The 115,343-nt window shown below is 70.4% G+C and carries 89 protein-coding genes (2 of these 89 only partly in view); 49 read left to right on the top strand and 40 right to left on the bottom strand.

All coding sequences use genetic code 11. From position 1 onward, the window contains the following. On the top strand, window positions 1-445 hold the end of the coding sequence (locus WMF14_RS36285; RefSeq protein ID WP_437793681.1) for a carbohydrate kinase family protein. 458 nt of this gene lie to the left of the window's left edge; the window shows 445 of its 903 coding nt (coding positions 459-903); its start codon lies off the left edge, out of view; its stop codon occupies window positions 443-445. Window positions 446-452: 7 nt separating this feature from the next. Here WMF14_RS36285 and WMF14_RS36280 read toward each other — a convergent pair whose 3' ends face one another. Then, a complete protein-coding gene (locus WMF14_RS36280; RefSeq protein WP_437793678.1) occupies window positions 453-1,127 on the bottom strand; it encodes a glutathione S-transferase family protein in 675 nt (224 codons plus the stop codon). A gap of 71 nt (window positions 1,128-1,198) precedes the next feature. Here WMF14_RS36280 and WMF14_RS36275 point away from each other — a divergent pair, with 71 nt between their 5' ends. Together WMF14_RS36275 and WMF14_RS36270 are read left to right on the top strand one after the other, a co-directional pair. Beyond that, entirely contained in the window at window positions 1,199-2,041 is an 843-nt protein-coding gene (locus WMF14_RS36275; protein WP_437793675.1) for an AraC family transcriptional regulator, read from the top strand. A gap of 204 nt (window positions 2,042-2,245) precedes the next feature. Beyond that, complete coding sequence (locus WMF14_RS36270; RefSeq protein ID WP_437793672.1) at window positions 2,246-3,589, top strand: extracellular catalytic domain type 1 short-chain-length polyhydroxyalkanoate depolymerase; 1,344 nt, start codon at window positions 2,246-2,248, stop codon at window positions 3,587-3,589. Between the two features lie 135 nt (window positions 3,590-3,724). Here WMF14_RS36270 and WMF14_RS36265 read toward each other — a convergent pair whose 3' ends face one another. After that, a complete protein-coding gene (locus tag WMF14_RS36265) occupies window positions 3,725-5,302 on the bottom strand; it encodes a protein kinase domain-containing protein (protein ID WP_437793669.1) in 1,578 nt (525 codons plus the stop codon). Window positions 5,303-5,775: 473 nt separating this feature from the next. Here WMF14_RS36265 and WMF14_RS36260 point away from each other — a divergent pair, with 473 nt between their 5' ends. The 5 genes from WMF14_RS36260 (at window position 5,776) to WMF14_RS36240 (ending at window position 11,693) form a co-directional block, all read left to right on the top strand. Continuing rightward, window positions 5,776-6,759: a hypothetical protein gene (locus WMF14_RS36260; protein WP_437793668.1), complete on the top strand. Its 984-nt coding sequence runs from the start codon at window positions 5,776-5,778 to the stop codon at window positions 6,757-6,759. 228 nt (window positions 6,760-6,987) lie between these two features. Next, window positions 6,988-7,923 carry a hypothetical protein gene (locus WMF14_RS36255; RefSeq protein WP_272095703.1) on the top strand — a complete coding sequence of 312 codons (936 nt, stop codon included), beginning with the start codon at window positions 6,988-6,990 and terminating at the stop codon, window positions 7,921-7,923. 143 nt (window positions 7,924-8,066) lie between these two features. Continuing rightward, entirely contained in the window at window positions 8,067-9,683 is a 1,617-nt protein-coding gene (locus WMF14_RS36250; RefSeq protein WP_437793666.1) for a hypothetical protein, read from the top strand. Between the two features lie 66 nt (window positions 9,684-9,749). Next, window positions 9,750-10,526 (top strand): hypothetical protein, encoded by a 777-nt coding sequence (locus WMF14_RS36245; RefSeq protein WP_437793663.1) that lies wholly within the window; start codon window positions 9,750-9,752, stop codon window positions 10,524-10,526. A 270-nt stretch (window positions 10,527-10,796) separates the two neighbouring features. Beyond that, the gene (locus WMF14_RS36240; protein WP_437793660.1) at window positions 10,797-11,693 is read left to right on the top strand and encodes a formylglycine-generating enzyme family protein; all 897 of its coding nucleotides are present in this window, start codon (window positions 10,797-10,799) and stop codon (window positions 11,691-11,693) included. A 197-nt stretch (window positions 11,694-11,890) separates the two neighbouring features. On the opposite strand, the gene WMF14_RS36235 is transcribed toward WMF14_RS36240, so the two are convergent. Both WMF14_RS36235 and WMF14_RS36230 read right to left on the bottom strand, forming a co-directional pair. Beyond that, complete coding sequence (locus WMF14_RS36235) at window positions 11,891-12,214, bottom strand: hypothetical protein (RefSeq protein WP_437793658.1); 324 nt, start codon at window positions 12,212-12,214, stop codon at window positions 11,891-11,893. Between the two features lie 100 nt (window positions 12,215-12,314). Further along, window positions 12,315-14,171 carry a glycoside hydrolase family 15 protein gene (locus WMF14_RS36230; RefSeq protein WP_437793657.1) on the bottom strand — a complete coding sequence of 619 codons (1,857 nt, stop codon included), beginning with the start codon at window positions 14,169-14,171 and terminating at the stop codon, window positions 12,315-12,317. A 233-nt stretch (window positions 14,172-14,404) separates the two neighbouring features. Between WMF14_RS36230 and WMF14_RS36225 the strand changes: the two genes are divergently transcribed. After that, entirely contained in the window at window positions 14,405-14,746 is a 342-nt protein-coding gene (locus WMF14_RS36225; RefSeq protein ID WP_272095691.1) for an SCP2 sterol-binding domain-containing protein, read from the top strand. Between the two features lie 28 nt (window positions 14,747-14,774). After that, complete coding sequence (locus WMF14_RS36220; protein ID WP_437793653.1) at window positions 14,775-16,829, top strand: amylo-alpha-1,6-glucosidase; 2,055 nt, start codon at window positions 14,775-14,777, stop codon at window positions 16,827-16,829. Between the two features lie 111 nt (window positions 16,830-16,940). On the opposite strand, the gene WMF14_RS36215 is transcribed toward WMF14_RS36220, so the two are convergent. The 6 genes from WMF14_RS36215 to WMF14_RS36190 form a co-directional block, all read right to left on the bottom strand. Further along, complete coding sequence (locus WMF14_RS36215; protein WP_437793650.1) at window positions 16,941-17,951, bottom strand: aldo/keto reductase; 1,011 nt, start codon at window positions 17,949-17,951, stop codon at window positions 16,941-16,943. Window positions 17,952-17,983: 32 nt separating this feature from the next. Then, entirely contained in the window at window positions 17,984-18,682 is a 699-nt protein-coding gene (locus WMF14_RS36210; protein WP_437793648.1) for a cyclase family protein, read from the bottom strand. A gap of 56 nt (window positions 18,683-18,738) precedes the next feature. Next, window positions 18,739-19,575, bottom strand: coding sequence for a C-terminal binding protein (locus tag WMF14_RS36205; RefSeq protein ID WP_437793645.1), 837 nt, complete (start codon window positions 19,573-19,575; stop codon window positions 18,739-18,741). 185 nt (window positions 19,576-19,760) lie between these two features. Next, entirely contained in the window at window positions 19,761-21,539 is a 1,779-nt protein-coding gene (locus WMF14_RS36200) for an IlvD/Edd family dehydratase (protein ID WP_437793642.1), read from the bottom strand. Further along, on the bottom strand, window positions 21,536-22,693 hold the full coding sequence (locus WMF14_RS36195; protein ID WP_437793639.1) for a glucose 1-dehydrogenase: 1,158 nt from the start codon (window positions 22,691-22,693) through the stop codon (window positions 21,536-21,538). The genes WMF14_RS36200 and WMF14_RS36195 overlap by 4 nt, the downstream gene beginning before the upstream one ends. Window positions 22,694-22,886: 193 nt before the next feature. Next, window positions 22,887-23,504 carry a Mut7-C RNAse domain-containing protein gene (locus WMF14_RS36190; protein ID WP_437793637.1) on the bottom strand — a complete coding sequence of 206 codons (618 nt, stop codon included), beginning with the start codon at window positions 23,502-23,504 and terminating at the stop codon, window positions 22,887-22,889. A 134-nt stretch (window positions 23,505-23,638) separates the two neighbouring features. Between WMF14_RS36190 and WMF14_RS36185 the strand changes: the two genes are divergently transcribed. The 3 genes from WMF14_RS36185 (at window position 23,639) to WMF14_RS36175 (ending at window position 26,974) form a co-directional block, all read left to right on the top strand. Beyond that, a complete protein-coding gene (locus WMF14_RS36185; RefSeq protein ID WP_437793634.1) occupies window positions 23,639-24,649 on the top strand; it encodes a matrixin family metalloprotease in 1,011 nt (336 codons plus the stop codon). Window positions 24,650-24,765: 116 nt separating this feature from the next. After that, window positions 24,766-25,941, top strand: a complete 1,176-nt coding sequence (locus tag WMF14_RS36180; protein ID WP_437793631.1) for an NADH:flavin oxidoreductase/NADH oxidase — start codon at window positions 24,766-24,768, stop codon at window positions 25,939-25,941. Window positions 25,942-26,056: 115 nt separating this feature from the next. Continuing rightward, complete coding sequence (locus WMF14_RS36175; protein ID WP_437793628.1) at window positions 26,057-26,974, top strand: LysR family transcriptional regulator; 918 nt, start codon at window positions 26,057-26,059, stop codon at window positions 26,972-26,974. Window positions 26,975-26,989: 15 nt separating this feature from the next. On the opposite strand, the gene WMF14_RS36170 is transcribed toward WMF14_RS36175, so the two are convergent. From WMF14_RS36170 to WMF14_RS36155, 4 genes are all read right to left on the bottom strand, one after another. Next, window positions 26,990-28,057, bottom strand: a complete 1,068-nt coding sequence (locus tag WMF14_RS36170) for a zinc-binding dehydrogenase (protein ID WP_437804362.1) — start codon at window positions 28,055-28,057, stop codon at window positions 26,990-26,992. Window positions 28,058-28,360: 303 nt separating this feature from the next. Then, window positions 28,361-29,626: a kynureninase gene (gene kynU / locus WMF14_RS36165; protein ID WP_437804361.1), complete on the bottom strand. Its 1,266-nt coding sequence runs from the start codon at window positions 29,624-29,626 to the stop codon at window positions 28,361-28,363. Window positions 29,627-29,864: 238 nt separating this feature from the next. After that, on the bottom strand, window positions 29,865-30,779 hold the full coding sequence (locus tag WMF14_RS36160) for an SDR family oxidoreductase (RefSeq protein WP_437793625.1): 915 nt from the start codon (window positions 30,777-30,779) through the stop codon (window positions 29,865-29,867). Between the two features lie 87 nt (window positions 30,780-30,866). Then, window positions 30,867-31,814, bottom strand: coding sequence for an AraC family transcriptional regulator (locus WMF14_RS36155; protein WP_437793622.1), 948 nt, complete (start codon window positions 31,812-31,814; stop codon window positions 30,867-30,869). A gap of 177 nt (window positions 31,815-31,991) precedes the next feature. Between WMF14_RS36155 and WMF14_RS36150 the strand changes: the two genes are divergently transcribed. After that, window positions 31,992-33,014, top strand: a complete 1,023-nt coding sequence (locus WMF14_RS36150) for an NAD(P)H-dependent oxidoreductase (RefSeq protein WP_437793619.1) — start codon at window positions 31,992-31,994, stop codon at window positions 33,012-33,014. Window positions 33,015-33,019: 5 nt separating this feature from the next. Continuing rightward, a complete protein-coding gene (sigJ, locus tag WMF14_RS36145) occupies window positions 33,020-33,901 on the top strand; it encodes an RNA polymerase sigma factor SigJ (protein ID WP_437793616.1) in 882 nt (293 codons plus the stop codon). Window positions 33,902-34,230: 329 nt separating this feature from the next. On the opposite strand, the gene WMF14_RS36140 is transcribed toward sigJ, so the two are convergent. Next, window positions 34,231-34,932 (bottom strand): DUF4336 domain-containing protein, encoded by a 702-nt coding sequence (locus WMF14_RS36140; protein ID WP_437793614.1) that lies wholly within the window; start codon window positions 34,930-34,932, stop codon window positions 34,231-34,233. A 142-nt stretch (window positions 34,933-35,074) separates the two neighbouring features. Then, complete coding sequence (locus WMF14_RS36135; protein WP_437793611.1) at window positions 35,075-35,974, bottom strand: hypothetical protein; 900 nt, start codon at window positions 35,972-35,974, stop codon at window positions 35,075-35,077. 642 nt (window positions 35,975-36,616) lie between these two features. Between WMF14_RS36135 and WMF14_RS36130 the strand changes: the two genes are divergently transcribed. Next, window positions 36,617-37,648, top strand: a complete 1,032-nt coding sequence (locus WMF14_RS36130; protein ID WP_437793608.1) for an SGNH/GDSL hydrolase family protein — start codon at window positions 36,617-36,619, stop codon at window positions 37,646-37,648. Window positions 37,649-37,919: 271 nt separating this feature from the next. Here the strand turns inward: WMF14_RS36130 and WMF14_RS36125 are convergent, their stop codons facing one another. Continuing rightward, window positions 37,920-38,984: an aldo/keto reductase gene (locus tag WMF14_RS36125; RefSeq protein ID WP_437793605.1), complete on the bottom strand. Its 1,065-nt coding sequence runs from the start codon at window positions 38,982-38,984 to the stop codon at window positions 37,920-37,922. A 74-nt stretch (window positions 38,985-39,058) separates the two neighbouring features. Here WMF14_RS36125 and WMF14_RS36120 point away from each other — a divergent pair, with 74 nt between their 5' ends. Continuing rightward, a complete protein-coding gene (locus tag WMF14_RS36120; RefSeq protein WP_437793602.1) occupies window positions 39,059-39,979 on the top strand; it encodes a LysR family transcriptional regulator in 921 nt (306 codons plus the stop codon). A gap of 255 nt (window positions 39,980-40,234) precedes the next feature. On the opposite strand, the gene WMF14_RS36115 is transcribed toward WMF14_RS36120, so the two are convergent. Next, window positions 40,235-41,062, bottom strand: a complete 828-nt coding sequence (locus WMF14_RS36115) for a hypothetical protein (RefSeq protein ID WP_437793599.1) — start codon at window positions 41,060-41,062, stop codon at window positions 40,235-40,237. A gap of 660 nt (window positions 41,063-41,722) precedes the next feature. Here WMF14_RS36115 and WMF14_RS36110 point away from each other — a divergent pair. From WMF14_RS36110 to WMF14_RS36090, 5 genes are all read left to right on the top strand, one after another. After that, the gene (locus WMF14_RS36110) at window positions 41,723-42,952 is read left to right on the top strand and encodes an efflux RND transporter periplasmic adaptor subunit (RefSeq protein ID WP_437793597.1); all 1,230 of its coding nucleotides are present in this window, start codon (window positions 41,723-41,725) and stop codon (window positions 42,950-42,952) included. Beyond that, on the top strand, window positions 42,949-43,647 hold the full coding sequence (locus WMF14_RS36105; RefSeq protein WP_272095660.1) for an ABC transporter ATP-binding protein: 699 nt from the start codon (window positions 42,949-42,951) through the stop codon (window positions 43,645-43,647). The genes WMF14_RS36110 and WMF14_RS36105 overlap by 4 nt, the downstream gene beginning before the upstream one ends. Then, window positions 43,644-44,810 carry an ABC transporter permease gene (locus WMF14_RS36100; RefSeq protein ID WP_272095659.1) on the top strand — a complete coding sequence of 389 codons (1,167 nt, stop codon included), beginning with the start codon at window positions 43,644-43,646 and terminating at the stop codon, window positions 44,808-44,810. Before WMF14_RS36105 ends, WMF14_RS36100 begins: the two co-directional genes overlap by 4 nt. 53 nt (window positions 44,811-44,863) lie before the next feature. After that, the gene (locus WMF14_RS36095; RefSeq protein WP_437793594.1) at window positions 44,864-46,030 is read left to right on the top strand and encodes an ABC transporter permease; all 1,167 of its coding nucleotides are present in this window, start codon (window positions 44,864-44,866) and stop codon (window positions 46,028-46,030) included. A gap of 148 nt (window positions 46,031-46,178) precedes the next feature. Further along, window positions 46,179-47,066 carry a putative glycoside hydrolase gene (locus WMF14_RS36090; RefSeq protein WP_437793592.1) on the top strand — a complete coding sequence of 296 codons (888 nt, stop codon included), beginning with the start codon at window positions 46,179-46,181 and terminating at the stop codon, window positions 47,064-47,066. A 149-nt stretch (window positions 47,067-47,215) separates the two neighbouring features. Here the strand turns inward: WMF14_RS36090 and WMF14_RS36085 are convergent, their stop codons facing one another. Further along, window positions 47,216-48,211 (bottom strand): TetR/AcrR family transcriptional regulator, encoded by a 996-nt coding sequence (locus WMF14_RS36085; protein ID WP_437793590.1) that lies wholly within the window; start codon window positions 48,209-48,211, stop codon window positions 47,216-47,218. A gap of 62 nt (window positions 48,212-48,273) precedes the next feature. Here WMF14_RS36085 and WMF14_RS36080 point away from each other — a divergent pair, with 62 nt between their 5' ends. Continuing rightward, the gene (locus WMF14_RS36080) at window positions 48,274-49,668 is read left to right on the top strand and encodes a hypothetical protein (RefSeq protein ID WP_437793588.1); all 1,395 of its coding nucleotides are present in this window, start codon (window positions 48,274-48,276) and stop codon (window positions 49,666-49,668) included. A 126-nt stretch (window positions 49,669-49,794) separates the two neighbouring features. Here the strand turns inward: WMF14_RS36080 and WMF14_RS36075 are convergent, their stop codons facing one another. The 3 genes from WMF14_RS36075 to WMF14_RS36065 form a co-directional block, all read right to left on the bottom strand. Continuing rightward, a complete protein-coding gene (locus WMF14_RS36075) occupies window positions 49,795-51,603 on the bottom strand; it encodes an FAD-dependent monooxygenase (RefSeq protein ID WP_437793586.1) in 1,809 nt (602 codons plus the stop codon). Next, the gene (locus WMF14_RS36070; RefSeq protein ID WP_437793584.1) at window positions 51,600-52,052 is read right to left on the bottom strand and encodes a hypothetical protein; all 453 of its coding nucleotides are present in this window, start codon (window positions 52,050-52,052) and stop codon (window positions 51,600-51,602) included. Before WMF14_RS36070 ends, WMF14_RS36075 begins: the two co-directional genes overlap by 4 nt. A gap of 178 nt (window positions 52,053-52,230) precedes the next feature. Continuing rightward, window positions 52,231-52,353, bottom strand: a complete 123-nt coding sequence (locus WMF14_RS36065; protein ID WP_437804359.1) for an endo-1,4-beta-xylanase — start codon at window positions 52,351-52,353, stop codon at window positions 52,231-52,233. A 416-nt stretch (window positions 52,354-52,769) separates the two neighbouring features. Here WMF14_RS36065 and WMF14_RS36060 point away from each other — a divergent pair, with 416 nt between their 5' ends. Continuing rightward, entirely contained in the window at window positions 52,770-56,192 is a 3,423-nt protein-coding gene (locus tag WMF14_RS36060) for a Kelch repeat-containing protein (protein ID WP_437793583.1), read from the top strand. A gap of 66 nt (window positions 56,193-56,258) precedes the next feature. Here WMF14_RS36060 and WMF14_RS36055 read toward each other — a convergent pair whose 3' ends face one another. Further along, the gene (locus WMF14_RS36055; protein ID WP_437793581.1) at window positions 56,259-57,626 is read right to left on the bottom strand and encodes a winged helix DNA-binding domain-containing protein; all 1,368 of its coding nucleotides are present in this window, start codon (window positions 57,624-57,626) and stop codon (window positions 56,259-56,261) included. A gap of 142 nt (window positions 57,627-57,768) precedes the next feature. Further along, the gene (locus WMF14_RS36050) at window positions 57,769-59,409 is read right to left on the bottom strand and encodes a hypothetical protein (protein WP_437793579.1); all 1,641 of its coding nucleotides are present in this window, start codon (window positions 59,407-59,409) and stop codon (window positions 57,769-57,771) included. A gap of 295 nt (window positions 59,410-59,704) precedes the next feature. Here WMF14_RS36050 and WMF14_RS36045 point away from each other — a divergent pair, with 295 nt between their 5' ends. Then, on the top strand, window positions 59,705-60,652 hold the full coding sequence (locus WMF14_RS36045) for a glycosyltransferase family 2 protein (RefSeq protein ID WP_437793577.1): 948 nt from the start codon (window positions 59,705-59,707) through the stop codon (window positions 60,650-60,652). A 230-nt stretch (window positions 60,653-60,882) separates the two neighbouring features. Here the strand turns inward: WMF14_RS36045 and WMF14_RS36040 are convergent, their stop codons facing one another. Further along, window positions 60,883-61,821, bottom strand: a complete 939-nt coding sequence (locus WMF14_RS36040) for a UDP-glucuronic acid decarboxylase family protein (protein ID WP_272095644.1) — start codon at window positions 61,819-61,821, stop codon at window positions 60,883-60,885. Between the two features lie 104 nt (window positions 61,822-61,925). On the opposite strand from WMF14_RS36040, the gene WMF14_RS36035 reads away from it, so the two are divergent. The 3 genes from WMF14_RS36035 (at window position 61,926) to WMF14_RS36025 (ending at window position 64,756) form a co-directional block, all read left to right on the top strand. Continuing rightward, window positions 61,926-63,014 (top strand): radical SAM protein, encoded by a 1,089-nt coding sequence (locus WMF14_RS36035; RefSeq protein WP_437793575.1) that lies wholly within the window; start codon window positions 61,926-61,928, stop codon window positions 63,012-63,014. Next, window positions 63,007-63,807 (top strand): SDR family NAD(P)-dependent oxidoreductase, encoded by an 801-nt coding sequence (locus WMF14_RS36030; RefSeq protein ID WP_437793573.1) that lies wholly within the window; start codon window positions 63,007-63,009, stop codon window positions 63,805-63,807. Before WMF14_RS36035 ends, WMF14_RS36030 begins: the two co-directional genes overlap by 8 nt. Window positions 63,808-63,868: 61 nt before the next feature. Further along, the gene (locus WMF14_RS36025) at window positions 63,869-64,756 is read left to right on the top strand and encodes a sugar transferase (protein WP_437793571.1); all 888 of its coding nucleotides are present in this window, start codon (window positions 63,869-63,871) and stop codon (window positions 64,754-64,756) included. Between the two features lie 52 nt (window positions 64,757-64,808). On the opposite strand, the gene WMF14_RS36020 is transcribed toward WMF14_RS36025, so the two are convergent. Next, window positions 64,809-66,074 carry an oligosaccharide flippase family protein gene (locus WMF14_RS36020; RefSeq protein ID WP_437793569.1) on the bottom strand — a complete coding sequence of 422 codons (1,266 nt, stop codon included), beginning with the start codon at window positions 66,072-66,074 and terminating at the stop codon, window positions 64,809-64,811. 154 nt (window positions 66,075-66,228) lie between these two features. On the opposite strand from WMF14_RS36020, the gene WMF14_RS36015 reads away from it, so the two are divergent. The 6 genes from WMF14_RS36015 to WMF14_RS35990 are packed head-to-tail and all read left to right on the top strand — an operon-like array spanning window position 66,229 to window position 71,912. Continuing rightward, the gene (locus WMF14_RS36015; protein WP_437793566.1) at window positions 66,229-67,644 is read left to right on the top strand and encodes a radical SAM protein; all 1,416 of its coding nucleotides are present in this window, start codon (window positions 66,229-66,231) and stop codon (window positions 67,642-67,644) included. Beyond that, the gene (locus WMF14_RS36010; RefSeq protein ID WP_437793563.1) at window positions 67,641-68,420 is read left to right on the top strand and encodes a WecB/TagA/CpsF family glycosyltransferase; all 780 of its coding nucleotides are present in this window, start codon (window positions 67,641-67,643) and stop codon (window positions 68,418-68,420) included. The genes WMF14_RS36015 and WMF14_RS36010 overlap by 4 nt, the downstream gene beginning before the upstream one ends. Then, the gene (locus WMF14_RS36005; protein WP_437793561.1) at window positions 68,417-69,583 is read left to right on the top strand and encodes a DegT/DnrJ/EryC1/StrS family aminotransferase; all 1,167 of its coding nucleotides are present in this window, start codon (window positions 68,417-68,419) and stop codon (window positions 69,581-69,583) included. Before WMF14_RS36010 ends, WMF14_RS36005 begins: the two co-directional genes overlap by 4 nt. A gap of 24 nt (window positions 69,584-69,607) precedes the next feature. Next, a complete protein-coding gene (locus WMF14_RS36000; protein ID WP_272095636.1) occupies window positions 69,608-70,234 on the top strand; it encodes a YdcF family protein in 627 nt (208 codons plus the stop codon). Window positions 70,235-70,236: 2 nt separating this feature from the next. Beyond that, entirely contained in the window at window positions 70,237-70,647 is a 411-nt protein-coding gene (locus tag WMF14_RS35995; RefSeq protein WP_437793558.1) for a hypothetical protein, read from the top strand. After that, window positions 70,644-71,912 carry an MFS transporter gene (locus WMF14_RS35990; RefSeq protein WP_437793555.1) on the top strand — a complete coding sequence of 423 codons (1,269 nt, stop codon included), beginning with the start codon at window positions 70,644-70,646 and terminating at the stop codon, window positions 71,910-71,912. Before WMF14_RS35995 ends, WMF14_RS35990 begins: the two co-directional genes overlap by 4 nt. 172 nt (window positions 71,913-72,084) lie before the next feature. Here WMF14_RS35990 and WMF14_RS35985 read toward each other — a convergent pair whose 3' ends face one another. After that, window positions 72,085-72,987, bottom strand: coding sequence for an NAD-dependent epimerase/dehydratase family protein (locus tag WMF14_RS35985; RefSeq protein WP_437793553.1), 903 nt, complete (start codon window positions 72,985-72,987; stop codon window positions 72,085-72,087). A 92-nt stretch (window positions 72,988-73,079) separates the two neighbouring features. Here WMF14_RS35985 and WMF14_RS35980 point away from each other — a divergent pair, with 92 nt between their 5' ends. The 4 genes from WMF14_RS35980 (at window position 73,080) to WMF14_RS35965 (ending at window position 78,764) form a co-directional block, all read left to right on the top strand. Continuing rightward, on the top strand, window positions 73,080-74,015 hold the full coding sequence (locus WMF14_RS35980) for an AraC family transcriptional regulator (RefSeq protein ID WP_437793552.1): 936 nt from the start codon (window positions 73,080-73,082) through the stop codon (window positions 74,013-74,015). A gap of 381 nt (window positions 74,016-74,396) precedes the next feature. Beyond that, on the top strand, window positions 74,397-77,150 hold the full coding sequence (locus WMF14_RS35975) for a protein kinase domain-containing protein (RefSeq protein ID WP_437793549.1): 2,754 nt from the start codon (window positions 74,397-74,399) through the stop codon (window positions 77,148-77,150). Between the two features lie 541 nt (window positions 77,151-77,691). Further along, window positions 77,692-78,033 (top strand): hypothetical protein, encoded by a 342-nt coding sequence (locus tag WMF14_RS35970; RefSeq protein ID WP_437793546.1) that lies wholly within the window; start codon window positions 77,692-77,694, stop codon window positions 78,031-78,033. After that, complete coding sequence (locus WMF14_RS35965; protein ID WP_437793544.1) at window positions 78,030-78,764, top strand: ferritin-like domain-containing protein; 735 nt, start codon at window positions 78,030-78,032, stop codon at window positions 78,762-78,764. The genes WMF14_RS35970 and WMF14_RS35965 overlap by 4 nt, the downstream gene beginning before the upstream one ends. 84 nt (window positions 78,765-78,848) lie before the next feature. Here WMF14_RS35965 and WMF14_RS35960 read toward each other — a convergent pair whose 3' ends face one another. Continuing rightward, window positions 78,849-79,514, bottom strand: a complete 666-nt coding sequence (locus tag WMF14_RS35960) for a TetR/AcrR family transcriptional regulator (RefSeq protein WP_437793541.1) — start codon at window positions 79,512-79,514, stop codon at window positions 78,849-78,851. 100 nt (window positions 79,515-79,614) lie between these two features. On the opposite strand from WMF14_RS35960, the gene WMF14_RS35955 reads away from it, so the two are divergent. From WMF14_RS35955 to WMF14_RS35945, 3 genes are all read left to right on the top strand, one after another. Next, complete coding sequence (locus WMF14_RS35955) at window positions 79,615-80,967, top strand: alpha/beta hydrolase family protein (RefSeq protein WP_437793538.1); 1,353 nt, start codon at window positions 79,615-79,617, stop codon at window positions 80,965-80,967. Further along, complete coding sequence (locus WMF14_RS35950) at window positions 80,964-82,010, top strand: DUF6268 family outer membrane beta-barrel protein (RefSeq protein WP_437793535.1); 1,047 nt, start codon at window positions 80,964-80,966, stop codon at window positions 82,008-82,010. The genes WMF14_RS35955 and WMF14_RS35950 overlap by 4 nt, the downstream gene beginning before the upstream one ends. 106 nt (window positions 82,011-82,116) lie before the next feature. After that, on the top strand, window positions 82,117-84,951 hold the full coding sequence (locus WMF14_RS35945) for a serine/threonine-protein kinase (protein WP_437793532.1): 2,835 nt from the start codon (window positions 82,117-82,119) through the stop codon (window positions 84,949-84,951). Between the two features lie 126 nt (window positions 84,952-85,077). On the opposite strand, the gene WMF14_RS35940 is transcribed toward WMF14_RS35945, so the two are convergent. Then, window positions 85,078-85,494 carry a peptidase inhibitor family I36 protein gene (locus tag WMF14_RS35940; protein WP_272095605.1) on the bottom strand — a complete coding sequence of 139 codons (417 nt, stop codon included), beginning with the start codon at window positions 85,492-85,494 and terminating at the stop codon, window positions 85,078-85,080. A 912-nt stretch (window positions 85,495-86,406) separates the two neighbouring features. Between WMF14_RS35940 and WMF14_RS35935 the strand changes: the two genes are divergently transcribed. Further along, complete coding sequence (locus tag WMF14_RS35935) at window positions 86,407-87,135, top strand: hypothetical protein (protein WP_437793529.1); 729 nt, start codon at window positions 86,407-86,409, stop codon at window positions 87,133-87,135. Between the two features lie 135 nt (window positions 87,136-87,270). On the opposite strand, the gene WMF14_RS35930 is transcribed toward WMF14_RS35935, so the two are convergent. Continuing rightward, the gene (locus WMF14_RS35930; RefSeq protein ID WP_437793527.1) at window positions 87,271-88,284 is read right to left on the bottom strand and encodes a LysR family transcriptional regulator; all 1,014 of its coding nucleotides are present in this window, start codon (window positions 88,282-88,284) and stop codon (window positions 87,271-87,273) included. A gap of 45 nt (window positions 88,285-88,329) precedes the next feature. Between WMF14_RS35930 and WMF14_RS35925 the strand changes: the two genes are divergently transcribed. Further along, window positions 88,330-89,334, top strand: coding sequence for a hypothetical protein (locus WMF14_RS35925; protein ID WP_437793525.1), 1,005 nt, complete (start codon window positions 88,330-88,332; stop codon window positions 89,332-89,334). Window positions 89,335-89,769: 435 nt separating this feature from the next. Here WMF14_RS35925 and WMF14_RS35920 read toward each other — a convergent pair whose 3' ends face one another. Next, the gene (locus WMF14_RS35920; protein WP_437793523.1) at window positions 89,770-90,669 is read right to left on the bottom strand and encodes a cupin domain-containing protein; all 900 of its coding nucleotides are present in this window, start codon (window positions 90,667-90,669) and stop codon (window positions 89,770-89,772) included. Between the two features lie 144 nt (window positions 90,670-90,813). Between WMF14_RS35920 and WMF14_RS35915 the strand changes: the two genes are divergently transcribed. The 3 genes from WMF14_RS35915 to WMF14_RS35905 all read left to right on the top strand — a co-directional run bounded on the left by WMF14_RS35915 (window position 90,814) and on the right by WMF14_RS35905 (window position 96,114). Beyond that, complete coding sequence (locus WMF14_RS35915; RefSeq protein WP_437793521.1) at window positions 90,814-91,230, top strand: DUF4267 domain-containing protein; 417 nt, start codon at window positions 90,814-90,816, stop codon at window positions 91,228-91,230. A gap of 293 nt (window positions 91,231-91,523) precedes the next feature. Next, complete coding sequence (locus tag WMF14_RS35910; protein ID WP_437793519.1) at window positions 91,524-93,965, top strand: family 43 glycosylhydrolase; 2,442 nt, start codon at window positions 91,524-91,526, stop codon at window positions 93,963-93,965. 559 nt (window positions 93,966-94,524) lie between these two features. Continuing rightward, window positions 94,525-96,114 carry a hypothetical protein gene (locus WMF14_RS35905; RefSeq protein WP_437793517.1) on the top strand — a complete coding sequence of 530 codons (1,590 nt, stop codon included), beginning with the start codon at window positions 94,525-94,527 and terminating at the stop codon, window positions 96,112-96,114. A 168-nt stretch (window positions 96,115-96,282) separates the two neighbouring features. On the opposite strand, the gene WMF14_RS35900 is transcribed toward WMF14_RS35905, so the two are convergent. The 5 genes from WMF14_RS35900 to WMF14_RS35880 all read right to left on the bottom strand — a co-directional run bounded on the left by WMF14_RS35900 (window position 96,283) and on the right by WMF14_RS35880 (window position 104,675). Then, window positions 96,283-99,258, bottom strand: a complete 2,976-nt coding sequence (locus tag WMF14_RS35900) for a glycoside hydrolase family 3 C-terminal domain-containing protein (protein ID WP_437793515.1) — start codon at window positions 99,256-99,258, stop codon at window positions 96,283-96,285. Then, window positions 99,255-101,609, bottom strand: a complete 2,355-nt coding sequence (yicI, locus tag WMF14_RS35895; protein ID WP_437793513.1) for an alpha-xylosidase — start codon at window positions 101,607-101,609, stop codon at window positions 99,255-99,257. The genes WMF14_RS35900 and yicI overlap by 4 nt, the downstream gene beginning before the upstream one ends. Continuing rightward, window positions 101,606-102,373, bottom strand: coding sequence for a carbohydrate ABC transporter permease (locus tag WMF14_RS35890; RefSeq protein ID WP_437804356.1), 768 nt, complete (start codon window positions 102,371-102,373; stop codon window positions 101,606-101,608). Before WMF14_RS35890 ends, yicI begins: the two co-directional genes overlap by 4 nt. Before the next feature lie 116 nt (window positions 102,374-102,489). Further along, a complete protein-coding gene (locus tag WMF14_RS35885; protein WP_437324512.1) occupies window positions 102,490-103,386 on the bottom strand; it encodes a carbohydrate ABC transporter permease in 897 nt (298 codons plus the stop codon). An 11-nt stretch (window positions 103,387-103,397) separates the two neighbouring features. Further along, on the bottom strand, window positions 103,398-104,675 hold the full coding sequence (locus WMF14_RS35880) for an ABC transporter substrate-binding protein (RefSeq protein WP_437793511.1): 1,278 nt from the start codon (window positions 104,673-104,675) through the stop codon (window positions 103,398-103,400). A 668-nt stretch (window positions 104,676-105,343) separates the two neighbouring features. Here WMF14_RS35880 and WMF14_RS35875 point away from each other — a divergent pair. Next, window positions 105,344-107,233, top strand: coding sequence for a DUF4215 domain-containing protein (locus tag WMF14_RS35875; protein WP_437793509.1), 1,890 nt, complete (start codon window positions 105,344-105,346; stop codon window positions 107,231-107,233). A 208-nt stretch (window positions 107,234-107,441) separates the two neighbouring features. On the opposite strand, the gene WMF14_RS35870 is transcribed toward WMF14_RS35875, so the two are convergent. Then, complete coding sequence (locus WMF14_RS35870; protein WP_437793507.1) at window positions 107,442-109,112, bottom strand: sigma 54-interacting transcriptional regulator; 1,671 nt, start codon at window positions 109,110-109,112, stop codon at window positions 107,442-107,444. A gap of 333 nt (window positions 109,113-109,445) precedes the next feature. Here WMF14_RS35870 and WMF14_RS35865 point away from each other — a divergent pair, with 333 nt between their 5' ends. Further along, window positions 109,446-110,741 carry a serine hydrolase domain-containing protein gene (locus WMF14_RS35865; protein WP_437793505.1) on the top strand — a complete coding sequence of 432 codons (1,296 nt, stop codon included), beginning with the start codon at window positions 109,446-109,448 and terminating at the stop codon, window positions 110,739-110,741. A gap of 68 nt (window positions 110,742-110,809) precedes the next feature. Here the strand turns inward: WMF14_RS35865 and WMF14_RS35860 are convergent, their stop codons facing one another. Together WMF14_RS35860 and WMF14_RS35855 are read right to left on the bottom strand one after the other, a co-directional pair. Continuing rightward, window positions 110,810-111,802, bottom strand: a complete 993-nt coding sequence (locus tag WMF14_RS35860) for a hypothetical protein (protein ID WP_437793503.1) — start codon at window positions 111,800-111,802, stop codon at window positions 110,810-110,812. Between the two features lie 111 nt (window positions 111,803-111,913). After that, on the bottom strand, window positions 111,914-112,648 hold the full coding sequence (locus tag WMF14_RS35855; RefSeq protein ID WP_437793501.1) for an iron-containing redox enzyme family protein: 735 nt from the start codon (window positions 112,646-112,648) through the stop codon (window positions 111,914-111,916). A 187-nt stretch (window positions 112,649-112,835) separates the two neighbouring features. On the opposite strand from WMF14_RS35855, the gene WMF14_RS35850 reads away from it, so the two are divergent. Further along, window positions 112,836-113,600: a DUF1287 domain-containing protein gene (locus WMF14_RS35850; RefSeq protein ID WP_437793499.1), complete on the top strand. Its 765-nt coding sequence runs from the start codon at window positions 112,836-112,838 to the stop codon at window positions 113,598-113,600. Between the two features lie 17 nt (window positions 113,601-113,617). On the opposite strand, the gene WMF14_RS35845 is transcribed toward WMF14_RS35850, so the two are convergent. Next, window positions 113,618-115,343: the 3' portion of a putative Ig domain-containing protein gene (locus WMF14_RS35845; RefSeq protein WP_437793497.1), read on the bottom strand. The gene runs 236 nt beyond the window's last position; 1,726 of the gene's 1,962 nt are visible here — the last part of the coding sequence; its start codon lies beyond the right edge, outside the window; the stop codon is at window positions 113,618-113,620.

The following is a 115,343-nucleotide window of genomic DNA, read 5'->3' as shown; positions in this document are numbered from 1 at the left end:
CGAAGAGGCGCGGCGCCGCGGCGTCCCGATCGCCCTCGACGCCGCGTCCGTGGGCTTCCTCCGGGAGGTGGGGGTCGGGAGCTTCCTTGAGTGGACACGAGGGATGTCGACGCTGCTCGCCAATGCCGACGAGGCAGAGGCGCTCTCGGGCGCGGGTGACCTCACAGCGCAGATGATCGCGCTGGGCGCCTATTTCGAGCGGGTGATCATCAAGCGTGGCGCGCGGGGCGCGGCGGTGGGCGGACGGCAGGGCGTGCGCCTCGACGAGCCGGCGCCTCAGGTCGAGGTGGTGGACACGACCGGGGCCGGCGATGCGTTCGCGGCCGGGTTCATCACCGCGGAGCTCCTGGGCGCGCGCGAGGCGGAGTGCCTGCGGCGCGGGATCGAGGCGGGATCGAGGGCGGTGAAGCAGCTGGGTGGGCAGCCGGAGCAGACGGCGTGCTGAGCGGCGATCAGCTCGCCCGCGCCTCCGCTGCGGCCGCGGCCTCGAGCGCCGCGGCGAGCTCTGCGTCCTTCGCCGCGATCCGCGCGAACGCCGGCCGGCTGCACACCCGCGCGACGTAGTCCGTCACCTCCGGCAGCTCGGGCACGAGCTTGAACTTCACCATCCACTCCAGCGCCTTGCCCCAGAGGACGTCGGCCGCCGAGAATCGATCGCCGAGCAGATACGGCCCCTTCCGGAGCGCCTCCGCCGCCACGCCGAACATCGTATCGAAATCTCCGTACGGAGACGTCGCGGCCGGGGCCGGATCGCGCTTCATCGCCCGATCGACGATGGCCGGCTCGAAGCACGAGCCGTAGTACGCGATCCACCGGAGGTACGGCCCGCGCAGCGGATCCCCGATGGCCGGGGTCAGGCCGGCCTCCGGGAACAGATCGGCGAGGTAAATGACGATCGCGACCTGCTCGGTGACGAGCGCGCCGTCGTGCAGGATCGCGGGCACCTTCCCGAGCGGGTTCACGGCGAGGTAAGGGGCCTTGCGCTGCTCGCCGGCCTTCATGTTCAGCACGCGGAGCTCGTGGGGCGCGCCCAGCTCCTCGAGCAGGATGCGCGTGCCCGCCGAGCGCGAGTTCGGTGAATGGAACAAGACGAGGTTGCCCCTCGGGGTCGTGGTCGAATCAGCCATGTTGCTGCCTCCGGGGCGGACGCTACTGCCACGGCCAGGGCCGGTATTGTAAAAGAGCGCCACGCGCGATCATGAGCCGGACCATCACCCCCGAGGACCCCACCCGCGGCATCTTGAACCCGGCCGCCGGTCTCCAGCGCTTCGAGCTGCACCGCCAGGCGCCCGCGCCGGACCTGGCCAGGCTCGTCGACTGGCACTGGGTCGTCCGCTGGTCGCTCGCCGCTCCTTTCGAGCAGGAGGTCTTGCCGCACCCCTGCGTCAACCTGGCCATCGAGGCGCCGGGCTCGGCGGTGCACGGCATCGGGACCCGGCGCGAGGTCGTCCGGCTCGAGGGCACGGGGCGCGTCGTCGCGACGAAGTTCAAGCCAGGCGGCTTCTTCCCGTTCGCGCCCCTCCCCATGCGCCGGCTGGTCGACCGCGTCGTCCCCCTCGCCGAGATCTTCGGCGACGCGGCCGGGCCGCTCGAGCGCGCCGCGCTCGACCAGCCGGACGACGGCGTCGCGATCCGCGCCGTGGAGGAGCTCCTGCGCGCGCGCAAGGGCCCGGAGGACGCCGGGCTCGGCGAGGCGATGGCGCTCGCCGTCCGCGCGCAGGAAGATCGCGACATCCACCGCGCCGAGCATCTCGCCCGGGTCGCGGGTGTCTCCGTGCGCACGCTGCACCGCGCGTTCGAGCGGTACATCGGCGTCGGACCCAAGTGGATCATCCGGCGGTCGCGCGTCCACGAGGCCGCGGAGCGCGTGGCCACGGGCGCGTCCGTGGCGTGGGCGGCGCTCGCGCAGGAGCTCGGGTATCATGATCAAGCGCACCTGATCCGGGAATTCAAGGCCCAGGTCGGCTTCACACCGGCCGTCTATGCAGAGCGGTGCGCGGCAGCGAGGTCGAAAGGCGGCCCGCCCGGCGTGAAGGGGTGAGCTGCGGGTTCACGGCCATCCACAGCGCAAGAAGGCCCCATGATGCGCAAGGTCTTGGTTCAATTTTCTTCAGCTGGAAGAACCCGACGCGGCTTGCGTCAACGTTCCTCTATCGATAGCATCCACGCGCCAATCGCGCGCCGTCGTCGGCGACGCCAGCTTTAGAGGTCATCGAACATGCGTCGATTTCAGAATCGCGTTTTCGTGGTCGCGTCGTTCTCTTTGGGGCTGTTCGCGGCCATGCCGGTGTACGCGGCGTCAGTGCAGGCGGTGAGCCGGGCGACGTGGGGAGCGAACGGCGTCCCGAGCTACGTCAACATGAACATCTACGTGCCGGACAAGCTGGCCGAGAACCCGCCCATCGTGGTGGGCTGCCACTCTTGCAGCACGCCGGTGAGCTCGTTCTTCAACAGCATCTCGGGTGTCAAAGCGGGCGCCGACAAGAACGGCTTCATCATCATCCTTCCGGAGGCCACCGGCCGGAACTGCTGGGATGTGGGCACAACGAAATCCCTGACCCACGACGGCGGAGGCGACACGCAGGCCGTCGCTCAGATGGTGAAGTACGCGCTCGAGAAGTACAAAGGCGACCCGAAGCGGGTCTACGTGATGGGCGGCTCATCCGGCGCGATGATGACGCAAGCCATGCTGGCGGTGTACCCGGACATCTTCCGGGCCGGCGCGGCGAGGGCGGGGGTGGCAGCCGGGTGCTGGGCGGACGGCTTCGACGCGGGCCAGCAATGGAGCAACAACTGCGCGGGGGGCAGGACGAGCAAGTCGGCGCAGCAATGGGGAGACCTGGTCCGCGGGATGTATCCTGGGTATACGGGACATCGCCCCCGCCTCCAGATCTTCCACGGCACGGCGGACGCGACGATCAACTACAAGAACCAGGCCGAGGCGATCAAGGAATGGACGAACGTCCTCGAGCTGAGCGAGACCCCGACCTCGACCGACATGATCACATCGGGCGGGACCACCTATGATCGCCAGTTCTGGAAGAACGAGTGTAACCAGACGGTGTTCGAGGCGTGGTCAGGAAGAAACGGCGCGCACTCCATGGCGTACGAGGCCGACGCCATCCTCGCGTTCTTCGGTCTCGACAAGGCCGGTGGCGCCGATCCGGAGACCGATTGTTCCGAGGCTGCCGGCAGCGGCGGCACGGGTGGCTCGGGCGACGGCTCCGGGGGTGACCAGAACGTCGGCGGCGCCGGGCCTGCTGCGGGGAGCGGTGGCGCCTCGGGGGACGGCGGAGGCGTGGGCGAGGGGGTGACCGTCGGCTCTGGCGGGCAGCCCGCCGGCGGCGGCGAAGTCACCACGACGGGCGGCAGCGACCCGAGCGGAACGAGCGGCACGAGCGGAACGAGCGGCGCTGCTGACAGCGCCACCTCCGGCGCGGGCTCGGATTCTGCAGGTGAATCGGGTGAGACAGGCGGGTGCGCGGTCGTCGCCGGCGATTCCAGGCCGAAGAGCTCGTACGCAGCGGTCGTCGCCATGGGCCTTGCGCTGTTGACGCTTCGTCGCCGGCATCGAAACGCCGGGCGCTGACACGTGTCTTGTCGGTGAGCTGAAGTAACCCTCGATTTTTCGAGAGGATTCACGGGGAGACGCGGAGTGAAATCCCACAAGTCTCCCCGTCTCCCTGTTCAATTCTTCATAAAATGCCAACAAGGCATCTCCGCGCTAGAAGGGCACCTCCGGAATCGGTGCGCGGTCGAGCCCCGGCGTAGTCGTCGGCGGGATTGGCGGCCTCCTGGAAGCGGCGGGGACACCCGTGTGCGGCGGCCTGGGCGTGGCGCTCGACGGCGGCCGTGCTGCCGTGGTGGACGTCGAGGGCGCCGCGGTCTCGCCGGCGGCGTCCGCTGCCGAGCCCGTCGCTTCCGCAGCGGGCACCGCGGGCGTCACGCTCTCCAGCGGCTCCGAGGAGCGCCCGACCTCTGCCGACACGCTGGCGGCGACCTCCGCTGACGCCGGCGCGCCGGCCGAGGCGACCTTCGCGCCCACTCCGTCCCCGCCGCTCGCTCCGCCCCCACCCACCGCGATGGTGACGCCGGCGCCGAGCAGCATCGTCATCGCGATGCCGGCCACCAGCATCGCGCGCTGAGGCCGCTGCTGTCCGGCCTCCTGCGCCGTCGATCCGGCGATGGTCAGGGTGCCGGGGCCCGCCGAGCGGGGCGCGGATGCTGGCTCGTCGAGCTGGGCGGCGTCGAGCGCTATCGTCCCGCTGAGCCTCGGCCGAGCGGTGCTCGGCACGCCGGAGCACGGGGATTGCAGATCCGGAATCGATGGCGACGCCGTGCCCGCGATACGGCGGAGCTCGCCCATCATCTCTCCGATCGACTGGAAGCGCTCCGCCCGCTCGCGGGCCAGCGCCCGCGCGAAGAAGGCATCGATCTCCGGCGGCAGGTCGGGCGCGATCAGGGACGCGCTGGGCACCGGACCGACCAGGATGTTGGCGATCACGGCGCCGAGCTGGGCCCCCTGAAAGGGCAGCTCGCCGGTGATGCCATAGAAGAGGATGACCCCGAGCGACCAGAGATCGCTGCGCTGGTCGATGTCCTTTTCGCCCCGGACCTGCTCCGGGCTCATGTAGTGGGGCGAGCCGAGCAGCTCCCCGGTGCGGGTCACCTCTTCCGTCAGCACCGCGCCCGTCTCCTTGACGATGCCGAAGTCGAGGATCTTGACGACCTCGTCCTGCTCTCCCTCCACACGCACGAGGAACAGATTGGCAGGCTTGAGATCGCGGTGGACGAGGCCGGCGTCGTGCGCGCGACGGATGGCCTTGCCGGCCTGCAGGAGGATCAGGGTGGCGTCCACGAGAGAGAGCCGGCCGACGCGCTCGAGACGCGTGCCCAGGTCCTCACCCTGAAGCAGCTCCATCACGAGGTACGGAGTGTCGTCGTCGACGCCAAAGTCTTGGACGTAGACGACGTGTGGGCTCTGAAGGCTCGCTGCGATCCTGGCTTCACGCTCGAAGCGAGCGAGGAACGTCGACGACGCAGCATAGGTCGGGTCCATGAACTTGACCGCGACGAGAGAGCCCAAGTTGACGTGTCGCGCCACCCATACCGAGCCCATCCCGCCGTGCGAGAGAGGTCGCTCAAGACGATACTTCCCACCTACGACGGAATCCGGAGCGAACTGCATGGTGATGGCTTCCTCCTGATAGCCGAGGGGAGGCGAGGGGAGCGTACAGGATAGGAAAGCCGCCGGCCACGATGAGCCGGGAGATGTTAGATGGATTGTCCTTCTGTGCGCCACGTTCCGGGCGCCTCGGGCTCGATACGGCCACGAGATGGCTCCCCGGAGCGCCGTGACAGGCGCGGTCCGACGCGGGCGTCGACAGCGCCGTCGCGGGCGTCGGCAGCGCCGTCGGTGAGTGAAGTTCCTGACAGCAGCGGTGTCCGGCGAGGGGGATGCGCTCGCGACCACGGCGAGCGCGGACGCCGCGCGGGCCGACGCTGCGCGCAGGTGGCGCGCAGGTGGCGCGCAGGTGGCCGGCGCACCGGGGCCCCGCTTGCGCAGCGCAGCACGCCGGGCCTCCGCGGCGGTCCGCCGGAGCCCGCGCCGCCAGAAACCATGGCGCCCCCACATCCAGACCCCCGCGCGGCAGCACGAGACCGCCTGCGAGATCTATTGCGATCTCCTTGCCTCCGTCTAGAATCCACACTGCAATGAACAAATTATTTTGCAATTCAACTATCATCGTTGCTGGTCTCTCCCTCGCTCTCGGCGTGCTGGCCTGCGGAGAAGACGACAGCCCGGCAGACGGGAGTGGGACGGGCGGGGGCGGCGGGGCGACCAGCGGGTCGGGCGGCGGGGCGACCACGGGGTCGGGCGGCGGGGCGACCACGGGGTCGGGCGGCGGGGCGACCAGCGGGTCGGGCGGCGCGTCGACGTCGACGTCGGCGTCGAGCGGCGGGGTGACGACGGCGTCGGGCGGCGATCCCAATCCCGATCCCGCGAACGCGCGGACCTTCGACCACCGGCACGCGAGCCTGGACGGCATCCCGGCGAGCTGCACCGAGGCGCTCACGTCGGGGGACTTCGTCTTCCATTACGCCCACCGCTCGCACGGCTTCCAGATCATCGTCGGCGCCGAGAGCCTCGAGGCGAAGACGCCTACCTACGCCTTCGAGACGGAGTATTGCGACGTCCCGCAGCAGGAAGGCGCCTTCCTGATGTGGGACGGGATGATCGACACCAACCTCATCCCGGGCGAGGAGTACTGGGCGACCGAGGCCGGGATCAACGACGTGCGCACCATCCTCGGCGCGCACCCGGAGATCCGGTACTCGATGTGGGCGTGGTCCTCGGAGATCTCCGAGCAGACCGAGGCGGACGTGCAGCGGTACCTCGACGTGCTCGACGCGCTCGGCGAGGAGTTCCCGGAGGTGACCTTCATCTACATGACGGGGCCCGGCGACGAGGAATACAACGGCGTGAACCGCACGGAGCGCAACCAGCAGATCCGCGATTTCTGCCGGGATCACGGGAAGATCCTCTATGACTTCGAGGACCTCGACGTCTACGCGGACGGCGAGCGGCACACGACGACGGTGGGCGGCGTCGAGATCCCGATGCAGCACCCGCGTTATGACGTGGAGACGTCCGGCAACACGGAATACGAGCACACCCACACGACCCAGGGCGCCTGCGAGAACAAGGCCATGGCCTTCTGGCGAATGATGGCCGAGCTCGAGGGGTGCGCGCAGTAGCCCCCGAGGTCGGCGGGCGCGCAGGCTGGCGCTCGGCCGCGGCGACGCCGCGAGCCGCTGTCTTTCCTGTCGGTTAAGTCCCGGTTTCCGGCGGAGGACTCCGCCGGATCGCGTCGCTCACGGCTTGCGGGCCGCCTTGCGCCCATGCTACTCGGCTGTCGCACGGGCATGCTCCCCCGCGCGCATCCCGCGCAGGGGCGCCGCCTGGCAGCCGATCGGAGGCGGGCCATGGAAAGCGCGATACCGCTCGGGAAAAAGCAGATCATCGACGGCCAGCTGCGGGTCTACTACTACGGTTACTGGATCAAGGCCTACGAGGCGCCGGCCGACACGCTGCTCGCGAAGAAGCGGCTCATCGAGGCGCTGACGCGGCGCCTGTTCAACCACGTCGAGCACGGCATCAACGTTCCAGGAAGACGGCTGGACGAGGCGCGGCTCGCCTTCGAGTCGGAGGCCGATCCGCAGCGGAAGCGCGTCAAGGCCGCCATGCTCGCGGGCGCGATCTTCAATCGAGCGGCGGATATCTTCACCAAGCTCGTCGAGATCCAGGAGCTCGGCGTCACCATCGAGCCCGACAACGCCCTGATGCGCGAGTGCGGAGAGCACCTCCTCGAGGCCCTGACGCTCGGGAAGATGGTGCTCCACCGCAGCGGCGAGGAGGGGCTCGACGAGCTCTGGGGCGAGCCCTTCAAGGCGTTCTCGTTCCCAATCGAGGCGTTCTACAACAGCCGGTATGTCAAGATCGCCCAGAGCATGAGGGCGATCGACGGCATTCGCGACGCGATGATCGCCACCTTCGCGGGCGCGCCGATGTTCGCCGGGCTCGACCGCCTGGCCCGCGAGTTCGCGCACGCGGCCAAGATCAAGTGCGAGACGCTGCGCACCGACGACGACATCTTCGAGGTCTGGACGTCGTTCGTCGTGTCGGCGGAGAAGCTCGCCGCCTTCCGGCCGCTGCTCGGCGAGGACGCCTCGCCCCACGAGCGGGAGCAGGCGGCCCAGGGCGTCGAGCTGATCGTCCGTGGCAAGAACGTGATCTCGTACATCACACGCGCGCGCGTGCCGATGCCCAAGACCACGAGCGAGCTCCTCGAGCGGTACGAGCGCTATCGCGTCACGTACGGCGCCGCGCCCGCGTCCGGGCCCGCGCGCAGCGTCGCCTGAGCGGACCGCCGCGAGCGCAGAGGCTTTCACGCTCATGAGCGTCAGCGGAGCGGTGTTGTAGGCGGGCGCCCGACATCTCGCCTGTCTGCTGTCACGGAATGTTTCCGTTGACGCTGGGGCGCGCGTCTCTGTATCACCAGGTGATGAAACGCGCTTTGATCCTTCCGGGAGCGCTCTTTATCGGCCTCTCGTCGCTCCCCGCGAGCGCGCTGGTCACGCAGCCGAACGGCAGCGTCATGCCGCGGGACTCGAGGAACAACGAGGTCCAGCTCTACACCCTGTTCGCCAACCGGGGAGAGGCGCTCGACTACCAGGCCGATGGGAACACCGAGCCGTCCACGTTCTCGCCGCTCTGCGGCTTCACGGCGGAGCTGGTGCTCAGGCAGACAGGGTCTCGCCTCGGGGTCGGCTGGTACAACGTCGATCCCGCTGCCACGGCGCCGCCGGCGAGCGGCGACATCCACGAGATCGTCCCCGCCGGCTCCGTCGTTGGCACCGTCATCACCGCCGCGGATATCCGGAGCGATCTCGCCTATGCGGGCGGGCAGATCGGCTTCGCCCTCATCGGCGCGCAGACCCACTACTCCGAGCAGCGGTGGAATCAGGTGTGCACGGGCTGTACCACGCCCGGGCCCTGGGTCACCGCCGTCATCTACGCTTCGACGGTGACGCCGAACGCGTTCTACGTCGCGTTCGAGGATGGTAACGTCGGCCCGAACCCTGGCGACTTCAACAACGATGGCGACTACAACGATTATGTCTACTTCTTCAGCGGCCTCACCTGCACCGGCGGCGGTGAGCCGTGCGACACCGGGCTGCCCGGCGTGTGCGCGCCAGGGGTGACCCAGTGCGCGGCGGGTGGGCTCACCTGCCAGGGGCTCGTGCCGTCGTCCCAGGAGACCTGCGATGGGCTCGACAACGACTGCAATGGCGCCACCGACGAAGGCGAGCTCTGCCCGCCGGATCACGTCTGCGACCGGGGCGTGTGCGTGCAGGCGTGCGGCAGGGGCGAGTTCGTGTGCCCCTCGGACAAGGCATGTAATGCCGCGGGGTTCTGTGTCGAGCCTGCCTGCGCCGAGGTCGCCTGCGACGCGGGGGAGGTGTGCGTCGGCGGGCGGTGCCGCGCGCCTTGTGATGGAGTGCAGTGCCCCTTCCCGACGGTGTGCCGGGTCGGGGTGTGCGTCGACCCGTGCAGCACCGTGACTTGCGAGGAGGGCACGGTCTGCGACGGCGGCGTGTGCAAGCCGGAGTGCCCGTGCACGCCGTGCCCGAGCGGGCGCGCGTGCGAGGAGGCGAGCGGGCTTTGCAGAGAGTCGGCCTGCGTCGGCGTCGAGTGCCCGCCTGGCCAGCGCTGTGACGCGGGTGCGTGCGTGGACTCGTGCGCTGGAGCGGTGTGCCCGAGCGGGCAGACCTGCGCCGGCGGCGCCTGCGTGGAGGACACGAGCACGACGGCGGCCAGCGGGACCGGCGGCTCGACGGGCGCGGGCCTGGACTCCGGCGCGGGCGGCGGCCTCACGGATCCGGCCGGCAGCGGCGCCACGGGCGGCAGCGGCGGTGTCGGCGGCGGCTCGGGCGGCGGCGGCTCGGGCGGCGCCGCCGCGGGCGGCTCCGGCGCGGACAGCGGCTGCGGCTGCACCGTGGCCGGCGCGCGCGGCTCGCTCGGGGCGCCGCTCGCGGCGATCGCGCTGGCGCTGGCCGGCGCGGCTCGCCGGCGGCAGCGCGGCGGCGCCTCCGCGAAGGGCCAGGCGTCTCGGGGATAGGCAGGGGCATGACAGCGCCGTGACCGCTCCCTCCTCTCCGGCGAGCGGTCATGGCATAGTCCGTTCATGAGACATGAGCTCCTTGGCTCCGTGCTGTGCGGACTCCTCCTCGCCGCCTGCAGCGATGACGAACAGGTGTCGCCGATCGGAGGCGGCGGCGCGGGCGGCGACGCGAGCAGCAGCGCTGGCGGCGGCGCGACCGGCGACGGCGGCGGCGGAGGCGCAGCGCCGGTCGCCTGCGGAGGGGACGCGGGAGCGACCTGCGGCGAGGCGGAGTACTGCGCGACGCCCGACACGACGTGCGCCGGAGACGCGCAGGGCGAATGCGCGCCGAGGCCGCGGGTCGGGAGATGTCCGGACGAATGTCAGGGGGTCTGCGGGTGCGATCAGCGCACCTATTGCAATGAGTGCATGGCGCACGCGGCCGGGGTGAACGCGTCGAGCGATACGGCTTGCGCAAGCGCAGACTACGTGATCGCCGATCACGACGTTGTCTACGTGCACCACGCGGACCTGCGAGAGGATCGGTGTCTGGTGATCTCGATCGCGTCGTTCGCCGATAGCGATCCGCTCTATGCCGGGATCGAGCTGGAGGGGCTCTGGGGCGTGCTGGACGTGGCGCTCACCGACCAGATGGGCGATTGCACTGACACGGGCATGCCGGACCCCGACGAGCGCGCTTATGCCGTGACCGGGGCCACCGGGACGATGACGTGGGAGGCTGAGCCGGAAACCGGCATCCCGTGCGTCATCGACATGGATATCACCCTCACGCTCGACGGAGAGCCGGGGACCCTGCGCTTCCGGGAGACCGGCGTGGTCGTCGACAACACGTGCCTGTAGCGCTCCAGCACCCGGCCCCGTACGCTGGACGTGGACATGCGTCCAGGTCAGAACGTTCTCTGCTCCCTTGACTACCGGGGCGCGAGAGGACGAGGCTACACTGCGATGGCAGGCTCGACGTGGTTCGACGTGTCGGTGGCGACGGCTCTGGCAGGGATTGCGGTGTCAGTGTCGGGCGGCTGCGCATGGCCAATCGGCGCGGCTTCGTCGAGCTACGAACCAGGGGAAGGGTCTGGCGGTGCAGCGCCCGTATGCGACCGAGGGAAGTGCGTGCCGCCCAGCTGCGTCGGGCTGGCCGAGACGTGCGGGCCGGGTAGCGACGAAAGCTGCTGCGCGAGCGCGGAGGCGGCGCCCGGAGGCACGTTCAACCGGGACAACGATACGAGGTATCCAGCGACGGTGAGCGGGTTCTTGCTGGAGCGGTTCGAGGTGACGGTGGGGCGGTTCCGCAGGTTCGTGGAGGCGTATCCCGGGAGCAAGCCGGCGCCGGGAGCGGGGGCTCACCCGCTGATCGAGGGGAGCGGGTGGAATGCGGAGTGGACGAGCAGCCTGCCCGCGGACGCAGCGGCATTGAAGGCAGCAGTGAACTGCAGCCCGACCTACCAGACGTGGAGGGACGACACCGACGGAGGTACCGAGCGCCTGCCGATGAACTGCCTGAACTGGTATGTGGCGTTCGCGTTCTGCGCGTGGGATGGGGGTCGGCTAGCGACGGAGGCGGAGTGGAACTACGCGGCGGCAGGGGGAGACGAGCAGCGGGCGTATCCGTGGTCGAATCCGGCGAGCTCGACCAGTATCGATGACAGTTATGCGGTGTATGACTGCGCAGGGGATGGGTCTGCGTCTGGCGAGTGTGCGTTCAGCGATATCCAGGCCGTCGGGTCGCGGTCGCCGAAGGGAGACGGGAGGTGGGGACAGGCGGACCTGGCCGGGAACCTGCGGGAGTGGGTCCTGGACTGGTACGCAGCAGACTATCCAAACGAATGTAATGATTGCGCCAATTTGACCAGCGCCACGGGCAGGGGGTTCCGCGGCGGGAGCTTCGAATTCGATGACTCGGAGCAGCCCCGGTCCACGGCGCCGGACCTGCTCTCGTCCCGACGTAACGGCCTCGTCCCGTGGATCAGCGGCGTCCCCTTCGGGGCCCGGTGCGTGAGGACGCCGTAGGTGCTCATCGGCGCCATACCATTCCGCGCGCGTCGGTCGTCTCACGAGGGTCGACAGCCTGCGGGCCGAGGTCATCTCACGCAACAGGTCGAAGGCGTTGTTGAGGGCCTCGCCCTCCTTGTCGTCAGGGTCCGATCTTCGACGGATGGTCCGCGGCTCTCGCGGTTGGGTAGGCTTCACGGTATCGTCTCTCCTGCTCACGGATACGGCATACAGACGGGTCCGAAGTAGATGTTCCCGAGTGCCGAGATGGCGCCGGCACCGACGGCGACGACCTCGGGCGGCGAGGTCCCGGTCTTGACGCAGACATAAGAGCACCACGATCGTATCACGATGTTCTGCAGGAGGTCGTTCACGAAGTCCGGGCACGTGGGGCACTTCGCCTTCCCGCAGTCGTTGATGATGCAATGCGGAGCGCCGGGGGCAGTGCGGCGCTGGGCGGCACGGGCGGCACGGGCGGCACGGGCGGCGGCTACTGCGGCGGCGCGGGTGGCGCGAGCATCGCGATCCACCGGGGCCATCGATCGGTCGTCGATCCGTCGATGAGCGACTTCATGAACTGCTCGCGTCGGTTGCGGGCGAGCCCCGCGGGCCGTCCACCAGGACGCTATGTTCCAGACCCTACGCCGCGGATGGCAAGGACACTTCCTTCCCCGCTCTCTTTACATCGATGATGTGAGCGGTGTTGACGAGCCCGATGTGAGAGAATGCCTGCGGGAAATTGCCGAGCTGGCGACGCAGCTCAGGGCTGTACTCCTCGGCGAGCAGGCCGACATCGTTGCCGAGGGAGACCAATCGATCGAGGAGCGCCTCCGCCTCGTCGAGGCGGCCGGCCATTGCGTAGTTGTCGGCGAGCCAGAAGCTGCAGATGAGGAAGGTCCCCTCGTGCCCCGGCAGGCCGTCCACCCCCGTCTCGGTCGCATAACGCAGGACGAGGCCATCCCGGGTGAGGCCCTTCTCGATCGCCGCGACGGTGGACAGCATGCGGGGATCATCGGCGGCCAGGAAGCCCATGTGCGGGATCAGGAGCACGCTGGCGTCGAGGGCCTCGGAGCCGTACGATTGAGTGAAAGCGCCGACGCGCGTGTTGAATCCGCGATCGAGCAGGTCGAGGCGGATCTCCTCGCGCAACGCGCGCCAGCGCTGGAGCCGCTTCTCCAGTCGATGCTGTCCGCCTACGCCGAACTCCTCGTTCATGCGTACGGCGCGATCCACGGCCACCCAGGCCATCAGCTTCGAGTGCGTGAAGTGCAGCTGCTTCGCCCCGCGTACCTCCCAGATGCCTTCGTCCGGCCGCTGCCAGGACTTCTCGACGAAGTCCACGATCTCGACGATGGGGTCCCAGGTGTGCGGCAGATCCGGCAGGCCTTGTGCGTGGGCGTCGTAAAGCGTGTTGAGCACCTCGCCGTAGACGTCGAGCTGAAACTGATCGTATGCGCCGTTGCCGATCCGTACCGGTCTCGATTCCTCGTATCCCGGGAGCCACGGCAGCTCGATCTCGGTGAGCCGATGCTCCCCGGCCACGCCGTACATGATCTGCAGCTGCGCAGGAGCACCGGCGACCGCGCGCATGAGCCAGTCGCGCCAGGCCTGAGCTTCCTCGAGGTACCCGCCGCGCATCAGGGCGTCGAGCGTGAGCGTGGAGTCGCGCAACCAGCAGTAGCGATAGTCCCAGTTGCGAAAGCCGCCGAGGTCCTCCGGCAAGGAGGTGGTCGGCGCCGCCACGATCCCACCCGTGGGCGCATAGGTGAGCGCCTTCAGCGTAAGGAGTGACCGCACGACGGCATCACGCCAGCGGCCCTGGTAGCGACAACGGCCCGCCCACTCTCGCCAGTGACGCTCGGTTCGCGCGAGCTCCTGCTCCGCGTCGACGGGGTGGGCCGGCGCGTGTTCATGCGACGGGTAGAACGTGAGGGTGAACGGAAGGCGCTGACCTGCGCGGACGACGAAGTTCGTCTCCAATCGCGCGGCGTTCCAGTCGGGGTCAAGCGATGCTGGGCTGCTGAACGCAAGCGCGGCGGGTCCAGACGTGAGCGTCGCTCGGCCTCCGTCACACTGGATCCACGGGATCACGCGGCCGTAGCCGAACCGCGCCCTCAGATCGGAGTGCATCGGCACTTCGCCCTCGATTCCTTCGACGATCCGGATGACGTCGTGGGCTCCGTCGACGAGCCGGGTGGCGTCGTGCGGGGCGACGCCTGGAGGCATGAAGTCGATCAGGCGCGCGCGGCCGCTCTCACAGGCGAACTCGGTCTCGAGCACCAGCGTGTCCCGCCGATAGCGCCGCTCCAGGCTTCGTATCGCCGTGGCTGGCCGGATGGTCCAGTAGCCGTGGTCGTCGCGTCCGAGCAGCTTCGCGAAACACGCGTCGGAGTCGATGCGTGGCAGGCAGAGCCAGTCGAGCGAGCCGTAACGCGAGACCAGACCGACCGTGGTCGTGTCACCGATGAGACCGTAGTGTTCGAGCGGAGCTGACATCGCTACACTATGCATGTCCATGCCTGGACCGCAATCCTGGAGCCGATCGTTCGCCGCCCAGACTGCCTGATCCGATCCGCGTCCGCAGCGCCGTGCCCCACCACGTTTGCTCGCTCATGCTCCAAATTGGCAATCCGCCGGGAGCTGCTCCGCCACAGCGCGCGGATGGGCACGCCCCTTGCCTCGCCGGAGGCGCGAAGGTGTACTTGGCAACCCGGACACACGGATCTGTCATGCTGCAAGCAAGAAAGCTCATCAATGCCCTCGTGGCGGGGCGGCGCGACGCCCGTCTGCGAGGAACACGGAAGAGTTGCGCCCTGGAGTTCAGCGACGACGAGCGGGTCGTCGTGGAGGTCAACGACGGGGAATTCGGGATCGCGCCCGAGAGCGCGAGCGAGGATTGCCAGCTCTCGTGCTCGCTCGACGACTTCTTGAGGATCCTGCGCGGCGAGCAGAACCTGATCACGGCGATCATGCAGGGCCGCGTCGGCGTGCGAGGAGACATGGCCGTCGCACAGATGTTTCAGAGCGCCTTCTGCCCGGGGGACGAACAGACTCTCGAGGCGGCGCGCTGAAGGCTCGTCACGCGAATCGGAGGGGCACATGGAACGGCAAGTGAGCATCCTGGACGGCGGCACCTTCGTCGTCAGCGACGTGCGTGGCAACATCGAACACTCCGTCAACCGGCCGCTCGGCCTCTTTCACCTCGATACGCGCTTTCTCTCCGAATGGATCCTGACGATCGACGGCATCGTCCCGGCCGCGCTGTCCACCGACGACGTGCAGTACTTCCAGGCTCAGTTCTTCCTCGTCCCGAGGCCCGCCGCGATGTACGTCGAATCGACCCTGTCGATCGTCCGAACCCGGTTCGCGGGCGATGGGTTCCACGAGGACCTCCTGCTCATGAACCACGGAAAGGCCCCCGTCGACCTGGAGGTCCGCATCCAGGCCGCCGCCGACTTTGCCGATCTGTTCGAGGTCAAGGACATGCTCCAGAAGAAGGGCGAGCGCTATCACCGCATCGAAGACGCGCGGCTCGTCCTCGGATACCGTCGCGAGCGGTTCGTGCGGGAGACATGGATCTCCGCCTCGCAGCCCGCGCAGGTCGATCCGACCGGTCTGACGTTCCGGGTGCACATCGAGCCGCACGGCACCTGGAGCACCTGCCTCGACGTCCTGGCGGCGATCGACGGCCTGGAGGAGCGGCACAGCCGGGTGAAGTACGCCCATGGCGAGAACCACGCGCGCCCGAACATCGGCACCAGCCTCGAGAGCTGGATCGACAGGGCGCCACGGCTCATCACCTCGAACGACGCCCTCGCACGAACCTATGAGCGGAGCCTCATCGACCTCGCCGCGCTTCGATTCTTCTCCAAGCTCATGCCGGACGCCGCCATACCGGCCGCCGGCCTGCCGTGGTTCATGGCGGCGTTCGGCCGCGACAGCATCATCACGAGCCTGCAAGCGTTGCCCTTCGTCCCCGAGCTCGCGCGCTCCACGCTCCGCTACCTCGCGCGCCGGCAGGGCAGCCGCCGGGACGACTTCCGCGACGAGGAGCCAGGGAAGATCCTCCACGAGGTTCGATGGGGCGAGCTGACCGCCTTCGAAGAGCGGCCCCATTCCCCCTATTTCGGCTCTGCGGACTCGACTCCGCTCTTTCTGGTCCTGCTGGACGAGTACGAACGCTGGACCGGCGACGCGGAGCTCGTCCTGGCCATGGAGCACACCGCGCGCGCCGCTCTTCGATGGATCGACGAGTGGGGTGATCGCGATGGCGACGGGTATGTCGAATACGACACGCGTAACCCCGAGACTGGACTGGAGAACCAGTGCTGGAAAGACTCGTGGGATTCCATCGTATTTCATGATGGAACGCTCGCGCCCCGGCCCCTCGCGTGCTGTGAGATCCAGGGCTACGTCTACGACGCGAAGGTGCGGAGCGCCCGGCTCGCTCGTGAGCTCTGGCGGGACCCCGAGCTCGCGGCGCGCCTGGAGCGAGAGGCGGCGGAGCTGAAGCGTCGATTCAATCAAGACTTCTGGATCGACGATCGCGGGTTCTTCGCGCTCGCTCTGGATGGCCACAAGCGCCAGGTCGATTCCTTGACGTCCAACATCGGCCACCTGCTCTGGAGCGGTATCGTCGAGACCTCCAAGGCGGAGAGGGTGGCCGAGCACCTCGTCGGCCCTCGTCTGTTCAGCGGCTGGGGCGTGCGCACCATGGCCGACGACGAGGGCGGGTACAATCCCATCGGATATCACGTCGGCACGGTCTGGCCGCATGACAATTCGCTCATCGCGCTCGGGCTCCGGCGCTACGGCTTCAGGGTGGAGGCGGGGCGCATCGCGACGAGCAACCTGGCCGCGGCGCCGTTCTTCCATTACCGCTTGCCGGAGGCGTTCGCTGGGTATCCACGAGAGCTCACGAAGTTTCCGGTCGAGTACCCTACCGCGTGCAGCCCGCAGGCCTGGGCCACGGGGGCTCCCATGCTCTTTCTGCGCGCTGTGCTCGGGCTGGAGCCGATGGGCGATCGCCTGCTCGTCGATCCGGCGGTCCCTGGCGAGTTCGGGGAGATTCGACTCCTCGAGATCCCTGGGCGCTGGGACAGGAGCGACGCCTTCGGTCGAGCGCGCCCGGAGCCCGGGGCGAGAGCGGCGTGAGGGGTTCGGGGGCCGGGGGAGCTCGGACCAGCTCGAACCCACGTGACGGCGACCCGCTCTGCCCGCCAGAAGCCCGGCCAGAGATGACCGGACTTCTGGCGTGGGTAGGGGTCAGGCTGCCGGAGCCATGGCTTCTCGGCGCTCCGGCGGCGCCATGAACTCGGGACCCACCGGATCGCGCACCGTCTCGGCGAGCACGGCGTCGATGTGAGCACGGGCTTCGTCGTCGAGATGCCAGCCCATCACATCGCCGATCGGCGCGAGCTCATCCGGTCGTCGCGCGCCCCAGAGCGCCACCGAGACACCCCGCTGGTCGAGCACCCAGCGCACCGCGAGCGCGAGCACGCTCCGAGCGTAGCGGTCACGCGCGAATCGCTCGAGGCGCCTCACGGCTTCGAGGTACTGCGCGAAGCGCGGGGGTTGGAACTTCGGATCGGTCTTCCTGAGGTCGTCCCCCTGGAACGCGGTCTTCTCGTCGATGGCGCCGCTCAAGAGCCCGCGGCAGAGCGCGCCGTACGTGAGCGTGGCGACCCCGTTGTCGTGGCACCAGGGCAGGATGTCGCCCTCCGCCTGCCGCTCGAAGAGGTTCAGCGGCGGCTGGGCCGAGGCGATCGGCGCGACGGCGCGGAACCGGAGCATCGCGTCGATCGAATAGTTGGAGACGCCGATCGCGCGGATCTTGCCTTCGCGCTGGAGCTCGAGGAGGGCCTTGGCCGTCTCCTCGTAGGGGGTCTGCGGATCCGGCCAATGAACCTGATAGAGATCGATGTAATCGGTGCGCAGCCGTTTGAGCGAGAGCTCTATCTCCTCGAAGATCTGCCTTCGCGTCCCGTTCCTGAAGAGCGCGTCTCCGCGGCGCTCGAGGCCCACCTTGGTCGCAAGGACGATCCGGTCGCGCTGACCCCGCTCGGCGACGGCCCGTCCGACGACCTCTTCGGAGTGCCCGAACCCGTAGGCCGGCGCTGTGTCGATCAGGTTGATCCCGAGGTCGAGCGCCGCGTGAATCGTTCGAACCGACATGTCGTCGTCGGCGCCGCCCCATTGATACCCGCCCATGGCCCAGGTCCCGAGGCCGACTCGACTCGCCGGGATCGGCACATCACGAATGTTCGCAACCTCCATAGCCAGCCTCCTTGCGGCAAAACGACGCCCTGTCACCGCTGCTTCTCGAGCGCCGCCTCGTTCTCCGATCTCTCCGATCGCCGCCGGCGCAAGACGACCCGGGCAGGAGAGCCGTCGATACCCTCGAGGCGCAGCGGCAGGCAGACGAGGTCGTACCAACCCTGCTCGACGCGCGAGAGATCCAGCCCTTCGATGATGCAGACCCCGGCGGCGAGCAGGACATGGTGCGTCTCGGCCCCGCGATCCATGCCTCCGATCGACAGATAGTCGATCCCCACGGTCCAGGCGCCTCGCTCGACCAGGTGATTGGCCGCCTCGAATGACAGATAGGTGTAATCCGAGCGAAATTGCGTTTCGTCCCAGTGCGCGGAGTTTCCCGTCTTGAACAGGACGCGATCGCCGGGGCGGATGTCGGCGGGATCGAGGTGGGCCGGCGTGATGCGATCGATCTCTCCGAGATCGAGGACGCGCGCTGGCCCGATGAGCCGCTCGAGCGGAACGCGGTCGATGCCCGCCCCGCGGGCGATGAAATGAGCCGGAGCATCGACGTGCGTGCCGGTGTGCGTGCCCAGCGAGAGATGGGAGACGGTCGCGGGATCGCCACGCTCGAGATCCTGCGTCTGGACGATCTTTACCTCGGGGTTGCCCGGCCAGTGCACCATCCCGTTACGGATCGGTACACTCACGTCGGCCCACAGCTCCTTCGACTGGTTCAGGGCTGATTGTTTCATGGACGCCTCCCTCGGAGGCATCCATCGTGCCCGCTGGCGTCGACGAGGCGACGGCCTCAAGCGGCCATGAGGTTCACGGGCGACATCGGCTCCTGTCCGGACAGGACTCGAACGATCTCGTTGGCCGCGAACCGTCGGACGAACTCGATCGACTCGTCCGAATAGTATGCGGCGTGGGGCGTGATGACGACATTGTCGAGCGAGAGGAGCGGGCTCGTGGGCTTCCAGTCGCGCCGCTTGGCCGGCTCCTCGGCGATGTCGTCGAGCCCGGCGCCCGCGATCCAGCCCTCCTTGAGCGCCCGGTACAGCGCGCCGTCGTCGATGATCGGGCCGCGGGCGGTGTTCACGAGGATCGCCGTCGGCTTCATGCGCCGGAGCTCGCGTTCCCCGATGAGACCACGCGTCTCGGGCGTCAGCGGCGCCTGGAGGACGAGGTAGTCGGAGCGCTCGAGGAGCTCGCCGAAGGGCACCGGCGCGGCGCCCGCGGCGCGGATCTCGTCCGGGTCGAGGAAGGGATCGTGCGTCATGATTCGCGCGCCGAAGCTCGCCATCCTCGCGCAGATACCCCGGGCGATCGCGCCGAACGACAGGAGCCCCAGGGTCGCTCCCCGTATCCGGTGGATCGGCCGGCCATCTTGCCAGGACCAGGAGCCACGGCGCGTGGCGCGATCGTAGGCGGGCAGCTTGCGGGCGAGCGTGAGCAGGAGCGCCACGGCGTGATCGGCGACCTCGTCGGCGCACCAGTCGTTCGGCGCGTTGGTCACGCGGATCCCGCGCCTTGTCGCCGCCGCGACGTCGACGGTGTCGACTCCCGTGCCGTACCGCGCGATGACCCGGCAGCGCCGGAGCCCCGAGATCGCTCGCTCCTTGACCTCCGCGTACTGCGTGAGCACGCCGACGGCTCGTGGGCGGCAGCCGCGACATCCTCTTCGGTCTTGCACTGTGCGGCGACGACCTCGAAGCCGGCCGGCTCCAGGAGAGAGCGCTCGACGTCAATGTCGCCGAAATCGTAGTCCAGCACGACGACCGGCCCTGTCCTTTCCATGCTCATGGGGTTCACCTCCGTTTCCAAAGCCGTTCAGTGGGAGTGACGAGGCAGCCCGCGAAGCTGCACCAGGTGTTGGTACCGAAGGGCAGGCTCGAGGCACGCGCCGCTGGACAGCGGACCGACCGTGCTCCGGTAGATCTCCTGCCATGGAGTCTGGCTCTCGAGCTCCGGCAGCTTCAGGGACTTGCGGCGCTGGTCGAGCTCCGCGTCGGAGAGCAGCACGTCGACGCGGCGCCGCCGCAGATCGATCTGGATGCGATCCCCCGTCCGGAGCAGCGCAAGGCCCCCTCCCACCGCGGACTCGGGCGACGCGTTCAGGATCGAGGGGCTGTCCGAGGTGCCGCTCTGGCGGCCGTCGCCGAGCGTGGGCAGCGACGTCAACCCACGTCGAATCAGCGCGTCGGGGGGCTGCATGTTCACGACCTCCGCGGAGCCGGGATAGCCTACCGGCCCCGTGTTGCGCATGACGAGGATGCAGCTCTCGTCGATCCCGAGCGACGGGTCGTTGATGCGAGCGTGGTAATCCTCCGGCCCCTCGAACACGACGGCGCGCGCCACGAAGACATCCGGATGCTCTGGATCCGACAGGTAGCGGTCGCGAAAGGCATCGCAGATCACGCTCGTCTTCATGACGGCCGAGTCGAAGAGGTTCCCGCTCATGACGAGCACTCCCGCCGCGCTGCGCAGGGGGTCCTCGTACGGTCGGATCACGTCGCGGTTGGTGGCGACGGCGCTGGCCACGTTGTCACCCACGGTTCGTCCGGATACCGTGAGAGCGTCGGCGTGGAGGCGGCCCGCGCGGAGCAGCTCGTTCATGACGGCGGGGGCCCCGCCCGCGCGATGAAAGTCCTCCCCCAGGAAGCGCCCGGCGGGCTGGCAGTCGACGAGCAAGGGGACGTCTTGCCCCACCCTCTGCCAATCGTCGTCGGTCAAGTCGACCCCGACATGGCGCGCGATGGCGTTCATATGGATCGGGCAATTGGTCGATGCGCCGATCGCAGAGGCGACGGCGATCGCGTTCTCGAACGCGGCCTTGGTCATGATCGCGCTCGGCGTCAGGTCCTCGTGGACCATCTCCACGATCCGACGTCCAGTAGCGTACGCCATCTGCGCCCGCTCCCGGTAGGGCGCCGGGATCGCCGCGCACCCTGGCAGCGTCATCCCGACGGCCTCGGCGAGGACGTTCATCGACAATGCCGTTCCCATGGAATTGCAGTGCCCAGCGCTGGGCGCAGCAGCGGCGACCATGTCCATGAACTCCGCGTAGCTCACCTTGCCAGCCGCCAGCAGCCTGCGCGCCTCCCAGATCACGAGCCCCGAGCCGGCGAGCCTTCCCTGGTAATACCCGTTCAACATCGGCCCGCCGGAGAGGACGATCGCGGGGAGGTCGACCGTCGCCGCCGCCATCAGGCAGGACGGCGTCGTCTTGTCGCAGCCCGTCGTGAGCACGACGCCGTCGAGCGGGTATCCGAAGAGCACCTCCACCAACCCGAGATACGCGAGGTTCCGGTCGAGGGCTGCAGTGGGCCTCTTGCCCGTCTCCTGGAGCGGGTGCGCCGGGAACTCCAGCGGGATCCCGCCGGCGTCACGCACGCCCTCCTTGACGCGGACCGCCAGGCTCAGGTGGTGGCGATTGCACGGCACGAGGTCGCTCCCCGTCTGGGCGATCCCGATGATGGGGCGCCCGCGTTGGAGCTCTCCGCGGGTCAGCCCGAAGTTCAGGAAGCGCTCGAGGTACAGCGCCGTCATCTCCGGATTGCCCGCGTCGTCCCACCAGGCTTGACTTCGCAGCGCTCGCCTCTGGTTCACCGCTCCCTCGCTCTCGCGGAGGCCGATTGCGCCGCGCTCCGTCCGGGAGCCGGAAGCCCTCCGTCGCGCGCCTTCGTCGAGGCCTCTCCGATCTGGATCACCGTCTTCACGCCGCCCCCCGCTGCTCGCAGCAAGGCCGGCGCCTCGTCGAGCGCGACCCGTCGCGCGATCACGCGGCGCACCGCGTCGGGGAACCGGACCAGGCACTGCTCCAGCATCCGAACGGCGGCTTCGTACGAGGCGTGGTCAGCGTTCACGGTCCCGAACATCACCTGATTCTGCATGACGAAGTTGTGCATCAGACCGGCGCCGTCGAAGCCGAACTCGGGCCTCGGCGCGGGGACGCCTGTGAGGATGAAGGTGCCATTCACCGCCAGCGCGGGGAGCGTCCGGAACGCGAATTCTGGCACGCCGACCGCTTCGACGATCACATCGAACCGGCCCATGCGGCTCGCGAGCCCGTGGATGTCGGTGGACTCGCTCGACACGTAGTCGGCGCCGATGCTGTGCACGATCTGGGCCCGATCGTCGTCATCCGGCTCTCTCGAGAAGACGACGGTCCGATATCCCTTCACGACAAGGCCCATCGCCGTGAGCACGCCGATCGGCCCGGCGCCGAGGACCAGGGCCTGCGCCCTGTCTTTGTCCCATGGCAGGCGGGCCAGGATGGCGTCGAGCTGGGCGAACGCTTTGGCCGCGACGCTCAGCGGCTCGACGAGGACGCCGAGCTCGCCGACCGTCGGAGGGACGGGGACGAGGTAGCGTTCCTCCTCGACGAAGAGCTCTGTCATGAAGCCGCCTGCTCCCGAGATGCCGCGCTCGACGAACTGCCCCGTCGTGCAGAAGTCCTGGTACCCGACCCGGCAGGCCGGGCACTCGATCCGGTTGCAGGGACGGCGTACGGTCGGCACCACGAGATCCCCTGGGCGAACGCGAGCCACGCCCGCGCCGGTGCGCACGACCTCCGCGAGGGCCTCGTGTCCCAGCACGAGCCGGTCCGTCCCTGCCGGCGCCGACCCGTAGGCGAACGCCGCAATCTCTCGGTCGGTTCCGCACACGCCGACTTCGAGCGTGCGCAGCAGGACGTGCCCGGGTGCCAGTCGCAGGCCATCCGGTTCGTCTTCCTCGATGAGACGCACAACCCTCTCGGACATCAGAGCCGCAAGCGATCTCATGCGCTCTCTCCTGCGACAATCGGGGGCACCGCCGCCGTGCGGGCGCTCCATGCGCCGCTCCTGGGAATGTCGCAAGCCCACGGGGGGCAGATCGGCTCGCGACGCTCGGGCGAGCGGCCTAGTCGCCGTCGGGCGGTTCTGGCCGGCGAATCGATCCTGCCTGCCCGCCGCGTCAGGGCGGAGGCTTGCGGCCGCCCGGCGGCGGTGCCGGGGCTGCGGCGGCGCCGGCCGCGGTGGCCAAGCCGGCGACGATGCCATCCCAGTGGCTGCCCTTCCAAAGGACCTTGCCGCAGCGGTCGCACCGCCAGAACTCGTCGTGGCGATCCGCCACCACCGCCGGCACCGCATCCCGGACGCTGTCCTTCGGGGCAGCCGTGAGCGCGCCGCCGCACGCCATGCAGCGGGGGTCCCGCACGGGCAGCCGGAGCTCTCGCAGCACGAAGCCGGCCTGCTCCGTCGGCCGCAGCCCGCGCGGCACATAGAGGCCGCGCACGGCCGCGGTGCGCAGGGAGCGCCGCTCGAACACGCCGGCGTCGGAGCTCAGCAGCACCCGGCCGGTCTGCTGCGCGAGGCGCACGAGATCGCCGTCGTCGATGCCGTGCTCGAACATGGCGTCGTAGCCCGCGCCGCGCAGCCAGCGCGACAGGCCGCCCAGCATCGCGTCGCACAGGAAGCTCGGCGCCGTCGCGCCGCCCAGCGCGGCGACCGCGCTGTCCTGCGCCGCCGCGCCGCCCTGCGCTGGAGCCGCGCCGCCCTGCGCCGGATCGGCTCCGCCGCCCGCCTCACCCACGAGCACGCCCCATCGCGCTCAGGATGGCGGAAGGCCAGCGGGCGGCAAGGGCGCCGCCGGCGAAATCCCCACGCGGCCGCCGCGCGCTGCTACCGTCGCCATAGGGTCAACCGATCGTGGAGGAGTCGATGTCGATGAAGCGTGCATGGTGCTCCTGCGTGGCGGCCGCGCTCGCCGTGCTGGCGAGCGCGCAGCAGGCGTCGGCCTACTGCCGCTCGAACACCTGCAAGAGGTCGGAGCTCTGCCTACAGGACGACCAGCCGGTCGGCGATTGCAAGCCGCTCCGCTGGGCGGGCGATTGCATTGGCTTCAGCATCCAGGAAGACGCGTCCAGCGAGATCTCCTACCAGGAGATCTCCGACGTGCTCGATGTCGCGTTCGACACGTGGATGCAGGCGCCCTGCGACGGGGGAACGCCGGGGCTCCGCGTCCAGAACCTCGGGCCCGTCGCCTGTGGAGCGGTGGAGCTCAATGCCAGGGACGGCAAGACGAGGATCGTCGACGGCCTCGTGCCGGGCAACGCCAACGTGGTCGTCTTCCGCGATATGGAGTGGCTCGCGAGCTCGGGGCACAACACCGAGATGCTCGCGCTCACGACGGTGCAGTTCGACAGGAAGACCGGTGAGCTCTGGGGGGCCGACATGGAGATCAACAGCGATCTCTACGACTTCACCGTCGGGGACGACTCCGCCGCGCCGAGGGAAGATCTGCTCGCCATCGTCACGCACGAGGCCGGGCATTTCCTGGGCCTCGACCACAGCATGGCCGGCCCCGAGGCGACCATGCACTCGAGGTACGACAGGTCGGACCCGATGAACTTCCGGACGCTCCACGAGGACGACATCGCGGGCATCTGCCAGATCTACCCCCCTCGGGATCTCACCGCGTCGACCTGCAACCCCATCCCTCCACACGGGTTCTCGCCCGAGTGCGCCGACGATCAGCAGGTCCGCTGCAGCGCGGCGCCGCCCGCCGCCGGCGGCCCAGGGTGGAGCGCCCCGCTCGCCGCCCTCGCGATCGGCGCGGCCGCCTGGCTCCGCGCCGTCGGGCGCCCCCGCGCCGGCGAGCGCGGCCCGACCGTCAATCGGGGCGATGACCGGGACGCTCGCCGAGCGTCGCGCTCCCCAGGGAGTCGCTCTCGGTAGCAGCCAGCGGCCGCCGATCTCGGGCGTGGCGCGCAGCAGCCTCGTGGCAGCATCGTTGCAACGCGGGCGCGGGCGACCCTCACGGCCCCTCTCGGGCCCTCCACCGGAGGACCGGAATGCACATCACCGACGCGACGAGCGCCGTCACCGAGGACGTCGGCGGCCTGCTCCACGGCTGCCTGGCGGACGCTGAGCACGACCGCGAGATCCCCGAGATTGACCTCCTGAGCCCGCTCACGATCCGCGGCGTCCGCTTCCGGAGCCGCGTCGTGATGTCCCCGATGTGCCAGTACTGGGCTCGCGGAGGGCTCGCCAGCGACTGGCACCTGGTCCACCTCGGCAGCCGCGCGGTCGGCGGCGTGGCGCTCGCGATGGTCGAGGCCACCTCGGTGACGCCGGACGGCCGGATCACGCCGGCCGATCTCGGCATCTGGAGCGACGCGCACGCCGAGCCGCTCGCGCGCATCGCGCGCTTCGTCGAGGCCCAGGGCGCGATCGCCGGCATCCAGCTCGCGCACGCCGGCCGGAAGGCGAGCTGCGATGTGCCCTGGCGGGGCGGCGCGCGGCTCAAGACGCCGGAGGAGGGCGGCTGGGCGGTGGTGGCCCCGAGCGCCCTGCCCTTCGTCGAGGGGGATCCGGCCCCGCGGGCGCTCGACGAGGCCGGCATCGACGCCGTGGTCGACGCGTTCGAGGCGGCCGCGCGCCGGGCGCTCGGCGCGGGTTTCCGCGTGCTCGAGATCCACGCGGCGCACGGCTACCTGCTGCACGAGTTCCTCTCGCCCCTCAGCAATCACAGGACGGACGCCTACGGCGGCAGCCTCGAGAACCGGATGCGCCTCCTCCTGCGCGTCGCCGATCGCCTGCGCCGGCACATGCCGGCGGATCTCCCGCTCTTCGTCCGCATCTCCGCGACCGACTGGGCCGAGGGCGGCTGGGACATCGATGCTTCGGTGGAGCTCGCGCGCCGCCTCCGCGACCTCGGGGTCGACCTCATCGACGCCTCCTCCGGAGGCCTGGTCCCGAGGGCCCGTATCCCGGTGGGCAAGGGATATCAGGTCGGCTTCGCGCAGAGGATCCGCGAGGAGGCGAGGATCCGCACCGGCGCGGTCGGGCTGATCACCGAGCCCCGGCAGGCCTCCGAGATCATCACGGGCGGCGACGCCGACCTGGTGTTCGTCGGCCGGGAGCTGCTGCGCGACCCCTACTGGGCGATCAAGGCCCAGCAGGAGCTCGAGGCGGAGCCGACCTGGCCGGTCCCGTACGGATATGCCGTGAAGCGGCGGGCGAAGTGAGATGAAGCCTTCGCCCGTCGCCGCGCCGAGCGCGCGAGCCCGAAAGCCCTGACGCCCTCGCGCGCGCGGGCCCCGCCGCCGTTGCGCGCGGACGCGGCCGGGATACGATGCCCTGGTGTCCGTGGAACTCGATCTCGAGCCCACCGAACTCCGGCGCTTCATCGCCGTGGCCGAGGAGCGGAGCTTCCGTCGCGCCGCCGCGCGCCTGGGGATCGCCCAGCCTCCGCTCTCGCGGACCATCGCGCAGCTCGAGGGCAAGCTGCGAACGCGCCTCCTCCACCGGACGACGCGCCAGGTATCCCTCACCCCGGCGGGGGTCGTCCTGCTCGAGCAGGCGCGCCACGTCCTCGACGCGGTCTCGGCCGCGGTCCGCCGCACGGCGCGCGCGGGCCTCCCTCGCGCCCACCTGGCGGTCGCGCTCAAGCCCGGGAACGGCGGGCGCCTGCTGCGCCGGCTCGTCGACCACTACGAGCGCTCGGGATCGCCGGTCCGCGTCGAGGTGGTCGTCAGCGGCTGGGGAGAGCAGACCGCCATGCTCGCCGACGGCCGCGCCGACGTGGCGTTCCTGCGAGGGCCCATCACCGCGCCGGGCATCGACGCCGAGCCTTTGTTCACGGAGCCCCGCTGCGTCGCGCTCGCCGCGGCTCACCCGCTGTCGGGCAGACGCGTGCTGCGCCGCGGAGATCTGGCGCGAGATCCCGTCCCGGTGTGGCCCGCGGCCAGCGCGGAGCTCGCCGCGTACCGCGCCGCCGTCGACAGGCACGAGGACGCGCCTCGCGGCCCGGTCGTCCGCGACGCGAGCCAGCTCCTCGAGGCCGTGGCGCTGGGCCAGGGCGTCGCGTTCGTCCCCGCCTCCAGCGCCACGCTCTACGCGCGTCATGACGTGAAGTACGTGAGGATGGCGGGGATCTCCGCGAGCACGCTGTACGTGGCGTGGCCGGACGCGTGCCGCTCGAAGGAGGTCGCGCGCTTCGTGCGGCTCGCCGTGGAGGTCGCGTCGAGCCTCGGCGGGGACGCCGCGGAGCTCGCCTGAGGCGGCGCCCCCCGATCACGGCCGGATCACGGTCATCTTGAAGGGACCGCGATGGCCGGCGGCGTGCGCGACGGCCTCGTTCGCGCGATCCAGGCTGAACTCGGTGACGTCGAACGGGTCGAGCGTCAGGAGACCCGACCGGATGAGGCCGACCAGGCGGACGGCGGCCGCGCGCGGATACATCCACTGGCCGCGCAGCGTGATGCAGTTGCGCATGAGGTGCCGATAGGGCAATTCGAGCCCGGCTGCGACGCCTCCCATCAGCACGATCGTCCCGTGCGGTCGCACGGTCATCGCGGCGGCTCGCACCGCGGCCGGGGCAGCCGAGGGCGGCAGCAGGTCCAGCACCCGGTCGATGGGGCCCGGCGCCGCCTTCACCATCCGGCTCCGGTCGTCCTCCTCGCTGCCGAGGAGCCTCACGGTGCGGACGCGCGGACCGAAACGGCGGGCCAGATCCTCCAGCGCCCTTTCGTTCCGGCCCGGCGCGATGACGCAGCCCGCCCCCATCGCCAGGGCGATCGCGACGCCGGCGCTGCCGAAGTTCCCTGTGGCGCCGCTGATCAGGACGGTCTCTCCTGCCTGCAGGTTCGCCGCGAGGAGCCCGCCATAGGGCACGAGCAGCGTATTGAGCGCGCACCACCGCGCGGCGTCCTCCGCGTCGATCGCGCCGATCCGGACGGCGTTCTCGGTCGGGATCATGATCTGCTCGGCGAAGGAGCCATGGCGGAAATGCGCTTGCAGGCGCAGGCCGCCCTCGCCGGCCGCGGTCCATCCCTGCAGCAAGACGTCCGGCGATACCGCATCATCGCGCGACCGCACGGTAGGGTCGCAGCAAACCCAGTCGCCGACGGTGAGGCGCGTCGCATCCGGTCCGACGGCGCGCACACGGCCGACCGCGCCGGCGCCCGGCGCGAGCGGCAGATCCAGCAAATATCCCCGCGCGCCGCTGAACGCTTCGTTCGCGTAGGAGACCACAGGGGCAGCCATGACATCGACGATGACCTCCCCCGTGCCCAGGATCGGGTCTGGCAAGGTCTCGATGGCAAGGGGAACACCAAACGCCTTCAACACGGCAGCCTTCATGGACAACTCCTTCTGCTGGCATGGGGCCGCTCTCGCAGGCCGCCTGTCCGCATCGCGTCTTCGCGCCTCGGCAACGGCGAGGGGGCGCCGCCGACGGCAGCTTCCCTCCCGCATCGCTCGCCGAACGACCGTCGTATGAACCGACCGGCGCCCGCGCGCCAATACGCCACGCGCGCCGATTGATACCGTCGGCGCATCAATGGAGGACGGTGCGCTGGCGCGCCCGTCGGCGAGGGACTCGCGCGAGCCTTCCGCCCGCTGGCCGCAGGAGGGCGACTCCCTGTCGTCCAGGCTACGGGTGGATCAGGTCACCGCGCCGCGCTGGTGGAATTGCGGCTTGTCCCAGTCGCCGCTCTCCAGAAGGTCGCGCAGCACGTCCACCGCGTCCCAGACATCGACGAAGCGGGTATACAGCGGGGTGAAGCCGAAGCGCATGATGCGCGGCTCGCGGTAGTCGCCTATCACGCCACGGGCGATCAGCGCCTGCATCACCGCGTAGCCCTGCGGGTGCTCGAAGCTGACCTGGCTGCCGCGGCGGGCGCCGTCGCGCGGGGTGATCAGGGTCAGCGGATGCTGGCCGCAGCGGGCTTCCACCAGCTGGATGAACAGCTCGGTCAGCGCCAGCGACTTGGCGCGCAGCGCGGCCATGTCGGTATGGCGAAAGACGGCAAGCCCGCATTCCACCAGCGAGAGCGCGGTGATCGGCTGGGTGCCGCACAGGAAGCGGCCGATGCCGTCGGCGGGGGCATAGGCGGGTTCCATCGCAAACTGCCGGGCATGGCCGAACCAGCCGGACAGCGGCTGCCAGAAGCGGTTCTGATGGCGCGGCGCCACCCACAGGAAGGCCGGCGCGCCGGGGCCGCCGTTCAGGTACTTGTAGGTGCAGCCGACGGCGAAGTCGGCGCGGGCGCCGTGGAGGTCCACCGGCACGGCGCCTGCGGAATGCGCCAGGTCCCACACGGTCAGCGCGCCGGCCTCGTGCGCGAGCGCCGTGACGGCGGCCATGTCGTGCATGGTGCCAGTCTTGTAGTTGACATGGGTGAGCATCAGCACCGCCACGTCGTCGCCGATCGCCTGCGGCAATTCCTTGGGCGAGTCGATCAGGCGCAACTCGTAGGCTGCGCCACCGCCCGTCTTCAGCAGCTCGGTCAGGCCCTCGGCGATGTACAGGTCGGTGGGGAAGTTGTCGCGTTCCGACACGAGCACCCGGCGCTCGGGCGCGGCGCCCTGCTGCTGGCGCAGGGCGGCGGCCAGCACCTTGAACAGGTTGATGGACGTCGTGTCGGTGACCACCACTTCGCCGCTGCCCGCGCCGATCAGCGGGGCCAGGAGGTCGCCAAGGCGGCGGGACAAGTGCACCCATCCGGCCGTGTTCCAGCTACGGATCAAGCCGTCGCCCCATTCCGCTTCAATCACTTCCCTGGCACGGATCAGCGACGCCTTGGGGAGGGCGCCCAGCGAGTTGCCGTCCAGGTAGATCACATCGTCCGGCAGCGCGAACTCGTCGCGCAGGTGGCGCAGCGGGTCGCTTGCGTCGCGGGCAAGGCAGGTGTCGCGGGTGGTTTGCAGGCTCATGTCAGGCGTCCTTCGGTCCAGCGGTCCAGCAGCGCAGGGGCGCAGCATGGCACGGACCGGACTCGCGCCCAGGGTGGCCAGCGTGAACGGTAGGGCGATCCGTCGTGGTCGCCGGGCGGCATGGCATCCAGCTGCAAGTCTTCCAGGATGGCGAGGCCGCGGTGGTGGACTTGCCGATACCCGTCCTGCCTTTACGAGGTTTCCGGGTTCAGCGACAGGGTATCGACGCCTATCAGGCGCTCGCGGCGAGCGCCCGTTCGACGGCCTGCGCGTAGGGCATGGGCGTGAGCGGGATAATGGCGCGGATCGGCTCCACATCGCCGACGAGGTCGGCGTCCACGCCCAGCAGCAGGTCGGCGAAGGCGCCGCGGGGCAGGCCCGCCAGGCGCTCGAAGAGCCCGGCGAACGGCGCCAGCAGCCAGGGCAGGAGGTGCAGCTTCCACGGCGGGCGCCGGCCGAGCACGCGGGCCGCCACGTCGACCATCTCGTCGGCGGTGAACGCCTCGTCGCCGCCCACGTCGAAGGCCCGGCCGAAGGTGCGCGGCTCGTCGAGGCTGCGCACGAGGTAATGGACGAGATCGTCGAGCGCGATGTTCTGCATGCGGTTCCGGCCGCTGCCGAGGATCAGCGCCACGCGCCGCCGCGCGTTGGCCAGCGTGGTGTCGAAGCCGAAGCCGCCGCGTCCGACGATCTGCCCCGGCCGGAGGATGGTCACGTCGAGCCCGCTGCCGAGCAGCATCTGCTCGGCCTTCCAGCGACCGCGTGCCCAGATCGAGCGCGTGTCGGGCGTGATGCCCAGGAAGGTCACGTAGAGCACGCGCCGCACGCCGTGGAGCCGGCAGGCCGCCACCACGTTCTCCAGGCCGCGCACCTCGGTGTCCACGAAGGTCTCGCCGGGCGCGGCGCCCTTCTGCGGCGAGAGCGTGTGCACGCAGTTGAACACGGCCTCGCAGCCGCGGACCGCTTCCTCCATGGAGGCGCGGTCGGCGATGTCGCCGCGCACGAGCTCGGCGGCGGCGGGCAGTCTGGCGCGGGCGGCGTCGAGGTTGCGCACGGCGCAGCGGACCAGGAACCCTTCCTGGAGCAGCACGTTGACGAGTCGGCGGCCGGTGAGCCCGGTGCCGCCGAGGACAAGCACGGTTCGCATGTCCTCATCGATAGCGATGGCCTGTCGAACGCACCATGCGCGAGCGTGCCGAACACTGTCGCGAGCGTACGGAACGATCGACGAACTTCAGTCGCGCGCTTCGTTGCGGTAGTCCCGCGGCCGCTTGCCGGTGACGCGCTTGAAGGCCTGACTGAAGGCGCTCTCCGACGAGTAGCCGAGCGCGGCGGCGATCTGCGAGATCGGCGCTGCCTCGTCCCGCAGCCGCCGCTCTGCAAGCCGCATGCGCCACGCCGTGAGGTACTGGAGCGGCGCCATCCCTGCGGCCTCCTTGAAGCGCACGGCGAAGGTGGTGCGCGACATGGCCGCGGCGCGGGCCAGCTCCTCGAGCTTCCAGTCGCGCGCCGGCTCGCCGTGGAGGAGGCGCAGCGCCGCCGCCAGCCGCTCGTCGCGGAGGGCCCGCAGCCAGCCCGCGGGCAGGCGTGGCGCCGTGGCCAGGTGGGCGCGCAGGATCTGGACGAACAGCAGCTGCGCCAGCATCGATGCCGAGAGGAAGGCGCCCGGCGCGCTGCGCGCGGTCTGCTCCGCCAGCAGCTGCTCGATGAGCCAGCGGATGGACGTTGCCTGGGGTGCGGTCGCGCGCACGTGCAGAAAAGGGGGAAGCGCGCCCTGCACGAGGTCGGCGTGGCGCGGATCGAGGGTCACGCCGCCGGCGAGGAGCAGCACCTCGGAGCCGTCACCGATGGTCGAGAAGAGGTGGCGCTTCCGGGCCAGCAGGCACATCACGTCCAGGGGTGGGGCCGAGAGGTCGCTGCCGACGAGGAACCCCTTTCTCCCGGGCAGGAGGACCGCGTCCCCCGGCTCACCACGGATCGCCTTCTTGTGGCCGTCCAGGCGGAACCAGCAGCCGCCCTTGGCGACGAGCGAGATCTTCATCTCGCCGGGCGGAGGGAAGTGGACGGCCCAGCGGCCACCGGCGGCGATGCCTCCGGCCATGACCGACGTGGCCTGGGTGAGCCGCAGGATGTCGGTGAGCGGATCGCCGGCAAGGGAGTGGATCGCAGCGTCGAGCGACACGCGTCGCACTATGGCGCAGGCTGCCAGGCGGAACCACAGCGCGACGGGGCGCGCGGCGGGCTTCGGCCTCGATCGAAGGCGTCGCGGAGGAAGCGGGCGGCGCGATCGACTTTCCCGCCGGCGGTCACATTCCGGTGGGCTGCTTTGTCCTGGGAGCGGACCCCACCCGGAGAGGACATGAAGAAGCTGCTCAGGATAGATGCAAGCGCCCGCACGCAAGGGTCGATCTCGCGGAGCATGGCGGACTATTTCCAGGTACGCTGGACAGAGTCGAATCCGGGCGGCCGCGTCCTCGTTCGCGACCTCGCCCGGTATCCGGTGCCGCACCTCGACGCCGCGACCATCGCTGCGTTTCTCGCACCCCCGCCGCCTTCCGGAGGGCCGCTGCCCGAGGGCCTCGTGCTGTCCGACGCCTTGATCGATGAGCTGAGCTCGGCCGATCACTTGCTGATCAGCAGCCCGCTGTACAACCTCACGCTGCCGTCGACCCTCAAGGCCTACTTCGATCACGTCATCCGCAATGACCGTACGTTCGCGCAGGTAGAAGGGCGCTACGTGGGCCTACTCACCAGCAAGTCGGCGTCCGTCGTGACGACGCGCGGCGGCGTCGCCTCGCCCTCCGCCGCGGACGAGCTTCAGACCCGCACGTTGCGGGCGATACTGGCCTTCATCGGCGTCACGAAGGTCGACGTGATCTTGCTGGAGGGGATGAGCGGAGACGAGGTCTCTCGGTCGCGTCGCATCGCGTGCGCGCGGGCCGAGATCGACCGTCTCTTCGCCTCTCCCGGAGAGCCTGTGTGGCTCGGGCCGTTCACCGAGGAAGATCGCCGGGAGATCGGCGGGCTGCGGGCTGCGCAGGCTGCTGCCATCCAGCAGGGCGACGCGGAGGCCTACGCGGCGCTCTGCACCGACGACATTCAGCTCCTGATCCCGGGCCACGATGTCGTCTCCGGCCGCGAGCGGTTCCTCGCGTGCGAAGCGGAGCTCTTCCGGAGCGCGAGCTTCGCGTCGTTCAGGAAGATGCCGGAGCGGATCGAGGGGAGCGGCGACCTGGCCGTCGAGATGGGCCGGCAAGAGGTGGCCATGCGGCGCGGCGGCGCCGCGGGCGTCTTCGCCGCGCGGCAGAAGTACACGCATGTTTTCCGGCGGACGGCGCAGGGCTGGCGCTTCGCCGTGCTGATGTCCAACGCCATCGAGTAACCGTCATGGATCACCGAACGCATCTCTTCGAGAGCCACCGCCCCCTCCTCGAGGGGCTCGCTTACCGGATGCTCGGCACGCGCGCCGACGCTCTCGACATCGTGCAGGAGACGTTCTTGAAGTGGAGCCAGACAGACGTCGACCAGATCCGCGACGCGCGCGCGTGGCTCGTCACGGTGTGCAGCCGCATCGCGTTGAACACGCTGCAATCGGCGCGCTCCCGGAGAGAGACGTACGTGGGCACATGGCTGCCGGAGCCGTTGATGGAGGACACGCGGAGCCCTGACGAGGAGCCGCAGATCGACGAGACCGTCTCGGTGGCGTTGATGCACGCGCTCGAGCGGCTGACGCCGAACGAGCGCGCCGCGTTCCTGCTGCACGACGTGTTCGGCTACAGCTTCGACGAGATCTCCACCCTGCTCGGCAAAGAGAGCGCAGCGTGCCGGAAGCTCGCCTCCCGTGCCCGCGCGCGGGTCCGCGACACGCGGCCGAAGTTCGCGGCGTCGTCCACTGAGCACCAGCGCCTCCTGACCGCGTTCCTGAACGCCGCCCGCGCTGGCCAGATCGACGAGCTCCGCAGGCTGCTCGCGGAGGGCGTGGAGCTCCACGCGGACGGGGGCGGCAAGGCCGAGACGGTGACCCATGTGCTCCGCGGCGCGGACGCGGTGAGCACCTTCTTCGTGCGCGTCTGGAGCGCCGCGGCGCATCCCGACGGCCGCTACCGCTTCGTGGCGCGGTGGTTCAACGGTTCCCCGGGGCTCCTGGTCCACGACGAAGATCGCCTGATCGCCGCCGTGAGCGTGAGCGTCGACGAGGGCGTGATTCGAGGGATCTATGCCCACCGCAACCCGGAGAAGCTCGCGGCCTTTCTCGCGGAGGCTGGCTAACTCTACTGCGGGAAGTTGCCCCTGATCAGCAGAAAAACCGCCAAGGCGCCGAGGCCGCCAAGAGAAGAAGGGGAGGGCCGTCCTGGCATTCCCCCTCTTATTTCCCTGGTTTCTTGGCGCCCTTGGCGGCTAGGCGGTTCGCTTCTCGGGGCGACCTCCCGCAGTAGTGCTAAGCGGCGCGGGCCCGGCGAGGGAGGGGCCAGAGAGCAACGGCTGGTTGAGAGGCGAGGATGCGTGCGGGGCGAGCGCCTCACCCTGCGTCTGATGGCGGGCGCCCGATCGACGGGGCTGGCGCTCGGCAAGCGCCGCTTGGAGGCGGCGCCGTCAACTTACACCTTCACGCCCTCCAGTCGCCAGGCTTGTGCGAGGTGGTCGCGCCAACCTTCTTCGATGACGTCGGCATGCCCCACGATGAGCCGTTGGGCCGGTCGCTCCAGCATGGCGCGGATGGAGCGCGCGGCCGCGGCCTTATCCGGAATCTTCTTCCTGGCGTCGGGGGGTACGCGCACCCGCTCGTAAAAGCCGGTAATGCGCGCGGCATAACGCAAAGTCCAGTGGTCCTCGGCGCCGGCGCAAAGGACGATGTCTGCGCCGAGCAGGGTTTGCGTTGGCCGATGGTAGAGCACCGTCTCGTCCCAGAACGGCACGCCCTGAAGTGGCAAGGCCTCGAACTCGGGGACCTGCTCGCCGAACTGGGCGTCGTGGATATCCATGTGGAGTTTCAACGCCTTGTTCCTGTTGAGCGCCGACGCCGGTCCCACCACCTTCGCGTCAGGGAAATGGGCCGCCGCCGCGGGTGCCCCGAGGTGATGCCAGCAGTTGGGTACCACCAGCCAGCGCACTGGGCCCAGGGCTCGTAGCTGCTCTGTCAGCGCATCGGTGGGAGGGGCCGGAGTGTGCAGGAGCAAACTGCCGTCGCCGAGGCGTACGACCGTGGTGCGGGCGCGCATCCGTACCCCGCTGAACCACACGGGGCGGTCCAGGGTCCAGATCTTGTCGTCGACCACGGCGGTGAGAGCGCTGTCAGGCATGCGGGCGACCTCCTCCACGCGGGCGCCAGGAAATCCAAACGCGATCCGGAAGTCAATCTCGACGGGCGCTTTTCGAAACCGTGGAACGGCGGGATCGCCGTTCGCGGCGATCCGCGTGTTCGGCAGCCACGGCCATTCGTCCTCAACCCGAAGCGCTGGCTGGCCGCTTCTTCGTTCTCTTCTTCTTCTCGCCCTTGCGCGCCCGGTCTGCCGCCCGCAGCGCGCTGAGCTCGCGCCGGAAATCCGCGGCCGCCGCGTAGTGCTCATCAGCCGACCGAATGACGCCGGCGATGGCGCCGCTGCAGCGCGGGCACTCGCTCCGGTCGGACGTCAGCGCCGTGCGGCAGCCCGGCTCGGAGCAGAGATCGTACTGCCACCAGCCACCGACGGCCCAGCCGAGGAAGGGCGCCCCGACGAGCACGGCGAAGGCGAGCTCCCCACCGGCGCGCGGCAGGGCGGCAGTGACCAGGAGCGCCCCGCAGAAGCCCGCGAACAGGCCGAGAAACAGGCCCATGCCCGAGTGCGCGCGCCGCAGGCGGAAGACCGGCCGCGGATCGCCCTCCTCGAGCTTCGTCATCGCGGCGGGCCCCTCCTTCGGATCGTCCCAGACGTGGCCGCACTTGTGGCAGTGCCAGCGCCTCGGCAGGAACAGCAGGAGCGGCGCGGCGAGGATCGTGAGCGCGGTGGCGGCGCTCGAGCCCTCGAGGCGCAGGCGCTCGTGGAAGCAGTAGGCGAGCTCGCAGCGCGGGCAGCGGACCCCGCCAGCCTCCTCCTCGTCGTCGTTGCTGGCCGCCTCCCCGGGATGGACCTCGAGGAGCCTCTCCACGCGCTGGAGATCGCCCTCGCGCACCTGCAGCTGGGTGCCGCCGGCGGCGCCGCTCAGCAGCGGGTTGTAGCTCGCCGCCTCGAACACGTGGGACTCGATGCCGTTGGCCGAGAGCAGCGTGCGGTCCATCTGGGCCGCGACCGGATCGAGATAACGGCGGACGGTGATCAGCTTCCCCGTGCCCGAAGCAGCATCCAGCTTGTCGCGGTACGGCAAGACGTCGCCTCCCCTGGGTCGAGACAGTGGCGCCCGGCTATTCGGTGAATCCCAGGGCTAGGAAATGCAAACGCGATCCGAAAGTCAATCTCCGCGTAGTGGCCGTTTCACTGTGCAGCCACGGTGCACGCGCTGGTGGACATAGAGAGCCTTACGCGATCCGCATCCCTCCACAGGATGGGAGTACGCGTTCGGCGACCCCCATCCTGTCGTCGAGCCTCTGCGCCGCTTAGAAACCCGTGCCGGAGGTGTCGATGAACGAAAGCACATGCCTCGCGGCGGGCGTGCCTCGCGTGCCTGCGGCAGGCAAGACCCAAGGCGACCACATACAGCCGCAGCGGAACGACCCAGGAGCCGCTCGTTGAGAGCGCGGAGGCCGGGCGCCCTCCCCCCTGCGGGAGCACCGGAGGCACGTCCTCCTGACAGGGCACGGAATCTCCGCTGGCCTCGCAGAGGGTGGCGGCCATGGGGGTAGCTGGAGAGGTGTAACCGCCGTTCGCGCTCGGGCGCCGCGTGGCCGCGAAGAGCGCCGCCGTCCAGACGCACTTCCCCTCGCGATAAAATAGTTCAACGACGATGGCAACTTCGATAAGCTGCGCTTCACAATCGCGGTGGAGCACGCGATCGTGCTATGCGTAGCACATGCTCGTACATCGCCTGAAATTTTCTTCTTCCGCCGTACTCGCGTGTGTGGTGCTGCTCGTCGCAGCGTGCAGTGATGACGCCGACTCGCCCGGCACGACGACGGGCGGAACCGCGAGCACGACCAGCTCCGGGACCACGAGCGGCAGCGGGACAGCGGCGGGCGGCGGCTCGCCCGGCAGTTCCGGCTCGAGCGCGACCAGCGGGGGCGCGGCGAACGCCGGTGGGGGAGGCACGGCCGGCGGCGACACCGGGGGCGCCGGCGGAGCGGGTTCGGGTGGCATGGGCGGCGGATCCGACGGTGTCGGAGGTACCGCGGGCGAGGGAGGTGGCGCAGGGGGCAGCGCTGGCGCGGGCGGCGGCCCGGCATTCCAGCCCTGCCCGGCGAGCGGCTCCTGTAAGATCATGCCCTTCGGCGATTCAATCACGCAGGGTTTCAACGTCGCCGGCGGCTACCGCGCCCCGCTGTTCCACCTCGCGCTCGAAGCGAATCGCGACATCACCTTCGTCGGTTCCGCCAGTGATTACAGCGTGCCCATGGTGGACGGAGTGACGTTCCCGAAGAACCACGAGGGTCACGGCGGCTGGACGATCGAGGGCAACAACGGCATCGCGCAGCTCGTGGGCACCAGCATTCCGAATTACAAGCCCAACATCATTACGTTGATGATCGGAACGAACGACATCAACGGTAACATCAACCTTGCGGACGCACCGAATCGCCTGGGCAAGCTGCTCGACTCGATTTTCATGCGTGATCCGAACATCCTCGTGGTGCTCGCGCAGATCGTGCCGACGAGAAACGACGGCACGAACAACAACGTCAAGGCCTACAACGCGGCCATGCCCGACCTGGTTTCGACGCGCGTCAGCAAGGGGCAGCACATCGTGCTGGTGGACATGTACACAGCGTTCACCAACGACCCGAACTACAAGCAGTCCCTCTTCGCCGACAATCTCCACCCGAACCAGGCAGGGTATAACCGCATGGCCGAGGTTTGGTTCCAGGCGTTGAGTCCGTACCTCCGCTGAAATCGAAAGGCGAACGCCACCAACGCTCGAGCAGATTCGCAGCGCACGCCGTTCGAGCCGAAATTGAGGAGCTCGCGGCGTAACCCCGGCTATTGGTTCGCCCCGGCGCAATCACCTCGCCTGGTATCGAAAACGAATGGCAGCACGACGCGGCTTCCGCTCGGCGAGCCGACCGATGTTCCAGCACGCTGTCCCAACCGAGGGCCACCGCACTGGAAAGGTGACGCTGTAAGAGCAACTTATCTAGCGCAGGGCGGCGTCGCCCTGCCCTTCAGCGCCCTTGGCCGTTCGATGCGTCGCTGCTCGACGGTGCGGGACGCGTCTGCTGAGAGCGCTCACTGTCGAGCATCGCCATGTGGACTTCCGGGTAGCGCGCGCCGGCGACTTCGCTCGCGGGCACCGCGGCCTCGAGCGCGGCGACCTCCGACGCGTCGAGCGAGACATCGAGGCTCGACAGCGCCTCCACGAGCTGTTTGCGCGTGCGAGACCCCAGGGTCGGGACGATCGTCACGCCCTGAGCCGCGCCCTTCGCGCGGACCCACGCGATGGCGAGCTGCGCCGGGGACACGCCCTTTTCCGTCGCGAGGCGCGCGAGCGCATCGACGAGGGGCTGGTTCCTCTCGGCGTTGCCCGCCGAGAAGCGGGGCATGTGCGCGCGGTAGTCGCCCGCGCCTGACGGCTTTGCGCCCGTGAGCAGACCGCGGGACAGGACGCCGTACGCCGTCATCGCGATCCCGAGCTCGCGCAGGGCCGGGATGACGCCGACCTCCGCGCCGCGGCTCACCAGCGCATATTCGATCTGCAGATCGCAGATCGGATGCACCGCCGCCGCGCGCCGGATCGTCTCCTCGCCGACCTCGGACAGGCCGATGTAGCGGACGTAGCCCGCCTTCACCATGTCGGCGATGGCGCCCACCGTCTCCTCGATCGGAACATTGGGATCGAGGCGCGACGGCCTGTAGATGTCGATGTGGTCGACCCCGAGGCGCGACAAGCTGTGCGCCAGGGCGTTCTTCGTCGTGGCCGGACGCGCGTCGTGCCCGAGGATCTCGCCGTTCGGCCCGCGGAGCGCTCCGAACTTGACGCTGAGGAGCGCCTTGTCGCGGCGACCTCGCAGCGCCTTGCCGACGAGGAGCTCGTTCTTGCCCATGCCGTAGAAGTCGCCGGTGTCGAGGACGTTCACGCCGCGCTCGAGCGCCTCGTGGATGGTCGCGATGCTCTCGGCCTCGTCCGCTGCCCCGTACCAGCTCCCGGCCCCCATGCCCATGCAGCCGAGGGCGATGGGAAACACCGAAGGACCGCTCTTGCCCAACCTTACTTCGCTCGCCGTGATCATGTGGTGCCCTTCTTTCAGGTATCGAAATAGCGGCCGATCGAGCCTGCTGCACGTGTATCCTCGGAAGCCTGAGCATGATCAAAAGTAGGCCTCGCGGGTTCGACAGGCGTTCGCTGGACGGCCTCGGCGTCCTCCGCGCGGTCGTGGAGGCCGGGAGCTTCGTGGGCGCGGGGGAGGCGCTCGGCCTCACGCAATCCGCGGTCAGCCGTGCGATCGCCCGCCTCGAAGACCGCGTCGGCGTGCGCCTGTTCCGCCGCACCGCCCGCTCCATCTCGCTGACCGACGAGGGGCTCCGCTACTACGAGTCGGTGGCGCCCCACCTGGCCGCCATCGAGGACGCGACCATCGAGGCGGGCGGCTCCTCCGCCAAGGTTCGCGGCCGCCTGCGCGTGAACGTCGACGGGAGCGTCGGGCAGTTCGTGCTGACGTCCCGCCTGGGGCCGTTCCTCGCGCGCCACCCCGAGCTCTCCATGGAGATCGCCGTGCGCGATCGCATGGGCGATCTGATCCGCGATGGCTTCGACGTCGCCGTCCGGTTCGGTCACCCGGAGCCGTCGGCGTTGAAGTCTCGCCTGCTCCTGCGCACGCGCATCGTCACCTGCGCATCGCCGGCGTACCTCGCGCGCCACGGGGTGCCACGCCGCCCGGGCGACATCGAGAAGCACCCGTGTGTCCTGATGCGAGATCCCTCCACGGGGAGCCCTTTCGCATGGGAGTTCGTGCGCGGGAAGAAGGTCGTCCGCGTGAGCGCCTCTGGACAGCTGATGGTGAACGGGGTCGGTCCGCTCCTCGCGGCGTGCGTCGCGGGACAGGGGATCGCGCAGGTGCTCGAGCTCTACACGCGCGAGTTCCTGGCCGACGGACGGCTCGTTCAAGTGCTGCCGGAGTGGGCCGAGGAGACGTATCCCCTCTACGCGTACCATCATACCGCACAGCTCATGTCGGCCAAGGTCCGCGCCTTCCTGGAGTTCGTCGTCGCGCTGACGCGCGCATAACGTCACGATCGCCGGCGCCGCGGCCCCTTCGATGACGTGAACAAGCGAATCAATGGGTTGCGAGGCCCGGCCCATCTGCCGGGAAGCAAGGTCCAAGGGCAAGGAATGCGGAAAAGAGAGGAACCGCAAGGGGCGCGAGGGGCGCAAGGGCCCAGAGACGAGAACTTCTCTTGCCCGTCCCTTGCGCCCCTCGCGCCCCTTGCGGTTTCTCTTCCCCTCTGTTGATTTCCTCGGGACTCCAGCGCGATCGGTCCGCTAGGCCGCCCTCGAGCGATCCACGCGGAGCTCGATCCAGGGAGAGGTCTGCTCGGCCAGGGTGCGGTAGGTGAGCGCCGCGGCGCCGACGAAGAAGAGCGCGAGCGCGGCCGGGCCGATGTCGATGCTCCCGGCCGACTCGACGGTGCCGAGCACGCTCGCGTGGAACGCGCGGAACGGGCCGAGGTGGAGCGCCGCGAGCGCCCCGCCGAGCGCGAGCGCCCAGGCGCGGTGGAACCGCGCGCGCTGGGCGTGGTGGGCGATGACCGTCTCCGAGGCGACGCAGAGGCTGCCGTGCGCGGGCGCCCGGAGCACCCAGGCCCGCGCGGCGTCGCGGTACCCCGTGCCGGCGGCGCTCGCGTCGATCTCGCGGCGCACCGAGCCCGCGATGTAGATCGTGTCGCCGGGGCGGACCTCGGACACGTAGGCGGGCGCGCCGCCGCGCCTCGACGGGACGAAGGTGGTATCGAGGCTCAGCCTACCGCTCGTCGGCTCGACCCGCACAGCGGCGCCCGAGGGGAGCCGGAGCGAGAACGCGCGCGCCCGCGTCTGCCACGCGCCCGGCGCGGCGCCGGCCGGGCCGCCGCACGGGATCTCGACAGCGATCACCGCGTCGCCCGGCGCGGCGTCCTCCGCGCTCACCTCGCCGCGCAGGAGCGCGAACCCCTCGCGTATCGCGCCGGGTGAGGCCGAAGGGCTCCGCGCATACGCGGCGATCTGCGAGCGCCGCCGGTGGTGGAGGCAGCGCCCGATCGCGATGGCGACCGCGACGCCCAGCACCACCCCGGCGACCCCGTAGACGATGAAAAGGCTCGCGACGAAACCCATCGTCACAGCGTAGACGTGCGGCGTCGGGGCGTCGAGACGTGGTGTTGGTCTCGGGAGCGCCGGGAGAGCATGGCGCCTGTCTCGCACCACAGGCGCACGCACCGATCACCGCGGCGCGCCGCAGCCGGCGTCGGCGCGCACAGCACCGCCGGCGTCAATCCCACCTCGTGTGTGGCGCGCAGTGCACCTCCCGCCTGCTCCGCCGCGTGGGTCTCGGTGATTGGCACTTCGGCCGTTTTGCGACGCTGTCGTTCGCGATCGGTCGCTCGTCATCTTGATTCAAAAAAAATGCTTGTAGTTTCGATTGCTTGCAGCGGTTTCCCTCCCCGCGTTCCGCTCCTGCTCCATCGCTGGAGCGGTGCGCTGGTGCGCCAGCGAACGGTCGTGAGGCCCGCCGTGCGCTTCGCCCGAAGGCCCGAGCGTCGCTGCGCGCCAGGGAGCGCGCATCCACAGGCGAGGCGCGGCGGGCCCAGCCGCCCGGTGCATTGCGGTCTGGACGGGCGAATTGTCACGGCAGGACGCGATTTCGCTATGACGCAAGCGCCGCTCCAGGGGCGAGCGCGAGGCCGCGTCCCGCGCGTCGGGCGTGGCTGGCGCCGCGCGTTAAAAAGGAACGATAGAAGTTCAACGCGACGCCGGAAGCGTGTTAAGGGAGACGCCGTGTCCGACCAGCTCAGCTCGGATCTCGCATCGCTCCGGATCCAGCGGGACGTCGATCCCGATCGGCGGAGCCCGCTCCGCACCGCCCTCGTCGCCGCGGTCGTGCTCGCGGCCGTCGCCGGCGCCGCCGCGTTCGCCCTGCCCAGGGCGCAGAGCGCGATCTTCAAGACCGAGGTCACCACCACCGAGGTCGCGCTGGTCTCGCCGGCGCAGGCGTCGATCTCCGTGACGTCGACCGGGTATGTGGTCCCGCAGGTCGTGTCCAAGGTCGGCGCCAAGATCCCCGGCCGCATCGCGCGGGTGCACGTCAAGGAAGGCGACGTGGTGAAGCAGGGCGACCTGCTCGTGGAGCTCGAAGACGCCGACCAGAAGAGCCTCGTGGCCGCGGCCCAGGCCAAGGTCGCGGCGGCGCGGGCGCGCGCCGCGGCTTCCCGCGCGAGCATCCTCGAGGTGGAACAGCAGGTCGCGCGGGAGCGGCTGCTCGTCGAGCGCCAGGTGACCGGCCGCGCGTCGATGGAGGATCTCACCGCGCGCATGCACTCGCTCACCCAGTCGGCCGCGGCGGCCGACGCCGAGGTCAAAGCCACGGCGGCCGACGTCGAGAGCCTCCGGGTCACGCTGGCCGACCGGAGGATCATCGCGCCGATCAACGGCACGATCATGTCGAAGCCGCCCGAGGTCGGGGAGGTCGTCGGCCTCGAGCTGCCGCACTTCGTCGAGATCGCCGACTTCTCGTCGCTCGTCGTCGAGACCGATGTCCCGGAGACGCGCCTCTACCTCGTCGAGCCCGGCAAGCCGTGCGAGGTGGTCCTCGACGCGTATCCCTCGAAGCGCCACCGCTGCACGACGCTCGAGATCGGCAAGCGGGTGAACCGCGCCAAGGCGACCATCCCGGTGAAGGTGAAGTTCGTCGGAGAGCCGAAGGAGGCGCTCCCGGAGATGAGCGCGCGCGTCAGCTTCCTCGCCGAGGCGCTGTCCGAGGAGGCGATGAAGGAGCCGCCGAAGCGCGTCGTGCCCGAGTCCGCGGTGGTCGAGCGGCTCGGCGCCAAGGTGGTGTTCGTTGTCAACGAGGGTCAGGTGAAGATGGTGCCCATCAAGGTGGGCGGCCCCGCGCCCGGCGGGCTCGAGCTGCTCGACGGCCCGGCCCCGGGGGCGCGCCTCGTGGCGAGGCCGGCGGCCGACCTCGCGGACGGTCAGAAGGTCAAAGAGAAGGAAAAGGGGAGCGAATGACCGAGGGGTATCGCGACGGGAAGCCGAAGCCCATTGTCGAGCTGCAGGGGGTCGGCAAGAGCTATTTCCGCGACAAGGAGCCGATCGTGGTGCTCGACAACATCACGCTCGACGTCCCGGAGGGGTCGTACGAGGCGCTGATGGGGCCCTCGGGCTCGGGCAAGTCGACGCTGCTGAACCTGATCGCCGGGCTCGATCGCCCGACGCGCGGCACGGCGCGCGTGGCGGGGCAGGACCTCACGCGGATGAGCGACGGCGAGCTGGCGCGCTTCCGCTCCAGGACGATGGGCTTCATCTTCCAGGCCTACAACCTGATGCCGGTGCTCACCGCGGTCGAGAACGTCGAGCTGCCGCTCCTGCTCACGAACCTCTCGGCCTCCGAGCGGCGGAAGCGCGCGCAGACGGCCCTGCGCGTCGTCGGGCTCGAGGAGCGGATGGGCCACTATCCCCGGCAGCTCTCCGGCGGCCAGGAGCAGCGGGTCGCGATCGCGCGGGCGATCGTGAACGACCCGACGATCATCGTGGCGGACGAGCCGACCGGCGATCTCGATCGCAAGAGCGCCGACGAGATCCTGGCCCTCCTGGAGAAGCTCAACAAGGAGTTCAAGAAGACCATCCTGATGGTCACGCACGACCCGCAGGCCGCCGAGCGCGCCACGGTGACGCGCCGGCTCGACAAGGGGAACCTGTCATGAACCTCGTCTCCGTCGCCGCCAGGAACGTCCTTCGCAACAAGTTCAGGACGCTGCTGACCGTGATCGGCGCGGCGGTGGCGGTGCTCGCGTTCGTGCTCCTCCGGACGGTGCTCTCGGCGTGGAACGTCGCCGCCGACTACGCCGCGAAGGACCGGATCGCGACGCGGCACAAGATCTCGTTCATCCTCCCGTTGCCGAAGCGCTACATGGACACCGTCCGCGAGGTCCCCGGCGTGACGGAAGGGTCCTTCATGAGCTGGTTCGGCGCCAAGGACCCGCGCGACGCCAACAATTTCTTCGCCTCCATGGCCGTCGAGTCGAAGACCTTCTTCAAGGTCTACGACGAGATGGTCGTCTCGCCCGAGGACATGGAGCGGTGGCTGGGCGACAGGAAGGGCGCCATCGTGGGCGACGTCCTCGCGACCCGGCTCAAGGTGAAGCCGGGCGACACGGTGACGCTGGAGGGGACGATCTACCCCGGAAACTGGCAGTTCAACGTCTCGGGGATCTACACGGCCACGCGCAAGTCGATCGACAGGTCGCAGTTCATCTTTCACTACGACTACCTGAACGAGTCGCTCCCCGAGCGGCAGCGCGACCAGATCGGCTGGATGACCGCCCGGATCGACGACCCGTCGCGGAGCGCGGACATCAGCGCGGCGATCGACAAGATCTTCGACGAGAAGGACGTCCAGACGGCGACGATGAGCGAGCGGGCGATGAACCTCTCGTTCATGGCGATGATGTCGGCCGTGCTGACGGCGCTCAACGTCGTGTCCATCATCATCCTTCTCATCATGATGATGATCCTCGGCAACACGATCGCCATGGGCGTCCGGGAGCGGTCGCGGGAGTACGGCGTGCTGCGCGCGCTCGGGTTCGAGCCGAAGCACGTGAGGATCTTCATCATCGGCGAGGCCGCGACCATCGGGCTGCTCGCGGGGTTCATCGGGCTCGTCATCTCGTATCCGATCGTCGAGCTCGGGCTGGGCCGATGGCTTGAGGAGAACATGGGCTCCATGTTCCCCTATTTCCGGATCGAGCCTGCGACGATGGTCATGGCGGTGCTGCTCTCGATGGGGCTGTCGCTCGCCGCGTCGCTCCTCCCGGCGCACAACGCCTCGAAACTCTCGGTCACCGACGCGCTCCGGCGCGTGGCGTGAGCGACCCACGCAGCCTGTTGTCTTCGAGACCCTGAAAGCGGGAGAGAGCGCTCATGATCCCCGTCGCCTACAACGTTCGAAATCTGGTGGTGCGCAAGACGACGACCCTCGCGACGGCGTCCGGGCTCGGCCTCGTTGTGTTCGTGTTCGCGTCGGTGCTGATGCTCGCGAACAGCGTGGAGCGCACCCTGGGGCGCACCGCGCGGGACGACGTCGCGATCGTGATGCGGAAGGGCTCCGACGCCGAGATGGTGAGCAGCATCGAGGAGCAGCAGATCGGCGTGATCCTCGCGAGCGCCGAGGTCGCGAAGCGGCAGGACGGCAAGCCGGACGGGGTGGGGGAGGTGATCGCGGTGATCCTCCTCGAGAAGCTCGGCACGGACGGCATCTCCAACGTCCAGGTGCGCGGGGTGCCCGACGACGTGCTCGCGTTCCGCTCGCAGGTGAAGATCATCGAGGGCCGGCCGGCGCAGCCGGGCACGGACGAGGTGATCGTGGGCAAGGCGATCAACGGCCGCTTCAAGGGCCTGTCGATCGGCGAGTCGTTCGAGCTGCGAAAGAACCGGCCGGTGAAGGTCGTTGGGGTGTTCGAGGACGGCGGCTCCTCGTCGGAGTCCGAGGTCTGGGCCGACCTGCACACGACGCGCTCGGCGTTCGGCCGCGAGGGGAGCGTCTCCGCGGTGCGGGCGCGGCTCGCCTCGGCCAGCAAGTTCGACGCGTTCGAGGCGTCGATCGAGCAGAACCGGAACCTCGGGCTCGAGGTGATGCGCGAGAGCGTCTATTACGAGAAGCAGTCCGAGGGGACGAGCATCTTCATCAAGGTGATGGGCGTGCTCATCGCTGTGTTCTTCTCGATCGGCGCCATGATCGGCGCGATGATCACGATGCACTCGTCGATCGCCAACCGGCAGCGCGAGATAGGCACGCTGCGGGCGCTCGGCTTCTCGCGGTTCAGCATCCTCCTGTCGTTCCTCATCGAGTCGGTCCTCCTCGCGCTGGCGGGCGGGGCGCTCGGCGTGCTCGCCGCGCTCGGCATGAGGTTCGTGCGCTTCTCGACCGTCAATTTCGCGAGCTGGTCGGAGGTCGTGTTCACGTTCGAGCCGACGCCCGGGATCCTGGTGACGTCGGTGGCGATCGCGGCGGTGATGGGCCTGCTCGGCGGGTTTTTCCCGGCGCTCCGCGCTGCGCGGATCAGCCCGATCCAGGCGATGCGGGGGTGACCCGGGTGAGGGGGGCGGCCGGGGAGCTCGCGAGAATTCCGGTGTGAAGGCGCAGTGCCGGGAAGTCGCGTAGGGCTCTCGCGGTGTTCCGGTGCGCACGGCGCTCCCTTGGCCGGGGACGTGCTCTCCCCTCGGCGGGGGGAACAGCATGCCCACGATCACCAAGGCGGTTTACGTGAGCTTCGCGGCGGGGAGGAGCGTGGACCGGCTGAATCGGCTCTCCTCCCTGGTCCAGCGGACAGAGCTGAACTCCCTGGTGATCGATATCCGATCGGAGGAGGGCGCGCTCCTCTTCGAGCGGGACGAGGTGACAAGGGTCCAGCTGGGCGCCCTGCGCGACGCCGGCATCTACCTCATCGCCCGGCTCGTCGCGTTCAAGGGCGGCCCGCGGGGCTGGTACGACCCCGGGTCGCAGCCGCGATGGCGGGAGATCGCGGAGATCTCGCTGCGTGCGTACGACGTCGGCTTCGACGAGGTGAACTACGATTACGTGCGCTACGGCGCGGCGCGCGAGCCGCGGTCGCGGACGCCGATCGAGGAGAGGGCGCCGACGATCCGCGCTTTCTTCGAGTTCCTCCGCGCGGAGGTCGGCAATGCGGCGTCTCGCCCGATCTCCGCGGATGTCTTCGGGTTCACGCTGCTCGGGCCGCAGGATGGGATAGGCCAGCGGCTGGAGGACGCCGTGGAGCTGTTCGACTACGTGATGCCGATGCCGTACCCCTCGCACTGGGGCCCTGGCAGCTTCGGTTTCGCGAACCCTGCGCATCACCCCTACGAGATCCTGCACGCGTCGCTCTCGGCCGGCTGGCGCAGGGTAGCGGCGCTGCCTGGACGTATCGGGGTGCTGCGCAGCTGGATCCAGGCGTTCGATCTGGACAGCTCGCGCCCCATGCAGCGCTACGAGTACACGCCGTGGCACATCCGGGAGCAGATCCGAGCGATCGACGACGCCGGCTGCGCGGGCTACGCGGCCTGGAACCCCCGCAGCCATTACGACGAGAGCGCGTTCGTCGGCGCGCCGCCGGACACGGTGTGAGGGCGCGGCCGCGACCGCTCTCGCCACGCCCGCAGCGGGGCCATCCGGCGGCTTTGCCGCGGCGAGAGCGCTTGCCATGCCGCGCTGCTGCCCGCACGCCGCCGCCTGACCGGACGGGCCAGTAACGCGGGTTGGAAATCCCGCCGCGATCACCGCCCGTCGGACGCGTTGCGCGCCCGGTAAGCGCGCTGCTGGCACGCCCGCGAGCAGTAAGCCCGCGGCCGCCCCGTGGCAGGCTGGGCGATCTCGCGGCCGCACTGCGCGCACGTCGGCCCCTCGTCACGCCGGGGGGCGTCGCCGGGAGTTTCGTCACCGGCGCGCGCCGGGGGTCGTGACGTTTCTGGACTTTCGTCACACTGACCGGAGCGCGACCGGACGAGCGCCTCGATGCCGTCGAGCACGCGCTGGAGGCCGAACAGGAACACGTCCTCCGTGAACGGGTGGTCGTCGAACGCGCCCGAGCGCATCAGCTTCGCCATCGTCGGGTGGCGCCCCGGGTCGAAGAGCTTGTCCCAGAAGTACGCGCGCTCGGACCACCACTGCTCGTCGGTGACGCCGGTCTCCTGCTCGGCCTCGACCGCGTCCACCGAGAGCCTCGCCGCGCCTCGGACGTACCCGTCGACGAGGTGGACGGCGGAGAGCACCTCGCGGGGGGTGAGGCCGATCCCGCAGACCGCGCGGAGCTCCGCGTCGTACGCCGCCATCCCGTTCGGCCCCATCACGGGGCGCACCGGCGTCACGTGCAAGAACCACGGGTGGCGGTGGTAGAGCGCCCAGTCGGCGAGCGCCGCCGCCTCGAGCTTGGCCCGCCATCCCCCGGGGACGCTGTCCACGAGGGGCAGCTCCCCCGCCGCGGTGTCCAGCATGAGATCCAGGAGCTCGGCCTTGCCCGGCACGTACCTGTACAGCGACATCGTGGTGAACCCGAGCTTCCCGGCGACCCGCTGCATCGACAGCGCCGAGAGCCCCTCGCCGTCGGCGAGCTCGATCGCGGCCCGCACGATCTGATCGAGGCTCAGGCCGGGCCTGGGCCCCCGGCTCGGCTGCTTCCTGACCCCCCAGAGGAGCTCGAGGCCGCGCACGGCGTCGCCGCCTCCGCTGTACTCCGTCGCAGTTTTTCGCCGTCTCTTTGGTTTGACAGCCATCCTTCAACTGCGTATACCACACACAGTACAGTGTACTACGTAAACAATTGCTGGAGGTCCGCTTGAAGCAGCACGACGAGAGGCCATCGAGGCGAACGACGCGAACGACGACCCTGCTCCTCCACGCGCGCGGACTCGCGGCCTCCGTGCCGCTCCTCGCGCTTTCCCTCGGATGCGCGGCGCAGGAGGCGGAGGCGGAGCAGGAGCCGACGTTCTGGCAGGACGTCGCGCCGATCACGGCGTCCAAGTGCACCGCGTGTCATCAGGAGGGCGGGCTCGCGCCCTTCCGCCTCGACGACTACATCTCGGCGAAGGCGCGCGCCGGCGCGATCGACGACGCGGTGCGGGGCGGCCATATGCCCCCTTTCCTTGTGAAGCACGACGGCTCGTGCGGCGACTTCAAGGACGACGAGACGCTCACCGCCGAGGAGCTCGACGTCATCCATCGCTGGGCGACCGGGGCGCGCGCCGAGGGCGATCGCGCGGGCGCGCCGCCCACCCCGCCCGTGCCCACGCTCGAGGGCGGGGTCGACTACATGACGCCGCCGATCACCCCCGTGGTCGACCCCGCCGATCCCCTCGCGGCCCACGACGAGTGGAGGTGCTTCCCCGTGGACCCGGGCCTCGACTCGGACCGCTTCATCACCGGATATCAGGTGACGCCCGGGGTCCGGTCCATCGTTCATCACGTCACGGTCTATCGGGTGACCCCCTCGGAGGCGTCGCTGGCGGAGGGCAAGACGAACCAGGACGTGATGACGGAGCTCGACGATGCCTCGCCGGACCGGCCCGGCTGGGAGTGCTTCGGCGGACCGGCCGACGAGCTGCCGTTCCAGCCGCTGTTCGCCTGGGCGCCCGGGCAGGACGTTGTCGAGTTCCCCGGCGGCACCGGGGCGCCGGTCTCCGCGAAGGACGTCTTCGTCGTCCAGGTGCATTACAACATCCATGACGACCACGCGGGCGCCTCCGCCGAGGACTCGACGCGCCTCCGGCTCCGATACGAGGACACCGTGGAGCGGCGCGCCGTGTTCGTCGGGGACGACGGCTTCATGACGACCCTCTTCGAGCCGGACGGCCCGGACACGCTGCCGCCCGGCCAGCAGGACGCCGCCTACACATGGCGCAGGACGCGGGCGGAGCTCGCGCTCGACCCGGCGCTGCCCTCGATCGAGGTTCTCGGCGTGATGCCGCACATGCACGAGCGCGGGCGCACCTTCGACCTGCGCGTGGGGTCGGGGACGCAGGAAAGCTGCATCGCGCGCGTGGACGACTGGGACGTCCACTGGCAGGGCGTCTATTGGTATCGCATGCCGCCGCTGCTCGACCCGAGCTCCTCGCTCGAGGTGACATGCACCTTCGACACGCGCGACGCCGAGGCCCCGGTGCTGCCGGGGTGGGGCACGCAGAACGAGATGTGCAACCTGAACCTCCTGGTCGCGCTGCCGATGACACCGTGACGTCGCGACCGCCCCTCGCCCGCGGTCTCCCGGAGGAGCGCAGGGCGCCACGACGCCCGTTTCCTTTCTGCGTCTTTGCGTTGAAATCTCGCTCCGGATCCCTGACAGGACTCCTGGTGGGTGGAACTAGACCCCGTAGACTTGCTCCACGATCGACGCGATCAGCTCCACGGACAGCGTCACGCCGCGCTGCTGGCGCCACGCGACGTGCCCGTCCGGTCGGATCAGGAGCGCGCCGTCCTGCTCGATCTGCGCGAGCGCGTGCACAGCGGCCTGGTGGCAGGCAGGGATGTCGGCCGAGCCCAGCCTGAACAGCCGGACGCCGTGGCGCGCCTCGACATGCTCGAGCGCCTCGAGGTCCGCGGGCAGCGCCTCGACGGCCGCGCCGAGCAGCAGGATCGAAGCGCCGTAGTCGATCATGGAGCGGCTGCCGCGCTGTCTCCTGTTGCCGTCCAGCCAGAAATGCGGGAATCGCGCGCCCGGCCGCGTCGACGGGATGTACGAGGACACCCGGTCGTCGACCTCCGGCGGCCTCGTGCCGTCGCCGAGCAGCGCGCCCTCTTCATACATGTAGCCGAGGTCGAGCCCTATCCGGTCGAAATGCGACCTCTGCTGCGCGATGGCCGCGAGGACACGCTCTCGCACCGAGGGATCACGATGGTACCGTGAGAGGATGCTCTCTCCGTAATGCTGGACCTGCCGCTCGGTCCAGGCGCGGAGCGGGGCCGGCAGCGCGCGCATCGTGGAGCTCGCCAGCTTCTCGTTGACCCACTGAGCTTCCTCGACCTCGATCCCGAAGGCCTCCGCGACCTCGCTCATCCTCTCGAAGTTGAGCCGGCTCTCGTCGCAGTTCGTCTCGATGACAGGGCGGCGCTCGGCCTCGTAGCTGTCGAGCAGGCCGGGCGCCGCCCGCCGCCCGATCACCATCGCGAGCTTCCAGGCCAGGTTGTGCGCGTCGCCGATGCCGGAGTTCATGCCGAGCCCGCCCGTGGGCGGGAAGCGATGGGCGGCGTCGCCGACCAGGAAGACGCGCCCGCTGCGGAAGCGCTCCGCCACCTGCGCCGTCATGCGCCAGTGGCTCATCGATGTGATCTCGATATCCACGTCGTCCCGCCCGAGCGCCGCCTTGATCTTCCTCTGCATCACCTCGGGCGTGTACTCCTCGATCTTCTCGTGCGGCGTCGCCACGGGGAGGTGAAAGACCCAGCGCTTCTCGACGTGGTGGGCGATGAACACGCTGCCCGGCGCCTTGGGGGAGAAGATGAAGTAGAGCTTGCCCCGGGTGCGGACCACGCGGCGCAGATCCGCCTGAAAATAGGCGTTGACGACGTCGAGCAGCTTGTCCGGGCCCTTCATCTCGATCCCGAGGGCCTTGCGGCTCCGGCTCCCGGCGCCGTCGGAGCAGATGACGTACTGGCTCCGGACGGCGAAGGTCTCACCCGTCGTCCTGTTCGTGATCCGGCTGGTGACGCCCTCCGCGTCCTGCTCGAAGGACTCCCACTGGTGGTGATGGAGCGCCTGGATCCGCGGCGAGGCCGAGACGCGCTCGCGGAGGAGCTTCTCCAGCTCGACCTGCGAGAGGTTGAGGTAGGGCATGGGCGCCTCGAGGTGCTCTCGGTACTTGCGCCCGACGCCGTTGGCTCGCAGATCGATGCATCCGAACTCCTCACCGATCGTGCCGCAGAACAGGATCTTGGCGGCGTCCTCCTCAGGCGACGCCTCCGCGGACAGCTCGCCATGAGCGAGCCCCAGCTCGTGGAGGATCTCGATCGAGCGCGCCGAGAGCTCGTGGGCCTTGGGGTGATTCTCCAGGCCCGGCCGGCGCTCGATGAGCACACAGTCGACGCCGCGCCTGGCGAGGCACAGCGCGCTCACCATCCCCGAGGGGCCAGCGCCGATGATGAGGACAGGCGCAGAGACGGTGCGATCGCTCATGTGGCAGCCCCTTGCTTATGACACAGGGAGACGCCGGCGAAGAGCAGCGCCGCGGACGTGCCGAGGTGCAGCATGTTCGGCGGGAGGAAGCCGAGGAGGACCCGGCCACCGGCGTCGAACTCGGCGCCGGCGGCGCTCTTGAAGACGGCGGCCAGGATGAACCCGCCGATGTGGAGGGCGCCCAGGAACGCGCCTGTCCGGACACGCTCCACGGTGCGCGGCGTGGCCGTCCAGAAGAGGTAGATGGAAGCGACCGCGCCGAGGGCCCCGGCGCTGATCTGCCAGAGCAGGTGGAACCTGGCGTGTCCGGGCCAGTCGGGGTTCCGGAGGTGATGCGGATCGAGGATGTCGATCAGCCCGGTCAACAGGCCGTAAGCGACGGCCGACAGGATGCAGAGGGCCTTGCCCGCGGCCCACGCCGTGGAAGATGGCGCGCGTTCGGAGCTCATGGCAGAGGGATAAAGCACGGGAATCACGTGCACAATGGCCATGAGTGGCCATGGGGTGGCCGGAAATGGCCACGCCCGTGGGAGGCGGGAGGCTCAGATCATCGCCGGTGTTGCGCGTTCCGCGCGCGTCGCGGCGAGCGTGAGCCGGGCACGCTGGCCCGACTGGCGTTCATGATCCTCAGAAGCCCACCACGTCGTCGTAGGCGGGCTTGGGGTTGTGGTTGATATCGAAGAGCAGGGGGAAGTCCTTGCGCCCCGAGCTGAACTCCGACAACCAGGTGTTGTCGTCACAATATCCGATCCGTGCCGGCGACAGCGAGTCAGGGCGTCCAGCGCACGTTGTTGGGTAAGACTACTTACAAAGTGTCTCGATGGGGGTGTTCTTTTCTCCTTCTGCACGCGGGTGAGCCCCGGCCTGCGACGTCGCTGAGCAGGGGGCACCGGTCCTGCGTGGCGCGGTGAATGGGGTCGCCGCTGGCCGCATCCAAGCGGAGACCGAGCGAGCGTCGGCAGCCAGGAGGTCGCCTGGCGTCTCGCTTCGGGGAGGTCGCACGGCTCATGCCGACGTCTCGCTCGATGAGCTGCCCCGGAGGGGAGGGCCCGGTGATCTGGCCGGCCGGTACGAGCGCGAGCACCAGGGAAAGGAAGGATATGGGCACAAAGGCGATTCATGGCCATGCGTGGCGTCTTGCTGCATGGTGTTTTGCGCGATGGGGGGTGCTGCTCTTGCTCATCGGCCTGCCGTGCGGGCTCGGATGTGCGGCGCCTGCGGGTGAAGCGCTCGACGTCGAGGCGCTGGAGGCGCAGTTCGAGGAGCGCGCCCGGGCCGTGCTCCGCGGCGGCGACGCGCTCCGGCCCGCCGCGGGGGGCTTCGCGCTCGCGCCGAGCCCGTCGCGAGGTGGCCTCTCGCTCGCGTTCCCCTCGGACGGGAGCGGCGCCGTGCGGTTCGGCCTGCCGGACGGGCTAGGCATCGACGTGCGCGAGGTCGGAGTGCGCGGTGAAGGCCAGAAGGCCGGCGCCGCCCTCGCGTACCCTCGCGCGGGTGGTTTTGCGCTCTGGACTGCGCAGCGACACGGCGTGGAAGAATGGCTCTGGTTCCCCGAGGGGGCGCCGGCCGGAGAACCGCTCGCCTCGTGGCAGGTCGAAGGGGCGCGCCTCCAGCGCCGCGGCGCGAACGTGGAGGTCCTCGGCGCGGCAGGGGAGGCGAGGATCATCGTGTCGGCTCCCGAAGCCTATGCTTCGCCGCTCGGGCGCATCGCGACCCGGCTGGACGTGCAAGGCGATGTGATCTCGCTCTGGGTCGAGGAGACAGGCATGCCGCTCCTCGTTGACCCGGCGTGGACCGTCACGGCCGCACCCGAGGCGACGCTCCGCGAGGCGCATGCGGCGACCTCGCTCGCGGACGGCAGGGTGCTCATCGCGGGCGGGTACAAGCAGGATACTGACTACACCCTGTTCCCGGTCGCCACCGCGGCCATCTACGATCCCGTGCTCGACGCCTGGGTGCCTGCTGCTCCGATGAACGAGCCGCGGGGGGCTCACCAGGCGACCCTGCTCGCTGACGGCAGGGTGCTTGTCACGGGTGGCGGCGGGTCGCTCGGCACGGGTGTCGGCACGGCGGAACTCTATGATCCAACGACCGACACGTGGACCTTCGCCGCACCCATGACCTCGGCGCGGGGGGGGCACACCGCGACGGTGCTCGACGACGGGCGGGTGCTCGTCGCCGGGGGCCTCGCGGCGGCCACCGCCGAGATCTACGATCCCGCGACGGGCGGCTGGTCGCCGACGCCCGCGATGGCCATCGCGCGCAACGACCACACGGCGACGCGTCTGCTGGACGGCCGCGTGCTGGTCGCGGGAGGCAGGACCGCGACGAGCAACACCTCCTCCAGCGTCGAGATCTACGACCCCACCACCGGCGCGTGGACCCCGGGGCCGAGCATGCTTCAAGCCAGATCCGGGCATACGGCGACCTTGCTGGAGGACGGGGACGTGCTTGTGGTGTCCAGCTGGGGGGTCGCGACCGAGGTCTACGATCCTGACACCAACGCATGGACGCCCGCGGGCCCGCTGAGCGTGCCGCGCGACAGGCACACGGCGACGCGCCTGTGCGATGGGCGGGTCGTCGTCTCGGGCATGGGATCGAACCTCCACATTGCCTATCCGGTCGAGGTCTACGATCCGAGCACGCGAACGTTCTCGTCAGGTCCCGTGAACGACGGGGCCCGCCGCGCAGGTACGGCGACCCTGCTTCCGGATGGCAAGGTCCTTTTCGTCGGCGGCCTGCGCCATCCGGGGGCCGAGATCTATGATCCCTCGGCCGCCCCCGCAGGCACGCCGATCGGACCAGTGAACAAGCCGCGGAACTTCGCAAAGGCAGTGGAGCTCCCGGACGGAAAGATCCTGATCGCGGGCGGCATCGGCCCGATTGCGGTCAACGAGCTTTACGACCCCTCGAGCATGACGCTCTCCACGGCGGCTCCCTTGAACTTCGCGCGGTCTTCTCCCGATCTGACACGCCTCGCCGACGGCAGGGTGCTCATCAGCGGCGGTATCCCGAACGACTCTCCAGCGCTGGAGTTGAACAACGAGATCTACGATCCGGCGGCGAATGTCTGGACGCTGACCGCGCCGGACAGCGTGTGGCGATCCAAGCACACGGCGACCTTGCTCGGGAGCGGCGAGGTGCTCATCGCGGGAGGTGAGATGTTTTTTGACCCCCTCGACCCGTACACCATCGACAGGATCCGATCGGCCGCGCTGTACCGGCCGGCCGACGACACCTGGGTCCCTGTGGCGCGGATGAACGTCGGGCGCGCGGAGCACGCGGCGACGCTGCTGCAAGACGGCAGGGTGCTGGTCGTCGGCGGGCGCAACGGACTCGAAGACAGCACGGGCCCCTCGACCGCGGTAGCGCTCGCCAGCGCCGAGATCTACGATCCAGCGACCCATACCTGGTCGCTGGCGGCACCCATGGGGACGCCTCGGAGCCACCCTGCGGCGACGCGGCTCCTGGACGGCCGCGTGCTCGTCGTCGACACGACGGCGGAGGTCTACGACCCGGCGACGAACGTCTGGACTCCCACGGGGCCGATGTTGATTGGGTCGGGCGTGAACAACTCGGCCCTGCTGTTGTCGACGGGCGAGGTGCTCGCCATCGGCGGGACGGTCGCGCAGATCTATCGTCCTTCGACGAACTCCTGGACACCCGCCCCATCCACCGTGATGTCCCACCTCGCTCATGTGACCGCGCTGCTTCCGGGCGACCAGGTCCTCGTCGTGGACGGGAAGAAGGATGCGGAGCTGTACGATCCCCATCCGCGGAGCGCCGGGGACAATGGCTGCGGCCCGGGTGGAGACAGCGGCGCTGGCGGCGGAGACGGCGGAGACGGCGGTGCGGGCGGCGCTGGCGCCGGAAGCGGCGGCGTGGGCGCTGCTGGTGGCGTGGGCGGCGCTGGTGATGCTGGTGGCGTCGGCGCAGCTGGTGGCATTGGCGCCGCTGGTGGCGGAGACGGCGGTGCGGGCGGCGCTGGCGGTGTGGGCGGTGCTGGCGATGCGGGTGGCGCTGGCGGTGTCGGCGGTGCTGGCACCGCTGGCGGCGTTGGCGACGCGGGTGGCGCCGGCGGTGTGGGCGGTGCTGGCACCGCTGGTGGCGTTGGCGACGCGGGTAGCGCTGGCGGTATGGGCGGTGCTGGTGGCGCTGGCGACGCGGGTGGCGCTGGCGACGCGGGTGGCGCTGGCGGCTCTGGCGGCGGCGACAGCGCCGTGGGCGGCGCTGGTGGCGTGGGCGGCGCCGGCGGCGACGAAATGAGCTCGTCCGTTGGCTCGGCGGGCGGAACCTCGACGGGCACGGCCGGCGGAGGCGGCGGGAACGGTGCAGGAGGCTCCGGCGGCCCAGGGACAGCTACCGTATCGAGCAGCGCTGCGGGGGCCGGACCCGATGAAACCACGGGGTCATCGAGCTCATCGACCGGCCCCGGAGAGGGATCGCCGAGGGACCACGGCTGCACCATGGGGCCAGCGGCGTCAGGTAGCGGAACCATGGCCTTCTATCTCGCCGTCGCCGGAGCCGCGCTTCAGCGTCGACTCTCGCGGTCGCGGGTCGGCGGCCGCTCCAGCCGCGCTCGTCCTCGGTAGTCCGTCTCCCTGCTTTCTGATTCTCTCGCCACAATGCCACTAAAATGAGGGGGGCAGCTGGCGGCCTCATCTCGTGGCCTTCGCCCGCGCCGCAGGCGCCTTGGCGGCTCCGCCGCTCTTCGCCTTCGCCCGCGCCGCAGGCGCCTTCGCTGCACCCCCGCCTTTAGCCCGCGCCGCAGGCGCCTTGGCGGCTCCGCCGCTCTTCGCCTTTACCCCCGCAGCAGGCGCGTTGGCGGCTCCGCCGCTCTTCGCCTTTACCCCCGCAGCAGGCGCGTTGGCGGCTCCGCCGCTCTTCGCCTTCGCCGGCGCCGCAGGCGCCTTCGTGGATCCATTCTTCCCGAAGCGCACCTCGAACGCGCCGGCGTCCTCCTCCATGAATCGGAGGAGCGCCTCCCCTTCCTCGGCGAGCTGCTCGCGCGCCGCCTTGCCAAGGGCCTCGAACGGATCGAGCACGAGCGCGGCCGTGGCCTTCTTCCGCTCGATCGTCCATGTGCCGGCCACGAACCCGTCCACGAGGAACGTCGGCAGGATCCGCAGGTTGGCGGACATGACGATCCGCGGGCGATGCTCGTCCGCGATGACCCGCGTGCGGTCGTCGTGCGCGAGAAGGAGGTTGTCGTAATCGGGGAGAAACCGGGCCGGCGCGGCGGTGTCCGCGGGCGGCCGCGGCGCGTCGGGCAGGTCGAAGAGCTCCCGGCCTCGCTCGTCGCGGAACACGCAGAGCTGCTCTCGCAAGGCGTGGAGCACCTCCTTGACGCGGGTCAGGCCGGACCACGTTTGCACGTCGGTCGCTGTCGCCGGGCCGAACGACGCGAGGTAACGGAGCACGAGCGCCTGCGGGGCGCCGCCGTCGCGGAGCGGTTTGCCGAGCCAGGACGCCGCCGGGGCGAAGTCCGCCGTTCCCGGATATGCCCACGGGGTCTCGGCGGGCACCTGGACGACGGGCAGGTGCATGCGCACCGCGAGGGCCATGGCGCGCACGTCGCCGTCGGCGTGGAGCTCGGCCAGGTGATCGCGCAGCTCGTCCATGGTCCGCGGCTCCGCGTCGAAGTACGCGCGCGCCAGGGCGACCAGCCGAGCGATGTCGAGGGCGTCCGCGCGCTCGCGGAGGACCGACCGCATCCCGGCGTGGAGCACCGGCGCGATGATCGGGTGCAGATCCAGGTAGTCCCTTGCGCTCACGAGGTGCAGCGTGCCGCGCAGGAACGGCGCCCGGACGACCTCGCGGCGCACGACGAGCTGGACGAGCTGCTCGCGCCGGAACGCCGCCAGCCGCGACCAGAGCCCGATGAAAGGCGGCCGCGCCAGCTGGGCCTGGAGGGCGATCAGCCGCTCGATCCCGTGGACGACCGTGGTTTGCTCCCGCGCGAGCAGCATCTGCCGCGCGAGCGTGGCCCGGTTGAGGTCTCTTCGTGTCAGCGTCGGGACGGTCATGCAGCCCGCGAGCTTACGCGAAACGGGGCTCATCCTCTATGGGTCGCCTGCTGCTCCTGGCCAGAGCAGCAGGTCGCGAGGCTCACGTCTGGATTCAGGGGGCGAGGACGAACGAGAACAGCGCCTCCTCGTCTCGATTGGGTCAGAATCGATAGAGCACGTTGTCCTTGTCGCCAGAGACATAGATCGTCCCTGACGGGCCCACGGCGACGCCGCTCAACGCGTAGGTCGGCACCGTCCCCGTGACCCCTTCGAGCCCCACCTTGAGGTGCTTTTTCACGACCCAGGTGTCCCCGGTCGCCGGGTCCACGCGCAGCAGGCGGCGCTTCCCGACCTCCACGACGAGCAGGGTGCCGTCGAGATCGACGGCCATCCCCTCCGGCTGATCCAGGCCGTCGGCCACCACGAGCGGCGGAGAGAGCGTCACGCCCCCTGCCGCCACCTGGAGGACCTGTCCCGTGGCCCAGTCGGCGGCCCAGAGGTCGCCTCCCGACACCGCGAGGCCCGAGGGCACGGTCATCGGCGCGAGCGTCACGAGGCTGCCGCCGCCCGTCCGGCGGACGATGCGCGCCGCGCCCGGCCCCGCGCCGAGCTCGGCCACCACGAGATATCCCTGGAACCGGACCGCGTTGAGCGGCGAGACGAAGTCATTGTACGTCTCGAGGACCGTCGCCGTCGCCGGGTCGTAGGTCTGGACCACGCTGCTGAACCACGCGGTCAAGATCAGGTTCGAGCCGTCCGCCGCCACCGTGGCAGGCCCATGAAAATCCGACTGGCCGAGGAACGAGCGCTCCACGCCCAGCGGAGCGCCCGTGTCCCCGTCGAACTTCCGCAGCGACGACAGATCGGCCACATAGACCGATTCGCCACATCCTTCGGTCGTCACGGCCACGCCGCCGGGCATGATCATGCCGCCCGGCATGATCGTGCGCTCCTGGCCGTTCGGCTTGATACGGACGATGAAGCCGTCGCTGGCGCTCGAGACGTAGAGATTGCCCTGCGGGTCGAAAGCGAGGTTGTCGAGCCCCGGCGTGAGCTCCGCGATGACCTCCTTCTCGCCCGTCTCGATGTCGACCCGCACCACCTCGCCGTTCTGATCGACCACGTGGAGCCGGCCGAGCCCGTCGAACTTGGCCGCCGCAGGGATGAAGAAGCCGTCGGCGACCGTCTGGAGGTCGCACTCCACGTCTGGGTCGACAGCGCCAGTGCAGGAGTCCACATCGATGCTGATCACCCTGCCTTGCGTCCAGATCGGCCCGTACAACCTGCCGTCGGGCCCCCAGTCCATGCCGTTCAGGAAGCCGAGGTTGCTCGCGATGTGGCGCGGCGGAGCCGACAGCTCCGGATCGACCTCGTAGAGCCCGTCACCGAAGAAGTCGAGCGCCACGAAGAGCCGCCCCGTATCGGAGAACGTGATGGGGTTGACCCCCGGCGCGACGAACTGCTCGGTGATCGCGCCCGACGGCGCGTGCCTCACGACATTGCCAGGGATGAGCGAGGTCCAGTAGAGCGAGCCATCCGGGCCGAACGTGAGGTCGTCCGGGCCATCGATCCCGTCCGACGCGTCGAGCCGATCCACGATGGCTCCGCTGTTGCGGTTCACGATGGCGATCTCATTGCCAAGGAAGCTCGCGACGTACAGCCGACCATCCGGCCCCACATTCATCCCATTGGTGCCGTGCATCGGCGACCCCTCGGCGAGGATCGGCCGCTTCGCATGCGCCGGCGGCGAGGCTGCCAGGAGCACCGTGCCAGCGAGCACGAACGCAAAAAGCCTGTGCATAAGCTCTCCCTTCAGCGCCGCACCTGGACCGGCACACCCAAGGATCACGATGACGTCAGGCGCGAGACCAGCGCGACGGCGCGAACCTCCGGCGGACTTTGTAGTCACGCGGGGTTGTTCTTACGCTAACATAATCAGGAGGCTTACCCAAGCCCAAAATTCGTGCAATGGGTGCGGACGCGTCGACATCGCCGGCGCTGCCGGCGTCGTCGCGATCGTGAGTTCCTGGGCGACCATCCCGCGCGGCGCGCGCCGCGTGACACCCGAGCCGGCGTGGTGGTATGCGTCGGAGTCGATGGCTGCCAGCATCTGCCTGCCTGCGTACAACGAAGTCCGCACCATCGAGGCGACCCTCACCGAGCTGTCGCGGCTCGGCCCCGAGGTGGACGAGATCCTCGTCTGTCTCAACGGGTGCACGGACGGCACCGAGCGTGTCGTCGAGGCGTTCCGGGAGCGGGAGCCGCGGCTCGCCGTCATCGAGAGCGAGCTCGGAAAGAACAACGCATGGAACGCCCTCGTGGCCCGGGCGCGCAACCGTCGCCTCGTGTTCACGGACGCGGACGTGCGCCCGGCCGAGGGCTCCATCTCGGCCCTGCTGCGCGCCCTGGAGCGCTCTCCGCACGCCGCCGTCGCCGCGGCCTTCGAGCAGCCGCGCGGGGCGCCGCCCCCGCCGCTCGGCACCGTCCTCCGCCTGCTGACGACCAGCCTCGGTCAGGACTACATCTCCGGTCGCCTCTATGCCATCGATCGCGATCGGCTGGGCGCGGTGATGGCCGAGCGTGGGCTCCTGCCTGCCGGGACGCTGCCTCGGCTGCCCGTCGACCTCGTGACCGAGGACTCGTGGCTCACGGCGCTCGTCGCCGGCGATGCGCTGGTCGTGGTCCCCGAGGCGCCCATCCACTTCGAGGTGGACAGCATGGCCGACGTGGTCCGCGCGCTCGCGCGCAACGCCGCCGCGAGAGAGCAGCTCCGCTCGTGCTACCCGGAGCTCCACCGCCGCGACGGCGCCCGCCTGCTCTCGGCGCAGACGGCGGCGAAGATCCTCCTCGACCGGCTGAGATCGGCGCCGGGGCCCGGCGCGGTCACGCGCGGGCTCGGGGGAATGGCCCTCAGGGCCGCGATCCACCGCGTGCTCGGACAGCGGATCCGGGCGCAGCGCGATCGCATCCTGGCGGACGTCAGCGCCGGCCGCGGCGGGCGCGTCATGGCCACCTCCGGCCGCCTCCCGTCGAAGGGCGGCTGAGCGCCTGCCCCGGCTGGGCGCCTCCAGAGCGGCAAACGGTTCAACCCCGCCAGAAAAGAGCAGAATTTCGAACCGCCAAGCGCGCCAAGGACGCCAAGACGCCAGAATATTTTCTGCTCTTGGCGTTCTTGGCGCCTTGGCGGTTCATTTCACGTTCGCTCGACGTGATCGGCGTTCGTGCGGCTGAGCTTGTATCCCGCGAGCCTGCTCCCCGCGCTCATCGCCGGACGTCAGACGCGCGGGCGGAACCAGTCGATCGTGCGATCGAGGCCCGAGTCGAGATCCACCACAGGGCGCCACCCGAGCAGCTCCGTCGCCCGGGAGATGTCGGGCCTGCGCCGCTGGGGATCGTCGATGAGGCCATCGCTCATCGTCAGCTTCGCGCGCCCGCCGGTCTTGCGGATGATGAGCTCGGCGAGGTCCTGCATCCTCGTCTCGGCCGGATTCCCGAGGTTGACCGGCCCGGTCAGGTCCTTGGCGTTCATCACGCGGACCAGCCCCTCGATCAGGTCGCTGACGAAGCAGAACGAGCGCGTGCGGTGGCCTCCGCCGTACAGCTCCAGCGCCTCGCCGCGCAGCGCCTTCACAACGAAGTTGGCGATGACCCGGCCGTCGTTCCGGTCCATGTTCGGGCCATAGGTATTGAAAATGCGCACGATGACGGTATCGACGTTTCGGGTCTGGCGGTACTCCCAGAAGTACGTCTCCGCGACCCGCTTGCTCTCGTCGTAGCAGGCCCGCGGCCCGATGGGGTTGACGTTCCCCCAGTAGTCCTCGTGCTGCGGGTGGACGAGCGCGTCGCCATAGACCTCCGAGGTGGAGGCCTGCAGGACCCGGGCCCCCAGGTCCTGCGCCAGGCGGAGGACGTTGATCGCGCCGAACACGTTCGTGTTGAGCGTGTGCACCGGATCGGCCCGGTACTTCACGGGCGACGCCGCGCAGGCCATGTTGTAGATCTGCTCGACCTCGAAGCGGAGCGGCTCGCTCACGTCGCAGCGGTGCAGCTCGAACCGCGGGTTCTTCAGCAGCGGCCCGAGGTTCTCGTCACGCCCCGTCACCATGCTGTCGACGCAGATCACGTGGTGCCCGTCGGCCAGAAGCCGTGCGCAGAGGTGCGACCCGAGGAAACCAGCCCCACCCGTGACCAGGATTCGCTTGCTCGCACTCATCGGAAAAATACCTCCTTGACGCGCTGTTCTGTAAAGCTCGGGGCCGTGGCACCGTGATCGGTCGAAGGACCTTTACCATAGGAAATAGTAATTACAAAGACCGGATGACATCTGGAGGCGAGTTCCTTATCATGCCGGGTGTGCACCGCTCGCCTCGCTACCTGGGTTCGCTCGTCCGCGCAAAGCTCGCCCGCGAAGCGCGTCCGATCTGGGTGGATGTGTGTGTTACCAATCGATGTCATCTGAGCTGCGAGTACTGCTACGGCGACTACCACCACCGGCAGGACGACATCGGGCAGCTCAAGGTCGAGCAGCTGTGCGCGATCGTGGACGAGGCGGCGGCGCTGGGGACGGCGGTCCTGACGCTCACGGGCGGCGAGCCGATGCTGCACAAATCCATCGGCCGCATCATCGAGCGGGCGGTGAGCCGAGGGATCTCGGTCGGAATGGTCACCAGCGGATTCCGCGTCAAGGAGCGGGTAGATGAGCTCGCCAACCTGAGCTCGATCGTCGTGAGCGTCGACGGTCCGGAGCCGATTAACGATCTGAACCGCGGTCAGGGGACCTTCGCCGTGGCCATGACGGCGCTCGAGGCGTGCGAGGCGCGCGGCATTCCGCGCATCGTGAAGGCGGTGCTGAACCGCCGGAACAAGGACCAGGTGCCCTGGCTCCTCGAGCTGGCGGGCCGCTTCGGCGCGCGGCTCGAGGTCGTCATGAGCTACGCGCCGCAGTCCGATCGGCAGCTGCGCGTGCACGGCGACAACTCCCTCGACGCGAGCGAGCGGCAGGCCCTGGCGGACGCGCTTCTCGAGCAGAAGCGGCGGGGGGCGCCGATGGTCTTTCGCGAGCTCGTCTGGGAGAACATGGCGCGCTGGTGGCAACACCACGACGCGGATCGCGTCACCCTGGAGGAGCGGCGAGAGCGCTTCCCGTACCTCCCGTGCAGCGCGGGCCGGTACTACGCCTTCATCGACGGCGACGGCCGCATGTACCCGTGCAACCAGCGGCTCGCGGACTTCCCCGCCAGGAGCGTGCTCGAGGTCGGCGTCCGGGCCGCGTGGGAGCACCTGCGCGATCACGGCTGCTTTGCCTGCGCGGCGCCGTGGCTCAACCAGCAGCACCTCGTGAGCAGCGAGCAGCTCCTCGCGCGCAGCCTGGGGCGCGATCTGCTGGCGCGGGTCGCGCGTGCCTGAGCGGACGCTCGCCATCGTCGTGCTCGGCGGCTCGCGCGGGATCGGGCGGGCCATCGTCGCGCGCGCGCTCGCGGAGGGGCACCGGGTGTTCGCCGGGGCGCGGGACGAGCGGGCGCTCCTCGCATTGCAGCAGAGCGCAGCGCCCGAGGGCGCGGGCCGCCGGCTCGGCACGGGCGTGGTGGATGTCGGCGACGACGCCTCCCAGCGCGCCTTCTTCGGCGCGGCGCGCGCTTTTCTCGGGGGGATCGACGTCGTCGTCAACAACGCCGCCCGGGAGGGCTACGGGCGCCTCGACGAGATGGCGCTCGAGGACGTGGAGGCGATCGTCCGCACCAACCTCCTCGGCGTCATCCTCGGCTGCCGGCACGCGGCGCAGGCGATGGGGGACGGCGGCGGCCACATCATCAACGTCGGCTCCGAGGTCTCGTTCCGCGCCGTGCCCATGAAGAGCGTCTACTGCGCCACGAAGTTCGCCGTCCGTGGCCTCAGCGACGCGCTCGAGCTCGAGCTCGCGCCCCGGGGGATCCGGGTCTCCCAGGTGCACCCCGGCTGGGTGGACACGGGCCTGCACGAGGACGAGCGGCGGCGCCGGGGCTCGGTGTCCCGGCCGCACGACGGCGGCGTCCCGGTGGACCGGGTCGCCGAGAGCGTGGCCGCGCTCTGGCGCGAGCCGCGGGCGCAGGGCGGCGCTCCGCTGCGGCTCCGCCTCCGCAGCGTGGTGGGAGAGCTCTTTCCGGCGTGGGCGCGGTGGCGGACGCGCCGGGCGTTCGGGGAGCAGCTGAGAGAGGGCTGAGGCGAGACGGCAGGGCGGGGGACCGCCGCGACGCCGGACCGGAGACCACCAGGAGGTTTTCTTGACCGTTGCAACGACGTCCTTCGCTCAACGTGCAACCGCGCCGCCTCCTCCGGCGGATCCGGGCGCTCCCGTCGTCGTCGAGGGCCTCGACGCGGTGGGGGACGTGCTGCACCGGGCGCGCGAGCGGGCGCAGGCCGTCGCGATCGCCTCGCGGGACCTCGAGTGGCTCGCGGAGCGCCTCGGCCTGTCCGAGCGGACGGCGGAGGGGCTCCCGGTGGTCCGGTTTGGCTCGGGCGAGCGGGGCGGCCTCGACGCAGCGGCCACCCGGGCCGTCGAGATGCTCGTGGCCCTGTCGGTGCTGCTCGGGGGCGCGCCGCTGTGGCTGACGATCGCGCTGCTGATCCGCCTCGAGTCCCCGGGCGGGGCGTTCCACGTCGCCCCGCGCGCAGGGCTGCGCGGGAAGCCGTTCCTGTTCTTCAAGTACCGGACGATGCGGACGCGGCGCCGGGACGGCGAGGACAGGAGCGACGCCGCGCGGCTCTCGGTCATCCGCGGCGAGATCCCCGGCTTCGTGCGCGACGATGGGGTCGTCATCCCCAAGCACCCGAGGGATCCGCGCATCACGCGGCTGGGCGGCGTCCTGCGCTGGCTGTGCCTCGACGAGATCCCCCAGCTCCTCCACGTCCTCAAAGGCGACATGGCCCTGGTGGGGCCGAGGCCCTATCCGATGGCGGAGTACGACGCGCTCAAGGCGTGGCACCGCCTCCGCACCGACGGCCGTCCCGGGATCACGGGCCTGTGGCAGGTCGTGGCGCGCAACCAGGTGACCTTCGACCAGAGCGTCATCCTCGACATCTACTACCTGGCCAACGCCAGCTTCTGGGGCGACCTGAAGATCATGGCGATCACGCCGCTGCGCATGCTCTTCGGCGTGGGGAGCTACTGACGTGGCACGCCGGGCGATCGACGACGCCGCGAGAGGCCCGCTCCTCGGCCGCTCAGGAGGCCCCGAGGTGGTCCCTGACGCGAAAGAGGACGATCACCTCGCCGGCCACAAGGCCGAGCGTGACCACGAGCTTCACCGCGGCCGCGCCGGCGGCGCCGTGCGCGGGCACCGCCCACAGGTCCCCGGCGGCGATGAGGAGCACGGTGGCCGTCCAGAGGGCCGCGTACGGGCGCTGCTGGCCCGCGGCGAACAGCATCGGGCCGATGGCGAGCTCCGGCACCATCCACACGAGCGCCGTGGTCAGGAGCTGCAGCGGCAGCACGGCGCTCGCGTAGTCGGGGCCGAACACGATCCGGACGAGCGGCTCGCCGATCCACCACACGACGGCGCTCATGAGCGCGCCCGCGGCCATGAGCCCGACGAAGGTGAGCGTGGCGAGGCGCCTGCGGGCGCTCGCGGAGCGGCTGGCGACGAAGGCGGGGAAGACCGCCGCGCGCACGACGCCCGGCAGCATCATGGCGCCGCCGATCATGCGCTGGACCGCGCTCATGTCGCCGACCGCGTGGGGGGTGCTCATCCAGCCCAGCATCAGGAGATCGAGCTGGAAGTAGAGGGGGCTGGCGAGCATCACCACAGCGAGCGGCCCGGCCTCGCGGAGGAAGCCCTGCGGCAGCGCCGCGCCCTCGCTGGACCACTGCCGGCGCTCGAGCAGCTGGGCGGCGAGGGTCAGGGCCAGCGTGAGGGCGACCAGGTGGCCCGCGACGAGGCTCCACGCCAGGCCGAGCGCGCCGAGCCCCGAGAGCAGCGCCCCCGTCCCCAGGCCGAAGGACGTGACGGCCATGGTGACCGCCACCATCACCTCGCGCTCCATCCGCTGGTGCCCGCGGAACACCTGGTTGAGCATCTCGACGAACGACGCCATGAGCCACGCGGCCGTCAGCAGCCACACGAGCGTCCGGCGCGGCGAGGCCGCGCCCGCGAGGAGGCCGACAACGAGGCCGACGGCGCCGGCGGCCAGCGTCACGGCGAGCTTGAGGCGCACGAGCGGGCCGATGGGAGCGCCGGGATCGCGGGCCACCTCCCGCGCGATGAACAGGTGAAGGCCGAGGTCCGCGAGCTCGCCGAGCAGGAAGCCCACGGCGAAGGCGTAGCTGTAGTCGCCGAAGCCCGCCGGCCCCAGGAGCCGCGCGGCGACCACGGCGAGGAGCATGCGGACGCCGCGCGAGACGAGATCGCTCGCGGTCTTCAGCGCCATGCTGCCCGAGACGCTTCGCCTCGCCGGCGGCGGGGCGTCCTCGCGGAGCGCCGACGACGTCATGGATCGAGGAGATCCCTCACCGGAGGTCGCCGCGCGCGCATGCCGCTCCCCTATCGCCCCGATCGCGGTGCGGTTCAACTTCCCGGCAGCAGTCACGTGAAGCGGCAGGGCGCCGCGCGCCGTGCGTGAAGGATCGAATCCAGGAGAGGACCACGTGAAGACAAGCACGGATGGCAACGTTTCGTTGGTGCAGCTCAGGCGGAAGGAGTCGCTGGTCTCGGCGGACATCGAGCCGCCGGAGATCCTGCTCGAGCGAGCCCTCGCCCTGGCGGTGCCGGCCGCGCGCCCGGCCGCCGCGCCGCGGCCCCACGGCCAGACCCGAGCGCTCACGCGCCGCGGCGTGCTGTGGCTCGGGCAGACGTGCAACCTGCGCTGCCACTTCTGCTACTTCCTCGATCGGATCGAGGACAAGGAGCACCCCGAGCACCCGTTCATGTCGCTGGAGAAGGCGCAGGAGATCTGTCGGACCCTCGTCGAGTTCTACGGGAACGACGCGATCGACATCCAGGGCGGCGAGCCGACCATCTGGCGCGACATCCACGCGCTGATCCGGTACTGCGCCGGGATCGGCCTCGCGCCGACGCTCATCACGAACGCGCTGGTGCTCGACAAGCGCGACAAGGCGCAGCAGTTCAAGGACTCCGGCGTCGCCGACTTCCTCGTCAGCGTCCAGGGGCTCGGGAAGGCGCACGACGCGGCCGTGGGCGTGAGCGGCGCGCACGTGCGCCAGATGCGCGCGCTGAACCACCTCATCGCGCTCGACGTGCCGTTCCGCGTGAACTGCGTGATGTCCAAGCTCGCGGTGCCGCAGCTGCCGGCGATCGCGAAGCTGTCGGTGGAGCTGGGGGCGCGCGCCGTCAACTTCCTCGCCTTCAACCCCTTCGCGGATCAGCGCAAGGAGGGCGCCCGCACCGCGGAGAACGTGCCTCGTTATGGCGACCTGCGGGGCCCGCTCGACGAGGCCCTGGACGTGCTCGCGCAGGCCGGCGTGGAGGCGAACGTCCGGTACCTGCCCCACTGCATCGTCCCCGAGCGCCACTGGTCGTCTGTGTACAACTACCAGCAGCTCTCGTACGACCCGCACGAGTGGGATTTCGCGAGCTGGACCTGGACCAACAAGGGCCCGCAGCGGATGCGGGCCGGCGCGGTGTCGCCGCCCGTTCCGCTCGGCGCGCGGCCGCGCCTCGGCCGGCTCCGGCAGCCGCTCCTCCGCCTGGCGGACGCGATCGACCTCCGGGGCCGGATGCTCCGCGCCGACACGAACCCGCGGCTCGGCCCCGTGATGAGGAAGCTGGAAGGGCTGTCCTACAGGCTCCTCCGCCGCCGCGGGGATCGCGATGAGGCCTACCGCCACGACGCGCTGAACCGCGTCGAGCACAACGGCTACCAGAAGGGGGCGGGGTGCCAGCGGTGCGCGCTCCGCGACATCTGCGACGGGTTCCACGGCGACTACGTCGCGATGTTCGGCACCGACGAGGCGCGGCCCGTCCTCGATCGCGAGCCGGTCACCGATCCTCGCGCGTTCATCAGCGCGCAGGGCAAGGTGGCGCCGGCCAGGGGCGAGGCATGACCGTCGCTGCGCCCTCGAGCGCGCCCCGGGTCGACGTCCTCGGCGTCCCCGTCACGCGGCTCTCCTTCGAGCAGCTGCTGCGCCGCCTGGACGAGGCGTTGCAGGCCGAGCGCGAAAGGCCCGACTACTACACCTACGTCAACGCGTACTGCGCCACGCTGGCGGCGCGCGAGTCGCCGTACCGCGCCTCGGTATCCCGGGCCGACGTCGTGTACGCCGACGGCATCGGGGTGGTCTGGGCGGCGCGGCTGCTGGGCGGGCCGTGCCCGGAGCGGATCAACGTGGGCCCGGTCGAGCTGGGCCGGATCGCGGACCTCTGCGCCGAGCGCGGGGCGTCGGTCTTCCTGCTCGGCGGCGCGCCCGGGATCGCCGACGAGGTCGCGCGCCGCCTGGCCGCGGAGCGCCCGGGGCTCCGGATCGCCGGCGTTCACCACGGGTACTTCGCCCCCGAGGAAGAGGCGGCGGTGGTCCGGGAGATCAACGGCTCGGGCGCCGCGTTGCTCATCGTCGGCCTCGGCCCGCCCAAGCAGGAGCTCTGGGTGAGCCAGCACCTCGGGGCGCTCCAGGTGCGCGCCACCTGGTGTATGGGGGGGCTGCTGGATCAGGTGGCGGGCGCCGTCGCGTACCCGCCCGAGTGGGTGCGCCGGAACCACGTCCAGTGGCTCTACCGCCTGGCGGTCGAGCCGCGGCGGCTCTGGCGGCGGTACCTGCTCGGCATCCCGGAGTTCATCGGCCGCGTCGTACACCAGCGCCTTCGTCCGGAGAGACAAGCATGAGCGACCAGCGACCCTTCATCCCCATGGTCTTGCCGCAGGTGGACGAGCCGGACGCGATCGCGGCGCAGATCGCCGACGTCCTGCGCTCGGGGCGGCTGAGCAACGGCGGCCCGCTCGCGGAGGGCTTCGAGCGGGCGATCGCGGCGTTCCTCGGCGTCGAGGAGGCCGTGGCCGTCTCGAACGGCGCCGTCGCGATCAGCCTCGCCATCGAGGCCGCGGCGGTGCGGCGGGGCAAGGCGATCCTCCCGGCCTTCACCTTCATCGCGACGCTCAACGCCGCGGTGCACGCGGGCTTCGAGCCGGTGTTCTGCGACGTCGACCCGGAGACCTGGACGCTGGATCCGGGGCACCTGCGCCGCCTGCTCGCGGAGCACGGCGCGACGCTGGTCCTCCCGGTCAACGTGTTCGGCGTCCCGCCCGATCTGGCCGCCATCGCGCGCGAGGCCCGCGGCGCCGGCGCGGCCGTGATCTACGACAACGCGCACGGCATGGGCACCGAGACGGCGAGCCGGGAGGCCGAGGCGCTCCTCACCGCGACGACCTACTCGTTGCACGCCACCAAGGTCCTCGTGGCCGCGGAGGGCGGCGTCGTCGTCTCCCCGGACCGGGAGGTCAGCGCGTCGATGCGCCGGCTGCGCAACCACGGGCTCGCGCAGCCGCTCTCGGCGTCGGTCCCGGGGATGAACGCCAAGCTGGACGAGCTGCGCGCCGCCCTGGCGCTCGCGTCGCTCCGCCGGCTCCCGGAGGCGCTGGCCCGCAGGCGGACGTACCTCGACCGGCTGCGCGCGGCCCTGTCCCGGCACCCGCAGGTGTACCGCGCCCAGCGCATCCCGCCGGGCGTGACCCCCAACGGGCAGAACCTCGGGGTCGGGTTGATCGACGCCCCGATCGACGACGCCATCGCGGCCTTCGCGCGGCGCGGCGTCGAGGCGCGCCGGTACTTCTACCCGCCCCTGCATGCGCTGGACTGCTTCCCCGCGGGCGTCGCCCTCCCGAACACGGACCGGCTCTGCGCGGGCCAGGTTTGCCTGCCCCTGCACGGCCGGATGAGCGAGGAGACGCTCGAGCGCGTCGAGGCCGCCATCCACGGCGTCGCGGAGGAGCTGGAGGCGCGGCGGCTGCTCGCGCGCTCCTCGATGCCCGCCCTCCTGGGCGCGACGTAGGGGCGGCTCCAGGGATCCGACGCCATGCGCATGGAAGGAGCGTGGGACCGCCTGAGCACCGCGGCCGGCGTGATCGGGCTCATGGCGTTCGCCGTCGCCGCGTTCACCCCGGCGGCCGCGCCGCTCGATCGCTGGATGGCGTCGCCGCCCGACGCCGGGCAGGCCGACGCCGTTGTCGTCCTCGGCGCGGACGTCGATCCGGACGGGCGGCTCCCCGAGGATTCCCTCCGGCGCGCCGTCGAGGGCGTCGCGCTGTACCGCGGGGGGCGAGCGCCGCTCGTTCTGATGCTCGGCAGCCGCAACGGGCCGGCCAGCGAGGCCGAGTCGCGCGCTCGCCTCGCGCAGGGCCTCGGCGTCCCCCCGTCGGCCCTGCTCACGGAGCCGCGCGGGCTGACGACCGCGGTGGAGGCCCAGCGCAGCGCGGAGCTCCTGCTGCCCAGGGGCGCAAGGAGGATCCTGCTCGTCACCGGCGCGCACCGCATCGTGCGCGCGCGCCGGCTCTTCGAGCGCGCGGGCTTCGAGGTCCTCGCCGCGCCCGTCCCGGAGGGGTCGCCGGCGTCGAGCATCCCGGGGGAGCGCCTCTCGGCGATCGGCCGGCTGCTCCAGGAGCTCGCGGCGCGCGCTCTCTCGCGGCTCCGCGGGGAGGTGTAGCGGTGTCGGACGCGCTCTACATCCTTGGCGTCGTCGCCGCCACGTCCTGCGTGGTCTATGCGGCGGGGCGCCGCCGGGGGATGCGGGCCGGCCTCCTCCCGCCCGCGCTCCGGCGCGCGATCCGCTGCGTGGGCGTGTGCCTCCTGTTCTGGGGCGGCAACGTCGCCGTCGGGGCGGCGGTGGCCCTGCTCGTGCGCGGCCTGGGGCTCGGGTTCATCTGGCTCTACGTCAACACCGACGTCTCCGTGCTCGTCCTCTCCGCGCTCCAGGCGCTGGCCTTCGAGTCGTGGCGCATCGAGCACGAGCGCGAGCGCGCGGCCAGCGCCTCGCGCGCCGACGATCCCCCCGGATGCCCGGCCGCGCCCGGGCCGGCACACGATCCCCTGCATGGGGCAAAAGGAGTGAAGCGATGAGCACTGCAGCCGTGGAGGAGCGTCCGGTCTCGAGCCGGTGGAGCGACCGGGCGCTGCGCCAGACGGCCGGCTACTACGGGCTCTTCATCTGTCTGGGCCTCATCACGGCGATCACCGGGCCGACCCTGCCGGACCTGGCGCGGCAGACGGGATCGAGCGTAGGGGACATGGGCTCGCTGTTCCTCGGCGGGGGGGTTGGTTACACGCTCGGTACGCTCTGGGGAGGCAAGCTGTTCGATCGCGTGCACGGGCACACCCTGCTCGGGGGAGCGCACCTGATCGCTGCAGCGTGCCTCGCTATCATCCCGGCCGTCCCGTGGTTATGGCTGCTCGTGGTCCTGGCGTTCTGCCGGGGTCTCGCGGAGGGGTTTGTCAACACGGGCGCGAACGCGCTGCTCCTCTGGACGCACGGGGAGAAGGTCAGTCCGTACATGAACGGGCTTCACTTCTGCTTCGGGCTGGGCGCGTTCGTGTCGCCGCTCCTCGTCGCGCGCGTCCCGGGCGCCTGGGGCGGTTACCACGCGGCGTACTGGGCCGTGGCCGCCTTCTCGGCCCTCGTCGCCCTGGGCGTGCTCTCGATGCGACACTGCCCCGAACCCCGGGAAAAGGACGGGAAGGACGCCGCGGCGAAGGGCGCGGGTCGCTCGCTGCACCTCCTCCCGGTGCTCGTCGCGGTGCTGTACCTGTTCGCCTACGTCGGCGGGGAGATCTCGTTCGGGAGCTGGATCTACACCTATTCCCTCACGCTGGGCGTCGTCTCGGCGACCGGGGCCGCGTACCTCACCTCGGGATTCTGGCTCTCGTTCACGATCGGGAGGCTGCTCTCGATCCCGGTGGCGATCCGCTTCACGCCACGGCAGGTCATCCCCGTGGGGCTGGGCGGCTGTCTGGTGCTGTCCGCGATGATGCTGCTCCTGCCGCCCACGAGCGCGCTCTTGTGGGGTGTCGCGCTCGGGCTCGGGCTCTTCATGGCGCCGCTCTGGCCCAGCGGCTTCACGCTCGCGGGGCAGATCGTGCCCATGACGGCGTTCGTGACCGGGCTCGTGCTGGTCGGCGACAGCCTCGGCGGCATGGTCCTCCCGGCCCTCACCGGAAAGCTGATCGAGGGGGTGGGCCTGGAGAGGCTGGCCTACTCGCTGCCGATGCTCGTGTTTGGGAGCGTCGTTGTTTGTGCCTTTTCTTATCTCTGTCTGCTCGCCCTCGACAGCAAGCGAGCAGGGGAGGCGCCCGCGGCGAGCGCCGCGCGCGACGGCGCTCCGCCGTGAGGCGGGGATGGATGTGCGGCTTTGGGAGCACACCTGACAAAGAGAAATTGAACAGGGAGATGGGGAGGCGGGGAGATTCATGGGATATCAACTCCTCGTCTCCCCGTTTCCCTGTGAATTTTCCGAAAGAATCGAGAGGATGCTTCAGGGCGGGTCTCTCCTCATGTCGCCATCACGGCACCTGCGGCGCGGCTCGGGGTGTCCGATACCCCTGCGCCGGGTCGCGCAGGGCGCCGCAGACGCCTCCGAGCGCCTCTCCGACCTCCGGCGACCAGCCCAGGCCGCGCAGCCTCGTCGCGTCGAGGGCGGCGTCCATGGCCAGGAAGCCGGCGATGGGGCCGTGCGCTGCGAGGGCTTCCGCGAGGCTCCACGAGCCCACGGGGACCCCGGCGGCGTCGCCTATGGCCGCGAAGAGCGCCGCCATCGGCTCGGGCGACGCCTCGGCGGCGTGGAATACGCCCCTTGCGTCCGACTCCAGCAGCATCGCGTAGGCCACCGCCAGATCCCGCACGTGGACGGTGGACCAGCGGTTCTCGCCATCGTCGATACAACGCGCCACCCCCGCGGCGCGCGCGCCGTGCACCAGGCCCGCCACCGGACCTCCGCCGTCGCCATAGACGATGGGCGGCCGCACGACCAGGCCGCGGACGCCCGCCGCGCCGAGCACGCGCGACTCGGCCGCAACGAGCCACTCGAGCGCTCCGCCGGGGTTGACGCTCTCGTCCTCCGGCACGGGCACCCGCGAGGAGCGCGCGCGGGGCGCTCCGGTCGTCGTGATGAAGACGCCGCCGCTCATGGCCGAGAGCATCGCCGTGACCGCCGCCTCGTCCGTGGTCGGGCGATCCTCTCCTGTCGTCGCCGCGGTGTGCACCACCCCGTCGCCGGCCGCCGCCGCGCGCGCGAGCACGTCGACCTGCGACAGATTCCCCAGGATCGGCTCCGCGCCGGTGGCCCGCACCTTCGCTGCCGACGCGTCGCTGCGCGCGAGCCCGCGCACCCGGTGCCCGCGCGCGACCAGGGCGCGGGCGACCGCAGATCCGATGAAGCCGCTCGCGCCGGTGATGAAAACGTCCATGGTTGCCTCCTCGTGAATCGGTGGCTGAACCATGGCGACGGACCGGGGGACCCTCCATGTGATAGGGTCCAGCGCTCTTTTGTGATCGTCCAATGCCCGATGTCCTGACAGCGCTGCTCCGCCACGTGCGCATCGAGACCAGCCTCTTCGGCCGCGTCGAGCTCGGCGCGCCGTGGGGGGCCCGTATCGGCCCCCGGGAGATCGTGCTGCTCCACCACCTCCTCGAAGGCGAGATGTGGCTGGAGCTCGGCGGCCGAGAGATCCGCGTCGGCCAGGGCGATCTGCTGCTCTTGCCCCACGGCGTCCCGCATTGCCTGAGGCACCGGCCGGGGGCAGCCGTCGTCGACGAGGAGCGCTGGCTCTCGCCTCCTCGGCCGGGCGTGCAGACGGTGCGGCGCCGGCTGGGCGGCGACGGCGCGAGGACGGTGGTGCTCTGCGCTGCCATGCACGTCACAGGCGCCGGGCGTTCGCTGCTGCTCCGCGCGCTGCCCTCCGTGGTCCTCCTCGACGGCGGGGAGGGTGAGCCGGTGCCCGGCCTCGGCCGGCTCCTGGACGGCATCCGCGACGAGGTGCGCGGCCGGCGGCCGGGCGCGCCGGTCATGGCCGCTCGCTTCGCGGAACTGCTCCTCCTGCAGGCCATCCGCGCGGAGCTCGAGCGCCCCGCGCCGCCTGGGTCCTTTCGCGCGGCGCTCGCGGACGAGCGCGTCGCCCGCGCCCTGGACGCGCTCTACCAGGGCCCGGCCCGCGCGTGGACCGTGGCCTCGCTCGCGCGGGAGGCCGGCATGAGCCGCTCGGGCTTCGCCCTCGCCTTCCGCGAGCACGTGGGAGAGGGCCCCCTCCGCCACCTGACGCGCTGGCGCATGGAGCTGGCGAAGGAGACGCTGCGAGAGCGCCCCGGGCTCGCGCTCGCCGAGGTGGCGTCGTCCGTGGGTTATCAGGACGAGGCGGCCTTCAACGTCGCGTTTCGCCGGGAGGTCGGGGTCCCGCCTGGGGCGTACCGATCCGGAGGCGGCGAGCCAGGATACTGAGCTTCAGAGAGCGCTGCGGCTCTTTGCTCGACCGCGCTATCGGGTGAGACGATGTCCTTGGAGCCACGGCGTTATGGCTCGGCACCCGTCGAGCGAGCGGATGGATCGGGACGCATACGCGATGAGCTGTGGCGAGACTGAGAAATTCCCTCACTTGCAGCCCTTTTCAGCGGGCAAATTGAACAAGAAGGACGGGGGCGATTGGCCGTCGGGCGCATTGTGGTGCTGTTCGCTGCCCAAAGATATTTGCAGGGATGCGGGAAGATCCTTGCACTTGCAAACGTGTCCTCGCTTTACCGCCTTCCTGTTGGGCTGACAGCACGTCGGGCGCGTTCGTTTCCGATCTGGACAGGGGGGGCCGGTCGGGTAGCGTAGGCTGCCGTGCGTATCGCATCGAGAGCGGACCTGACGCAGGGCCTCGAGGCGACCCAACCCGCTGCGGGAAAAGACTCTCCTCCGGGTGAGGGCGACGAGCGCGGCGAAGGCGACGAGCGCGCACGGCATACGTGGCGTCCAGGCGCCGTCGTCGCCGGCCGGTACCGGCTCGATCGGCTGCTCGGTGAAGGGGGCATGGGCGTGATCTGGGCCGCGAGCCACACGCTGACTGGCAAGCCGTTCGCGCTCAAGTTCGTGAAGGGCGGGGCCGTGCGCGGCGCGGTGGGCATGCGCCTGCTGCGCGAGGCGAAGCTCGCGAGCAGCGTCCGCCACCCCAACGTCGTCGAGGTTCACGACGTCGAGATCGAGAGCGGGGCGCCCGTGATGGTCATGGAGCTCCTGTCCGGCGAGTCGCTCGCAAGCAGGCTGCGTCGCGAGCCGAGGCTGCCCCTCGGCGAGGTAGCCTCCATCTTCCTGCCGGTCATCTCGGCGGTCGGGACGGCGCACGCGCTGGGCATCGTCCACCGCGACCTGAAGCCGGAGAACATCTTCCTTGTCGACGGATCGAGCGAGCGGGTCAAGGTCCTCGACTTCGGCATCGCGAAGCTGACGGCCACGAGCGGACAGGACGCCCAGACGACGGGGCTCACCGAGAGCGGGACGAGGCTTGGCACGCCCTGCTACATGTCGCCGGAGCAGACGTTCGGAGACCGACAGATCGATCACCGTACCGACAACTGGTCGCTCGGCCTCATTCTTTACGAATGCCTCTCGGGCGTGCTCCCGACCCGGGCCGACAACGTCGGCCAGGTGTTCAAGATCATCGTGACAGGCGCGATTCCCCCGCTGGAAAAGGTCGCGCCCGACGTGCCCCGGGAGCTCGCCAGGGTGGTTGGCCGGTTGCTGTCGACGGACCGCCAGGCTCGGCTTTCCGACCTGGGCGAGGTCGCTCGCGCGCTCGCGCCGTTCGCGCAGGGCGCGGCGCCGAGCTTCAGCGCGCCGGAGCCGCCCGCATTGCGCCTCTCCGAGCCGCCCAGGGCGCCGGGCGGCGAGGCGGCGGATGGGGACGTGGTGGACCCCCTGGCCGCGACCGAGCGCCTCGGCGCCGCGGCGCGCCGCGATGAACTCCGCTCGACCGGAAGACGCCTCGGCTTGCGGGCGGCGGCCTGGAAGGTCGGCCTCGCCATGGCGCTCGCGGCCGTCATCGCTGGGGCGCTCGCGCTGCGCGGAGGGCCTCGTCCGGTGGCGGCGACCACCGTTCCCGGGCCGCGCTCCATGGCGCTCGCCCTGTACAGCGCCGCGCTGAAGGCCGCTCGCGATGCCAACGAGGGCAAGGCGGTGGACGGCCTGCGGCAGGCGATCTCCGTCGATAACTCCTTTGCCGAGGCGCACCTTCGCCTCGCGATCTACGCGCCGGAGCCCGCCGAAGCTCGGGATCACTATCGGCGCGCAGAGGAGCTGAGCGCCGCGCTCGATCCCCGCGATCGAGCGCTCCTTGCGGCCATGGATCCCGCGCTCGGCCGCGACCCCGCGGATACGGCGCGCTGCGCGGAGCGGCTGACCGCGCTCACGGCGCAGCACCCGTATGATCGCGACGCGGAGCTGTTGGCCCTCCTCGCGCGTTGTGCGCTGCGCTCGGACGTCCATACCAGCGTCGCTGCGGCGACGCGGGTCATCGGGATCGACCCCGAGTACGCGCAGGGATGGGCCACGCTGGCGCAGTCGTTGTGGCAGCTCGGGAGCTTCAACGACTCCGCTGCCGCCATCGACCGGTGCCTCGCGATCTCGCCCACGGCGGCCAGCTGTTATGAGATCCGGAGCGAGCACCACAGCGCGCTCGGCCGCTGCGCGGACGTCGAGGAGGACCTGTGGCTCACGCGGCCCACGACGAGCGGAAGAGGCCGGCTGATCTTTCGCAGGCTTGCGTGGTCGAGCTATGCGCAGGGGCGCTCTCTCGACGCGGTCCGCGAGGCGATGCGGCAGAGCCGGGTCTCGCTGCCGCACAAGGAGCGGCGCTATGCCGAGCTGCTCGACGAGTCGAACCTGAACGCGATCCTGGGCAACTTCTCGCAGGCCGAGGGACAGCTACGGCAGGCGCGCATGTACATCAGCGCGGAGTCCAGGGGGCACGCCGATCTCGTCCGCGCGCTCATCGATGTCTGCCTCGAGACCGATCGCAGGCGCGAGGCAGCGGACATCGCCAAGACGTGTCTTGACAATTACAGCGCCTGCGCCGGCGGCTCGCCGGACCTCTTGCGGGTCATGCTGCATGCCGGCCTCATCGCCAGGGCCGAGTTCCAGGAGAAGGTGGCCGAGCTCCTGTCGCGGTCGAGCGTGCAGGGGGCGGCCGATCCTGCGCGCTCCGCCGTGGTGCAGGCCTACGCGCGGTGGATCGAGCACCCCGAGGAGGCGGCGGAGGCCGTCCCCGTGCTGCCGTTGACCGCGCTGATGAGCAATCAAGTCGGGCAAGAGGTCCAGGCGGATGTCGGCGCGGTCTTTTACCTCGCGGGCATGCCTCTCCATGCGATCCCCACGCTTCGCAAGGCGGTCACGACGTGCGATATGCTGGGTTGGCCTGTAAGGTACGTCCGCTCGTTCTGGTTTCTCGGTCAGGCCCTCGAGCAGATGGGCGAGATCTCCGGCGCGTGTGAGGCCTACGCGAGCGTGATCGAGCGCTGGGGAAACGCCAGCCCGCGCTCGGTGACCGCCGAGCAGACGCGGGCGAGGATGAAGGCGATCGCCTGCGGACCGGTCGAGTGACCGCTCCCGCTCTTCGTGCCGGGGTCCGGCCATGGGAACCGGCGGCGCCATTGTTCTGAATTTCAGTTCAATGATGTGCCGAAAATGCAGATTCTCTTCGCTGTGCTGCGCGCCTACACTGATGCACATGGGCCGAGAGCTCGGCTCGCGCCGTGCCCTGCGGCAAACGGCCTATTTTACTGGAGGAGAACTTATGCGTGAGGAGACGAGGCGGGCAGCATTGCGTGCAGCAGCAAGGGTCGCGCTGGGAGCGCTGGCCTGTGGCGCCCTGGCGGGCTGCAACGGACGTTACGTCTCTGGCGGACAGTCGTCACCGCTGGATCCCGACGAGGAGATCCCGGCGGAAGTGCCGGACGCCCCGCCGCCCGCCGGAGTCGGTGCGACGGCCGGAGTCGGCGCGACGACCGGAGTCGGTGCGACGACCGGCGGCGGTGGGGAAGCTTCGACGGGGAGTGGGGTCGTTCCGACGCCCGATGAGGGTGGCGCGGGCGGCTCCGGGGGCTCTCCGCCCGCTCCAACCGGGCTCGCGTGCGCCGAGCAGGTGAATCTCGACGACACGGAGGCTCGCCCTCGCGCGGAGCTCGACTGCTGTGTCGACTATGGCGTGCAGCGCGTGCCCGCCCCCGGGACGGGGATCTCCGAGGAGCAGCGGGCGGCCCTCGCCGGAGACGCCTCCTTCGTGAACTGCTGCACGGCGCTGATCGTGGGCGTGGGCGCCGACGCGATCTCCTACAGAGAGGCCGAGCCCGTGCGGCAGGTCTGCTGTTTCGGCGACGTGGTCGCTCCCGAGGCGGAGCTCTACAACGAGAAGTTCTGCACGCCCTGGGGCCCCCCGGTCCCGCCGGCGCTCGACGCCTATGATGCCCCGTCGGAGGTCGCATGAACGCCGCGACCCTCGATCTCCGCGGCGAGGCGCGCGCGCGTGCCTTCGACGTGAGCGGGTACCCCGCGGCGCTGTTCCCGTCGGCGATCGGCACCTGGCACGCGCGGATGGTGAACGAGCACGGGTCGTCGGCCGTGTTCGAGGCGCTCGCAAGCCAGCTTGCCGAGGCGGGCTTCCCGCCGGAGCTCGCCGATACATGCCGGGGCTTCGCCGACGAGGAGCGCCGTCACGGGATCCTCTGCGGCGCCGTGGTGGAGGCCCTCGGCGGGACGGCGACCGCGAGCGTCCCGGAACGCCCGGAGTTCCCCCTGCACCGCGACGCGCCCCCCCGCGCCGCTGCGCTCCGCAACGTGATCCACATCTGCTGCATGAGCGAGACGGTGGCCGTGGCCCTCATCGGCGCGGAGCGGCTGGAGATGCCGCCCGGGCCGCTGCTCGACCTGCTGACGGGCATCTATGCCGACGAGGTCGGACACGCCCGCTTCGGCTGGCGCCTGCTCGAGCAGGTCGCGCCGGAGCTCTCCTCGGCAGAGCGGCAAGCGATCGAGCGCTACCTGCCCGTCGCGTTCCGGCACCTCGTGCAGCACGAGCACGCGCACCTGCCGGCCCACGACGCCCCGCCGGACGGGGAGCAGCTCGGGCTGTGCAGCGGCCTGAAAGCCCGGGTGTTGCTCGATGACACCATCGAGGAGGTCATCCGCCCCGGGCTTCGCCGCTTCTTCGATTGCTGATCTCCGGCGCGCTCGCCCGCACCGCCGGGACGCCCCCGGCGCCGAGGCCCGCCCCTCCAGCGGGTGCCCGCGATCCCCCGCGGATCACCCGCGCTTCTGCGGCCTGCCGCGGGGCGGCGCGGGCGCCGCCGGCTCCGGGACCGCGGCGGGCGCCAGCGTCTGCCGCGCCAGCTCTCGCGCGTAGGCGAGGCGATCGGCCGGCGAGCCGAGCGCGCTCAGCCCCTCGTAAAGCCCCGCGAAGAACGTCGGGAAGAAGACCGCCGAGAGCGCCGCCACCACCCGGCGCGCCGCCGCCCGCTCCTCGAGCCCGGGCACCGCCGCCCGGACGAGATCGCGCAGGCGATCCATCACCGGCGCGAAGAGCTTCGGGAAAGGACCGCTGTAGTCGTCCGCGTGAAACGCGTCGTGCAGGAGCGCCCTGCCCACGTTCGGGTACCGCATCCCGCCCTCGAGGTAGTAGCCGAGCAGCCCGCTCAGCGCCTCCAGGGGATCACCCGGCATCCGGGCGAGGAAATCCTCGCTGTCCGACAGCATGTTCCGGATCGACCCCTCGAGCGCCGCCGCGACGAGCGCCTCCTTCGACCGGAAATAGTAGTTCACCGCGGCGATGTTGACGCCGGCCGCCGCCGCGAGCTTCCGCACCGTCAGCTGCCCGATGCCGTGCTTCTCGATCTGATCGATCGCGGCGACCACGAGCCGCTGCCGTGGATCGAGATCGTCCGCAGGGGCGAGGGGGTCACGGTCGTTCATACAATTGTTTGAAACATACCTTGACGATGCTCCCGGCGGGCGTCAATTGTTGAAACAAATGTTTCAAACGTTAGTTTCGTCAGGCGCCGGAGGTGCACCGATGGTCGATCGGCGGAGGTTTCTCACCCACACGGCGGTCGTGGGGGGCGCGGCGGCGCTCGGGTTCGCGTCGGGCCGCCGCGGGGTCGATCAGGAGGTCGCGTCCGCGCGGTTCCACGGCGACGACACGCTCGGGCGGGGCCAGGCGGCGCCCGTCTGGCACCGGTTCAAGTTCATCGGCCAGCCGGTGATGGACGCGCAGATCGTGTTCTGGCTCGGCCTCGCGTCGATGGGGCTGACCGACGTCGGCGAGGTGCTCGACACCGCCACCCGCATCCTCCCGGGCGACGAGCGCTCGTGGTTCGACCAGTGGCTGGCCACCGCGAAGCGGGTGCAGGGCTACGGCGAGGAGGCGGAGGCCCGCGGCCATACGCGGAGCGCCGCGTCGCACTTCCTGCGCGCGGGCGCGTACTACCGGGCCGGGCTGATGCGCTACGCGGACCGCTCCGACCCGCGCCTGGTCGAGGCGACGATCACCGGGCTCGACCTGCACGGGCGGGCGCTCCGCATGCGGGGCTACGACTCCCGGCAGGTCGATATCCCCTACGAGAACGGCGTGCTCCACGGCCGCGTCCATTACGCGCCCGGGGTGGCGCGCGCGCCCGCGATCGTGCTGCAGCAGGGGCTCCACGCGTGGCCCGAGGACACCATGTGGGTCGTCGACGGCGCTCTCCAGCGGGGCTACCACGTCCTCTCGTTCCACGGCCCGGGGCAGGGCGCCTCGCTGCGCCTCCACGGGCACCCCTTCCGGCCCGACTGGGAGGTCCCCGTGGGCCGCGTGCTCGACTTCGCCGAGCGCGACGAGCGGCTCGACGCCGGCAGGTTCGTCCTGATGGGCCTCTCGTTCGGCGGCTACCTCGCGCCGCGGGCGGCCTCGCGCGAGCGCCGCCTGCGCGCCCTCGTCGCCAACCCGGGCGTCGTCAGCTGGCGCGACGCGATGCTGCGCCACTTCGCGTCGATGCCCGGCCTTCTCGAGCTGCACAGCCGCGGCCCCGCGGCCTTCGACCGCGCCATCGACGCCGCCTCGGTTGTGATGCCCGACGCGCGCTGGTACTTCGACGACGTGACATGGAAGCACGGCGTCTCGACGCCGCACGAGGTCATCGACGAGCTCCGCAAGTACGACAACGCCGATGGCGTCGCGAGCATCCGCTGCGAGACGCTGATCATGGAGGGCAGCGCGGAGGACGCGTCTCCAGGCGAGTCGGAGCGCCTCTACGGCGCGCTCACGTGCCCGAAGCACATGATGGTGTTCGACGCGAGCACGGCGTCGCAGGTCCACTGCCAGGGCGGCAACCAGCTCCTCGCCCAGGCGCGGCTGTTCGACTGGCTCGACGAGCGGGTGGCGCGATGAGGCCGGCCGATCGCGCCGCCGCGCGCGCCTCGGACGGGCGTCGAGGCAGGGGCCCCTCCCGCCGGGGCGCGCGCCCCCCGCGGCTCCGCGCCCTGGCGCCGCTCCTCGCCCTGGCGTCGCTCCTCGCGCCGGGCGCTGCGTGGGCCCAGCTCCCCGATCTCGTGGACCTGAGCGCGCAGTACATGCCGGGCGCGGCGATCGAGGACCCGCGCCCCGTGCGGGCGCAGGTCTCGTCGTACGAGGTCAACGCCAACGTGCCGATCCCCCTCGGGGAGAGGACGTTCCTGATCCCGGGGGCGACGTACCACGTCGAGGCGGTCTCGTACGCCGGCGCCTCGCCCGGCTTCGACGAGCTCCGGGCCTTCCACGCCGTCGATGTCCCTGTGCTGTTCGTCCAGCTGCTCCCCCACGACTGGTCGCTCTCGCTGCGCGTCGCGCCGGGGCTCGCGGGCGACTTCGAGGCCGTCGACGGCGGGCTCGTCCGCGTCAGCGCGCTCGGGCTCGTGACCCACACGCTCTCGGACAAGCTCGTCCTCGGCGGCGGCGCGCTCGCGTCGTACAGCTTCGGCTCGTTCCTCCCGCTGCCGGCCGCGTACGTCGACTGGACGCCGAGCCCCCTCTTCCGCGTCGAGGCCTTCCTGCCGGGCTTCGCGGCCGTGAAGCTCCTGTTCTCGGATCGCGTCGAGGTCGGCCTGCGCGCGGACCTGGCGGGGAACGCCTACGCCGTGCGCGACCCGCGCGTCAGGCGCGCGTGGCCGTGCGCTGCCCAGCCGGCCGACGACCCGGCGACCGAGCAGGACGAGCGGGCGGCGCGGCCCGAGGAGTGCATGGATCACATCGCCTACTCGGTCGCGACCGCCGGCGTGACCCTCGGCGTGCGCGCGTTCGCGTCGGTGTGGCTGAACGCGCAGGCGGGACACAGCCTGTTCCGTCGCTACGAGCCGATGAACGACGAGGACGACGGCATCCCCGGAGGCGGGCAGAGCATCCCGAACGTGCTCTTCTTCCGCGCCGGCGTGACGTGGCGCATCCCGAAGAGCTGAAGCGCGACTCACTGCCGCGCACCGCGCGAGCGTATAGCTGCACACCGGATGGCCGCCGCTTGCCGGACCGTTGAAGACGGCTCGACGCCGGTGCATCCTCCGCCTTATGCGCCCGGGAGAGGTCATCGACAGCCGCTTCCAGCTCGAGCGCGTCGCGGCCGCCGGGGGGATGGGGACGGTCTACCGCGCCGTCGACCGGGCCACGGGGGCGCAGGTCGCGCTCAAGCTCCTCGGCCAGCCCGACCGGAGCGCCGCGCACCGCTTCGAGCACGAGGCGCGGATCCTCGCCGAGCTCGATCACCCGCGGATCGTCCGGCACGTGGCCCACGGCATCACCCCCGACGGGGTGCCCTACCTCGCCATGGAATGGCTCGAAGGGGAGAGCCTCGCGCAGCGCCTCGCCCGGCAGAAGCTCGATCTCGAGGAGAGCCTCGCCCTGCTCCGCGCGGCCGCCGAGGCGCTCGGGGCGGCGCACGCGCGGGGCGTCGTCCACCGCGACGTCAAGCCGAGCAACCTGCTGCTCGTCGGCGGCGAGGTCGCCGGCCTCAAGGTGCTCGACTTCGGCATCGCCCGGATGAAGCGCACCATCGGCGCGCTCACGCAGACCGGCTCCGTGATGGGGACCCCGGGCTACATGGCCCCGGAGCAGGCCACCGGCGAGCGCGACCGCCTCGACGCGCGGGCCGACATCTTCTCGCTCGGCGCCGTGCTCTTCGAGTGCCTCACGGGCAGGCCCGCGTTCCAGGGCCAGCACGTGATGGCCCTCCTCGCGAAGCTCCTCATGGAAGACCCGCCGCGCGTGCGGAACCTCCGGCCCGAGGTGCCGCAGGAGCTCGATGACTTCGTCGCCCGCATGCTCGCGAAGGACCCGGAGCAGCGGCCGCGCGACGGCTCGGCCGTCATCGAGGCGCTCGACGCCCTCGAGCGCGATCCGACGAGCGGCCTGGCCGCGCCCCCCGTCCTGTACGAGGCGATCACGGCGTGCGAGCTCCGGCTGCTCTCGCTGGTGGCCGCGCGGGAGCCGCGCTTTGCGCCCTGCGACAGCGCGGCCAGCACGCTCGTCGCCGCGGAGCCGAGCGACCTCACGAGGAAGCTCTACACGAGCGCGCAGCCGTTCGGGGCCCGCGTGGACGCGCTCGCCGACGGGACGATCGTGCTCTCGATCGCCGGCGTCGGCGACGCCGCGCTGCAGGCCGCGCGCGCGGCGCGGTGCGCCCTGAAGCTCGGCGAGCTCGTGCCGGAGGCCTCCGTCGTGCTCACGACCGGCCGCGCCGAGCACACAGGCAGCCTCCCTGTCGGCCCGGTCATGGACCGCGCGGCCGCGCTCCTCGCCCTCGCGGAGCGCGACGCGCGCCCGGAGCGGAGGCCCGCGCCCGTGTGGATCGACGACGTGACGCGGGCGCTGCTCGACGCGCGGTTCGAGATCGAGCCGGCGCGCTCCGGCACGTTCTTCCTGCTGCAGGAGCGCGAGGTCGGCCGGTCGGCGCGGACGCTCCTCGGGAAGCCGAGCCCCTACGTCGGCCGCGACAGGGAACTCCGGAACCTGCGCGAGCTCCTGGAAGACAGCTTCGGCGGGCCCGAGCCCCGCGCCATCCTGATCACCGGGCCGCCCGGGATCGGCAAATCCCGCCTGCGGTACGAGCTCATCGAGATCCTGCGGGAGCGGCACCCCGAGCTCACCGTCGCGGTCGGCCGCGGCGACTCGCTGAGCGCGGGCTCGCCGTTCTCGCTCCTTGGCTCCGCGCTCCGGGGCGCGGCCGGGATCACCGGCGGCGAGCCCGCCCCGGCGCAGCGGGAGCGGCTCCTCTCGCTCGTCGCCCGCGCCCAGGCGCTGACGCCGGGCGAGAGGACGAGGATCGCCGCGTTCCTCGGCGAGATCGTCGGCACGCCGTTCCCGGGCGAGGCCGATCCGAGGTTCCTCGCGGCGCGGCAGAGCCCGGCCCTGATGGCGGATCAGATCCCGCTCGCCTACCTCGACTTCATGGAGGCGGCGTGCGCGGCGGGGCCCTACCTGCTCGTGCTCGAGGACATCCAGTGGGGCGACGCGGCGTCGCTCAAGCTCATCGCGCGGGTCCTCCGGGAGCTCCGCGACCGGCCCTTCGCGGTGCTCTACCTGGCGCGCGTCGAGGTGCGGAAGGTCTTCCCCGTCCTCTGGGAGGGCAGCGAGGTCCACGAGATCACGCTCGGCGCGCTGCCGCGCCGCGCGGCCGAGGAGCTCGTGCGGCAGATCCTCGGCGACGGGCTCCCGCCCTCCGAGGTCGCGCGCCTCGTCGAGCGCGCGAGCGGCAACGCCTTCTACCTGGAGGAGCTCATCCGGGCGGTCGCCGAGGGGCGCGCGGACAGGCTGCCGGAGACGATCCTGGGCATGGTCGAGGCGCGGCTCGAGGCCATCCCCGCGGAGGCGCGGCGGCTGCTGCGGGCGGCGAGCATCTTCGGCGAGGCGTTCTGGAAGACCGGGGCGCTCGCCCTGCTCGGCGACGCCGGCGGGTCGACGCTCGCGGTGGACTGGCTGCCCTGGATGCTCCAGCGCGAGCTGCTCGAGCGCCGCGAGCAGAGCCGCTTCTCGGACGAGGAGGAGTACGCGTTCCGGCACGCGCTCATCCGCGACGGCTGCTACGCGATGCTGCCGGACCACGATCGCGCGCTCGGGCACCGGCTCGCCGCCGAGTGGCTCCTGCAGGCGGGAGAGCACGACGCCAAGGTGCTCGCCGAGCACTTCGAGCGGGGCGGCGAGCCGCGGCTCGCGGTGGAGTTCTACCTGCACGCGGCGGAGCAGGCGCTCGCCGGGAGCGACCCGGCCGCCGCGCGCGCGCTCGCGGACCGGGGGCTCGCCCTCGGCGCGGAGCGGGACGTCGAGGCGGTGCTCCGCGGGATCCGGGAGGGGGCGTCCCGCGCGCTGGGCGTGGCGGACGAGCGCGCCGCGCTCTCGTCGCGCTCGTGAGCGCTCAGGGAGGCCGCTTCCGAGGCCGCGGGATGCCGCGCGGTTCTGCTTTTCGTGATCCGGCCGGCTCGTCCTGGCCTCCAGGCGATGGCCGCGCTGCCCATCGCCTTTCGCCCGATCATCGCGTCAGAAGACGTAGACGCTCTTGGGAACGAACGGCAGCGGGCTCAGGCCGCTCTCCCCGTAGACGGGGTACGGGTAGCCGATGCAGTTCTCGTTCTGGAAGATCGCGGCGCCGGCGCCGTTGGTGTTGTAGGCAGAATGTGCCCTTCCCTCCCAGCCGTGCTCCGGAAGGTTGACGCACGTGCCCACCTGCGGGTTCAGCGCCCGGACGTTGAAGATTTCCCCGCCGTAGCCCTCCTCCTCGAACAGGCAGAGGACGTTGTCGAACGGGCAGGGAATGGGGTCCTCCTGCGCCGAGGCCACCTCGGGGAGCAGCAGGCCTGCCCCCGCGAGGAGGCCGACGCCCACCAGGGCACGCAAGCCCAGCGAGCGGGACGGAGTGAAACGACGGAGCTTCTGAACGTGCTGGAGCAAGTGCATGTGGTTTCCTCCTCCTGCCCACCCATGGGCAGGTACTGCGGAGGGACCTAGCACCGGAGGCTATTCACGCATCCCCGTCTTCGACGGTTGTTAACATGATTTAGCATAAGAACCACGCGGGCTCGCATGTGCCTGGAATCTTTCATCCATCCCGGATGGCGGCTTCATCGACATGGAAGTTCTTGTGGCGCCTGCCTCGAACTCGTTGCATGGGCGGCACGCGAGGATGACCGACCGCGACGCGACGAGCATTCGACAAGGTGAAATGGGACGTCGAACGCAAGGTGAGACGATTCGCAGTGAAAAGGCGTAAGCGCAAGGGCCAGGCGCGGAAGGCCACGCCCCGTAAGTACTCGTGAGCTGTTGCTCTTTGAAGGGGTTTGTCGAGGAAAATTATTGCCTTTCACGGGAATGCATCCATCGATGCTACCCGGGAGAAGGCAGAGCTGCGAGGTAGGATCAGGGGGCTGGAGGCGGTGCAGTCTCGGCGAGCTAGCCTCCGGCCCCACCGTGACGAGCAAGCGTGACATGTCACGGTCGCACCGTGACGAGCAGGCGTGACATGTCACGGCCGTCTGCGTGACGCGCGCGGCCCGCGGTGGCCTTCGCCGCTCGCGAAGGCCAGGGCTCCCGCGCCGTCGACGAGCGCCATTCGGCTGGAGTCGCCGCGTCCCCGCGGGGGACAGGGCCTCGCTCCGGCGCGGAGACGGCGGCAGAGAGCAGCGCGCTTCCTCCTGGTATGCGCGTTGCTCTACGGGGCTCCCGGACGGTGCGGGGCACCAGAGTCGCGCCGCCTCAGCCGGGATAACGGCGGGAGCGAACGCCTTTCCTTTCGCCGGCCCTGCGCGAGCTCGACGAGCTCATGGCCGCGCCGTGAGAAACCAACCCGAACGAGAGAGACCGGAGAGACCCATGAACACCACGGTTCGAACGTTGCTGCGCGGCGCGGTGGCCGCCTCCATGGCGCTCGGCGCGATGCTGTCGGCCAGCCCTGCCAGGGCGGCTTTGAGCTGCTTCGTCGGCTTCGACGATTTCGATGCGCTGAACGGCATGTGGGCCGACGCGAGGGCGACGTTCACGTATGAGACGGGGTACGCGGACGGCCACCTCGTTCCCTGCGAGGAAGCGGAGGGCTCGTGCTGGACGTATCGCCAGTATTGCGAGGGCATGCAGCGGGGCACCAATTACATCAACGTGGAGGACGGATCGGGGTACGGTCACTACCACCTGTCCTTCACCAACCCGGGCTTCACGGGGTGTGGCTTCGTCGACCCCGGCGACGGCCAAGGGCCGGGGACCGCCAAGCTGATCGGCGGTGCGTGCGGAATACCGAACTGGCCGGCGGAGCCGCGCAAGCTCCAGTCCCACGTCGCGGACCAGTGGATCAAGGTCTGGAACGGGACCAACGAGAGATTTCCGCAGCCGTTCAGGATGTCGACCATCACCGTGGGGGACATGCCCATTCAGCTCTGGTACCGCAGGATCAGCGACGGGCAGTGGTTCGTCTATGAATCCCTGGCGGCAAACACGATCCACACGCTGTTCATGGATTACTCGAGCCATGTGTTCTTCAAGGCTGCCAGCGAAGATGCCGTCGGTCCTTACACGATCTGGAACTTCGAGGTCAACGCCCCCTCTTGAGGCCAGCCGGGCCTCACGACCCCGGACGCTCGCGACGGTCCGCGGCGACACCCAGCAGCATTTTTCAGCCGCGCAGTCGATCTGCCAGGGCAACGACGGCGTGAACGACATCGCCGAGAAGGACGATGGCTTCGGTCAATGATCGCCTGATCCCCCGCCATCGTGGCGGCGCTGCTGCCGCTTCCTCTGCGGGGCCTCGTCGCAGCCGCCGCCGCCAGCCGCACGCAGGGTCTCCACGATGACCTTCCGCAAACAGGCGGCCGCCGGGTCCTTGTGCGTCCGCTCATGCCACGCGAGCGAGATCTCGTGCCCGAGGTCCTTCACGGGCAGCTCGACGATCCGGACGGGGAGGTGCGACCCGAGCGCCACGGCGACGCGGCGAGGCATGAACGCCACCAGGTCGCTGGCCGCTGCCGCCATCGTCGCGGCCGCGAAACCGGGGACCACCAGGGCGATCCGGCGGACAAGGCCCTGCGCGCGGAGGGCCTGCTCGACCATGGCGTGACCACGACCCGGACGGCCGAGCGGGATGTGCACGTCGATGAAGCCGAGCCGCGGGAAGGAGCCCCGCGTCAGGCGCTGGCCGACGATCGGGTGATCGTGGCGGACGACCCCCACGGTCGGATCCCGGTAGAGCGGCGCGACGCGCAGCCCAGGGCCGCGCTTCTGCACCCCGAGCGCCGCGTCGAGCCCGCCCGCGGACATGCCCCCCGACGCCACCAGGTAATCGATGCTCACCACGCGGAGCCGCGCGAGCGGCATCTCCCGCGCGAGCGCCGCCGCGACGGGCGGCACGTCCGCGATCTGCGAGTTGTCGGCGCAGGCGAGCGTGAGCTCCCGGGTCGACGTGCGCGGGTCGAACACCCGCCGGTGCTCGATCATCGACCGCAGCTGGCTCATCGCCGCGGCGAGCTCCGGCAGCAGCTCGTCCGCCGCCGGCGTCGGCGCCATGCCACGGCCATCGCGGACGAGCAGCGGATCGCCGAGCAGCTCGCGGGCCCTGGCGAGCGCGTTCGAGACCGCCGACTGCGTGACGCCCAGCCGGCGCGCGGCGCGCGTCGCGCTGCGCTCCTCGAGCGTGACCGCGAGGACGTGGAGCAGGTTGAGGTCGATGGTCGATAGATTCACCATGGTGATGTTCTGTATCACGAACCATCACTGGAGATGGCACATGGCCTCTGTCTAGATACGGCCATGTCCACCCGCGAGAGGCGCCCGACCCGCGCTGGTTCCGCCCTGCTCTGGCTCGCCGCCGCCGGCCTCGCCGTCGCCGGCTGCGACGACTTCCACGAGTGCGATCCGCCCGATCCAGAGCGCCAGGCCGAGCTGCCCGCGGCGCTGTCGGAGACTGGCCTCTACGCTGATATCGCCGCGCGCGCGGTGGCGAGCGACGTGGTGGCCTACCAGCCGGGGTTCGAGCTCTGGAGCGACGGCGCCGAGAAGCAGCGGTTCATCCGGCTGCCGCCCGGCGCGCAGATCGACACCGGCGATCAGGATGCATGGCAGTTCCCCGACGGGACCCGCCTGTGGAAGGAGTTCCGGAGGGATGGGGCGCTCGTCGAGACCCGCCTGCTCGCCAAGGTGGGCCCCGCCCCCGAGGACTGGGCCGCGGTCGCCTACGTCTGGAACGCCGACGGGACCGACGCGCTCGCGACGCCCGGCGGCGCCGCGGACGCGCGCGGGACGCCGCACGACGTGCCCGCGGCGGCCGAGTGCATGGGCTGCCACGGCGGGACCAGGAGCCGCGTGCTCGGCTTCTCCGCGATCCAGCTCGCCACGAGCCGGGGCGAGGTCGACCTCGACGAGGTCGTCGCCCGCGGGATGCTGTCGGATCCTCCGCCCCGGCCGATCCAGCTGCCCGGAGACGTGGTGACGCGCGATGCCCTCGGCTGGCTGCACGCGAACTGCAGCCACTGCCACAACCGGAGCCGCCCGAAGAGCGACGGCGCGCGCTGCTATGACCCGGAGCGCAGGTTCGATTTCACGCTCCGGGTCGGCGAACTCGCGTCCGTCGAGTCGACGGCCACCTACCGCACCGCCGTCGGCCCGGTGATCGACCCGGGCGATCCCGACGGCAGCGATGTGGTGGAGCGCGCCCGGAGGCGCGATCCGGACTGGCCTTCGATGCCGCCCCTCGGGACCGAGATCGTGGACGAGGCCGGGCTGGACGTCCTCCGCACCTGGATCCGCAGCCTCTAGAGCGGCGGTCACCCGCTTCGGAGACGGGCCCACCTCGGCGTTTTCGGTGCTCAGCGCACCGGAGTGCTCTTGCGCGCCGAAAACGCCGAGCTGGGCCCGTCTCCTGTGCGGGAGACCGCCGCTCTGCTCTTCGCGTAGCAGAGGTGGGCGGAAACCGCTGTAGCCTCTGAGGCAGGGCATCCATCGCGTCGTCAATCGATTGCAAGAATGACCTCTCTCTCTTGCTTTTTGGCGCCTTTGCGCCTTTGCGCCTTGGCGTTAAATTCTCCGATCTCCCGCTGCGAGTAGACACGCCCATGCACCGCCTATCCGCCACCGACGGCATGACCTTCCGAGCAACCATCTCTCGTTGAGGGTTTGGCGATTCCCAAGCGAACGAGACGTCGGCTTATTTCGATCTACGTCACGAGCTGATCGACGTTCCTGCGCGGAGATTTAGCCGTGCGCGGCGCGCAGCTGCGCGCGGGCAGCCGACGGCGTCGCCCCGGTCTCGCGCCGAAACGCGCGCTGAAACGCCTGCACCGTGGCGAACCCGACCGCGTGGGCGATCTGCTGGTTCGACAGCGTCGTCTCGCGGAGCAGGCGGCGCGCGTGCTCGGTGCGCAGCGTCGCCCGGTACGCCATGGGCGGCGCGCCCGTGGCCTCGAGGAACCGCCGGGCGAGCGTGGCGCGCGAGACGCCCACCGTTCGCGCCAGGGTGTCGACGTCCCACGCGCGCGCCGGGTCGTGCACGAGCTCGGCGATCGCGCGGGCGACGACGGGGTCCTGCGTGGCGCCGAGCGCGGCGAGCTTCGCGGGCTCGCGGTCGGCGAGCAGCCGCACGAGCTCGATGAGGATGAGCTCGAGCCAGCGACGGCGAGCCAGCCCCGCCCCCGGGCGCGTCTCGTGCAGCTCGCTCCGGAGGCGCGCCAGCGCGTCGGCAAACGAGGGCCGCGCCTCGATGGCCCGCGCGCCGGCGTGGATCACCGTCGGCAGGACCTGCAGCAAGGGGGCAAGCGCGTCGTGCTCGAACCGGAACACGCCGCACAGCGCGCGCGCCGTGGCGGCGCCGCGGCCCAGCACGCGCTCGCCGTCCTCCTCTCGCGAGACCTCGAGCCACCGGTCGAGGAGCACGGGCTTCGCCCTCGCGTCGCCGTGGTCGACGCGGTGCCCCACGTTCGGTCGCACCAGCGCCACGTCGCCCTGGTAGAGCGAGACAGCCTCTCGCCCGGCGCGCAGCACGCAGCTCCCCTCGGTCACGTGGTGGAGCACCAGGATCGGACGCGCCGGAAGCTCGAGCGCCCAAGCCCCTCGCGCTGCGGTCCGGCAGACAAGCTCGGACGAGAGTTTTGCCATGAAAAACCGGCTCGATAGCGAGTCATCCTGGTACATAGCGCGAGCCTAGCGATGATCCATAGCGCTCGCAACGTGAGCGTTCAGGGACATTCGTTGCGCGCGCCGGCCATCGCGGGCGCGTCCGCTGAGGGCTACATCCAGCCCATGAACAACGCCACTATCGCTTCCTCCGCCTCGTCCCTTCCGTTGCGCCGCCTCGGCGGGGCGGGCATCGCCACGCTGCTCACCGGCCTCACGCTGTGCTTCATCGGCGCGCGTTTCCTGGTTGTCCCCGGCACCGCGGCTGCGGCCTTCGGCGTGCCGCTCGCTGGCCTCGCCGCGTACGCTGTCGCCAAGGGAGTGCGCGACCTCTCCGTCGGCGCCTTGCTCATCGCCTTCGCGCTCCTTGGCGAGCGGCGCGCCGCGGCGCTCACGCTGCTCCTCGGCTCCGTGATCCCCGTCGTCGACGGGGCCATCGTGCTCGCGTGGCGCGGCGCTCACCCGGGCTACCTCGCGATCCACTGGGGCACCGCCGTGTTTTGCATCGCGCTCGGCGTGCTGCAGCTCCGCCGCCGTGCGTGACCCTGCCAAGCGATTGAAGGAGTCCCATCGGGGCGATAGTCGACCACAGGGAGTGAGGCACTGGCCGGGCGGCAGCGATTTCGATAACCACTTATCGAGCAGAGGCCGCTCCGCCGCACCGGCCAGCCGATCGACCTCGCGCCCGTCGCGAGGGAAATTGACACCCGTCGTGTGAGCGTTCACAGTGGGCCCGCGCTCGTCCTTTCGATCTGAAGGCTGCACGGGCCGTCATGCACACCCGCCAGAGATCCTTGTAGCCGGGATTGGCGGCCAGAACGACTCAGGATATGACCATGAGAAAACACAGCGCTTGCATCACGGCGATGATCCTGATCGGGTCCCTGCCCATGTCCTGCGGAGTGGACGAGCAGGTAGCGCCCGTGGAATATCCCCTGACCATCGAGGCGAAGGGGGACGGGACGACTGATCCTCCGCCTGGAACCTACCTGCGCAGGGCCGGCACAGTGGTGACCGTGACCGCCAGACCCGCGCCGAGCGCCGACTTCACGGGATGGAGCGGGGCCGCGAGCGAGGCGGACGACGTCGTGGAGGTCACGGTGGACGGGAACAAGACGCTGACCGCCGCCTTCGAGACAGCGAGCTGGCCGGGCAAGCCCCAGTCCACCTACCTGAACCCGATCCTGCCCGGCGATCACCCGGACATGAACATCTACATCGAGGGGGACGATTTCTACATCACCGGCTCCAGCTTCAACATCTCACCCAACGTCGAGATCCTGCACTCGCGGGACCTCATCCGCTGGGAGCGCGTGTCGCGCGTCGTCGATCCGGCGTGGTCCGGCCTGGAGGCCTCGACCTCGGCGGGGGGCGGGACGTGGGGCGGCTTCATCGTCAAGGTCGCCGCCGGCTACAGGGTCTACTTCGCCGTCAACTTCAACCAGTACTTCGCGGAGGCCGAAAGCCTGGCAGGGCCCTGGGGAGAGCCCGTCCACGTGGAGCCTGTGGGCCCCTACACGCCGCCCGGAGAGGACCCGGAGCTCGTATCGTTCGACCGCGGGACCGGCTATGACGACTCGGTGTTCGTCGACGACGACGGGACCACGTACCTCGTCGTGAAGGCGGGGCAGTGCAAATGGAATGGAGGGACGGGCGGCGAGGAGAACAACTTCGGCGTCAACCTGCTCCAGAAGCTCGATCCCGAGACCGGGCAGCTCAGCGGCGAGTCGATCGATCTCAGCTTCGTCAACTGGGACGTGGAGAACGGGGGGTGCGGTGATCCCGCGGCCAACCCCGACAGCGCGGTCGAGGCCAATTGGGCCGAGGGGCCCACCATGACGAAGCGAAACGGCTTCTACTATTACTTCGACTCGACCCACACGGGGTGCGGCGGCGAGCAGTACGGGTGGCGCTCGGCCACGCTGAGCAGCAACCCCGAGGACTGGACGCCGCTGGGCAGCGTCCTCAAGGGAGAGGCCCCGTTCAGCGGCGCGCAGCACAGCACCGCGCCGTTCCAGATCGCCGACGGCACGTGGTGGGTCTTCTCCCACTCGTACGAGTGCGAAAGCAACTGGCGTGGCCTGGGCCGGCAAGGGTTGCTCAGCCAGGTGACCTGGATCGACGACGAGAGCGGTGCCGGGGTCCCGGTCGTGAACGGTCGCCTGGGCGAGCCGGCGCCGGCGCCGGCGCTGCCGCCCAGCGACATCCCGTTCCTGCTGCCCGTCAACGACGAGTTCACCGGGGACAAGCTCGCACCGGCCTGGACTTTCTACGGCAACATGCCGTCCGATCGCTACTCGGTCACCGACCGCGCCGGGTGGCTCCGGCTCAAGCCGGCGGAGGACGAGACGCGGTGGGTGATCCAGAAGGACGCGCTGCACGCCAAGGCGATGATCGTGAGGATGGACTTCGCGCCCGAAGCGGAGGGCGACGCGGCTGGCGTTCGCCTGGGCAACGCCGTCCCGGAGCAGGATCTCACGGCGTTCCCGACGTGGGTGCACCCCATCAGCCAGGAGGTGTCGGTGGCGCGCGTCCGGGCGGACGCAGAAGACCGGATCCGCTTCTCGTTCCGGTCGGTCGTCCCCGTCCTCAACGCCGACGAGAGCGCCTATGAAGCGGTGGACGCGACCGAGATCAGCTTCGATGCCCCGGCGCCGGCCGAGCGCACCCTCTGGCTGAAGCTGGTGCACGGCAAGGACCACGAGGCCACCGGCTGGTTCAGCACGGACCGCCTGACCTGGACCCAGGTGGGCGAGCCGATCGAAATCGGCGCGCTCGAGGACTACGATACAGTCAACATGGGCTGGGTCGGCAGCCAGGCCGGCGTCTTTGCCAGCAACGCGAGCGCTGACTTCGACATGTTCACGTACCGCGACGGCTTCACCGCGATCGCGGCCGCGGAGCCGGACCAGGAGTCCGGCACCGAGGTTGTGTCGAGCCAGTCGGCAGGGCCGGTGCTGGGCGGCCTGGAGAACGGCGACTGGGCCATGTACGGCAGCGTCGATCTGGGCAGCGGCGGCGTGGCGTCGGTCGAGATCGAGCTGCAGGCCTCCAGCGCGAAAGGCGGCGCCGTCGAGGTATGGCTCGACCCGCTGGCGGGCGGCCGCCGCGTCGCGACCTGCGATGTCCCCGCCACCGGCGGCTGGGAGACCTGGACGACCGTGACATGCAAGGTGAGCGCCGTCGGCTCCCACGAGGTCTACCTGAGGGCAAAGGGCGGCTCTGGTGAGCTGCTGCGCCTCGCGTCCCTCCGCTTCGTGCCTGGGAAGAACGAATGAGCTCAGCGTAATGTAGACAAGCAAGCGGGCCAGTCCACGCAGACCTCAGCCGTCTTCGCTATGTGGGCCGTCGCTCCAGGGCTTCGAGCCCTGATCCGGCGCGCGACCCGAGCGACTCGTAGCCTGCCGGCACACGCCCGCTGTCCAGCCGGCCGACCCGGCGCGGTGGGCGTCGGCGCCGGCGTCACGCAGCGGGAACCGCACGGGCGCGCGCCCCCGCGTGCCTCCTCCCGGGCCTGTTTGTAAAGAATCTTTAAAAATGGAGCTCCGGGCCGCGCCGAACGTTGAACATCGTTTTTGTTCAGCTACATCATCGCTCGTCTGAGGTCGCTCCCAGCACCGCCTGACGCCCCCAGCGCGCGGCCTCGCGCGCCGGGCGGCGAGGGCTGCCTCTCCGGCGGTCTCCCCGCCGGGGCGTCGCTCACGAGGCCCCACGCCGCACCGCCGGGCGGCTCGAATGGCTCCGCGACCACAGCTGAAGAGTGGATGAAACACGCCGCTTTCCTGCTCGTGGCCTCTCGCCACGGCCGGGCGCTGCGCCTCTAACGGAGAAAGCTTGATGGGACGCTCGAAGACGGGGCTGCTGTTCGCGTGCGGGGTCGGAATGGCGCTGTTCGCCGGGGGGTGCTCGGAGGCAGAGGACGAGGTTCCGGAGCCCCTCGACGAAGCTTCGCAATCGCTCGCCCTGGCGGATCGGCTCGCTGAATGCGCGCAGGATCCGCGCGTGGTCGCCGGGCTCGTGTCGCAGGACATCTGCGCGGGCGCGGGGGTCTTCTTCCACGAGACGTTCGAGGGCAACGGCCGCACCTGCGGCACCTGCCACCCCGTGGCCAACAACACGACGCTCGACGTGCCGTTCATCCAGGCCCTCGACCAAACCAACCCCAATGACCCGCTCTTCGTGTTCCGGCAGGTGCCGGAGCTCGCCGAGCTCGAGACATCGGATCTGCTGGACGACGCGGCCATCCTCGAGAACGTGGACGGCTTCGCCGATCCGACGCACCGGTTCGTCTCGCGCGGGGTGAACCACGTCCTCTCGCTCAGCACCAGCATCCGGGCGGATTCGGGGGACGGCACCACCAATCCCCCCACGGAGCGGACCGGCTGGGGCGGGGACGGCTCGAGCGACGGCACGCTGCGCGGCTTCCTCAAGGACGCGATCACCCAGCACTTCCCCAAGCGCCTCGCCCGCGAGCCGGGCGTCGATTTCCGGTTGCCGACACCGGAAGAAGAGGACGTGACCCTGGCCTTCCAGCTCAGCCTGGGGCGGCTGAACGAGCTCGATCTGGCGAGCGTTCGCCTGTTCGACGCGGAGGCGGAGGACGGCCGGCAAGCGTTCATGGACCCGGACCGCGGCCGCTGCAACTTCTGCCACCACAACGCCGGCGCGAACTTCCAGGACACCGGCAACAACCGCAACTTCGACACCGGCACGCGCACCAAGGGGTCGCCGGTCAACGGGGGCAGCTTCGGGGGCGAGTTCCTCGCGGACGGCGGCTTCGGCGGGCGAGACCTGCCGGCGCCCAACTTCGACGCCACGGGCATCGGCTTCCCCAACTCGTTCGGCAACGGCACCTTCAACCCGCCGCCCCTCATCGAGGCCGCGGACACGCCGCCCTTCTTCCACAACAACCTGCAGATCAACGACAAGGCGGCTCCGGGCATCACCGACGCCGTCACGTTCTACGCCTCGACGCCCTTCCTCTTCTCTCCCGCCGCCCAGGAGCTCGAGCAGCGCTTCGGGACGCCTCTTAACCTCGTGCCGCTCGACGCGAACGCCATCGCTCGCTTCCTGCGCGCGCTGAACGCCGCCTTCAACGCCGACATCGCGAAGCAACGGCTGGACGCCGCGCGGGTGCTCGTCGACCAGTTCGCGAACACGCGCGCCGACGTGCAGCAGAAGCTGATGGAGCTCGCCCGCGTCGAGATCGACGACGCCATCGAGGTGATGGCCCCGATGACGCTGTATCCCGCTGCGGCGCAGCAGCTCGACCTCGCGCGCGCCGAGATCGCCCAGGGCCTCGCGGCGAGCTCGGCGGTCGAGCGCCGCAACCGCATCGTGAACGCGACCGCGCGCGTGACGACCGCCCGGGCCCAGTTCGGTCAGAACATCACCTTCGTGCTCGGCCAGGGCAACCTGATGTACTGAGCGCGGCCGTGGCGCCGCGCCCCCGCGCCGCCACGCCCCTCCTGCCCACCGAAGAGCCCGTCACCCGTCGGGGATGACCCGGGCGTGACGTGATCCCACCCACCCTCCCGTGCGCCGGGATAAACCGGCACGGAGACGGGTATGCGGAGACCTACGTCGAAGGGCCCCTCAGTCGATCGCGAACGTCGACAGGCGGGCGGCTCCACGGAAGACGAGGTAGACGTCGTGTCGCCCGTAAGCGCCGTCGAGCTCGGCGGTCGCGGTGGCGTAGGCGTACACGTCGCCCGTGCTCGGCACGACGGCGGTCCCAACCACCTTGCCGCGGACCGGATCGTCGAGCCGGATCTCGACGAGCGCGTCGCCCGCCTCGGCGCGGGCGAACCCGCCGCTGAAGTGGCTGGCACCGCTGCCCAGCTCCACATCGGAGAAGCGGAGCCAGTCGCCCGCGGTGGCGCCCACGGCATCGCCCCACTCCATGCTCTCGTCGACCAGCTCGATGCCGGCGTAGTCGTCGAAGTCGAGCGCTCGCGTCTCGCGGGCAAGGTCGCGCGCCGGGATGCGCTCGCCGCGCACGCGCACGACCGCGCTCCGGCGGATGTCGGCCGAGGAGGAGCCGACCATCAGCTCGACGCCAGCGGCCTCGAGGACCCAGCGGCTCCGGGTCACGTCCCAGTGGGCGAGGTCGGAGGCGGCGAAAGCGAGCTCGACCGTCCGCTTCTCGCCCGGCGCGAGATGGATCCGCCGAAACGCCCGCAGCTGCTTGACGGGCTGCGGATCGCGCGACGATGGCTGGCGGCTGTAGAGCTGAACGACCTCGTCGCCGGCCCGCAGGCTCGTGTTCGTGACGTCGACGCGCACCGAGATCGGGTCGCCGGCCTGGACCGACCGGGCGCTCAGCTGGAGGTTGTCGTACCCAAAGGTCGAATACGACAGCCCGTACCCGAACGGATAGAGCGGATCACCGTCGAAGTAGAGATAGGTCCGCCGGGCCTTGATGATGTCGTACTCGAGGACGTCCGGCAGGTCGTCCGCCGAGCGGTACCAGGTCTGGGTCAGTCGCCCGGCAGGGTTGTGGTCGCCGAAGAGGACGTCGGAGATGGCATGGCCGGTTTCCTGGCCCGCGTGGGTCGTCCACAGGATGGCGGGGACGTGGAGCTTCTCCCACGGGATGGTCACCGGATAGCTGTTCTCCATCACGAGGATGGTGCGCGGATTGGCGGCGAGCACCGCCCGTACCAGGGCGGACTGCCGCTCGGCCAGCGCCATCGACGTGCGGTCGTGATCCTCCCGCCCGTTGATGAACGGCATACTGCCAACGACGACCACGGCGGCGTCGGCGCCTGTCGCCGCGCGCACGGCCTCGTCGACGCCGCTCCGGACCACGTCGACCGCGAAGTGAGCCGCGTTGGCCGCCTCGGTCGCGGTCAGGGCGAGCGCGCCGTCCTCGGCGATCGTCAGGTAGACCTCGGGGCCGGCCCAGTCGAATGCCTTCTCGTATCCGGCGTAGCGGATGACGTGCGTGCCGTCGCTCTGCGGCTCGAGGACGAACTGCTGCTGGACGAACCAGCCGTACGGCTGGGCGGCGTGGTTCGCGAAGTTGGGGCCGAAGTTGAAGCGGTCGACCACCTTGCCGTTGGCCGCGCTGCGCAACGTGACGATGCCCTGCCCCCAGTCGAACACGTCGAACTCCTCGGTGGGACCCGCGCTGGCCGCGCCGACGCGCAGGATGTCCCCGTCCTCGTCCGCGCCGGCGGTCACGTAGCGGCCGCTCGCGACGTCGCGCAGCACGATCCGGTCCACGCCCTCGCTGGAGAGGACAGTGGCGCCGCTGAGCCGCTCGCGGATGCCGTCCAGGGGCGTGACCCGGTACGGCAGCGCCCCGGAGTACCAGTCCGTGTAGAGCGTGTCCGAGAGAGGCCCGACGACCGCGATCCGCCGCGTGGCCGACGGGTCCAGCGGCAGGAGGCGACGCCTGTTCGCGAGCAGCACCATGGCCTCGTCGGCGGCCCGGCGGGCCAGCTGGCGGTGCTCCGGGCTGTCGATGACCTCGGGCCCGATGCCGGCGTAGGGGCCCCCGTCCGGGTCGAAATCGCCGAGCCGGAGGCGGACGGAAAGGACGTGCTCGACGGAGGCGTCGATGTCCCCCTCGGTGAGAAGCCCTTGCGCGAGCGCCGAGTGGAGAATCTCGATGGTGCGCGCGCTGTTGGCGTCGTCGACGGTGAAGCTGTCCACTCCGGCCAGGAGCGTGGCCGCGAAGGCCTCCTCGCTCGTGGCGAAGTACTTCTGCGAGGCGCTCAAGTTGTTGGGGGCCCAGGCGTCGGACACGTTGTAGAGCGTCTTCTCCGTCCAGCTCCGCACGACCTCGCCGACATCCGGGTTGACGGTGCACGGCCTGCCGTTGACCAGGTTGTAAGATGTCATGACGCCGGTCACGGCGTCGGCGGCGATGGGTATCTTGAAGGCCAGCTCGTCATACTCGTGCTTCACGCGGGGGCGCAGATTCGACGACGTGGTGTCACGATGAATCTCGTTGTTGTTGGCGAGATAGTGCTTGATGACCGGCGCGGTCTTCAGGTAGAGCGGGTCGTCCCCTTCGAGGCCGCGCCCGTATGCGGTGGCGATCGCGCCGGAGAGGAGCGGGTCCTCGGAATAGCCCTCCTCGTTGCGCCCCCAGCGCGGGTCGCGCAGGAGGTTGACCACGGGCGCCCACACCTGCAGACCCCAGACGCGAGGGGCGAGCGCGTGATGGCCGCGAACTTCGGCTCCGACAGCCTCGCCGACCTGCCGGATGAGATCCGTGTTCCAGGTCGTCGCCAGGCCGATCGCCTGCGGGAACACCGTGCCGGTAGCCGTCACGACGGCGCCGCCGTTGTCGCGATCGGTGGACCAGGCCACTCCGTGCAGCGCCTCGGTGCCGGCCTTGAAGTCCGGAATGCCGAGCCGCGGAATGGCAGGCTGAAACTGATGCAGGAGCGAGATCTTCTCGTCGAGCGTGAGCCGGCCGAGGAGGTCGCGGACGCGGATCTCGATCCCCAGACCGGGATCCTGGAACGGCAGCATGTCACTCGCGCTCGAGTCCGAGGGGTGAAACGAAAGCGCGAGGACGAACGGAACGGAAGCAGCGATTGAGCGAAATCTCTTCATCGGTCGTCTCCTTTGGGACCGGGCGCCGTGGTTGAGCCCTTCTCTTCCAGCGTGATGACCAGCTCGCCGCCGGTCGCCCTGACCAGCGCTCCCCGCGGGTGCTCCGCGCTCTCCCCGCCTTCAACGGCCGCGACGCGGCGGTTGACGAGGAGAACGTTCCAGGCACCTGGGGCGCCCGCGGCCTCCACCCGCACCACCGGGCCGTCCCGGGACGTGGTGAACGTCGTGACCGCGTCCCCGTCCGCGCCCGGGATCACGGTGGTGACGCGGGCGCCGTCCGCCGGCTCGTACACGCGCAGCGTTACACCATCCGCGTGGTCGTAATCGGGACGGTCCTCCACCGCGCCCTCGGGGATCACCGCCCCCGGCCGGACGAGCAGCGGCACGCTGTCGAACCCGTGGCGCTCGCGCACCCAGCGGCCGCCCTCGACGCGCTCCCCGGTGAGGTAGTGCGTCCAAACGCCGCGCGGCACATAGTAGGAGAGCTCCCCGTCGGCGGAGAAGACAGGCGCCACAAGCAGGTCGTCGCCCAGCATGTACTGCCGCTCGAGATGCGTGCAGGCCGGGTCGTCCGGGAACTCGACGACCATCGCGCGCATCATCGGCAGGCCCTCGCCGTACGCCTGCCGCGCGGCCCCGGCCAGGTAGGGCATCAGCCGCATCTTCAGCCGGCTGAAGCGCCGCAGGACCTCCACCGACTCCTCGTCGAACAGCCATGGCACCCGGTAGGAGCGGCTTCCGTGCAGCCGGCTGTGCGACGATAGCAGCCCGAACGCGATCCATCGTTTGAACAGCGCCGGGTCGGGGGTGCCCTCGAATCCGCCGATGTCGTGGCTCCAGAAGCCGAATCCCGACATGCCCAGCGACAGGCCGCCCCGCAGGCTCTCCCCCATGCCCTCGAACGTCGACTCGCAGTCGCCGCCCCAGTGCACCGGGAACTGCTGCCCGCCCGCCGTGGCCGAGCGGGCGAACACGATCGCCTCGCCCTCGCCGCGCCGCTTGCGCAAGAGCTCGAACACCGTCTGGTTGTAGAGATAAGCGTAGTAGTTGTGCGCGCGGTCCGGGTCGGACCCGTCGTGGTAGACGACGTCGGTGGGGATGCGCTCGCCGAAGTCGGTCTTGAAGCAGTCCACGCCCATGTCGAGCAGCGCGTCGAGCTTGGCGGCGTACCACGCGCGGGCCTCGGGGTTGGTGAAGTCGACCACGGCCAGGCCCGGCTGCCACAGGTCCCACTGCCACACGTCGCCGTTGGGGCGCCGCAGCAGGTAGCCGCGCGCCCTGCCCTCCTCGAACAGCGGCGAGCGCTGCCCGATGTAGGGGTTGATCCAGACGCAGATGCGCAGGCCGCGCCCCCTGAGCCGGCGCAGCATCCCGGGCGGGTCGGGGAACACGCGCGGATCCCACTCGAAATCGCACCACCGGAACTCGCGCATCCAGAAGCAGTCGAAGTGGAACACGCTGAGCGGCAGGCCCCGCTCGGCCATCCCGTCGATGAACGAGGTGACGGTCGCCTCGTCGTAATCGGTGGTGAACGAGGTGGACAGCCACAGCCCGTACGACCAGCCCGGCACCCTCGCGGGCCGCCCGGTGAGCGCTGTGTACTTGCGCAGGATCTCCCTCGGCGTCGGCCCGTAGATGAGGAAGTAGCGCATCGACTGGCCCTCGACGCTGAACTGCGTCCGCGCCATCGCCTCGGAGGCCACCTCGAACGACACGCGCCCGGGATGGTCGACGAACACGCCGTAGCCCGCGTTGGTGAGGAAGAACGGCGCGTTCTTGTACGCCTGCTCGCTGGACGTGCCGCCGTCGGCGTTCCAGATGTCCACGACCTGGCCGTTCTTGACCAGCGGCCCGAACCGCTCGCCGAGCCCGTACACGAAGTGGTCCACGCCGAGGTCGAGCTGCTCGCGCACGTAGTGGTGGCCGTCGTCGGTGTCGATGATCGCCGTCGCCTTCTGCGCGCTGCCGGTGAGGCGGCGGCCCCGGGCCAGGAAGTCCAGCCTCCACCCCTCGCCGCGCCCGACCCGCACCGACAGCGCGCCGGAGGTCAGCGTGGCCGCCTCCTCGTCCAACGTCACCGCCCCGGTCGGGTCGGTGGCCAGCTCGAACGCCGGGCCGCGGGGCCGCTCGCCCGCGAAGTGCGTGATGGTGACACCGATGACGTCCGGCATCGGGGACGCGCAGGTGACGGTCACCACCGGTCCCTTGAGCAGGTCGCCGCGGTGCCGGATCCGCTGGACGGGCGCGTGCGCGACGAACGACGCCGGCCCGGCGTCGATGTCGAGGACCTCCATCGGGTAGACCGCGTGGACACCCTTGCGCATCATCCAGTAACCGTCGCTGAACTTCATTCCTTGATCGCTCCTGCTGTGAGTCCGCGCGATAGCGTGCGCTGGAAGATGAGGAAGAAGACGATGGTCGGCAGCAGGCCGAGCAGCGCGGCGGCGCTGGACATGGTGGCGTCCATCAGCCGCTGCCCCTGCAGCACGCCGAGCGCGACCGAGACCGTCTGGTTGTCGTTGGAGATGAGGAAGACGAGGGGGATCAGGAACTCGTTCCAGGTCCAGATGAAGAAGAAGACGAGCATCACCGCCAGCGTGGGCCGCACGACCGGCACGATCACCCGCCACAGGATCTGCCACCGGCTGGCGCCGTCTATCCGCGCCGCGTCCAGCAGCGGCCGGGGGAACGCCGACATCACCGACGACAGCAGGTAGGTGCCGAACGCGCTCTGGACGACGGCGAACACGATGATCACGCTGATCCGGGTGTCGTAGAGCCCGAGCTTGTTGGCCAGGTAGTACAGCGGGTAGACCAGCGACTCCTGCGGCAGCGTGTTGGCCATCAGCAGCAGGACCAGCACCCACATCCGTCCCTTGATCCGGCCGATGCCCAGCGCGTAGGCGTTCAGGACCGACAGCAGGACCGCCAGCACGGCCACCGAGCCGCTGATGAGCAGGCTGTTGAACAGGACGTGGCCGAAGCCGACGCGCTCCCAGAAGTCCTTGATCCCCTCGAGATAGAATCCCTCCGGCGGGGCGAGCGGGCCGTTGGCGGTGTACTCCTCCGGCGTCTTCAGCGCGTTGAAGACCACCACGGCGAAGGGGATCAGCATGATCCCGGCCAGCGCGGCCAGCGCCACCAGCACCGCGTAGGCCGACGGACCCCGGCGGCGCCGCCGCGGCCGGTTCCGCGCGGGTGCGCTCACCGGGCTCTCGGTCAGCGTCACGGTCACCGCTCCTCCCCCAGCTCACCGCCCTGCAGCCGCAGGAAGGCGATGGTGAGCGCGATGATGATCAGCGTCAGCACTGTGGCGACCGCGGAGCCGTAGCCGACGTCGGTCTTCTCGAAGAAATTGACGTAGGAGTAGTAGGACGGCACGCTGGTCGCGCCTCCCGGGCCGCCCCTGGTGAGCACGAAGATGTGCGGGAACGCCTTGAGCGCGGCGATCGTCGTCCACAGCAGCACCACGAAGATCTCGGGCCTGATCTGCGGGATGGTGACGTGCCAGAAGCGTTGCGCCCACGAGGCCCCGTCGATCTCGGCCGCCTCGTACAGCGAGGGGTCCACGCGCTGCAGCCCGGACATGAAGATCACGAGGGGGAATCCGATCTGGATCCAGACCATGACCCCCATGACGCTCCACAGCGCGGTGGCGGGATCGCCGAGCCAGTCATGCGCGAGCGAGCCGAGCCCGATCGCGTCCAGCAGGACGTTCACCGCGCCGTTCTCGGGGGCGAGCAGCCAGCTCCACACGATGCCCGCGATGACGATTGGCAGGACCTGCGGCAGGTAGATGCAGGCGCGCAGGGCGCTGGCGGTGCGCGGGCCGAAGTGCCGGTCGATCAGGTCGGTCAAGACGGAGGCCAGCACGAGACCGATCATCGTCGGGAGGATCGCCATCCCGACGATGACCAGCGCGTTGTGCCGGAACGACGCCCAGAACTCGCCGTCCGTCGCCAGCTCCCGGTAGTTGTCCAGCCCTACCCACGTCGGGGTGCCGACGCCGGCCCACTCGGTGAAGCTGGTCCCGATGTTCATCAGGAACGGCGCCCCGATGACCCCGGCGAACAGCAGCAGCCCGGGGATCAGGTAGGGCAGGTAGGCGAGCCGGTCACGCCCCGTCAAGCTGCGTGTCGTCACTTGGGCAGGCCGCTGTCGTAGGATCTCTGGATTCCGCTGAGCACCGACTGCGGCGAATCGCCGTTCATGAGCTTCTGGGTATGCGAGACCCACTGATCGTAGAAGCCCGCGACCGGCCAGTCCGGGTAGTACGCCAGGCCGCTCGACTGGGCGAGGGTGTTGAAGTCGTCGTTGAGCTTCTTGGCCCTGGGCTCGGTGATGGCCGAGCTGTCGGCCGCCACCGGCACCGCGCCCGCGTTGCCGAGAATGTTCTGGATCTTCTTCTTCAGCGTGATGTCGATGAAGTCGTAGGCGAGCTGCTTGTTCTTCGATCCTGCCGGCACGACCCACAGATTTCCGCCCGATCCGAGGGTCATCTTGGCGCCGGGCCACACGGAGGTATCCCAGTCGAACTTGGCCTCCTTGGACACGCGGCCGAACCACCAGCTCCCGGAGAACATCATCGGGAACTTGCCGCTCATGAACGCTACCCCGGCATCCTCGGCCTTGGCGCTGACCGAGTTCTTGGCGATGTAGCCCTTCGTCACCCAGTCGGCGAACGTGGTCGCCCCGTACGTCCATGCCGGGTCGGTGAAGTCGGCCTTGCCGGTGTAGCGCTGGAACGCGTTCACCCACGGCTGGTCGGCCTTCTCCAGCGCGAGCTGGTAGACGTACTGCTGCGCCATGTACTCGGCGCCGGCGTTCGCCAGCGGCGTGACGCCCTTGGCGACGAACGCGTCCATCGCCTTGGTGAACTCGTCGAACGTGGTCGGGACCTTGACGTCGTATTTCTTGAACAGGTCCTTGTTGTAGTAGACCTGCGTGTACTCGGCGTAGTTGGGGACCCCGTACCACTTGCCGCCGCCCATGATCCCCTTTTCGTCGTACCTGGCGACGGCCTGCACGTTCGGGCTGATCAGCTTGTCCCAGCCGCGCTTGGTGACCTCGGGCGTGAGGTCCTCGAGCAGGCCCTGCTTGGACAGCAGCCCGGCGGTCGCGTTACCCTTGTTGTACTCCATGACGTCGGGGGCGCTCTTGGAGTTCATGATCATGGGCGCGGTCTTCTGGATCTGCTCGAAGCCCTTCTCCTCGAGCTTGACCTTCACGCCCGGATGAGTGGCCTCGAACTCCTTGATGGCCTCGTTCCAGGCCACGCCCATGGCGCTCTCGGGAGCCTCGTAGTGCCAGATGCGCAGCTCCTTGCCGCCGGACTCGCCGTCGTCGCTGCGACCGCACGCGGCCAGCGTCAGGGTCCCTGCGGCGAGCAGCGCTGCGCCCGTGACTCTTGTGATCATAAATTTCCTCCGGGGTGAGAAACGGGCATCGGCCCTCCTTTTCGAAGCGCTTCGAGTGTCGAGATGATAAACGACATGTGAACGTTCACACAACAAGGAAACCCAACAAAATGCTGGTCACGCGTTCACCTGGGAGAGTGTGGGCGACGTTGCCGCCAGGCGCACCTGGAGGCAGCGGCCATGAAGCTCGCGTCCATCATGCTCGACAGCGCATAGGGCCCCGCGCCTGGCCGCTTCACTCGGATCCCGATCCTGCTCTTGCCCAGGTATTCGCGGCAGGTTTTTCCGATACGAGGTTCCTGATCAACACCAGCTACCCCAGGAGGTCACTCCGCTGGCTGCGGAGCCCTCCGTGCCAATGTGCCTGAAACACCGACCCTCAATGCGCGTACTGTCGGAGGGCGAGTCCGGAGCGTTTGATGAAAGAAGAGCAGCCCTCTCAGCAGACGATCCAGGCGCATTGTGCGCTCCGCGCGCGATTCTCCGTGCGATGCGCAGCCACGCCCGGATCCGGCGGCCGCGCGCACTGGCGCGCGGCGGAGGCAGGCGGCCTTCATGAAAGGGGGTTTGCCAGGCGGATCGGTTGTGCCGAAGATGGCATCACGCTGCGCCGTGGGGTGAGGCCCACGTCGCGTCACGACAGCTCTCTCTTGCGTTGGAGCAGGTGGATGAACGTACGACTCGTTGCAGGTCTTTTCGTGCTGGCGCTGTCGGCTGCCGCGGGCTGCGGAGACGATGACGGCCAGGTCGGCGCCGGCGGCAATGGCGGCTCCGGCGGCGCTGGCGGTGGCGGCGGCGTCGACGCCACGAGCACCGGAACTGGCACCGGCGGTGGCGGCGGCGGCGGCGCCGAGCCCACCGGCGGTGGCGGTGCTGGCGGCGCCGAGCCCACCGGCGGTGGCGGTGCTGGCGGCGCCGAGCCCACCGGCGGTGGCGGTGCTGGCGGCGCCGAGCCCACCGGCGGAGGCGGCGGTGCCGAGCCAACCGGCACCGGTGGCGGCGGAGGCGGCGGTGCCGAGCCAACCGGCACCGGTGGCGGCGGAGGCGGCGGTGCCGAGCCAACCGGCACCGGTGGCGGCGGCGGCGCCGAGCCAACCGGCGGTGGCGGTGCTGGCGGCGCCGAGCCCACCGGCGGAGGCGGCGGCGGCGCCGAGCCAACCGGCACCGGCGGAGGCGGCGGCGCCGAGCCCACCGGCACCGGCGGCGGAGGCGGCGCCGAGCCAACCGGCACCGGTAGCGGCGGAAGCGGGCCGGCGGGCGCGCTGTACGAGGCCTGCGCGATGGACGATGAGTGCACCGGGGACATCTGCCTCTCCGAGGAGGAACTTGGATACCCGTCCGGGCTCTGCTCGGACCTGTGTGAGCCCGCGGCCGAGCCAACGCCGGGCGGAGAGTGCGACGGCGGGGTCTGTCTTGATATCTTCGATGGCGTGGGCGCGTGCCTGGCGCTCTGCAGCGCGTCGTCGGAGTGCCGCGACGGTTATGCCTGCGAGGACATCGGCGGTGGCATCCGGGCCTGCGTCCCGAGGTGCACCTCGAACGCGCAGTGCCCCTCGCTCGGCGTGTGCGACACCCTGAGCGGCGTCTGCACGCCAGGCGAGACGGACTGCGCGAACCACGAGGACGACGACGGGGACGGGTCCTACGACTGCGCGGACACCGACTGCGCCGCGACCTGCACCCCGATCGCCGAGGCCGCCTGCGCGAGCGCGACACCGATCGTCTCGACGACGATCCACGGCGACACGTCGGGGGGCACGAGCGGGCTGGAAGGGACCTGCTACCTCGGCAACACGGGGCACGGACCGGAGGAGATCCACCTGTTCACGCCGCCCGCCGGGCAGTCGGGCACGCTCGTGGTCGAGCTCGAGTCGCCGACCGAGCATAGCGTCTATGCCCGTAGCTCGTGCGCGGACATGCTCTCCGAGATCGACTGCTCCGACGAGAACTACCCCCACGATGGTTTGCCCGACGAAGAGCGGATCGAGATCCACGTGAGCGACGGCCAGACCGTGCCGATCGTCGTCGACTCCTATGAGCCGCGGGAGGCCGGTCCCTACACCCTGAACGTCAGCTTCACGCCGGTCGTCTGCGGCGACGGGACCGTCGGCTTGGCCGAGCAATGCGACGACGGCAACACCACGAGCGGCGATGGCTGCTCCGCCACGTGCGCCTACGAGCCCGACGTGCTGTGCGAGAACGCGGTCGAGCTCGTGATCGGCGAGAACACGGGCAACACGGCGACCGGCCCCTCGGTGTTCGAGGGCAGCTGCCTCGGATGGGACGCGCCGGAGACGATCCACAGGTTCACGCCGCCGAGCGACGGCGCGCTCACGCTGACGCTGTCCGCCGAGACCGACCTGGGCATCTACCTGCGCGAGAGCTGCGCGGACTTCGGCTCCGAGCTCGCGTGCGTCGACGACGAAGGCCGCGGCCATGACGAGACGCTCGTGATCGATGTCACCGGCGGCGAGCCCCTGTTCGTCATCGTCGACACCTACACGTCGATCAACAGCGGCCCCTACACGCTCACCGTCGCCTTCACCCCCGCTCCCTGAGGTCGACGCTGCCGTCGCGGGCGCTCACCGTGGGACCCGATTGGCAGGAGTTCAGGCTGCCTTTCGACACTTTCCCTCTTGACCACCTGTCGGTTGCCAGCGTCGAGTTGATAGTGACGCTGTATCAGCGTAGCAACGCCGATCCGGGAGGGGGCGTCCCGCGCGCTGGGCGCCGGGGGCGCGGCGCTCTCGTCGTGCTGGTGAGCGCTCAGGGCGATCGCTTCCGCGGCCGCGGGATGCCGTACTCGTCGATGCGGTTGATCAGCGTGCGCAGCGAAACGCCGAGGAGCTTCGCGGCGCGCGTCTGGTTGCCCGCGGACCGCTCGAGGGCCTCGACGACGCGCTGTCGGTCGGCGGCCTTCATCTCGAGCCGGAGCCTCGCCAGGGCGTCGCCGCTCGGCGGCGGCGCGTCGGCCGGCGGCAACCCGGCGCCGCTGGGCGGAGGCGGCGGCAGCGCGACGCGGCCCGACGGGGGGGCGTCGCCGCTCGACGGGGGCGCGGCGCCGCTCGACGGGAGCGTGGCGCGGCTCGACGGGGGCGCGGCGCCGCTGGGCGGCAGCGCGGCGCCGCTGGGCGGCAGCGCGGCGCCGCTGGGCAGGGGCGCGGCGCCGCCGGGCGGCAGCGCGGCGCCGCTCGGCGGCAAGGGCGGCGGCGGGGGGATGGTGCCGCTGGGCCGCGACGCGGCGCGGCTCGACGGGGGCGTGGCGCCGTTCGTCAGGTGCGGCGGCAGATCGGCGGGCAGGACCGACTCCCCTGCGCAGAGGACCGCCGCGCGCTCGATCACGTTGCGGAGCTCGCGCACGTTCCCCGGCCAGGCGTACGCCTCGAGGGCGGCGAGCGCCTCGGGCGAGATGCGGGGCGCGCCGCGCTGGTCGAGCTGCCGGCACGCCTCCTCGAGGAACCTGCCGGCGAGCAGGCCGATCTCGGCGACCCGCTCGCGGAGCGGCGGGACGACGAGGGAGATGCCGTTCAGCCGGAAGTAGAGGTCCTGGCGGAAGGCGCCGCGCGCGATCTCCGCCTCGAGATCGCGGTTGGTCGCCGCCACGAAGCGGAGGTCGAGCCGGCGAGGGGTGCGGCCCCCGATGCGGAGCACCTTCCGGTCCTCGAGGACGCGGAGCAGCTTCGCCTGGAAGGCGAGGGGCAGCTCGCCGATCTCGTCGAGGAACAGCGTGCCGCCGTGGGCCGCCTCGAGGAGGCCGGGGCGCGCGTGGCTGGCGCCCGTGAAGGCGCTCTTCTCGTGGCCGAAGAGCTCGCCCTCGAGGAGCGACGGCGGCAGCGCGGCGCAGTTCAGCTCGACATAGGGCCCGCTCGACCGCGGCGAGCGCGCGTGGAGGGTCCGGGCGAGCACCTCCTTGCCCACCCCCGTCTCGCCCAGGATGAGCACGCTGATGGGGCTCCGCGCGGCGCGGGCGGCCTGCTCGTAGAGCGCCACCATCACCGGGGCCAGCAGCACGATGTCCGCGGGCGGCTTCCCGCGGTCGGGCTCCTCGGCCGCCCCCGCGGGCGCGCGGCCGACGACGACGGTGGTCGCGCCGAGGTTGAAGCGCTCGCCGACGCCGACCTCCGCGCTCTCCCGCGAGAGGCGCCGCAGGCGGTGCGTGCGCGCCGTCAGCGCGCGGGCCTGCGGCTCGCCGACGAAGGTGCCGTTGGCGCTCCCGAGGTCCTCGATCCGGAGCGGCGGGCCGACGTGGAGCGCCGCGTGCCGGCGCGACACCGAGCGATCGTCGATCCGCACGTCGCACCCCTCGTCGCGGCCGAGGACGACGCGGCCGTGGGGCGGCAGCGGGGCGAAGGTGACCGTGCTGCCGGCCACGATCGCGAGCCGGAGCGTCGTCGTGCAGGAGCCCCGCACATCGCCGCCGGGAAAGCCTTCGTCCACGAGCACATCCTACGCGGCGCCGCGCGCCGCCGTGCGTTGGTTTGGCGTTGGTTTGCACGAATCATGCAAAACCGTGCAGAGCGATGGGGCCGTGCGGGTGATCACGCGGCCGATCGTGCAGGCGGGTGCACGATCGGCGCACCGTCCGCTGGAGCTCTCGCGGCGCGGCGCCGCGAACCGTCGGGGACGCTGCTCGGCACGCCTCCTGCTGTCCAGGAATTCGGGCGTTCGCGAGCGTCGATGGCGACCTCAGCGAAGGCGCGCGAAGGCGCGCCCGAGCGGGCTCTGCAGCGGCACGACCCGCCCCCTACGGATCACGGATCAGGAGCGAGCATGTGCACCGAGCATGGATCTTTCAATCGCAGGCGCCTACTCCAGGGGCTGGGCCGTACGGCGGCGGTGGCCGCGTTCGCGCCGGCGTTCCTGTCGACCAAGGTGGCTGAGGCGTACGCGCAGACGACGTACGAGCACCTCGTCCCTGGGCGGCCCGAGGGCGTCGGCCTGTGCTCGGAGCGCCTCGAGGACGTCTTCGCGCGCATCCAGCGCCGGGTGACCGACGGCCTGTTCCCGGGCGCTGTCGCCCTGGTAGCGCGGCGCGGGAGGATCGTCGGGCACCGGGCGTTCGGCTCCCGGGTCCGCGGCGCGGACGAGCCGATGACGCTCGACACGCTGTTCGACCTGCTCTCCATCACCAAGGTCCTCGCGACGGCGACGTCGGCGGTGATCCTCGCGCAGGACGGCGTGCTTCGGCTGAACGATCGGGTGGCCGACTTCATCCCGGAGTTCGCGGCCAACGGCAAGCAGGCCATCAAGGTGCGCGACATGCTCCGGTACACGGCCGGCTTGCCGCTGGACAGCCAGTTCCTGGACGATCCGGACTGCGAGCGCGTCTGGCAGCGCATGGCGGAGTCGCCGCTCGAGTACGTGCCTGGCACGCAGGTGCTCTACAGCGATCTCACCTACCGCCTCCTCGGGCGGGTGATCGAGGTCGCCTCGGGCATGGATCTCGACGCCTTCGCGAAGGAGCGCATCTGGGGCCCGCTCGGCATGAGCGACACGACCTTCAACCCGTCGGGGGCGCTCATCTCGCGGACCGCGGCCACGGGCTACTCCGAGATCCGGGGGAGGGTGGTGCGCGGCGAGGTGCAGGACGAGCAGGATCACGCGCTCGGCGGGATCGCCGGCTGTGACGGTGTCTTCTCGACGGCGCGGGACATCGCGGTGTTCTGCCAGATGATCCTGAACGGCGGCAGGTACGGCGGCGTCCGCGTCCTGAGCCGCCAGGTCGCCGCCGCGATGGTGAGCAATCAGACGCCCGAGGTGAGGGCGTCGGAGACCGACGTGTCGCCGCTAACGAATCTCCTGATGACGCCCAAGGGGTATGGCTGGGAGCTCGCGACCCACCGCTTCTCCAACGGCGGGTCGCGCCTCTCGAGCGGCTCTTACGGCAAGGCGGGCGGCACCGGGTGCTTCCTGTGGATCGATCGCCGCCGCGAGCTGATCGGGGTCATCCTGACGAACCACGGCTTGCCCACGCCGTTCGATGAGATCGGCTGGAACCGGATGCTCGACGCGGTCGGGAACGCGGAGTTCTTCGACGGGATCGTCAACGCCGTCATCGACGAGTGACAATCGCCTTCATGTCGTCTCCGCGGCGTTCCCGCGGCTGCTCAGGCTCCCTCCAGCGCCGCGCGGCCTTACTTGCCGCAGCCGACGCGCTCCGAGTTGAGCGCGAGGTCGTCGTACCACATCGTCTTGGCCCCGCCGTGGTACTTCTCGAACCCGAACTTGAAGAGCTTGTAGTCGTACGGGCCCCAGTCCGTGACGCCCATCGCGGTGACCTCGGTGCCGTCCACGAACACGTTCACCGAGCGGCCCGGCCCGTCGTAGTGGAACTCGAGGCAGTACCAGGTGTTCGCGACGAGCTTCACGCCGCCGCTGCACATGTACATTCCGCCGTTCGAGAGCTTCTCTTTGTCGTCGCTCTTGCGGTTCAGCTCGAGCTGACACTGGTGCTCGCCGATGCGGATCTGCTCCCCGTTGTTGGGATCCCCGTTGCCTTCCACGGCCGCGACATACGTGTTGTGGCCCATCTGGATGTCGGTGGCGCTCTTGAGGTAGATCCTGCCCCAGAAGTTGCTCGGCACGGCCACGCCGAGCATCTGGCTGAAGTCCGTGCCCGAGACCTTGACGGAGTGGGTGCCGCTGTGACCTGTGCTGTCCAGCGTCACGAACTCGCCCATCCTCGGGCGCAGGTAGTCCGGGAAGAACTGGAGCTCGGAAGGCAGCGAGCCGCCCTCGAAGTCCGAGCAGAAGATGCTGCAGCCGCCGGGGTCCGTGCCGCCGGTCGCCGCCGTGCTGGTCGTTGTGTCGCCGGCGCCGGTGCTCGTGGCGCTCGCGGTGACGTCGCCTGAGCCGCTGCTCGTGGCGCTCGCGGCGACGTCGCCTGAGCCGCTGCTCGTCGTGGCGCTGCCGGTGGTGGCGCTGCCGCTCGTGGCGCCGCCGCCGCTCGAGGCGCTGCCGCTGGTCGCGCCGGGGCCCGAGGAGGTGCTCCCGGGGCCCGGACCCGCGGCGTCGTCGCCCGACCCGCCGGCGCCGCCGGCCCCGGAGCTGGATTCGCCGCCGCACGCGGCCACGGACCCGAGCGTGAACATGGCAAAGAAGGCAAAGGAACGAGCCGAGAAGGACATACTGGGAGATCTCCTCAAGAACGGGCACAGAACGGCCCAAGCGATGCGCGCGATACTACCAGTGAACCCTGCGCGTGTCAGGCACAACCGGAGGAGTGCGCCGGGGCCAGCTCAGGCCTGCCGGAGCCCCATCGCGCGCGCGACTCCATCCCGGTATGCGAGCCAGGCTGCGTGGGCTGCGGCCACCGCCGACGCGACAGCGTCCGCCATCGGGCCCTCGTCCGGCACATGCTCCAGCACCATCTCCCACGCGTCCCGCCGGTGCCCCCCTTCGACCGCCCGGTGCGCCCTCGCCAGGCGCATGCGCTCGGGCGGACACCCGTAGTGCCGCACCATCGGGTGCGCGCGCAGCGCCTCCTCGATCGGCGGCGCCTCGCGCTGCCCGAGGAGCTCTGCGCGCTCGTGCACGCTGCCCTCCACGAAGATCGTCAGCACCGCCGCGCCCACGACCCACGGCGGCGCCGCGCTCACGTGATCGAGCAGCGCCCTGTAGGCGTGGGCCTCGGGCTCGAGCGGGATCGACTCGTCCTCGATGGCCGCGCGCGGGATGCCCAGGCCGTCGATCATCTCCAGGAAGAGCGCCGGGTGCGACACGCCCAGCGAGAGCTTGCCCGTCTGCTCTTCGAAGAGGTTCTCGGCGAGGGCGCTGCGCACCGCGGCCGGCGGCGACTGGCCGAGCACGCGCGCGAGCAGCACCGGGAAGTCGCGCACGTAGACCCGGTATTCGTGCCTGAAGTGGACCGCGAGCTGGTCTCGCGTGAGGCCGGGGCCGGTGAGGTGCGCCCAGGCCCAGTGGTTCTTGCGGTCCATGATCGCGAGCAGGCGCTCCTGAAGACGACGCGTCATGCGGCAGCTCCTCGGCAAGGGGGGAGCCTTGGTTCTACTGCACCGAAGGCGTCTGCCCAGCGCCGTCGTCGCAGGTCGCGCGGAGGGCGGCGCGCCGCCGGGGCGGGGTGGGGGAGGCGCTGGAGGGCCTGGGGGCGCTCGTGCGCCGTCCCTGTCACAGATCGCCCGCTCCGGCCGATGAAGCGCCATGAGCTCACGATTCCTGGCGTGCATCGCCGCGGTCACCGTCCTGGCCTGTGGCTCGCAAGGGCCCGCTCCGCGCGAGAGCCGTCACGCGTCGGCCCCTGTGCCTGCACGCGCAGAGGCGCCCGCGTCGCTCCCCGCGCCCGCGCCTGAGCCTGCTCCAGCGCCTCCTGCCGAGCCCGCCATCGCGCCCGCGTCCGCCGATCCGATCGTCGCCCGCGCGCGCCTCGAGGTCGCCCGGGGCGTCACCTACGATCCCGCGTGGGTCGCGATCGGCTACCCCAACGGCGATCCGGCCCCGGACCGCGGCGTCTGCACCGATGTCATCGTCCGCGCCGTCCGCGCCGCGGGCATCGATCTCCAGGAGAAGATCCACGAAGACATCCTCGCGCGCCGGGCGGTCTACACGACAATCGAGCGTCCCGATCGCAACATCGATCATCGCCGCGTCGGGCCGATGCTCACGTACCTGCGCGCCCACGCGACGTCGCTCCCCAGGACGTTCGACGAGGCCGCGGTGAGCGCCTGGGAGCCTGGCGATATCGTGGTCTGGGCCCTCAAGCCGTGCCCTTCGTGCACGCCGGACCACGTGGGCATCGTCAGCGATCGCAAGGGGCCGCGCGGCATCCCGCTCGTCCTCCACAACATCGGGCCGGCGCCGAGCGAGGAGGATGTGCTCGACGCCTGGACCGTGCTTGGCCACTTCAGGATCCGCGGGGCAGCCACGCGGCGAGAGGTCGAGCAGGCTCACGCTGGCGCCGGTCCGTGAGCGGTGGGGCGCGAAGATCAGCGGCAGACGACGTTCGCGTCGTTGCGTCTGGCTGCTCGCCGACGAAGCGCGCCGAGCGCCGTCGTGGCGAGGAGCAGGAGGAGCGCCGCGGGCGCGCGACGGTGGCCGGGCACCGTGCAGCCGCAGCCGCTCGGCTCGCCGGTGCTGCCCGCAGCGCCGGCCTCTCCCCCGCTGCCGGCTCCGCCGGCGCTCACGCCCGCCGTCACGGCGCCTCCACCTCCTCCGGTGTCGCCTCCACCTCCTCCGGCGCCGCCTTCGCTCGTGCTTGCGCCTCCGCTCGAGCCGCTCGTGGCGGCCGCGCTCGAGACCTCGCCCATCCCGCCCGGCGGCGACAACGTGTACATGAGCGCCGCGCCGGCGGGAACGTCGGCGGACAGGGCGTCGCTCATGCCGCTCACGTCGGCGCGACGCCACAGATCCCGGATCACCGGCGTTCCCGTGACGCCCAGCTGCGAGAGCGACACGGACATCGTCATGTCCTGGTCTCCATGATTGAAGAACGCCACGGCCTTGCGGTCGCCGCTCAGGTCACGGACCCAGATCTCGCCGCCGTCCACCGTCGTGCGGCGGCCGCGCGCGCCGAGCGCGTCCTGGTTCACGGCGAGCACCTCCTCGTTGGTGAGCAGCGCGAGCGTCCACGCGTCCGAGCCGAGCCGCGCGGGGTTGCCGCCGAACATCAGCGGCGACGGCAGCATGGTCCAGAGCGACATGATCGTGACCTGCTCGTTTTTGGTGAACCTCGTCTGACCCGACGCGTGCCATTCGTTGCGCGGGCCGAGGTAGCCGAGCGGCAGCATGTCGAGGTCGGGCCAGTGGCCCGGGGTGAGGTCGCCCACGCCCTGCCAGGTGCTCGCGGCGCGGAGCACGCCGGGAAGATCGGTGAGCGCGTTGTAATCCCAGAAGTCGTTCACGACGCGCCACATGTTGGCGTTGCTGTTCAGGTGGCCGGACGAGGCGATCAGCCACGAGGGATCGTTGGGACCCGGCGAGAAGCTCAGCATGATCGAGCGCCCGGTCTTCTCCACGGCCCTGTGGATCGCGTCGGCCTCGGCCTGGTGATACCTGCGCGTCGAGTTGTTGAGCATGTCGTCGATCTTCACGAAATCGACGCCCCAGGACGCGTACTGCTGGAAGAGCGCGTCGTACCAGGCCTGTCCCGCCGGCGTGTCGCCGCGAACGCCCCACATGTGCTCATCCCAGGGACAGGGATCGTCGGGGTTGCCCGCGTCGCGCGTGGTGTAGCTCGACCCCGCGATGGGGAGATTCGCGTTGTACGATTTGCGCGGCACGCCGCGCATGATGTGGATGCCGAAGCCCAGGCCCATCGCGTGGATGCCGTCCGCGAGGCTCTTGAAACCGTTGCTGCCCGTCGCCGATGGGTACTTGCCCGCGGCCGGCACATAGCGGCCGTTCGCGTCGATCGGCTGCCCGGGCTCGTACCATCGATAGTCGATGACCACGGTGTTCCAGCCGTACGGCTGGAGGTACGTCCTCACGGCTTGCGCTTGCTCGATCATGTCCTGCTCGGTGACGCTCGCGCCGAACGAGTCGTAGCTGTTCCAGCCCATCGGAGGCGTGAGGGCGAGCGTGCTGCCGGACTGCAGCGTGTACGTGGCGCTCGCCGTGCCGGCGGCGTTGGTGACGGTGACCTGGACCGGATAGGAGCCGGCGGCCGGCGTCTTCCCCGAGATGATCCCCGTGGACGACGTGAGCGTGAGCCCC

This window comes from Sorangium sp. So ce693, from assembly GCF_051521375.1.
In the GTDB taxonomy this organism is placed as follows: Bacteria; Myxococcota_A; Polyangia; order Polyangiales; family Polyangiaceae; genus Sorangium; species Sorangium atrum.
Note: the sequence above shows the minus strand (reverse complement) of the source record. Positions and strands in the feature narration are given on the sequence as shown.

Bases quoted from the DNA above. Each gene is read 5' to 3' on its own strand.
- WMF14_RS36220 (WP_437793653.1), top strand. From the start codon at position 14,775: ATGGAACGGCAAGTGAGCATCCTGGACGGCGGCACCTTCGTCGTCAGC.
- WMF14_RS35850 (WP_437793499.1), top strand. From the start codon at position 112,836: ATGAGCTCACGATTCCTGGCGTGCATCGCCGCGGTCACCGTCCTGGCC.
- WMF14_RS35865 (WP_437793505.1), top strand. From the start codon at position 109,446: ATGTGCACCGAGCATGGATCTTTCAATCGCAGGCGCCTACTCCAGGGG.
- WMF14_RS36050 (WP_437793579.1), bottom strand. From the start codon at position 59,409: ATGCACAGGCTTTTTGCGTTCGTGCTCGCTGGCACGGTGCTCCTGGCA.
- WMF14_RS36185 (WP_437793634.1), top strand. From the start codon at position 23,639: ATGAAGCGTGCATGGTGCTCCTGCGTGGCGGCCGCGCTCGCCGTGCTG.
- WMF14_RS36195 (WP_437793639.1), bottom strand. From the start codon at position 22,693: ATGTCCGAGAGGGTTGTGCGTCTCATCGAGGAAGACGAACCGGATGGC.
- WMF14_RS36215 (WP_437793650.1), bottom strand. From the start codon at position 17,951: ATGGAGGTTGCGAACATTCGTGATGTGCCGATCCCGGCGAGTCGAGTC.
- WMF14_RS35945 (WP_437793532.1), top strand. From the start codon at position 82,117: ATGCGCCCGGGAGAGGTCATCGACAGCCGCTTCCAGCTCGAGCGCGTC.
- WMF14_RS35980 (WP_437793552.1), top strand. From the start codon at position 73,080: ATGCCCGATGTCCTGACAGCGCTGCTCCGCCACGTGCGCATCGAGACC.
- WMF14_RS35910 (WP_437793519.1), top strand. From the start codon at position 91,524: ATGAGAAAACACAGCGCTTGCATCACGGCGATGATCCTGATCGGGTCC.
- WMF14_RS36070 (WP_437793584.1), bottom strand. From the start codon at position 52,052: ATGAGCTCCGAACGCGCGCCATCTTCCACGGCGTGGGCCGCGGGCAAG.
- WMF14_RS35955 (WP_437793538.1), top strand. From the start codon at position 79,615: ATGGTCGATCGGCGGAGGTTTCTCACCCACACGGCGGTCGTGGGGGGC.
- WMF14_RS36005 (WP_437793561.1), top strand. From the start codon at position 68,417: ATGAGCGACCAGCGACCCTTCATCCCCATGGTCTTGCCGCAGGTGGAC.
- WMF14_RS35915 (WP_437793521.1), top strand. From the start codon at position 90,814: ATGAACAACGCCACTATCGCTTCCTCCGCCTCGTCCCTTCCGTTGCGC.
- WMF14_RS36180 (WP_437793631.1), top strand. From the start codon at position 24,766: ATGCACATCACCGACGCGACGAGCGCCGTCACCGAGGACGTCGGCGGC.
- WMF14_RS36085 (WP_437793590.1), bottom strand. From the start codon at position 48,211: ATGGCTGTCAAACCAAAGAGACGGCGAAAAACTGCGACGGAGTACAGC.
- WMF14_RS35920 (WP_437793523.1), bottom strand. From the start codon at position 90,669: ATGGCAAAACTCTCGTCCGAGCTTGTCTGCCGGACCGCAGCGCGAGGG.
- WMF14_RS35950 (WP_437793535.1), top strand. From the start codon at position 80,964: ATGAGGCCGGCCGATCGCGCCGCCGCGCGCGCCTCGGACGGGCGTCGA.
- WMF14_RS35875 (WP_437793509.1), top strand. From the start codon at position 105,344: ATGAACGTACGACTCGTTGCAGGTCTTTTCGTGCTGGCGCTGTCGGCT.
- sigJ (WP_437793616.1), top strand. From the start codon at position 33,020: ATGGATCACCGAACGCATCTCTTCGAGAGCCACCGCCCCCTCCTCGAG.
- WMF14_RS35990 (WP_437793555.1), top strand. From the start codon at position 70,644: ATGAGCACTGCAGCCGTGGAGGAGCGTCCGGTCTCGAGCCGGTGGAGC.
- WMF14_RS36235 (WP_437793658.1), bottom strand. From the start codon at position 12,214: ATGGCCCCGGTGGATCGCGATGCTCGCGCCACCCGCGCCGCCGCAGTA.
- WMF14_RS35905 (WP_437793517.1), top strand. From the start codon at position 94,525: ATGGGACGCTCGAAGACGGGGCTGCTGTTCGCGTGCGGGGTCGGAATG.
- WMF14_RS36125 (WP_437793605.1), bottom strand. From the start codon at position 38,984: ATGATCACGGCGAGCGAAGTAAGGTTGGGCAAGAGCGGTCCTTCGGTG.
- WMF14_RS36275 (WP_437793675.1), top strand. From the start codon at position 1,199: ATGAGCCGGACCATCACCCCCGAGGACCCCACCCGCGGCATCTTGAAC.
- yicI (WP_437793513.1), bottom strand. From the start codon at position 101,609: ATGAAGTTCAGCGACGGTTACTGGATGATGCGCAAGGGTGTCCACGCG.
- WMF14_RS35890 (WP_437804356.1), bottom strand. From the start codon at position 102,373: ATGCTGATCCCCTTCGCCGTGGTGGTCTTCAACGCGCTGAAGACGCCG.
- WMF14_RS36075 (WP_437793586.1), bottom strand. From the start codon at position 51,603: ATGAGCGATCGCACCGTCTCTGCGCCTGTCCTCATCATCGGCGCTGGC.
- WMF14_RS36100 (WP_272095659.1), top strand. From the start codon at position 43,644: ATGAACCTCGTCTCCGTCGCCGCCAGGAACGTCCTTCGCAACAAGTTC.
- WMF14_RS35985 (WP_437793553.1), bottom strand. From the start codon at position 72,987: ATGGACGTTTTCATCACCGGCGCGAGCGGCTTCATCGGATCTGCGGTC.
- WMF14_RS35900 (WP_437793515.1), bottom strand. From the start codon at position 99,258: ATGAAGAGATTTCGCTCAATCGCTGCTTCCGTTCCGTTCGTCCTCGCG.
- WMF14_RS36225 (WP_272095691.1), top strand. From the start codon at position 14,405: ATGCTGCAAGCAAGAAAGCTCATCAATGCCCTCGTGGCGGGGCGGCGC.
- WMF14_RS36040 (WP_272095644.1), bottom strand. From the start codon at position 61,821: ATGAGTGCGAGCAAGCGAATCCTGGTCACGGGTGGGGCTGGTTTCCTC.
- WMF14_RS36120 (WP_437793602.1), top strand. From the start codon at position 39,059: ATGATCAAAAGTAGGCCTCGCGGGTTCGACAGGCGTTCGCTGGACGGC.
- WMF14_RS36140 (WP_437793614.1), bottom strand. From the start codon at position 34,932: ATGCCTGACAGCGCTCTCACCGCCGTGGTCGACGACAAGATCTGGACC.
- WMF14_RS36170 (WP_437804362.1), bottom strand. From the start codon at position 28,057: ATGAAGGCTGCCGTGTTGAAGGCGTTTGGTGTTCCCCTTGCCATCGAG.
- WMF14_RS36090 (WP_437793592.1), top strand. From the start codon at position 46,179: ATGCCCACGATCACCAAGGCGGTTTACGTGAGCTTCGCGGCGGGGAGG.
- WMF14_RS36230 (WP_437793657.1), bottom strand. From the start codon at position 14,171: ATGTCAGCTCCGCTCGAACACTACGGTCTCATCGGTGACACGACCACG.
- WMF14_RS36255 (WP_272095703.1), top strand. From the start codon at position 6,988: ATGGAAAGCGCGATACCGCTCGGGAAAAAGCAGATCATCGACGGCCAG.
- WMF14_RS35860 (WP_437793503.1), bottom strand. From the start codon at position 111,802: ATGTCCTTCTCGGCTCGTTCCTTTGCCTTCTTTGCCATGTTCACGCTC.
- WMF14_RS36055 (WP_437793581.1), bottom strand. From the start codon at position 57,626: ATGACCGTCCCGACGCTGACACGAAGAGACCTCAACCGGGCCACGCTC.
- WMF14_RS36245 (WP_437793663.1), top strand. From the start codon at position 9,750: ATGAGACATGAGCTCCTTGGCTCCGTGCTGTGCGGACTCCTCCTCGCC.
- WMF14_RS36095 (WP_437793594.1), top strand. From the start codon at position 44,864: ATGATCCCCGTCGCCTACAACGTTCGAAATCTGGTGGTGCGCAAGACG.
- WMF14_RS35935 (WP_437793529.1), top strand. From the start codon at position 86,407: ATGAACACCACGGTTCGAACGTTGCTGCGCGGCGCGGTGGCCGCCTCC.
- WMF14_RS35855 (WP_437793501.1), bottom strand. From the start codon at position 112,648: ATGACGCGTCGTCTTCAGGAGCGCCTGCTCGCGATCATGGACCGCAAG.
- WMF14_RS36000 (WP_272095636.1), top strand. From the start codon at position 69,608: ATGCGCATGGAAGGAGCGTGGGACCGCCTGAGCACCGCGGCCGGCGTG.
- WMF14_RS36010 (WP_437793563.1), top strand. From the start codon at position 67,641: ATGACCGTCGCTGCGCCCTCGAGCGCGCCCCGGGTCGACGTCCTCGGC.
- WMF14_RS36250 (WP_437793666.1), top strand. From the start codon at position 8,067: ATGAAACGCGCTTTGATCCTTCCGGGAGCGCTCTTTATCGGCCTCTCG.
- WMF14_RS35965 (WP_437793544.1), top strand. From the start codon at position 78,030: ATGAACGCCGCGACCCTCGATCTCCGCGGCGAGGCGCGCGCGCGTGCC.
- WMF14_RS36150 (WP_437793619.1), top strand. From the start codon at position 31,992: ATGAAGAAGCTGCTCAGGATAGATGCAAGCGCCCGCACGCAAGGGTCG.
- WMF14_RS35925 (WP_437793525.1), top strand. From the start codon at position 88,330: ATGTCCACCCGCGAGAGGCGCCCGACCCGCGCTGGTTCCGCCCTGCTC.
- WMF14_RS36280 (WP_437793678.1), bottom strand. From the start codon at position 1,127: ATGGCTGATTCGACCACGACCCCGAGGGGCAACCTCGTCTTGTTCCAT.
- WMF14_RS36035 (WP_437793575.1), top strand. From the start codon at position 61,926: ATGACATCTGGAGGCGAGTTCCTTATCATGCCGGGTGTGCACCGCTCG.
- WMF14_RS36210 (WP_437793648.1), bottom strand. From the start codon at position 18,682: ATGAAACAATCAGCCCTGAACCAGTCGAAGGAGCTGTGGGCCGACGTG.
- WMF14_RS36105 (WP_272095660.1), top strand. From the start codon at position 42,949: ATGACCGAGGGGTATCGCGACGGGAAGCCGAAGCCCATTGTCGAGCTG.
- WMF14_RS35880 (WP_437793511.1), bottom strand. From the start codon at position 104,675: ATGATCACAAGAGTCACGGGCGCAGCGCTGCTCGCCGCAGGGACCCTG.
- WMF14_RS35940 (WP_272095605.1), bottom strand. From the start codon at position 85,494: ATGCACTTGCTCCAGCACGTTCAGAAGCTCCGTCGTTTCACTCCGTCC.
- WMF14_RS36020 (WP_437793569.1), bottom strand. From the start codon at position 66,074: ATGACGTCGTCGGCGCTCCGCGAGGACGCCCCGCCGCCGGCGAGGCGA.
- WMF14_RS36160 (WP_437793625.1), bottom strand. From the start codon at position 30,779: ATGCGAACCGTGCTTGTCCTCGGCGGCACCGGGCTCACCGGCCGCCGA.
- WMF14_RS36115 (WP_437793599.1), bottom strand. From the start codon at position 41,062: ATGGGTTTCGTCGCGAGCCTTTTCATCGTCTACGGGGTCGCCGGGGTG.
- WMF14_RS36045 (WP_437793577.1), top strand. From the start codon at position 59,705: ATGGCTGCCAGCATCTGCCTGCCTGCGTACAACGAAGTCCGCACCATC.
- WMF14_RS36130 (WP_437793608.1), top strand. From the start codon at position 36,617: ATGCTCGTACATCGCCTGAAATTTTCTTCTTCCGCCGTACTCGCGTGT.
- WMF14_RS35960 (WP_437793541.1), bottom strand. From the start codon at position 79,514: ATGAACGACCGTGACCCCCTCGCCCCTGCGGACGATCTCGATCCACGG.